We start from the raw sequence: 112811 nt of genomic DNA, 5'->3' as shown, positions 1-112811 counted from the left end.
CGCTCTATTCAACCGCCTTTTCGTCCGGTTTCGGAACGCTTTACACCGCCGCCTACCGCCCCAAGGCACGCGCGCTTGAGATTCACTGGCCGGGCCGCACCTGGTCCAAGAGTTTCGACGCCTTCGAAGAAGATCAGGTTCGGGTCACCTTTCCGTCGCCCGCCAGACAGGTCTACTAAAGCATTTCGCAAATCCCGGTGTGATCCTCCCAAAGGGCAAACGCGCGGTGTCGTATGCCCGCGCAACCTCGTCATCATCGGCAAAGGGGAGCGAATATCGCTCCCCTTTGTGACGTGTTTGCCGGATAGCTCAATCTGACCCGGATGTCTTTGCCGCCATCCCGACAGTGATCAGCGCGACCCCCGCGAAGATGAAATTGACCCCCAGCAACACGCCGATCAGCGTGAGCGAGGCGCCGTTGGCCAGCCCGGCGAAGACCATTCCGCCAAGCAGGATGGACAACGCGCCCGATGCGATCAGCAGAAATAGCTTCCGGGAGCGTTCCATCCGAAGCGCCATGAAGATCCGCAGCACGCCCTCGGCAACGAAGGTCGCGCCCAGCATGACCGTCAGCGCAAGAATACCGCCCAGCGGATTGGCCAGGAAAATCACACCGGCCGCGATATGCAACAGGCCGATGAGCAACTCCCACCACGTGCCCTCGGACCCGCGGTCGATGATGGCATGCGTGGTCGTGAACACGCCGACCGTCAGGAACAGGCTGCCGACCAGAACCTCGACCGCGAGTGTCGAGGCCAGCGGAAAGGCGATGGCCGCAATGCCGGTCAGCACGATCAGCGCGCCCAGCACGATGATCCACACCGGCCGCAATTCGGTCGTCTCCGGCAAGGCGGTGGTGGCCCCCTTCGACCCGGTTGGTTCGGAAAGTGTCATGTCGTTATCACCCTGTTCTGACGCTATTGCGCGTAGGTGAAGGGTGGCATCGCGCCCAGCGCGGCCTCGGTGGCCCCGGCGAGAACGACCGCGTTGTTGCCGTCGGCCTCGAACAGATGCGCCGGAACCGCGACCCATTTGGACCCGAGCCCAAGAAAGCCGCCGACCTCGATGATGGCGAGGCTGACCTCGCCCTCGACGCCGACGATCAGATCGTGAACCGACCCGACCGTTTCGGCCCGCTCGTTGCGCACATCCGCGCCGATCAGCGCGTTTGCGCTGTAGCCCTTGCTGACGATCCGGGTCACGTTGACCTCGACACCCAGCACGGTTTCACCGGCGACGGGCGCAGTGCTTTCGGCAAGCCCCGGCGACGCAACCGCCCCGATGACCCACACAGTTGCCGCTATGCGAAGCATGTTGGCTCTCCCCTTTTTTCGAATGTCAGACATCCGCCGACTTGGTTACGTGATCGCGATACGTGGCCACGGCGGCGTGCAGTGCATCCCAGTGACGCTTCGCCTGGTCATGCGCCTCGGTGACGGCTTCCTCGCCCTCACGGTCGATGCGCTCGGCCAGATCCGTGACCTTCTTCTGGGCCTCGCTCAGATCCGCCCTCAGCTTTGCCGCCTGATCCCGTGTCCAGGTGTCTGCGGCCTCGCCGGCATCCTTGACCTTCTTTTCATAGGATTTCAGCTCGGTCTCGATGCGGGTGTAGTCGTCTTTCGCCTTTTGGATGAAGTCAGTGAAAGATGTCATGTTGCGTTCCTTTGGTTGATGTTGGTTTCGGTTTCGGCCCGTCCAGATGAGCCGCACCACAAACCTGACAGAGGCACGCCACCGGGGTGAGTGAGTCACGGTGACCTTGCGTTATCCAAACACCGGAACGTACAAATGAGGGCGGAGGACAGCCTTGTGCCTACTGCTCTGACATCGAAGATCGACCCGAGGATCATTGCCGAGCAACTCAAGCGCGTCCTTGCCAGCCCACAGTTTTCCGAAACCACACGCATGAAACGGTTTCTGTCGCATCTGGTCACCGAAACGCTGGCCGGGCGCGGGGACGAGCTCAAGGGCTATGCCCTCGGACTGGACGTCTTCGACAAGCCCGAGGATTTCGACCCCGGCATCGACACGATCGTGCGGGTTCAGGCCAACAAGCTGCGCTCGCGGCTGGATCTCTACTACGGCAAGGAAGGGCGCGGCGATCCAGTCCGCATCCACGTGCCAAAGGGATCCTATGCGCCGGTCTTTGAAATCGCCTTCGATCCGGAACTGAGCAACGAACCCGCGTCATCCGAGCCCGAGCCGGACGGGCGCAAATCGCTGGCCGTCATGCCGTTCGACAATCTCAGCGGTGATCCGGATCAGGAATACCTGGCCGACGGGTTCACCGAAGAGGTCATCGCCGCCCTCGCGCGGTTCCGCGAGGTCAGCGTCCTCTCGCGCCATGTGACCTTCCGGTTCCGCGACAGGTCGCGCGACCCCCGCGATATCGGCGAAGAGCTGGGCGTGCATTACCTGGTCGAGGGCAGCGTGCGCCACTGGGCCGGAAACCTGCGCGTCACTGCGCAACTGGTGGACGCGCTTTCGGGCGAGCAGATATTGTCCGACGCCTATGACCGGGACCTCAATGTCGACAGCCTGTTCGACGTTCAGGAGGACATCGCGGCCCGCATCGCCACCGAGATCGCGGAACCGCATGGCATCATCCACCGGACCGGGGCACTGCACCGCAGGGCCGGAACACAGACCTTCGACGCCTACCAGTGCCGCCTGCTGGCCACAGAATACTGGCGCCAGCCCACGGTCGAACAGCACGCCCGGGTCCGCGACCTGCTGGAACGGGCCGTGCAACTCGATCCGGATTATGCCGGTGCCTGGGGAATGCTGGCCATCGTCTACGGCGACGAGGTGCGCGGCGGGTACAACTTCCAAAAAGAGCCACCCCCGCTCGACCGTGCGCTCAAGGCCGCCGAACGCTCCGTCAGCCTCGATCCGATGAACGCGACCGGCCAGCACGCGTTGTTTCTGACCCATTACCACCGGGGATCTTTCGACACCTATCGTATTGCTGCCCAAAAGGCGCTCAGGGCCAATCCGAACTATCCCGACATGTTGGCCGATATGGCGATTTGCGAGGCGCTGCTGGGCGATCGGGACAAGGGGTTCCAGCTTATCGAACGCGCGACCGAACTCAGCCCCCACCCTCCGGGATGGTATCACGCCGTCACATGTATCCTGCACTTTCAGGCCGGCGCCTACGAGGCCGCGCTTGCATCCGCCCGCCAGATCGGGGACGCCATGTGGAACGGGCCCGAGCTTCTGGTCCTGATGTGCCTGGGGCAGCTCGACCGCGAAGAGGATGCCGCCGAGCTGATCCGGCGCCTGCATGCAAACGTGCCCGATCCATCCCAATTGCTCGAAACGCTCCTTGCAATCTGGCACGCCCCCGACGAGCTGTCCGAACGCATCCGAAACGGGTTGAACAAGGTCGGCGCCTTCTGAATCACGCCGGCCTTCACTGTGACTCACTCTCCCCACTCCACGGCCCGGAGTATCTCTGTAACAACCGAGATATGAACCTACGAGGGCCCGGATGCTGAACGTTGCACAACGCATTGACCTGATGAAACTCGCCATAGAGGTGGCAAAGTCCGGCGCCTTGGGCACCGACCAGCCCGCGCCCCGGCTTCTGGATCGCACCCTTCAGGCCTTCGCGGCAATCAAGGCGGTCGTCGAATCTGGAGACCCGCTGGACGACACCAAAATCACGGATGTGAAAGCGGCCGTCGACATGGCATCCGAGATCGAAGAACTCATCGAATAGCCGGTCCACAGCCGTGCCCCTTGTCATGGTCAGGTCTCGTGCAATGCCATCACCATTCGCACAAGACTGAAACGTTGGGGCCCTGGAAACGTCTTACAAAAAAGGGCGGCGCCTGGCTTTGGCGCCGCCCCCTCTTCAGATGAAAATATCAACGATCTGAACTAGCAGAGCTATGACTGCGACTTTCTCCGAAGCCGACAACCTCGTCCAATAATCCAAAACTTGCATGAAATCCTCCATAACGGAGGTCAAGCCAGCTTAACCGTTAAGGTTTCGGGCCCGCGGAGCCCACTGATTTTTTTGGATTAACGTCCCAAGACGAAGACCTTTGACGCAGGTCGGCGAAAGGGTTGTCGCTCGTCCGGTTGTTGCGAGTTCCGTGTCGGATTGTTCGCAGTCCCAAGCGGTCCCTGAAGACGATATAGTTGCGCGGCCCGGACAAAGCAAGAACAAATGGCCGTAAATTGCAATTTGCGCAATACCTTATTCTTTGGCTCCTCCTGTGGAGCATCTGACTAGCTAACAGGCAAAACCAACTCTGAGCTATTCTGGATCGGGAATGGAAGGACACCGATTCATTGCTTCACCGAGCCCAATTTGCGCACGGACCAGTCCTATGCTGCGCCGAACGATTGAGCCTGGGGCGCAACTGCGAAGTTTTCCATCGAGCCACCGCAAGCTCGCTACGCCCTCACCAGCCACAGGCTGATGCAAATAAAGCGCAATTTCCATGCCGACTTTCCAAAGAGAGCGATCTGGCAGACCACCCGATGCAACTATGAGCACTACCGTTTATTTTCAGTATGTTATTCGTAGGATTTGGTGCGCCAGACCGGAGTCAGTTCGAACTCTGAAAAGGTGCAAGCTGTTCTTAGTGAGTTAGAGGAATGGGATGCCATTCTCAAGGCTGAGCCGGAACTTATCCACAAGCTTCGGGAGTTTGAGCAAGCCGCGAAAGCTGAGGTAAACGCTGCCCCTAGACGGTCCGGTCCGAAGATGCGGGGGCCGTCGCTATGAAGACGCTCCAGCATGAATTTGATCTGGTCAGCAATGCCTCCTCAGCCACATCGAAGAAGAACACTCAGAAACAGCCTAAGCATAAAACAACGCGCTCTTGTCCCCGTGTGACGCTCAGGCTGTCCGTCGAAGATCACGCCCGACTGAAAGAGCTTGCCGGTAGTATGGCACTAGCAACCTACATTCGCGCGCAGGTTCTTGGGAAAACCCTACCGAGGCGCAAACCCCGCTCAACTGCATCTGTTGCTGACAAGCAGGCACTGGCCCAAATCTTGGGGCTGCTTGGTCAGTCCAGAATCGCAAACAACCTAAATCAACTGGCCTACCATGCTAATGTCGGCTCATTGGCCATTGATGACGAGACCAAGGCGCAAATCCATGAAGCCTATGATCATGTTCTACTGATCCGCACGGTGCTGATCAAGGCCCTCGGGTTGCGCGAATGATCCTGAAAGGCAATCAACGAGGGTTTGGTCAGGAACTCGCCAGGCACTTGCTAAATGTCGATGACAACGAACATGCGGAGATTCACGAATTGCGCGGGTTCATGTCCTCCAGTCTGGCTGGTGCGTTCAAAGAGATTGAGGCGGTTTCACTTGGCACCAAGTGCCAGCAATATCTGTATTCACTCAGCCTGAACCCACCGCAAAACGCGCGTGTATCTGTCGAGGCATTTGAGAAGGCAATTGAAGATATCGAGCGTAGGCTGGGTCTGACTGGCCAACCACGCGCCATCGTGTTTCACGAAAAGCATGGCCGCCGTCACGCGCATTGCGTTTGGTCCCGGATCAATGTGGAGAAAATGCGGGCGATTGACCTGCCGCATACGAAATACCGGCTTCGCGACATTTCACGCGAACTCTATCTTGAACATGGCTGGGATATGCCAAACGGCCTGCGTGATTCCAAAGACCGCGCGAAAGAAAGCTATTCAGGCGCGGAAGCAAAACAGGCCCGCCGTGCCAAAGAGAATCCAGCCGAATTGAAGAAGCTCTTTCAGCGATGCTGGGAGCAATCAGATTCCCGTGCCGCATTTGCTGCCGCTCTATGGCAGCACGGGTTTTGTTTGGCGCGTGGGAACCGTCGTGGGTTTGTAGCTGTGGACGCCGATGGCGAGGTTTACTCGCTCTCCCGCTGGCTCGGTGTAAAGCCCAAAGCCATCCGCGCGCGCCTCGGCCATGAGGCAGCGCTTCCATCGCTTGACGATGCGTTAGCCATACTGAACCAATCCAAGTCTGATCCTGAAACTGCACCGGGTCATTCCGAACGGGATTTCAAGCGGACCATCGCGGTGCTGGAAGAGCAACAATCTGAACTTGTTGCACGCCAACGTGACGAACGGGCAGCTCTCAAAGCTGGACATGAGGCCAGATCAATCAGAGAAATTCAGGCGCGGTCTAACCGACTTCCCACAGGCATCAAAGCGGCCTGGGCGCGCCTGACAGGACAATATGACAGGGTATGCTCGGAACTGGCAGAAGACGCGGCTGACTGCGCCAAACGCGACAGCCACGAAAAACAAGCTCTCATTGATCGCCACCTGACAGAACGACGTGTCCTCGAACGCAAGTTCAAACTGGCGAAAGCAGAGTATGACTTCTTCACGGATGGGAACCGTCCAAATCGCCAAGCCTTTGGGCTTGATCCGAACCAACCGCTCATTTTACCGCGTGAGATGGCACCGTTTTCCGCATCGCAATTGGAAGCGCAACCTGATTTGATCCTTGGCCATATCTCTGAGAAACAAGCCAGCTTTACCCGAGCTGATGTGGCACGCGGTCTCGCTGAGTTTTTCGATGATGTAGCTCTTCTGTCGGCATTGACGGACCAAGCGATGACATCGCGCGAACTGGTACTGGTGTCCGGTTCTGATGACGACACTTATACCACCAAGGAATTTGTTGAGACGACACGACAACTCATGTCGCAAGCACGCGATCTGTCGAGAAGCGGCGGCTTTCGCGTTTCAGATGGTGAAATTTCTCGCGCTATCCAGCAGGAAAACAACCGCTTGCAAAAGCGTTTCGGCGCAACGCTGAGCGACGAGCAAGTTGCGGCCTGCGAACATTTACTTGCACCAAACCAACTGAGTTGCGTCGTTGGCTTGGCAGGCGCAGGTAAAAGCACATTGCTATCCGTTGCCCGGAAAGCATGGGAGCGCCAAGGATTTGATGTCCATGGTGCGGCTTTGGCAGGAAAAGCCGCAGACAGCCTACAATCCGCCTCAGGAATAACCTCTCGAACCTTGGCCTCTTTGGAAGCAAGCTGGAAAAACGGCTATGAACCCGTTGGATCAGGGTCTGTCGTCGTTATCGACGAAGCAGGTATGGTTGGCACCCGGCAACTTGCGCGCGTCACCGATGAGCTTCAAAAGCGGGGATGCAAACTGGTGTTGATTGGTGATCCTGATCAGCTTCAACCGATTGAAGCCGGAACACCTTTTGCGGAAATCACAGAAAAGGTTGGCGCGGCCCGTCTAACCGAAATCCGGAGACAGAAATCGCCTTGGCAACGTCGGGCGTCAATAGATTTGGCCAAGGGTCAAACAGAAGCAGCGCTTCAGGCCTATGCGGATCACGATGCCGTTCATGTCGAACAAAACAGAGATCAGGCGATTGCTGGCTTGGTCGAAGACTATATGGCCAGCTATCGCAATTTCGGCGACACCAAATCCCGATTGGCACTGGCTCATCGTCGCAAAGATGTCCACGCCATCAATCAGGCCATTCGATCTGCACGGAAAATCCAGGGTAACATAGGCGAAGAGATCATGGTTGAAACCGAAACCGGCCCTCGGGCTTTTGTCGCAGGGGATCGCCTGCTGTTCACGCGCAACGACAAATCCCTCGACGTGCGCAATGGAATGCTCGGCACCGTGACAGGGATTTCAGATGGCAAGCTCATGGTGCGTCTGGATACAGATGACGAAGACAACGCTCGTCACCTGACGATTTCACCAGAAGATTTTCCTTACATTGACCACGGCTTCGCTGTCAGCATCCACCGCGCGCAAGGTTGCACAGTGGATCAGAGCTTTGTCCTGTCCAGCCGGTCTTTGGATGAAAATCTGGCGTATGTAGCTATGACGCGCCATCGGGAAGAAGCGCAGTTTTATACGGCCAGTGAGATTTCTCGGAAGGGCCAAAATCGACAGTTTGATATGGCGATTATTGGTTCTGATCGCTCCAGCACCAGAGGGCAACAACGCACGATGTAGATTACTGAATTGGGGACAAAGCTGGTGTTGCCGCGCCGATACTTGGCACTTGTGGGATTGCCGCTGATCTGGAAAAGGATGCTGCCAGTTCGGGCGCAGCTTCCGGCATTTCCATGCCCGGTACGTGCGGACGAACAGAAGGTGGCATCATATCAGCAAGTTCGGCATCTAGGTCTTCAAGCTCAGCCTTGGAAATCTCGCCATCCGCGATTTCCTCACGCGCTTCATCTAGGCGCTCCTGAAACGCTAGCAGTTCGTCACGTTCATTCATCAGCGCCTGTTGTTCTGCAAAGGCAGGTTGGTAGTCCTCCCAGAATGGATGTTCATCGCTGATCATGGCCGGGTCGATTTCGTCGTGGGAGACCTCCTGCCCAAACTCATCAAATACCTGCAAGCCATCCATCGTTCGGAAAACCCGGCGACCATCATCCATGACATAAGCTTGATCCAGCATCGCCAACAAACGCACGTTCACTGCGTCCAACCGTTCTTGATTTTCAAGGAGCGCCACAACCGTGGCCTCCTCATAGCTGCTCAGACGAATTTCGAATTGCTCGATTTCCATCTGTGTTGCCATGGTCATACCTGCCGCGAACGCTGCGGCGTTGTCTTCCATTCGGTCGTCCAGCTTTTCACGGCGCTCATTCTCGTGGCGCTTACGGGCGAATTGCCGTTGAAGGCGCTCCCAATCGGAACGCTGCCTTCCGTCTACTGATCTAAAATGGTCACCTAATTGCAGCACTTACTCCCCGCATTCCCTGTTAATCAAAACCTGCATCAAAATCCCCACTTGTTGATCCGGATGCCTTTCCAGCCACTGCACCACCGAGTTCCACACAGGCTCAATCGGGGTCTGGTAGTACCATTCATAGATGCATTGCATCCCTGACGGCTCGGGCCTGTCGGCCAACCACCTTGCAGTTGCCAATCCCTCGACCACGCCGTTGACATAGCTGATGCCCTGATCGTTGGACATGTTGTTCAGCACATCATCGGCAGTGAGGGCAGCAGCGTCTTTGCCAGCGGCAAGAAACGTTGCTGTAGCCAGTATCATTGCAGAAAATTGTGAATATTTCCTTAATGTTAACAGTTTCTTGTCGCGCATAACCGACCGGTTATGTGATATTTGTATTTCCTCTATCAGATTTGATAGAATGAAAACAGAAGTTAGGAATATCAAAGGCTTGGCGCATTTCACGGTGAAACGCACCACACCTTTTAGCCGAAACACAGAAAGGGTCGGATTCGTGCATACAAGTGCATGACCTACCAAATCTGGTAAGGCTCTGAAATAGCATGAAAATAGGATATCTACGCGTCAGCACAAAAGACCAGTGTGAGGATCGTCAAGTCGATGCGCTCAAACCCATCTGCGACGAGTTACATATCGAAAAGCTCTCAGCCCTTGCGCCTGTCAGGCCTGTCTATGAAACCGTGATTTCTAGGCTGAAACCCGGAGACACCTTCGTCATTCTTGATCTGGACCGTGCCTACCGTTCCGCCAATGACGCCCTGAATGAGCTGGAACGCTTGCATGCGCGCGGGATAGATATCCAGATCGCCAATCTGAATGTGGATACATCCACGCCTTTTGGCAAAGTCATCTACACGATCATCAGCGCCTTGGCCGAGTTTGAACGTGCAATGCTTTCAGATCGCACGAAACAGGGGCTGGAAGCTGCGCGCAAACGGGGTAAGCGGATCGGCAGGCCACCAAAGGTGAGCGACCGGCAAATCCGGAGTGCGCAACAGAGGCTTGAGAATGGTGAAGCCAGTATTGATGAACTCGCCGCGCTGCATGGCGTCCACCCATGGACGCTACGGCGGCGGATTGGAGAGTTAGAAGATCACTCTGGCCTCGAACATTGAAGTTCGGCCATTTTGCAAACTTTGAGTTTTCAAAAATCTGGTTTTTCAAAGTGATTTCTTGCCCACCCTTTGCGTTCGTGCTATTTTGTAAACTATGGAGTTACAAAAAGAGAAAAACCTAAGGAATCTGCTTGAATCCGTCCCGCACGGCTTCTTTGTCGATTCCAAGTGGCTTGGCTCACAAGGGATTTCACGGCAGCTCGCAACAAAATACCTCAAAAGCGGCTGGCTGACACGTGAAGCGCATGGGCTATACCGGCGGCCTGTCCAGTCATCGACCGAGGGCGCTGCTGAAATCCCCGACTGGGAGCTGCTGATTCTCTCAATGCAGGTTTTGATGCAGTACAAGGTTCATGTCGGTGGCACCACAGCACTCCGGCGTCGCGGCCATGGCCACTATGTAACAATGGGTGCAGATGAACGGGTCTTTCTTTACGGAGATAAGATACCGGGATGGCTCAAGTCTGTTCAAACCAATGCCAAGTTTGAACTGCGCAACCGCAAGCTCTTCTCCAAACCTGACACCAGCCTGGATACAGGGATGAAACCCAACGACGGCCCACATGCCCAGCCACCGTGGCGCTGGTCACTTACACTGTCCTCACCTGAAAGGGCGATACTGGAAGCACTGAACGAGCTACCGATCCATGAGAGTTTTCACAACATCGACATGATGTTCCAGGGGCTTGTGAATTTGCGTCCGCGTCGCATGATGGCGACCTTGAAAGCCTGCAACAGCATTCAGGTCAAGCGGTTGTTCTTCGTCTTTGCTGATCGACATGACCATGCGTGGCGCAAACACATCGACGAAACCTCGGTCAATCTCGGATCGGGGGATCGGTCATTTGTAAAGGGTGGCAAGCTGCACCCAAAATTCCGGATCACTGTTCCATCAGAGTTCCTACCGCATCCAAGAGAGGAACAAGATGGACAGTAATATCTATGCTGCGCAGGTGGAGTTGTTGGTTGGCGTCTTGCCCTATGTCGCCAAGGAAGACATGTTCGCGCTCAAGGGTGGGACTGCCATCAACCTGTTTTATCGCGATTTGCCACGTCTATCGGTTGATATCGATCTCACCTATCTACCGGTTAAGGACCGGGCCGAAAGTCTGGCAGAAATCGACGCAGGTCTCGACCGGATCGCAGAAGATATTGCCGCCAACGTTTCGGGCACGACGGCCACGCGGATTAGCGGTGGCGGCGGTGGCGATACGCGCGTTCTGGTGCGGCGCGGCGGCGTTGAGGTAAAAGTCGAAACATCACCTGTCACGCGTGGCGTTGTGAACGATCCTGAAATTCTCCCCGTCAGCGAAGCGGTGGAAGATCGGTTCGGTTTTGCAGAAATTCAGGTCGTGGCCTTTGAAGACCTTTTTGCAGGCAAGCTTCACGCCGCGCTCGACCGGCAGCATCCGCGCGATCTTTATGATGTAAAGCTGCTCTATGAAAACGAAGGATTCGCAGATGCGCTGTTTCGCACGTTTCTGATCTATGTCGCTAGTTCGGGTCGACCGCCGCACGAGTTGCTTTCCCCAAATCTGATCGACCTTGATCAACCCTATGCGCGCGAATTCGAAGGAATGACCTCTGCACCTGTTCCGCTTGATGACCTGATCGAAACGCGCGCGCAGTTGATTGACGATGTGCGTGCCAAGCTCGACGAACGCGCGAAATCGTTCCTCCTTGGCCTTCATGATTGCGAACCGGATTTTGATGCCATCGGTCATCCAGACGCGGCAAACCTGCCTGCGGTGCGATGGAAGCTCATCAATCTTGAAAAGCTGAAATCGCAGAACGCTCCCAAGCACGCCGAGCAACGCGAAGAGCTTCTTGAGCTATTTGATGAATAGCCCAAGATGCAGCTAGAGAAGTTCGAACAGGTCTCTCTGCTTGGGTAGTTGGTCCAGCCGGTGCAGGTTCGCAAAACCGTTCAAGATGTGATTGAATTTGAGGCTGATCGCGGTGTGAACGCCGCCGCACTCCGGCTTGATTACCTGCTGGTTTTTGTCACGCCACCGGCGCAACTCACGGACGCATTCGCGATAGCGGGAGATGTCGCTCCTCAGGTCCTCAATTGCGCGGTTACGCAAGCATCGCAGCACTTCCGTGCGTTTCGGCTCTGCCTTGGCGTCCGCCTCACAGATTAAACTTGCGGAACAGCCCAGATATTTGCCCAAAATCGCGCAGGTACGAATTGCCTTGATAGACGGAATATCCCCGCCCAGCAGGTAATACCATGGATGTCCGGCGCTATAGCCTTGGTGGGAAAGAATGCTCATTTGCTCCCCCTCTCAGCTTGCGCGATAAATCAGGCGTTCGCCTGCAATCTCAACTTCGGAATACTCAACGGCCAAATCGCGGGCGATGGCGTCATAGTCGATGTAGAATTGGAACTGTTCAGGCACCTCACCGAATAGTCCCTCGTCCACGAATTGCACTGCCAACTCGCGCATAGTGCTAACGCCGTAGACATCAATCCCGTAGTGGTCAGGATCGTCCTGAGGATCAAAGCTATATCCCAGCTCGCCCGTGGCTATGATCACATTGGTCTTTTGCCAGTCTTCCCACGCCTTGGCACATTCAAGGAAGTCGGCGAAATTCGCTTGGTTGATGCCAATCGCCTTCGCCAATTCGCAATCCATCCGCTGGCCGTCGATGAACTGGATTTCAAACTCTTCGACGGGATCGCCAAAAGCATTGGTCAGGTTCTTAATCTTCTCGTCATAGTCCTCCGAGCTGGTGAAATAGAAGCCCTTGGCACTGATGTCATAGGGCTGTGCATGCAGTGTAATCGTCATATTGTCCTCGCTTTCGTTCAAAGGCGAAGCCGTCTCTTCGACTCCGCGCTTGAACCTCTGCCCAGCGGCGAGCGTCCAACTCTGGCATCCGTGACGAGCCCTGCGAGTAAGGGATTGGACGTTCGATCAAACTTTCCGGGGATGGGTCAACATCTTCTCGGGAGACCGCAACGCGGCGGAAGATGATTGACCCACAGCCAAAGCGTCACCGGATTTGATGCAAGCTGGAATGATAGGTTCCCAAGCGTGTGACCACACGCCGACACGGTCAATTCGGCAGCCAACCTGTCACCTCAACGAACACATCTTGGCAAACTCAAACAACTCACAATCCCTACAAACACCGCCATTTTCGGGACTTTCAGGTCTCGCCTCACCAGGTAACAATGTGTATCGTCACCAAAACTGGCCCAATCGCATTCAAACTCTTAGCTGCTTCAAGGCTCTGCGGTGGGGCGGAAATTAATAACACGGGGCGGAAATGCGAGTAGTGGATTTGTTCAGCGGAAGCGGAGGACTTTCTGCAGGGGCTGAAGCGGCCGGATTGGAGGTCTTGGCCGGCATTGATTTCGACACCAACGCCGTCGCAACTTTTCAGCGAAACTTCCCTCAAGCGCGTGTCGCACAAAAAGACCTAAGCAAGGTTGACACAACCTTTTCTGAATCACTGCCCGACTGCGATCTCTTGGTCGCAGGCCCTCCCTGCCAATCTTTCTCCACGTCCAATCAACGCACACGAACAGACGACAACCCCCTCAACAACTTGCTGTTTGTTCCAGTAGAGGTTGCAAAAGTGAAACGCCCTTTTGCAGTCGTTGTTGAAAACGTCCATGGCCTCGGAATAGGGAGCCGACGCAAGTATCTTGAAGAGCTGGTAAATCGCTTCGAACAAGTCGGCTATACAACGACGGTCGTGGTCGTCTCGGGTGCTATGGTTGGCTTGCCCCAACACAGAACGAGATTGTTTGTCGTTGCGACCCAGAAGCCCATAGCAGAATTTTCCTTCGTCGAAGCACCCCAACCAACTGTGAACGACGCAATCTCTGATCTCCCTCATTTAGAGATAGGTGCTTCAACTGACGTCTGCACATACGGCTCTCCAGCTGTGTCGCGCTACGCCGCAGAGCTCCGCGGGGCACTCAAAGAGTGCAGTGGTCATCTTGTTACCAACAACGCCGGACATATCATCGAGCGATACAAACATGTTCCGCAAGGCGGAAACTGGCGCTCGATTCCAATGGAACTGATGGGAAACTATAGCGATGTCACGAGATGTCACACGGGAATCTACCATCGGTTATCTAGCAACTTGCCCGCAAAAGTTGTAGGAAACTTTAGAAAAAATATGCTGATACACCCGACTCAACATCGAGGCTTGTCGATACGAGAAGCTGCCAGGCTTCAATCTTTCCCAGACTCGTATGTGTTTTGTGGCTCAATTGGCAAACGGCAACAACAAGTGGGGAACGCTGTTCCCCCATTAATGGCAAAAGAAGTTATTTCAAAGATACGCGACGGGGCAAATTAGTGAGCGCAAACAATAACCAAATTGAAAGAGAACTCGAACAGACCGCACCCGACCTGTTCAAAAAGTATGACTTTGTAAAGGAAAATCTTAAACCGATCCACGAGTCGGTTGTCCAAGGCGCTTCGGTTGCTGATGGTGGACTACTGACCGGTCATGGACCGGCGCATATCGCCAGAGTTGGCGAGGTCGCGTCCATCCTCGTAGATCAATGCCCTGTCGAATTGAGTAGCTACGAAATGTTCATTCTTCTTGTAGCAATTCAAATTCACGACATCGCAAACATAAAAGGACGGGAAAAGCACGAGAAACGAATTCCAGCAATTTGGAAGAAAGCTATCGCTGAACTTGCTTTCGATTCCTTCGACAAGTCTCTAGCAGAGCAAATCGCTTCCGCACATGGCGGAAAAATTGGTAACGATAAGAACACTATTGGGCGTCTTGAACCCGATGGGCCCTGGAACAACCAGCACGTAAGGCCCCGTTTTCTGGCAGCCTTGCTACGCGTTTCAGATGAACTGGCTGAGGATCCAGATAGAGCAGCACGAACGCTGTTGGCCTTGGACCAAGTGCCTAAAGAAAACGAAATATTTCATATTTATGCGGGAGGACTTCACTCCATTGCACCCGAAATTTCATCCAGTTCAGTTAGGCTGAGCTTTGCATTCAACGAAGACTTATTTCTGAAACCATTGGGAAAAGGTGACCAAGAAGAGTATTTGCTCGATGAGATTTACAGCCGTGCGGTAAAGACATGGCTCGAATGCATCTATTGTTCACGGTTTTTCCCAGGATTTGAGCTTAAAAAAGTACACGTCGAAATTCTGATCTTCGCGAAGCCAGATGGCGATGAAGACCAAATCGACCAACGAAAAGAGCATATACGCTTTTATTTGGAGGATGATGGCTACCCTAGAATAGGAGATGCTCAAATCTTCAACCTAAGTAAGGACATAGGTGATTTTCGTGGAGGCGGTCCCCTAACCGCACAGCGGTTGATAGATATACTAAAGCCAAACGAGGGCGAAAAGGAAAAGAAAGAGGCAAGCGACGTAAAAAATACAGGTAAGAAGCCAAGTATACTTGATGTGGTGACGGGATTTTTCAAGCCGAAGAACACGGGAGATGCACAATGATTTCAATTTCTGAAAACCCCTTCAGAGTGCATACACCAGAAGCACTCAGCGCCCAAGAAGTTGTTCAACTCTATGTGAGTGAAATGCCAGGGGCTGACACCGTTCACTCACCTGGTCACACAATGATCGTTGGGGCACGCGGGTCGGGAAAGAGCATGATGCTCAGATACTTGGAGCCGGATTGTCAGTCGCTGAGGAAACAGTCTACAAACAGTAGTGCGGCTAGTTACAGCGATATTGGTTTTTTTTCGATATATCTTACGATCAAACAAACAGACCTTATCTACCCTGAACTTCAAAGTCTTGAAGGAACCTTTGCTGATAGGGCTATCAACGAACACTTTCTAATACTGGTAATTTTGCTTAAGACAATTTCTCGCTGTCAGAAGAAGGGCACGCTTGAATTTCTTCGTGGTAAGACTGGCAACATCGAAGAGTCCGAGCTCTATCAAGCTATCTCATCCCAGTTCGACTTCGGGGAGCACAAGACAGGTGACTACTACCAGCTCTTTTCATTCTTGAAAACAAAGCTAGCGGCCCTTTACTCGACTAGCCTGACCTATTTGGATCGGATTCTTGAAGACCCGACCACAACCCCGAAATTTGAACAGAACCTACTACGATTTTCGACTTTCCTTTTGCCAATATTAGAGGGATGGCGCAGTTTACCAGGTATGCCCGACGATGGGCAGTTTTTTGTCATCATCGACGACGCCGACTACTTGAATGAGATGCAGACACGCATATTGAATACTTACATTTCTAATCGGCTCGATGGAGTGTATTTCAAAGTGTCAGCTGAAGTATATAAATACAAAACTTTCAATACCTTAGATCGACGCAGAATTGAAGTTTCCCATGATTTTTCTGAAATTCACACCATAGATATCTATACGTCCGACAACGCCCGCTTCTATAAAGACCGGGTAACTAGGATGGTCAACAAGCGGCTTGAATTACACAATTATCAGAAATCGAAATCCGGAAAAGTTGCCAATGCAGACGAATTCTTCCCCGAGGACTCAAAGCAAAAAGCCGAAATTTCGAAAATCCGGAATGAAATAAGAGTCAAGGAATCCAAGATACCAAGTCGCGCCAAACGCGTGCGTGACGACATGTATCGGTATTCGGTTCCAGAATACATTCGCGGCCTTGGTGGAACCAGGAAGTCACGGAGCTCCTACAGCTACAGTGGATACGATCAGCTAATTAACATCTCCTCCGGAGTCCCCAGATACTTTCTTGATGCAGCTTACATCATGTTCGACAGGATGAAGGCCAGCGGCGAGACCGATATAAGATTCATTTCTCCAACTATCCAAAATGTGGTCGTGAGAGAGCTTGCTGGCAGGGTTATGATGGATGAATTAGAGCGCCTCAAACTTAGTGAAGCTGAAGAACACGGGGCGTCTGATCTTGCAAAACGTCTCCACAATCTAATCGCTTCCCTGGGAGCGCTTTTTGAGAAGCTGTTGATCGACCCAAACTCCTCAGAACGTAGGTACTTCTCATTTGCAATCTCTGATTTCCCTGACGAAGATGTTTCGGCGGTCCTCAAGTTCGGCGTGCAAAACTCTATGTTCACGCGCACTTCGATCGGCAGGAAAGAAGGCTTTGGTAGAACCGACAGGTATATACTGACACGCAGAGTTGCGCCCTACTTCAACTTAGACCCAAACGGTTTTTCAGCTTATAAATTTCTTAAAAACAGTGTTCTTCGAACAATGATGCTTGATCCAGATGCCTATCGGAAAAATCTAAGAGCTCAGGGCCATCAGGCGTCTGATAGCGATGGGCCACTTTTTGACTGGGATACAAAATGACAAGAACTGATTTTGCGAACTGGGAGAGGGCTGATGGTCCTCCAGAGCTGGATCAAGCGATGGTTATTTTTTGGAATGGTTTTGAACCCAGATCGACAAAGCTTCTCCGTTCATCGCGTTTAGAAAACGTGCACCGAATCCTGGGATTTCGATTTGCCGACAACCAGTTTGACCTGTCAGAAAATGATCGCCAAATCTCAGCAGTCGCACCACCGGATCGTTATGAAACCCGATCTTGCGACCGCAGAAACCAATTTTCAACTTACAAAACGTTCTTCGAAATTTTTTCGTCTCTCGATAGAGAAGTTCGCATTGTTTTTGATATCACATGTTTCCCAAGAGATGTATTACTCATCGCGCTGTACGCTTTGAAGAAGACAAATCGCTTTGCTGATGCGTTGTGCACCTACAATTTGGCACAGGACTACAGTATTGGCACGCCAGACGGTCAAGAGAAGTGGCTTAGCAAGGGAGTTTCCAGTGTCTCCCCCTTAATTGGCTACCGAGGCGTTGTAAGCCCCGACAAACCGATGCAATTGATTGCTTTAGTTGGCTTTGATGACCAAAGACTGCTGCAAATCGCAGAAATATTGTGTCCAGACTCTGTTGTCTTTGCCTATGGTGACACAAAACTAACAGACCGTGATTGGCTTATTCAACAAAGCCACCAAGCTGTTGACGAACTTATATCGCGCTTTGACGATACTCGAAAGGAGAGTTTCGTTTGCGAAGAGGGGCAAAGCGTTTTCAACCTCATTGACAAAGCAACGGCTGAGCGCCCAGACCACAACCAAATTGTTGTGCCGATGAACAACAAGATTTCAACTTTGTTTACCGGCGCTTATTGCTTGGCAAATCGAAACGTCCAGATTTGTTACGGAGGCGGATTGATCTACAATCACTCACACTATTCTCTCGAATCTGAAACCTTTTTTTCTTGGAAACTTTCATCCTGAAAAGTTCTGAGGGATGCAACGGGAGAGCGTCAGCGTCTCCCTTGCCAAGTGGCGGGGTCCGCCCCCGCACATCTTGCCTTTTCTTTACGGCTGGGAGACGGAGACGCTACAGTCCTTCGTAAACACAACCAACCCGCCCAGCAGCTCTAAGTTTGTAACTGAATGACTAAATCGAAACCAAATGCAGACTTTAGAGACTTGCTTGAAACTGTTGTACAACAACAACGAGAGATTCATGCTGACCTTGCCAAAGATCAATCAACGGTACAAATAGCAAAAACACCGTCCCCGAAGACCGATGCCTACCCAAGGACGTTAGTTTCAACGCCTCGTTCTCAAGTGCGACAGCCACCGCGAGGGAACGGATGGTGGTTCGCTGGCGGCGCTGCGGTTGCGTTCATAATTCTGGCAAACGTTGGAAATAATGAATCGGACACAGATAGTTCAGCGCAACAGCAATATTTAGCGATTGCTTTGGCCTATTCTGAAGTCAACTTTCTGCCTAGATTTGCCCGATCTCCAACCCAATCGGGGGCCGAAGAAAGAGCGCTACAGGGTTGTCGAAGAAGCTATCCCAGTCATACATGTCGAGTTGCAGAAAGCACACCTGCGGGCGAAGCGTGGTGTCTTGACAGCGCAACCATTCTTTACTCACCGGGAAAATTTCTAGAGCGAGCGCATGGTTGGTACCAAAGCGTGCCTGGGGAAGATAAACTATCACCAAACACAGCGCAAATATTGTGCGAACAAGAGGCCGAGGACTACGGGTTTAATCCAAGCTCGTGCGGCAACGCTGCGCATCGCTTCTGCAATTTCTAGATTGCGCTTACTGCAACGTGCATTTTTTGAGGCAACGCCATGAACAGCCAAGCGAAGTTGAGAAATGATTACTTCAGTGCAAAAGGATTAGGCTCGCCGCCGAGCAGCCAGACTGAAAGGAGAGCGCGAGCTGAGAGTCTGGTAAGAAATCGAACTCCCCCCTTATTCGAAGCTGCCCTGATGCTTTTTGATCCATCGGAAGACCACAACGATCCGGATTGGCTGCAATTAATGGGCTGGGTCTATAGTCAGAAAATCGGCAATCCACTTTTTGATACCGACAAAGCAAACCTCTTCTTTTCAAGAGCTTCTGATATTTTGGCGTCGTCGGAAAATTATGGCGATCAAGTAGATGAATTCGATAAAAAGAATGAAGAATTCCGGGGTATCAAAATTATTGAGGTCGGCGAGGACTGCTGCAACAAATTCTTCACGGCATTACTTCATCACTTGCAAGGAGAAAGCGATCCCCAAGAGATTAAGTGGCTGTACGCATCTATCCCCGAAGGCACTCACAAGAACAGCAACATTTATCAATCTTGGATTGAAAACGGGTTGACGGTTAAATCACCAATTCCATTTTCTGAACTAGTTAACAGCAAATCAGTCGAACGCGTGGTTCAATCCATCACTTTGCTACCTGACCTGATGCCTGATGAGGAACAAAGAGGTGTGGAGTTATTGTTCGAGGCGTCTTTTTTTCTAGGCCCGCCTTTCAACAGCCTTTGGCATCAAGCGAAAATGGCGAACGACTTAAAACGAGAATGCTCCAAAATTGCCGATCTGGAAGATTCAATTTCGCAAGTTGGACTTATTCACAATGTTCTGGATGAGCACGGAGTCCCTGTGGCGGGCCTTTTGCGGGAACGCCATCCCGATGAAATCGAAGGTTGGCTAGACATCGATTTGATGGAATTTTCTTCCGGCGACTTCTTTGTGTCGGGGTCCGAAAGTGGAGCGCTCGTACCCATGATCACGCAAGATGATCTGGATGTTGTCGCATTCATTGCATTTCTGGATGGTGCGAATCCGACACCACCGGTTTTTAGCCTTGATCGAGTACCCTCCGGGAGAACCGACACCCGGTTTGACAGAAAAACGTTTTACCCGGAGTGGCTGGCTGCCACGCCGGTAGGGCAATCAATGTATCTTGCTGATTGGCTAATGAAGGGAATTATGCATCGTGACGGCGTGCCATCTCTCACTAACCCTTTCGCGAGCGGCGCTACCAAGCGGTTTTGGCATCCTCCCGCCATTGTCGAATCTATCGGGAACGCGACAGGCTCATGGTCACTGCCCGATGGGAATAGAGCCGCGAACAGCAGGTTTGCCATCGTAGTTCGATCTGTGGACTTGTCGTGCGCGAGGTTTGGGACCGCAGCACCAAACTTTGAGGGGCAATATAGGATCGACAACATAAATATCCAGGTCGAGAGCAGCCTGTACAATGGCAGGCAAGATGCGCGGAATGAAGAGCAATATCGTGAGAACGATCCGGCTACGGAGGTTGGTGCCAAGGCACAAAGACTAAACGAGAATTATCAAGAGATTGCGGATTTATTCCCTGTCTTTGAACGAGTTGCGGTGATTTTGCCCGCATTTTCAGTCATGTGTAGAGCAAGGAGTGATGGTGCTGTACTTTCTGAAGATACAAAGCGCCGTATCACTCGTAAGATAAATGCGTATAAGCGTGACTTTGAGACCAATTTCCCAAATTTTGAATTGTCTCCCAAACCATTCCACAAGGGTGGCTGCAACTGTAACGGCGGAATCGCCGCGCGAACGGAATCGACCGTTTCCAGGACGCAATTTCAGTCATTTGTCCCTCGTCCAAAACAGTCGCTATTTTCAAAAAACATAGAAGCCAGGCACAAGTTAAGTTCTGATGAAAAATTCAGATCGCAGGGTGGGAAACCAAATGCCGAAGCGTCGCTTAGTGCTGCTAGAAATAAGTATCAAACGCGCGCCTTGGAAATACAAATGGCTATGAGAACTCGGGACTCCTTCAATATTTCTGGGGATAACCCCGCTGGATTAGACTCAAAGCGCGCGCAAGAGCTTGAAAAACTGCATATTGGCCTCATGCAGCAAGCAAGAAACCATAGTCGCGCTTATAAGCCGATTGAGAAGGAAATTGTGGGAATCGCCCAACGAGGAAACGACGAATACACTTACCTAACTGTTGATCGGCTGGCACATATTTTAGAGGGGCATGAAGGGCTTAGAGAAGAAAAGTTCAAAAAGTACACGGGCCTCGGTTCAGCCACGGCGATAGTCGACTCGATACTAGAAGCTTCGGTCTCCTCCTCTCAAAATGGCGAGCCTCAAATGATTGAGTTTGACGTTCCAGATGGCGGCCAAACTGCACAACTTCTCACAGTGCTTTCTGATGTTGGAAACGGCTGGATCGTGACTGCATACCCTCGGAGGGTAGAGTGATATGACGACAAGAAAATTAAGAATATTTCCCTACCATGGTGTTGAAGTGCTTCAGTTCGTCGAAGATGGATTTTTCCTCGCATTCAAAAGCGAGAGCAGAGGAACACGATCTGATTCTGCGGGAAATGTTTTGCTTCGCCAAAATTCTACGATCAACACTGAGACTCAATTGGTGGGCAAGCAGATACTCAAGTGTCAACGAAAACTCTGTGCCAAGTACTTTGATGCGCAATTTTCAATGCAAAACGGCGTCGCTACCCCTGACGAGAAAGCTGAGTTCTATAAATTGTTGCGAGAATTCCACGGGGCTTTGGTGGAGAGCCTCGATCCGGAAGAATACCTAGTCGTCGAAGTGCGAACACCAGAACCGAACCCATTCGTTATGAAATCACTTCATACTTGAAGGTCTCAGATTTCACTCTTTGGCATGAACCTCAAGACTGCCGACTCCGTTGGTGAGTCTTCAAATGCCTCGTTCTCGAGAGCCATCATTTCATCTGGATATGCCGCTTCCATCACCGCCTCAAAGATTTCCTGATTGACCGTGTAGTCAAGCATATCGACCGCCCGACGATTGAAGTTGTCAGCCAGTTGGGCATCTATCTCGCGCTGTCCGAGCAACAGCCGAACCATCTTTGGGTTTTGCCTGAAAATGGCAATGTGGAGCGCTGTCAGGCCACCGTAGGGGTCTTGTAGATTTAGCTGATCTGGATCGGTTTTAAGGATGGCCTGCGCCTGTTCAAACCTGTCGTAGTAAACTGCCAATAGCAGTTGGTACCTCTTCAAATCCGACCCGCGATCTTCGAAGTACGCGAGCTTTCTTGTCATTTTTATTTTTGGCTTAATGCTCATACATAGTACCGATAACTAGCGGATTTTCCAATATTTTTCTAATTGTGAACTCGTCTGAAAGCTCTGGAAGAACGAAGTGCAAGTCGGGGTTCGCAAGGAAGTCCGGCGGTTTCCTGAAATACGCATAATCGTTCGCGATGGTCATCATGATGTGGTCACGCCGATTTGGTAGCGGTGTAGTTGCTTCACTTACCGGCCCTTGCAGGAAAAACTCAGAAGCGATGCTCAGATGCTGTTCTCGCTTGAGCGCCTCAACATCAGCCTTAGGCAACTTCTGCCACCGGTCAATCACGTCCTTCTGATTATGATACACATGAAAGCTCAGCCCATGCGGCATCTGCTTAGATCGCTGATATTTTCTGCCGATGACGATGGAATGTGTCTTGGCAACCCGCGTCAGGCAATCGCGCAGCTTAACCTGAATGGTGTTGGAAGAAATCACACCGATCCCTTCATAGAAAACCCTCTGGCAAGATGACTGAAAACTTGATGACGAGAGCGCCGACAAGGGAAGTTCCGCCACGTAGAAATACCCGTATGGCGTCTTTTGCAGGATCAGGATCATCCGCCGTTGGATGAAAGTATTCAGCTTTCCCATGTCCAATTGCCCCGACTTGTTCTGCCGGGTTTCCTCATGCAGCCATCGGCGAATATATGATGTTGGCATGAAGCAGTTTTCATCGCTTGCAGGCACGCAGAAATAGACGCCAGCAAACTCGTCTAAAATCTGTTCGTTCCATTCATCGATGTCATTGGGTTCGGGGATGTGGAAGTAGTAGTCCCGCGCAGGTTTAGCGAGTTCGTCAAAAATCGCATCGGGATGCAGACGATCACGAATGCCACTGTCGTGCTGGGCCTCAAGATAGCCGATGATGATTTCGATGTTGGCGTCATCAAGTGTGCCATCGCGCAACCTGTAGAACGACTGACGCTGAAACTTGACATTGCGCCATTCAGTGATGCGGTCTGCGAGGCCAGTCCAACTTAGTTTCGACGTTGTATGAACAAGGTCGATCAACACACGAAACAACCGCTGTTTCGCATAGGGCCCAAAGCGCTGATCCTGAACCTGATCGGTCACGTAGTTACACTCGTGTTACAGTTTTTCGTCTTTGGCGAGCCTATCAACCATAGGGAAATCCGCAATTTTTTTTGAGGACCCCAATGGCAATCTTACTCATCAAACGCGCACTCTTCGGGCGCAAGAAAAAGAAGAAGCACCCGCCTGAGCTAAAGCTTAAACGTGGTCGCGCCGAACAGGTGAATGAAACGCTTCCGGTTTCAACGCAACGCCGTATTCCTGAATGGGAAGATGTGCTCACGTCATCGCTCAGGGAGAACTGCCTTGCGCCCGCCGATGAAGTCATCCTGCACGCATTCGACCTTTATTGCGACGAGTTGAACAAGCCCGTCCACGAGCGGAGACGCCGAATGGCAGGGCTGTTTTCCGAAGTCACAACCGAATTCGCCCAGTTGCAATCGCTCGCCCCTGACATGGTGGAACGCGCTGCCGCGAAGCACCGACTTGAACTCAACCACTTCACCGACAGTAAGGGAGCATTCTGATGGCTGCGTTTCGTCCGCCTGATGGGCTTGAAAAACTTGGGATGATCATTGCAGCGCTTTTGCATGAAGTCCGAACCGCGATCTTTCGCAGACGTGTCGCGACACTGACGCTTGGTTTCTTCGCGGCGATCTTCGTCACACTTGTTCTTGCCGAAACGCTGTTCGCAACTCTGATGTTTTCCATCATCAGCGTCGAAATCCTCGGTCACGTCGTTTCCGGCGCCGCCTTTGCATTATTGGTTCCGACCGTGATTGGTGCCGCCCACGTCAAACTGCATTATGAGAGCGACCATTTCACCAGATGGTGGCTCAAAAAACTGAGCGGGATCGGATTGCTGATCTTCGTGCTGGGCATGTCATCCATGGTAGGATTTTCAGCCTGGCGCGCAGCAAGTGACGCTGTTTCCGCAATCTCGACAGGCCCCACGGGTACGTTGGGGAACCAACAGGTTAGCGCCGCGCCCGAACCTTCAACCGGCTTCGCCGATTGGATCGGCATTATTCCGAATGGTCTTTTGTTTCTCGGCCTTTCCTTCGGAATGATCATCACAATCTATCTCGCGTCCTTCTGCCTGGGGCGGGCATTGCAAAGCTTCAATCTGCTGACCCAAACGCCTCCGATCAGCAAAGAGGTGAAAGCTTCGTGTGACTCGCTGAAAGAAGCGATGATCAAGCTGCGCACGGCGCGCGATGAGGACGAAGCAGCGCGCTGGAAGATACCGCTTGATCTCAAGCATCGGTTTGCCCGCGAAGCCTCAAATGCGTGTTGGAAAATCACGCAGAACAAGCTTGGGGCAGCACGGCGCAAATTTGACCCGATGCGGTTGAATGATCCGCTGGCGATGGCGTTCAACGATGCTGATATCGCCACCATTCCGAACCAGTTCGAAAACGAAGAGAGCTTCTGCCGCCACATGGCGGATGAGATGGACGGGCTGCGACTGCACAGCTTGATCCGCGTCCTGACCGGCCTTCCTGAACATGGAGAACAAAAATGACCTTGCAAAACACACTTCTCGCAGCGCCTTTGTTGGTCGCCGCCAGCATCGCAAATGCTCAAGAGAATATCCCGCGCACGATCTTTGGCATCGACATCTCAGGATCATCGACATTTCTCTATGACTCGCATTCGGGAGGCGTTGCCGGAAGCTATGTTCAGGCCCATATCACTAGGCTGGACACGCCTCACCAATTGATCATGGTTTCGGTCGGAGATGTCGGGCTTGGTCGCCGACAGATCGATGTTCGCGCGACGGTTACTGAAAGCAGAGCTTCTAACACGGCCACGCTCAGCCAACAGTTCGGCGGCTACTTTCGGTCGATGCCTAGCTTGGTCGCTGATGGTGCAGTTACCCCGCAAAACACCACGTCGATCATCGCCTTCTTCCGCTCTCTGACGCGGGTATGTGATGAAGGAGAAACAACCGTCATCCTGTTTTCCGATGGTGTTGAATGGAGCGCCTCTGTCGATGGGCAGGCGTTCGTGAACGGTAGCGTTGATCTACCCATGCCGGATCAACCTTTCCTGTCCGGTTGCCGCATTGAAATGCTTGGTGTTGGCCAACTGAAAGCGACGCTGAACTCTGATGGGCTAGAAGAACGTTTGATCCCGCAATGGGAAGCCTTCCTGGATGCCGCTGGTGCGGATTCCGTGCTGGTGAGCGGTAGTTTCTTCAACTTTTAGGAGGCGGATGTGTTTTCAAAAAAGCCTAAAATCCAGAAACACCCTCAATCGGTCTGGTCCGAATTCACCTCGGTCGCAGCGATCAATGGCCGGTTTCTGATGGCGGCCTTGATGATGATCCTTGCCTACAAGCTCTGGCCTGACCGGCCGGAGTGGTGGGGATTTGGGCTGATCAGCATCTGTATCTGGGCTGGTGCGATTTCTCATGCCGTCGGCGGTTTTCGCGACATGTTCCGACTGATCGAGCGCGGTCGAACAATTGCAGACCAAACCCAAGATGCCGCTGAAGCTAAGCAAGCCCGCAAAGTCACCACTGATGTTCTGCGCAATGCGGGGATGAAACGATGACACGGCACGATGAAATCCGCCGTATCCTGAGCGTCGATGATGATGGCAGCGCAACTATAGAACCTGACAACACCTCTTCGGGCCTCGTGCTGGGCGGTATTGGCTCCTGGAAGACAACATCCACGGCGTTACCCATGATTCAATCCATGATCGCAGATCGCGAACGCGGCCAAATGATCAATGATGCTAAAAATGGTGAGATCGCCAGCCAGATAGGTGCCATGGCCGAGCAGTTGGGCCGTAAATTTGGAGCCATCGACCCATATAATGAATTGGGTGATGATTTTCCCAACAAAATCACAGTGAACGAATTGTCCGGGCTCGTTACAGCACATAGACGGAATGATCCCGGTCTATCGATGCTGGTAAAGGGAGTTGCGCAAACACTTGTGCCCGAGCCTGACAACGATCAGCGTAATTTCTATTGGCGAGAAGAGCCACGTATACGCATTCGTTTCGCAATACGCTTTCTGCTTGAACGAAATCCGGCTCTTTGCACCCTTGGCGGTCTATCAAACTTCATCTCTGATACCCGCCGCTTTGATCGGTTTACCGACATCGCAGCGGAGGAAGCGGAAGCCCGTGCTGTGCGTGTCTTGGCCGGACAAATCCGAGAAATGCGCGAACGTAACCCGGAGCACCATTATCAACATATGGGAGCGGCAATCTCGGCTCTCGATCTGTTCGATGAAGGGCCACTTCATGACGCAGGTTTTGATGCCGATATCACCCATGAGGAACTGCTGCGGGACAAGTGGATTGTCTGTTTCGTCACACCCGCGCGCTTTATCGAACAAATCGGCACATGGTCTGCCGTCCACTTCAATACGCTGCTTGGACTTCAATTGACGGCTAAATTTGGCCGAACCGATTTCATTGTCGACGAAGCACCATCTGGTCCATTCCATCCGTTTTTCCGCGATCTCAATACCATTCGCGGCTCTGGCGGGCGCATTCTTTTGGCTGGTGTATCGCGCGCTGCTTTCATCAAGCGATACGGAGAAAGGGTCTTCGCTGCGGCTGAAGAAAACTGTCGGGTCAAACAGTATCTCCAGGTGGCTACGGTCGAGGAAGCTGAGCGTATCGTGAAAGCCGCCGGAGACGAAAAAACCATCTCGAACTCCGTCGGGATCAATTCGGATCGCAACTCGTACTCCAACACCATCAACACAGGCAAACAACCACGCCTGACCATCGATGAAATTCTGAACATGCCGCGCACGCATCAAGTGCTTCAAGTCACGGGTGTGGGGACATGGATTTGTCCCAAGGTACGGCAAAATGAGATTGCCCCAACATGCTTCATGCTCGGCGAAAATCACGTTGAGGGTGGACGGCTGGAACCTGATCCGAAGGTTACGCTTCCGACTGGCTTGGAGGGCGACCAATGAAGATCATTCGCTTTTTCATCTGGGTCGGTCTGCTCGCCATCATTCTGATGGTCTGGAATGGCGCGGGCTCACCTTATGTGATCTGGAGCTATTCCTATCATGACAACGGCACCAGCGACCCGTTTGCAGATCGCTACTACACGAGCTGCACTTTCATCAATTTCCGCAGCTCCGTCACGCTGCCTGCCCGTTCAGGGCGCTGTGGCTGGGTCAAATGGATCAGCGCTGGAGCAGTTCAATGACGACTCTAGTGCACCGATTGGATGTACTGCGCATCAACTGGTTCGGGAATGCGATCAACGAGGCCAAGCCGCTTGGTCAGCTCAATCCTCGCCAGCCCCTTGAGGCACTCAAGGATCAAGTCCTGTTTGACGGTGCCTTTGACAATCAACCCGTCGCAATGATCGCGGTCACCCGCCGCCAAAATCCGGTATGGCTCAATCGCGTCCCAGAAAGCTACGTATTCCAATGGTTCCAGCCATTCCTCAACATCCTGAATATCTTCAAAAACAATCATCCGAAGATTGTATCAGACCACTGTTTTGAAACGCAAATTTCCAACGCAAAGGAGCTGTCACATGAGCTATGACGCCGATCATGCGATGCAGCAGATGCATCTGGAAGCCGTGAAAGAGCAAACCATCCGGCTGCTACAAACAGACGCGGACTGGAAACGATTTCGGTCAAACCTGACCAGTGCGCAGAAACAGATCGATGATGAAAAACAAAGTTACAAGGATGAATACGCTCAGCGTGTCAGCAAAGCGTATCAAGAACTTCAGCGCAAAGCTGGCGCAAAAACCTATGACTACCCGACGCCCTTCGGCACGGATCGCTTCAACAAAGACCGTAATCAACAGCAGGCCCACAAGATGGCGCGCCATGAACACGCGCAACGCCTCTACAGGATCCGAGAAGCGGAAATCGCCGGATATGAATCGCTTGGCGAAGACATCCGAACGCGCGGTCGGCTGAAGGATCATGCCCATGACGACTTTGCCCGCGCTGTTGATCGGCGAGATGGCCAAGACAGACGCGTGTCAGGCCCCGAGAGATGACCTGCCATCCAATGACCATCTGGAAGCGCCAAAATGACCAATTAAGGCAGATATTGTGACCTAAAACCAAAACAGGAAAGAAATCCCTCATGAGCACAGGATATGTAGACCCGAAACGTCAGGAAGCTCGTCAAAGCTATACCGGCAACCGCTTAACCGATAGCCAGTTTGACGAGGCCTGGAATATCACCGCAATTATCCATCGCGAAATCCGAAAATCAGGATCGTTTCGGGAAAAGCTGACCGCCTATGCGCATGCCTTCGCTTGCAATGAATCGCTTGATCCAATGCGCGGAGAGACAATCCTGCGGGATATCTACAGCGCGCGTCACGGTGAAAGCATGAACCAGACGCGTAAAGGGTTGATGGAACGTGAAGCGATCTTGCGTGACACTGGTGATGATCAAGCCCTGCATCACGCGCGCATGGTTGAGACGCTGATTCAGGACGGGCCAACCATGCCCTTCTATCGCGCGTATGACATCTCGGCTGTGGAAATGGCACGCCAACATGGTGTGACTGAGTCCGGTGCGAAATCCATGATGAAGGAAGCCTTTGAAAAGGCCGAGGGCCGTGATTTCTACATTTCGGGCAAGAAGCTCGAAGAACAGTACCACAGGCCTGTTCGCGAGGCTGAACGTGCCTCACAGCGGTCTGACCGGCAGCGCCAGCGCACAGGGCCACAGATGTAAACCCAATAAGTTGTTGCCACAATTGGGAAAATATGCCTAATATGTTCCCCTTTTGTTCGTGCGCGAGGTCCGCGCATGATCGGAACATAGGAGTAAGAAAGAGAGCAGAGATGAACGAACCCGCACCGCACCATCCACCAAAGACACCAAGCCTGCGCTTCAACTGGCAGGATTGGTTGCCGTATTTTGATGATCCGGGTGTCTCGCTGGAAGAAAAGCGCGAATTGATCGAAACGCTGTGGTCGCTCGTCTTGTCATTCGTGGATTTGGGGTTCGAACTCAATCCAACCCAAATCTCTTGTGGAGAAGAGCTGGACCTCAAAGCCTTGCTTGAGGCGGCTGTGTTATACTCAGACCAATCACACATCAATAATACCGCTGACCAAGGCGGAGAAAGGGAGGCATCATGAGTCAGAAACCAATCACCAAAGCCGTCATTTACTGTCGAGTTTCAGGAGCGAAACAGGTCCGCGAAGGCGATGGCCTCTCCTCCCAGGAAAATCGCTGTCGAGAATACGCCACTTATAAAGACTACGATGTGGTTGAGGTGTTCAAGGATGACATGTCGGGCAAATTCGAGCGCCGTCCGGCAATGGATCGGATGCTCGCCTTCTTGCGGTTACATCCCAAAGACTCTGTTGCCGTCATAATCGACGACATCAGCCGATTTGCCCGCAATGTGCAGGCACACATCGCGCTGCGTGAAACTTTAAGTGATGCAGGTGGTATCCTCGAAAGCCCATCTATCGAATTTGGTGAGGACAGTGACTCGCGACTCGTTGAGCACATGCTGGCTTCGGTGGCGCAACATCAGCGAGAGAAGAACGCGGAACAAACGTCAAATCGTATGAAGGGGCGGATGATGAACGGATATGCCGTCTTCGCCGCACCAATTGGATACACATACAAAAAGACCGGTTCTCACGGGAAACTGCTCACACGCGATGAACCTGTCGCTTCCATCATTGCCGAAGGGCTTGAGGGATATGCCAATGGCCGCTTTTCCTCACAGGCAGAACTTCGGCGTTTCTTTGAAAGCCAGGCCGATTTTCCGAAGGACCTGCCAGGAGGCAAAATTCGCCAGCAAAAGGTCAGCGATATCCTGAACCGTGTGATCTATGCCGGGTACGTCGAGCACGAGCCATGGGGCATAACGCGCCGCAAGGGATACCATGAAGCGCTGGTATCGCTGGAAGTCTTTGAGAAGGTACAGGCACGAAAGAACGAAACCGCTGTTGCTCCCAAACGCAAGGACATCAACGAAGACTTCCCCCTGCGCGGGGCTGTTGTGTGCGGTTGCTGTGACCGTCCGATGACGGCGTGCTGGTCAAAGAGTGCCACTGGCAAACGCTATCCATATTTCTGGTGCCAGACGCGGGACTGTACCGAATACCGCAAAAGCATCCGTGGCGAAAAGATCGACGCTGGCTTTGAAGAGATCATGCGCGGCATGGCCCCCAGCCGGAATCTACTCGATCTGGCAATGGCCATGCTCAAGAACGCTTGGCAGCAGCGTATTGATCAGGCGGTGAACGCCAAGTCGTCGCTAAAGCGGCAGATTACTGAGCTTGAGAAACAGCAAGATACGTTGATCGAGCGTTTGGTTGAAACCTCAAATCCAAAGGTTTTGGCTGCGTTTGAGGGTAAGATCGCAAAACTTGAAGAAGACAAGCTGAGACTGAACGACAAACTGGCCCAGAACCAAGAACCCAAAGCCACCAAGGGTGAGATTTTCGAACTTTTGAAAGGCTTTTTGTCAAACCCTTGGAATCTCTACGAGAAAAGCCCTCTCAATACCCGGAAAACTATCCTCAAAGCGGCTTTCAAAGCGCCATTGGCATATGACCGAAAAACAGGATTTCGAACTCCGCAAGCATCTGTAATATTTGAGTTTTTCGCGGATTTCTCATCAAAATGTGAAATGGTGCGGGCGGTGGGACTCGAACCCACACGGCCTAGGGCCTTCGGATTTTAAGTCGGTCCAGATGGTTTATCCCTTCCGTATCCGGCGACCTGTCTTTGCCCGACAACGGTCTGGAACCTATAGGCTTTTCGAAGCTTCTGATCCACCGTTTCTTTCCCACCGCACGACGGGGCTGGATGGCTGGGAGCACCTGTTTGGCTCCCGGAAAACCAGATGAAGGAAACGACCATGGCCACAGCAAAACTCACTAAGACGCTCGTCGATCAATCTGAGCCAGGAGCCAAGGAATACGAGATCCGCGATACCATCACGCCGGGTTTCCTCCTCAAGGTTCTCCCCTCCGGCCGCAAGGTCTTCATGCTCGCTTACCGCACTAATGCCGGCGTTCGCCGGAAGCCATCGCTCGGTCGGTTCGGTGAACTCACCGTCGAACAAGCCCGCGACATCGCGAAAGACTGGCTCGCAGACATTCGACGAGGCGATGACCCGAGTGCCGCCAAGAAGGAACTGCGCGGTGCGATGACGATCGCGGAACTTTGCGACCGCTTCATCGCGGACCACTGCGCCGACCACAACAAACCGAGCTCTATCAAGCGCAATCAGAGCATTATCAATTGCCACCTCAAACCAAAGATCGGTTCGATCAAGGTGCCAGAGCTCGAACGTGCCGACGTTCTGAAACTCATGGCCGGGATGAAGGCCACGCCCGTTTCCGCCAACCGCATGCTGGCGGCCTTGCGCAAGATGCTGAACCTCGCCGAACTTTGGGGCGAACGTCCGGATGGCTCCAATCCCTGCCGACACGTTCGAAAATATCCCGAAAAAGGTAAGACACGTTACATCACCGACGACGAGATGATTCGGCTCTATTCCTATCTCGACGCGGCCGAAAGCGGGGGGCTGGAGCATCCCTTCCTATTGCTGGGCATCCGGCTCCAATTCGAGTTCGCCGCGCGGATGTCGGAAATTACGTCTCTCAAATGGGCATGGATCGATCTTCCCAATCGCCGCGTGACCTGGCCCGACAGCAAGACCGGTGATATCTCGAAGCCCTTGAGCGATGAGGCGCTCCGCTTGTTGACGACCGCCCCCCGCCTCGAAAACTCGCCGTTCGTATGTCCCGCCATTTTCGATCCTATGATGCCGATGAGCGAGCACACTTACTCCTCGGGCTGGAAACGCATCCTCAAACGCGCCGGAGTGCCCCACGTGGGAACGCATGGCATACGGCACCGTGCAGCGACCGATATCGCCAATTCGGGCGTTCCCGTGAAGGTCGGCATGGTGCTGACCGCGCACAAGACCGTCACGATGTTCATGCGCTACGTTCACACCGAAGACGATCCCGTCCGGACGGCGGCGGATACCGTCTCACATCAGCGGGCATCGCTTCTGTCTCGCCCCGATATGCCATCCGCAGATGTCACCGAACCGCGGTCAGTGGATCCGAGCTCGAGCGACTCCGTCGGCACTGAAATCACGGGGCTCGATGATGATCGGTATCACGCTCGCACGAAGCTTGGGAACTACCGGCCCTATCGGCATCGGAAGGGTCCGAACCGAGCCGTCCCGCCGGGCGCGAAGGGCGCCGGTCCCATGCGCGAACCTGATGCGGCGACGCCCAGGACATGAAGACGAGCCTCCCTAAGCGCACCCGACATACTAGACAAACTAGCTTATATGATGTTCAGCAACTCTATGGGTGACAACATGGCGGAAACAGCATCGCGACGGAAAGCGTCGGCCTTCCAGGTCAAGGGGCTCAGCGGTCTCTCTCGGGCGGCCGCGCGATTCCTCGAACATCATCCGAACCGCGCCGCGCTCGCCGTCAAGATCGCATTGGAAACGGCCGCCAGCCAGCATGATGCTCCAGGGAGCGCCGAAGACGTCCCCGATGCTTTGAAGCCGTTCCTCGTCGCCAGACCGCCGCGAGAGTAAGTGATCAGTGTGTCAGAAGCAGCGGCGCGGTTGAAGCTATCACGAACGACCGTCTACGATTGGGTCGACAAGGGCATCCTCCTCGCCTGGCGCGGGACGAAGCGGGGCCTGACGATTCCGGCGGAGCAGATTCTCGGCGAAGGTCGCGTGCTCGACGGTCTGAACGATGTCGTCGAGGCGATCGGAGACGCCGAGATCGCTTGGGAGTATCTATCGACCGAGACGACATTCGGCGGGCGGATCGCCCGCCCGATAGACTTGCTGAAAGACGGCCAGATCGATGACGTGATCGGTGCGGCTGCCTCGTACGGCACCGCTATCACGTGAAGACGAGAGCTTTTCTCGATGATCGGGTTGAGGCCCTCGTGCGCAAGATCGCGCTCCCGTCCAGCTATCGGATCTTCCCAACACGACATGCGAGCACACCGCTCGGAACCGGGCCGGGCGATTCCCGTTTTTGCGACCGGACATCGGGTTTCACCGTGCTGTATGCGACGCCCGATTTCGCGACGGCCTTCATCGAAGTCGTCGTCCGGGACCGGTTCACCCGCGCCAAAACGCGCGAGATTCTCCTGAAGGAGGTGACGACACGGTCCTATTCCCGCATCTCTTCCGGATCGAGGAAGATGCTCTCTTTGCTCGATCTCCGCCGGTACGGGTGCAGCCGCCTCGGTGCTCCGACGGACGCCGTGAACGCCCGCAACAATGCCGCAGGCCGGGCGCTCTGTCGGGATATCCACACTCATCATGGCGCCGTCGATGGCATCCTCTTCGCCTCGCGCCTCACCGGCGAGGACGTCTAAGAGATCTTCGATCGCGCGACAGTGAACCTCACCGCCGGTCCCGCCGAACGGCTTGCGGACCACGCCGAGATCCCCGATGTCCTGCGACGCCACGCCATCGGATTGATCGTGCGTCCCTAACCGCCCGCCAGGAGGTCAGCTGAGCACTTCCCGCAAATTGCCGGTCAGAATGCCGTCCATCTCTTCCCGACCCGTCCCGAGCAGCTTCGCCAGTCCATCCCGCGCAGGACGCACATCGGCTGGTCCATCATTGCCTGACACCCCATCCGTGAACGGACCATCGGTCTCGGTCAGAATTCGGTCTCGTGGGAGCGTTGCGACGAGTGCCGCCGAGCGTTCGTTGCGAAGCATTGCGGCGTTGATCGAGAAATAGCATCCCATCTCGGCGGCGCGCCGGGCCTCAGACGCCGATCCGGTGAACCAGTGCAAGACCACGCGACCCGTCCCGACCGGCAACCGAGCATCGATCATATCGAGGACGACTTTCGCGCAGCGGACGCTATGGACGGAGAGTATCTTGTCGCGCGCCTCGGCGCACGCGGCGAGGATGTCGCCAAACACTCTCTTCTGCTCGTCGAACGAGCGATAATACTGCCGCCCAGCGTCGAGACCGACCTCGCCGATGTAACGGGTCGAGGGCAGATAGTCCTTCCAGAGCGTGAGTTCGCGCGCGCGATCGGCCACGAGTTGCGGATGTAGACCCAACGCGGCCCGCACATAGGTTGTGCGATCCGTCAACTCCTTGTTGCGCGGAAAAGCCTTCGGCGTCGTCGTCATCGTCAGCGTGAACACGCGGTCTCGCTCACGTCGTGCGATGGCCCCAGCATGATCCGGATAGAGGTCGAGATGACAGTGGAAATCGACCAATCGTCCTGTCCTGGCTGTGGTCATGACGGGGCTGTCTTCACGCCCGCCAAGATTGCACCCACCTCTTCCAGCCCGCGGCGATAGACGTCCGCATAAGCATTGATCCGGTCGGGGTTATCAGATAGCGATCCGGGTTTGTGGATTAGCACTCGCGCCAGTTCGGGACGCCGCGCCAATCGACTGATGGCCAATTGGAACGAGCGGACCTGTTGTCCCTCCGCCTGACGCGTGTCCAGCGTATGAGCCGTTAGATCCGGGACACGGTAGGTGGTCGGATCGTTCCCGGCCAGCGATGCGCGCCGGATCAGGCAGGGAAGGCAGTACCCGCAATGTCCTTGCGCCTCCTTTTTCCACCGCCCTTTGGCAGGTGACGAACAAGAGAGCGAGTGCTCCACGGCGTCGTTCAGGACACCGGGATTTGCACATGCGGTCACCATCTCGCCCTTTGTCTTGTCCCAATAGGGATTGACCAGCTGGCCATCGATCCCCAGTGCTTCCAGGAGTTCATTCCACCGCGCCATGTAGAAGGGATGGGTCGTACGCGTGCTCAACGCACCGAGCCGGAGCCGGTCGAGTGGGACGTTCAAGGCAATGAGGCCGTTCTCGGGTACGCGCAAGACGAATTCCTTGCCAAGACCGGTGCCTGCCGCCACGCCCAGAGAGAAGAATAAGAACGATCGCCCGCGCGTGGTGCTTTCGGACTCGACACCGTCAATTAGCCCGTCCCCGAACGTCATCCAAATACGCAGTCGATCGAATGCTGCGTCCGGATATGCCGTCTTCAAGACCTCAAAACACTCTTCCTGAGACTTGCTGACCGCACCTTCACCGGCATGGCTCACCAGCAAAGGCGCGCCACCCGCTTCCAGGGCGTCGATTGCACCAATCAAACTGTCGAGGCCGCCGGAGAATAGATTGATCGCGTCGAACGCCACCGGGAGCAACGGTTTCGGTCGTGGCTTCGCGAGCGTTGCCTGGGCCTCAGGTCGTGCCCTGAAACCGATTTGCCAGCGATCGCCCGTCAGGAAGTCGAGCGCGCGCTTCACGATACTCGCCGACCGGGTCCAGAGCTTCGGATCGCTGACTGGCACGACCAACCTGATCTCACGCGACCAACCATCTTGCGACTCCGTGCTCCGCGCGAGGCGCGTGTCGGCGGCATGAATATGAGCGGCCAGCACCATTAGATCGACCGCGACCTCGCTCGGTCCGAGGTTCAATTTCTCTATGTCTGAAAGGGCGTAGCCGATCCCGTGTCCGAGACGGTCGCCGACCAAGAGGTCGAGTTCCGATACGATCTCATCGCTGGCCGCCGGGATGCCGACGTCGTCCTCCGACCCGAAGTGTCCGATCAATAGGTGCCGTCTCATACCTCGGCCTCGCTTTCTCCGAGCGCCTCGAGCATCGCGAAGGCCGCCTCATATACGTCGTCGACGAAGCCAGAAACCTGATCCTGCGAGAGAGCGCCGATATCGATCCCCGACGCGTTCACCGCGTCGCTCACCCCGCGTTGGATGAACTCGGACAATTGCGCTTCAATCCGTTCGACCGTCCGGGCATCCGACGGCATCGTCACGACTCGCGTGCCGATGTCGTTGCAAATCCGCGCCTCAATGGTGTGTGAGGCGTAGAGTTCGAATACCGTCTGAATCTGGTCCGATGTTAGGCCATCGATATCCGTAATCCCGGCTTCCGCGAGATCGGCGATGGTCTCGATGAACGCGTCGCGCGCAATTCCTTCGTCGATCGATCCCCCATCGGGACAGATATAGTCCGCGAGCCCGGCGAACACATCTTCTACCGGCCTTCCGGCAAGACCTTCGAGGTTGAGAGAGCGCAGCGCCTCGCGGGCGCCGTTCGCACGAGCATCGCCTAAGAAACTGACGAGGCCTGACGCTGTGCTGCGGGACGATCCCATCCGCCGCGCGGCGGACCCAGCGCCGCCTGATGATCGCGATACATATTGTGACACCGCCCGGCCGAGGCTGCGTCGGTCACTCCCACCCGAACCTGCAAACCGTGTGAAATTGCTACGCGCCGACCGAAATCGATCACCGGTCGGGGCCGGAACCACCGGCTGCCGATCCGCGGGCGCGGCGGGCGGCGCTTCGGGAGCGGCTCCGGGCGCGCCGCCGTCATCGCCATCAACTGGCGCGCCATCATCACCGGCCCCACCATCGCCGTTGCCGTCAAGCCAACTCGGGACTAGCGGCGTGCCGCCCGACGCCCCTCCGAATGCATTCGACGTCCCCATCAGCGCGCCCTCTTGCTTGTGCGCGTCGCCGTGCTGGCGGCTGCCTTAAGCGTCGGCGACCCGCTTTCAGCCCAGCCCTTCAAGAGACTGTCGAGCCGGGCGACGAACTCGCCGCCCTTGATCACACCGGTCCAGCCCGAAGCAACCCAGGGGCCACAGCGATCCGCCGGCAGGCTCTCCAGCATGTCGAGGAGGTTCGTCTGCAGGAGGTCATGCGCACGCACCAAGACCGTCATTCCGGCGACACCCGCGGGCTCCGTATCGAAGGAATCCCCGCCCATGATCCGACCGCGTAATTCCTCGAAGACCTGGCCGGCTTCGGCAGGCGCCAATTGCCGGAGTTCGGCTTCGTAGGTTTGCACCGCCAATTTCGAGCCCATCAGTTTCTCGACCACAGCGCTCAACCGACCGAGCACCGATGCTGCTCCGAAATAGTCTTTCCGATCCTTCGCCACGAACAGATAGGGACGCAGATCCTCCTCGCCGATCTTGGGCGACAGCTTCGCCCACGACCGGATGACATCCGATCCCTTCCATTCTGAGAGCATCGCGCTGTCGGGGTCCGGTTCAGGCTTCTTCCGCGGCCCCTCGAGGGTCGAGACTTTCGGGCCTTTCCTGACGGGCTTCTTCGGTTTCTCGGCGGGGGCGTCATCCGCCTCCAACAATGCGAGCTCCTCGCACCGACCGTGCTCGTGCTTCGCCGCAGCGCCGGCGATCTGATCGAACAGGCGCGACATGAATCGCTCCGCTAACATGAGCTTCGCCAGCACCGGCAGCCTCACATCGGGGCCGAACCCGCGCGCCTGGGCGGTCTGGTTGCGGAGCAGCAATGTGTTAAGGAACCGCTTGATCTGTCGCGGATTGCCTTGCGTCCCGCTGGCGAGGATCGGTCCAATCTGATCGCTCAGCGTCAGCGCGGCGGATACTCTTTCATCGAGCGCTCCCAGCATTTCCTTGACCGTCGCGGCATCGAGGCTTCCGGCCTGCCACGGCCGTTTCAGCTTCTCGCGCGCGGCCGCGATAAGCTTCACATATCCCTCATGATCTTCGCCGAGCTCGGCGCCGATCAACAATAGCGTCACATAGATGCGCGTCTCGGTCTCGCCCAAAGTCGGTATCCGGAACGGCACCTGTATCAGCTTCTCGAGATAATTGCGCGCATAGTCTCGCGGTCCGGTCGTATCGGGCAATTCGGGGAAATGCTTTCGCACGGAATACTCGATCATCGCCTCGTCGGCCGCGACAATGAACGCCGTGCGGTCGGTGAAAACGAACAACCGGACTGCCTCTAACGTCTCGATCGCGATATCCGGCAAACACCGATCGAGGTCGTCGATCAGGACAACGAGCTGTTTTACACCTGCTTTATCGAGCAGATCATCGAAGGCTTTCCGGAACGCGCCGATCTCCTCCGGCAAGCGCTTCGACTCGTCGGGCTTCAGCAAACCCTGAACACCGTCGAGCGCGGCGTCATAGTTCTCCTTGGTGGCAAGCTCAGCGGGATCATCGAGCAAGCCTTTCACACCCCCGACGGCGGCGCGTATCTGGTCGGGCGTCGGGATTCCGGACAAGGCCGTGAAGGCGAGGCCGCCACCATGCCGCGCGACCTTGAGCCAGTCGATCCGTTTGAAGATATTCTTGACTGCCTCGCCGGCTTCGGTGGCCAATGAACGCTGCTCGATTAACTCCGTGACGATTCCCTCGATGAGCGCGATCTTTGCGTCCTCGAAGCCTTGGAAGCGCCATCCATTGAATTTGATGCAAAGAACATCATCGCTATCTCGCAATGCGTCATCGATCATCTCCAAGACGCTCGATTTGCCCGCGCCCCAGTCGCCGTGCACACCGATCGTGACGGCCTCTTCGGGCCGTTTCGCGAGCAGGTCGATAATCGTCTTGGCGATGGCCTCGTTGTTGAGGAGATCGACCTTCGTTTCGTTGTCGGTTAATATCAAACGGAGGCACCTTTCTTTGAAATGAAGACAATCTTCCGTTGTGTGGGCCAGGCAAACGATATCAAGGTATTCCAGAGCATCTGTCGTCTGTTCTCAGCCTACTTCGTGTAATCGAGCAGTACTTTCCTCCGGGATGTCTGCTGCCTTGATCAATTCCTTCGCATAACGTTTAGCCTGAGAGATGCTCTGCTTGTAGTCATCTGCGGCCAGCGACAAGGATTCCGGCGATGTCGCACGATCCAGATCATCGCTCGACCAATCGTCCGAGAGACGCTTGCTGATCGCATAGCAAGTTGCCTTGCCCACTCGAAACGCCATGAATTTCCGGGAGGCTTTCATAATAGCCGACCGCACGACCTCCGGCTCACCCAACGTGCGCAGTTCAGCATCGAGTTCGACGGCCATGCGTTCGGCGGCTGAATAGAGACCGTTCACAAACAGCGTCTGCGCATCCTTGTAAAAACGTCCCGCACGGCCCTTCAGGTTCTTCTCGGCAATCTCGTCGGGATCTGTGAGAATCTTGATTTCTGGAACGCGCTCCAATGACTGGGCCGACCGCGAGAGCTTAGAACCCTCTGGCGCTTTCCGTACCTTCTTGTGCTTCGCGCGCTGACTCTTGCTCGGATCACCTTCGGCACCGTCCTTGTCGCCAGCCTCACTCAATTCGGGGAAATGCGTATCGATCTTCGTTGGGTCCGATGTATCGGTACCTTCATCCGCGCCCTCGGTTTGCATGGCCGATATGCGACGTGACGGACTCAGCGTCACCGTAGGAATCCGGAACTCGTCGAGTAGCTTTTGAAGGTCGCTTTGCAGATCGTCCAGATTGTCGTCCGACGCCGGAGACTCGGAGCGAATGACTTCCCTTACCCAGTCGGGCATCAGTTCGCGTACGAAATCATCGAAGTCTTCGGCAACCATCGGAGAACGGTCATCCGGCCAGGTCAGGCCATCCCGATACTGGTTTGGCAACGCCAGCTCGTCGACAAGTTCGATCTCGACAGTGATGACTTTCGACCCAAAAGGAATGCCGAAGTTTGGAGCAGCCGCCGACCATGCCTTTCGGGATTTGATGTCATATCGCTCACCTTTGTGGACCAGGGCGCAGAAGGTGGTCGAGCTGGTTGCCGGATTGGCTAGCGCACTGAGGGAGTGGCTGTAGCTCTCATGTTTCGGGTCATGGATGTAGTGAATCCTCAACTCCCCACCCGGCGCATCGACCCATTCGTGGTTGGGAAGCTCTTCCACCACCTCTTCGAGGGTTTTCAGCCGTCGCGTACGGCCCGTTTCGTCCTTACCTCCGCCCTTGGTCATGGCAACATCGACCCGCACTTCGACACCATCGGCGAAACGCGCAAACCGCCGGAAGATCGCCGAAGGAATGAAGCTGCGATCTTGGGTCTTTCCCTTCCCCAGGGGCTCGGCAACGGTGTCGTGGTCTTCGCTCTCGCCCATCAGTACGACTTCGGTCCAATCGAATGCGGTCTCCCGCCCCTCATCGAGGACGACCTGTGTCACATCGTACACGGTGTCGAAACTGCCATCAGGCAGTTCGACCGGGAAACGGACATAGGTCTGTTCCTCGGGATCGAAGCCGATGACCACTTCGTTGACGACGCCATCCTTGCACGAGCGATAGCGAATGCCTTCCCGTGACATGGTCAGGCCAGAGACTTTGGCGCCGATCCCGAAATTTCCGTCGAGCGACATCTCCTTGTTGATCGACGAGGACAACTCAGTCGCCTGTTTCAGCTCTCTGTCATCCATGCCCGTCCCGGTGTTCCAGAACGTGAGCTTCCGGACCCCTTCTATGACTGTCGGGTAGATTTCGATCCGGCGATTTCCAGGGGCGGCGCTGGCCGCACTTTCATCGGCGTTCTTGAAAAACTCGCGGACCAGGGTGCTGACCGGAGCTTGCTCGATCAGCCGATTGATGAGGAAGCGCTTGTCATGAATGTTAAGTGGTTCTGCCTTCACGCGATGCGCCCCTAGAGTTTGAACTTATCGGCGCCATCGCCGGAGGTTGACCCGAATTTCCGCTCGATGTCGCTCGTGGCGTCGCGAAGCGCTTTGAGGATTTTTTTCACGTCACTGTCCGAATATTCATAAGCTCGACGGTTCGAAAGATTCCCGAGCTTGCGAATCGCATCCAACGCAGACTGCGTCCGCCCTTCGGCGAGTCGCACGAATTTCTCACGTTTTTCAGATAGTTCGGCCACCGAGTGCTTGTCCTCCACTAATTCCGTTCAGTTCAGGGACGATATTGTAATTGACGCTGATGAGTCAATATTTTTGAGAAATTCATCACAATATGCGGTAATTTGCCCCTATAGTTGTCCGCATTTCATGCCAAATACGGTGCGAACGGATGTTCGGCCTTCTCAAGTTTGTGCGCATCAGCAGTTCTGAGGGGAAGGCCTTCCCCCGCGGTCGAGCCTATAGTCTCGCCCGACCCCTTCTGCGGGGAGACCCTGCAACGCCCCCAGAGAGTGAGAGGCCTGCGGCTGACGCTGTGACGGGTTTGGAGGTCGAGAGAGAGGCTCTCAGACCGCCCGTCCTGGAGATCAGCCATGACAACGATTGAGATCATGAACGGCCGCCCCGAAAGCGGCGGCTACAAGGTGGACGTGTCCCGCGGCGGGCATGACGGGCGCGTGTCGTCCGAATGGTTTTCGCGCCCCGATGATGAGAAGTATCTCTCCCTCTCGGACCTCTACGCCTCGGTAAAGGGCCGAGCCGAGCAGAGCCGGACGCGGACGGTCGAAAGCGCCGCCATCCGTGTCGAAGCCCATCGCGACGATCCCGAAAAGCTGGCGCTCGTCCTGCCGGATGCCGAAGCGCCGGTCGTGCCGACCCATTGGAGCTTCGGCCAGCTCGCGAGCCTGATCAGCGCGCCCGCGGCCTATCTGCGCCAGCTTCCGGCGCCGCTTGCCGGAATCAACCTGCAATACGGCCTCACCAACCACCGCGCCGAGCAGGTGAAGACGATGGAGGTCGCCAACGGACGCACGGAACTGCGCGCCGCGACAGGCCCGGACTATGGCCGCATCTACGATCACGAACTCGTCTCCGCCGTGCAGCGCATCGCGGGCGACGGCGTTGGCGACACACGCTGGAAGGTACCGGGCATGCTCGACTGGTCGACCGGCATCTACAACCCGATGATCGATGTCACCAAGGATACGACCACGCTCTACGCGTCCGACCGTGACGTCTTCCTCTTCCTGGTCGACGACCTGAATCCGATCGAGGCCGGTACGCTACCCGACGGCTCACCCGATCTCTTCTTCCGCGGTTTCTATTGTTGGAACTCGGAGGTCGGTGCGAAGACCCTCGGCATCGCCAGTTTCTATCTCCGCGCCGTCTGCCAGAACCGCAATCTCTGGGGCGTTGAGGACTTTCAGGAGATTTCGATCCGGCATTCCAAATACGCCGCCAACCGGTTTGCCCACGAGGCGGCGCCGGCGCTGGCTAACTTCGCCGATTCTTCCCCGCAGCCCTTCATCCAGGGCATCCGCTCCGCACGCGAACGTATTGTTGCGCGCAGTGATGAGGATCGTACCGACTTCCTGCGCAAGCGCAGCTTCTCAAAAGCGGAGACTGGCAAGATCATCGAGACGGTTCTTGCCGAGGAAGGGCGCCCGCCCGAAAGCGTGTTCGATTTTGTGCAGGGCATCACAGCGGTCGCCCGGTCCAAGCCGCAGCAGGACGCGCGCCTCGCCATGGAAACTCGCGCCAAGAAGCTGCTGGAAGCCGCTGCCTAGGCGTCGCCGTTCCGCTCCCGTCTAACCCTCTGTTCCCGGTCCATCTCCCTCAAGAGGAAGAGGTGGGCCGGGATTTTCGTGACGGGTTTGGAGGTCAGAGAGAGTCTCGTGACCGCCCGTCGCGGAGAAATCCCATGACGAAGTCTCAGAAGATCACCCTCAGCGCCTCGCGCGACATCCCCTTCAACAAGCTGGTGCTGAGCCAATCCAATGTACGGAAGGTCAAGGCCGGCGTCTCGATCGAAGAGCTGGCCGAGGACATCGCCCGGCGCACGCTTCTGTCGTCGATCACGATCCGCCCCGTCCTCGACGATAAGGGCGCGGAAACCGGCATGTTCGAAATCCCGGCCGGTGGCCGCCGCTACCGCGCGCTCGAACTGCTCGTGAAGCAGCGTCGCCTCAACAAGACCGCGCTGGTGCCCTGCATCGTGCGCACTGACGGTCTCGCGGAAGAGGACAGCCTCGCGGAGAACATCCAGCGCGCGCCGCTCCACCCGCTCGACCAGTTTCGCGCCTTCCAGGCGATGCGCGAAAAGGGCAAGCCCGAGGAAGAGATCGCCGCGGCCTTCTTCGTCTCGGTCAATGTCGTCAAACAGCGCCTCAAGCTGGCCGCCGTCTCGGAGACACTGCTGGAGGCCTATGCCGAAGAAGAGATGACGCTCGACCAGCTCATGGCCTTCACGGTCAATCCCGACCACGAGCGCCAGGAACAGGTTTGGGAGGCGCTCAAGCAGCACTACTCGAAGCAACCCTATGAAATCCGCCGCATGCTGACCGAAGGCGCCGTGCGCGCCTCCGACCGGCGGGCGCAGTTCGTCGGTCTCGACAACTATGTCGAAGCGGGCGGCGAGGTGCTGCGCGACCTGTTCCAGACCGACGATGGCGGCTGGCTGCAGGATGCGGCGCTGCTGGAAACCATGGTCACCGAGAAGCTGAAGGAGGAAGCGGAAGCCATCCGCGCCGAAGGCTGGCACTGGATCGAGGTGGCGACCGACTTCCCCTACGGCCACACCTACGATCTACGGCGCATTCGCGGCGAGGCCGAGCCGATGTCGGACGAGGAAGACGCGACCTACACCGCACTCAAGGCTGAATATGACAAACTCGAAGAGGAGTATGCCGAGACTGACGAACTCCCCGAGGAGGTCGACGAACGGCTCGGCGAGATCGAGACGGCGATGGAAGCTCTCCAGAACCGTCCGATCCGGTTCGAGCCGGAGGACTACGCCATCGCGGGCGCTTTCGTCAGTATCGACGGCTCGGGGCAACTGCGGGTCGAACGCGGCTATGTCCGCCCTGAGGACGAACCCGCTGTTGAGGGCGATGATGGCTCCGAAGGCGATGAAGTCGATCCGAACACGGATGATGAAGCCGTAGATGGCATTGGCAAGGCCACCGATCTGGATGAGGAAGAGGACGATGACGGCACCAAGCCGCTGTCGGATCGTCTCGTCTGCGATCTGACCGTCCACCGCACGATGGCGCTGCGCGATGCGCTCGCGAACGATCCGCAACTGGCGATGCTCGCCTGCTTGCATGCGATGGTCTTGCAGCTCTTCTACCATTACGGCCAGGATAGCTGCATCGAGATCACACCGAAGAGCATGCAGTTCGGGGCGCAAGCCGAAGGTCTCGCGGAGATGCCCTACGTGCAGTCGATCGATCTCGGGATCGAGACTTGGGCGGGCAATCTTCCGAAGGAACCCGAAGAGCTTTGGGACGCGCTGATCGAATGGGACAGCGACAGCCGCGATGCGCTCTTCGCCCATTGCGTGGCGATGACGGTCAATGCGGTGCAAGAGCCGCACTACCGCAAGCCGCGCCAGATCGCCCATGCGGACGTGCTGGCCGCGACGCTGGGCCTCGACATGGCGAAGGCAGGCTGGTCGCCGACCGCTCAGAGCTATCTCGGGCGCGTGACCAAGGCGCAGATCCTCGACGCCGTGCGCGAAGCGAAGGGCGACAAGGACGCCGACCGCATCGCCGGGTTCAAGAAGCCCGACATGGTCGAAGCCGCCGAGGAACTGCTCGCCGGTACGGGCTGGCTTCCCGAACCGTTGCGCACGCCGCCGCTGATCGAACGGCCCGATGAACCAGAGCTCGAGATCGTCGACGAGAACTTGTCGGCGCACGGCGATGAGCCCGACGCTGACGAACATCAGACGGCCCTCGAAGCCGCCGAGTGATCGTACAAAGACTGGCGCACGGCGGCTGTCGGTCGATGGCCGAAACGCCGTCGCCAGCTCAATATGGACGGGCCGCGGAAGCCTTCCCCACTGCGGCCGTGTCGCGAGAGAGCGCATCCCCCTGGCTTCCTCGCAACCGGAGGGCTCGTCGGAAACGGCGGGCCCTTTTTCGTGGCGATAAGACTAAGAGGCTTGCATGGCAAACAAAGCATCAGACCTGGCGCATCGTCTCGCACGCAATGCCGAAGCAGTCTGCCGGCATTACCTTCCGAACGGTCGCCGTGAAGGGCGTTACTGGATGGTCGGCGATGTGCGGAACACGCCCGGCCGGTCGATGTATGTTAGACTCAGGGGTCCGGACTCGGGCAAAGGTGCGGCGGGTAAGTGGACCGACGCCGCCACCGGCGAGCATGGCGACCTGCTTGACGTCATCCAGGAAAGTTGCGGGTTGATCGACTTTATCGACGTGGCAACCGAGGCACGACGGTTCCTCGGCCTTCCGCAACCGGAGCCAGACAACGGCGCGAAGCATCGACCCGCGCCGGCACCGACCGGTTCGCCCGAAGCGGCCCGGCGGCTGTTCGCTATGGCAAAGCCCATCCAGGGCACGCTCGCCGAAGCGTATCTGCGCGAACGCGGAATTTCGGCATTACACGAGACCAGCAGCCTGAGATTCCATCCAAGCTGCTACTATCGCCCCGACACGCACAGACCCACCGAGACCTGGCCTGCATTGATCGCCGCAGTGACCGACCTCGACGGGACGATCACCGGCGCGCATCGAACCTGGCTGGATCCGAGCGGCTTCAGCAAGGAGACGCTCGGCAGGGCGCCGATCGACACGCCGCGCCGCGCCATGGGCAATCTGCTCGGCCATGCGGTCCGCTTCGGCGTTGCACAGGACATCATGGCAGCGGGCGAAGGCATCGAGACCGTACAGTCGCTGAAGCTCGTCCTGCCGAACATGCCGATGGCGGCCGCGCTCTCGGCCGCGCATCTTGCCGCGATCCTGTTCCCCGACACCCTGCGCCGACTTTATGTCGCCTGCGACGGCGATCCGGCCGGCAAGGGCGCGATGGAGAACCTGATCAACCGGGCGAGCGCTGTCGGGATCGAAGCAATCCCGCTGTCCCCTCTTCTCGGTGACTTCAACGACGATTTGCGACGGTGCGGCCTCGACGTGCTGCGGCAGAACGTGCGCGTGCAGATCGCGCCGGAAGATGTTGACCGCTTCTTGCAGGCAGTGAGATCGACCGGGAGAGAGGCGCTGCCGGGCTGAGCATCGTCGACGAGATCGGATTGGGCATGCCGTCCTGCGGGAGAGAGCCTCGACCTCGGCCTTCTTCGAGAGGGCGACAGAACGGCAAGCGGGCCGGTCCGGCAATGGCTGCGCCCGGTTCTTTTCCGTCGGCCCTGCGGGCCGTTCCATCGCGAAACAAAAGAACCGGGCTCCGCCATCCTCCGCTGACGCTTCGGCCCTGCGCTCCTTCTCGGCATGATCTTATCCCAAAACCGGTGGCCACTTTTGGGGATCATGCCCGTCGCTCCAGGTGCAGGCCCGTCTCGCCCACCGTCTTTCGTCGCCACGAAGGCCGCGGTGGTCGCGGCCCCCGACGAAGGAGCACACCATGTTCACCGATCCCGACGATATCGACGCTGAGCCACACCGCACCGCATCGCCGACCGATACGATCTGTGCCGAGCTGGAACTATTCGGTCACCGTCCGCCCGAGGGCGAACCCGACCCGCGCGACGTCCCCGAAGACGCCCGCATCGAAGGCGCCGTCGCCGACATCTTCGATGCTCTCGTCGCCACCATGGCCGACACGATGCTCGATCACGACCTCGACGAATTGCTCTGGTCGACGGTCAACATGTTCCATCGCGCCACCGACCGGATCGAGCGCAAACTCGACGTCAACGAACAGGCGCAAAAGCGCGGACAGCGCGAACAGGACGGGTCCGAAGTCAAAGCCGTCGAACTCGAACGCCTGATCACCATCGGCCGGTCGCTGATCGAACGGCGCGACTGCATGGAGGTCTATCGCGACAGTGCCGCCGAACACTACCTTCGCCTGACGGGCTCGCCCTGGTCGGCCCGTTCGGGATCGCGGGTCAACCATCGCAACCTCACTTCGGCGATGATCGACAGCCGCGACTTCCTCGCCGCGAAAAAGCGCGCCGAAACGCAAGTGCATCTGCCGCAGGGACCCAAGATCGCCTTCACCGGCGGGCTCGACTTCAACGATCACCGTCTCATCTGGGACACACTCGACAAGGTCCGCGCCAAGTACACCGACATGGTGCTCCTGCATGGCGGTTCGCCGAAGGGCGCCGAACTGATCGCCGCCAAATGGGCCGAGACCCGCAAGGTTCCGCAGGTCGCCTTCAAGCCGGACTGGACGCGTCACGGCAAGGCCGCCCCGTTCAAGCGCAACGATGCGATCCTTGGTGTCCTGCCGATCGGTGTCATCCTCTTCCCCGGCACCGGCATCCAGGACAATTTCGCAGACAAGGCGAGGAAGCTCGGCATCACGGCGTTCGATTTCCGCAAGCAGAAGCGGACTTCATGATGAAGCGTGTTCCGCGAATAGCATCACCTGATCCTGTGCCGGAGCATTCCGGCGCAGGCCTTTCTTCGCTAGACTGCGCAAGCGCCGTGGCGGTGGTGGAGGTGCGTATCATCCAAGGAGACCGCCCATGTTCCTCTCAACCGCCCTGAGCATCCTCGGCCTCGGCGTCATCGTCTACGTGCTCTTCACGCTGGCCGTCTACGCGCTGCCCTTCTTCGTCGCGATGACGGTCGGTTTCTATTTCTATGAGAGCGATGCTGGCATCCTCGCGGCCTTCATCGCCGCGTTCCTGTCGGGCGCGGTCACGCTGATCCTGGGACAGATCGCTTTCGCCACGGTCCGATCTACTCCGATCAGACTGGCGATCGGCGCGTTCTACGCGATTCCGGCTGGCGTCACCGGGTTCCACGCCATCAAGGGATTATCCGAGATTGGTAGCGCGGGTGAGAACTGGTCGCTGGCCTTCGGCAGTATCGGCGCCCTCATCATCGGCATCACCGCTTGGGTGCGCATCACATCTCTCTCGGTTCCTGATGAAACGCCGCCTACGATAACGACAAAACGCGGTGAAAACCGCACGGCCAACGACGGACAAGATATTGTGCGAGATCGGTGACATGCCGCGTGGATGGGAAACCATGCACAAAGCCATCGACACATCATGGGATAACTGACCCAGGTCAGTCACTCGGATCGTACGTCACCAGTTTCGCCTCTGTCCCGCGTCCGCTCTCACGACATGCAGCATCTGGCGCCGACTCGGCGCAACGTATGCGACGACACCTTTGAGCGAGTACTCGATGACTAGCCCCCCGAAACGCTGCGAACGATCCTGATCGTACGACATTGCCTGTCTTCGCACGATCATCTGTTTCGGGGCCTTGCCGGTCACGACAGGCAGCCTTCATTTCTTCTCCAACGCTTCGACACCCACGCCCGTCACTGCCTCTCATGGCTTGATCTGCCCGGGATCGGCTGACGCCTCGACCGCCTTGTCCGCAACGGCGCGTCCAGAACTTTCTTCCCCTCGGCTCACGCCCATTCCTCGCGGGCACAAGAAACTTCCGTCCGCGCCGTCCTCCACTGGCGTTGCGGGCCTGACGGCTGCGTCGGCGGATCGCCCCGGCCTTGCGATCACCATCGAGGCCGCGACGGGCGCGGGCTCGAAAACCTAAAGGAGAACTGAAAATGGCTACCATCGGCACCTTCAAAAAGTCCGGCAACGAATACGCCGGCGAAATCGTCACCCTCAACGTCCAGGCCAAGAACGTCCGCATCGTCCCGGAGACGAGCCAGACCAGCGAGAACGCTCCCAGCCATCGCGTCCTGGTCGGCCGCGCCGAGATCGGCGCCGCATGGTCCAAACAGTCGAACGAGGGCCGCGATTATCTGGGCCTCAAGCTGGACGATCCGAGCTTCACCGCTCCGATCTACGCCAACCTCTTCGACGATGAAGACGGCGAAGGCTACAGCCTCATCTGGTCCCGCCCCAACCGCCGCAACGGCGACTGAGCGATCGTCAGCAAGCCCTGCCCGGACTTGTCCGGGCAGGGCCATCTGCTGCGTTCCTACGTTTCTTCTTCGTCATTCAAAAGCTCAGCCGGCTTCACGTCGAGCGCCAGTGCGACGTGCCAGAGCGTGACGATGGTCACGTTTTGCTGGCCCCGCTCCATCGCCGACACATGCGCACGGTCGACGCCCATCTTCGCAGCCAGTGCACCCTGGCTGAGATCGCGTTTCATGCGATAAGTTCTGAGATTTCTTCCAAAAATTTCCTTGATATCCATCCGCACGATAAATGCGGATCGCGTATTTTGATGCGACGTATTATAATACGCGGAGATCAGTTCCGGCGTCAGCGCCCTTCCGGGTGTTGGCGATTGCAACCCGCCGGCAGTTGCGGGCGATATGGTTTCTGGTTCATTAATATGAACGCTTGTGCGACAGGACCAACCATGACGACAACTCAGATGCCGATAGCCGACGCTCCGCCGGACGAGGCGGTTTTGACGGTATACGACCGCGATCATCTGAAGCTTTATATGCGCCTGTTGGACGCCGAGACTGCCGGCGCGACGCTCGAAGAAGTGTCGTCCGTGCTGTTCGGAATAGACGCCACGGCGGAACCCGAACGTGCCCGGCGTGTGCGCGATAGTCATCTCAGCCGTGCGCGCTGGATGACCGAACAGGGCTATCGCGAGATTCTCAAGCACGGCCTACCGTAGCTTATCGAACCTGCGATGCGCATACCGGATCACCCTATGCGCGCCCTCTCACTAGCCAAACTCAACTTGCGGCGGAATCATCCAACGTGACAAACGTCATCTGTCTGCGGGGGCTAGCCTTTGAGGAGGACGGCCATGTCCAAGGATTGGCTCGACAATCGTATCTACGATCATTTTGACGATCTCGACCTTTCCGGGCTGGCCTGGGAATGTCTGAGGCGAAACGAAAACTACCGATCCGACTACGCCGCAAGGGAGAGCGACGGCGCCTGCGCCGCTTGGGGTCTTCGATTTCGCGGTTGATCCGGAGCGTGATCCGCCCGCCGCGCCTGTCTTCTGGAACCCCGCCGATGCGCCGGCGATCGTCAATCTGATCGCTTCCGCACATCCATTCGGTGACAAAGTCTCAAGCATTGGAACCCTTCCGGTCGTCGCACGCGCTACCGATTCCGAGTTCATCTGGCTCAAGCTCGATAACGGCGCCCAACTTGTCGCCAAAGGCTCCGCGACCAGCTCCGATTTCGGGGTCGTCGTACCGTTCGACGACGATTGGGCCATCCATCTCGCGGCGGCCGACAGGCTCTACCGACATCTTCGCGGACTTTCGGTTGAACACCCGCTGACCCGCCAACGCCGTCAGCGCTTGAAACACGCGCTCAGAACCGTCGATGGGCTGCACCAGGGCGCGACCTATCGCAGGATCGCCATCGCCTTTTTTGGCGAGCAGCGTGTGTCGGAGGAACCGTGGAAAACGCACGCTCTGAAATCGCAGATCGCGCGTCTCGCTATTTATGGACGCCGAATGATTGACAGTGGGTATCGACGGCTTTTGCAGGGTAGACATCGATAGAGAACTGTAAATATCGCGAAGTTTTCGTTATGTTCTCATCATGACGCAGCCTTCTCAAAACCTCGATTCAAGCGCCGTAAAGATACTCGGCCGCACGCGTCGTTTGCTAACCCATCAGCGCGCAGTCTTCGATCAGATATTCCACAGCGGCGGCGGCTATGTTCTTAATTTTTGCGACAGGACGATGGCCGAATGGTTCGAAGAGAGCTTCGGCCTCGACATCTTTCAGGCTCGGTTTCAACTCGAGGGCACGAGCAAGGGTAAGACGCTGCGGGGTTTCGTCGAGGTCGCAGAACCGCGGCTCGTCGCGCAGGTTCTCCGCACGCTCTGGGCCTATAGGTGCGGCCTCTCCGACTATGTCGAAGCCAAAGAAGCCGAGGAATCCCGCCTGAAATCCTGGCTTGAACAGTTCACGACCGAGCTGGAGAACGCATCTACGTTAAAGCTCGATGACGCGTTCAAGGACTTTTCCGGCGACACGACACTTCCCAAGCTCCGCGCTTCGATTGCTGCCGACCTCGTCGCCGAAAAGCCCGACGTCGCGCTCGACCGCGTGCATACCTACTGTGTCAAACGGTTCCGCGACCTGCTGTCATCGCGCAAACAGCCCGTCGATGCGAAGACGCCGCTGCACGCCATCTTCGGCGCTTATGGCAAGGCGCTGCGTGATGAAGGCGCTGTGAGCGCGTTCGCGCTCCCAACTCTCCGTGTCCAGCATAGGCTCTTCGAGGGGCTGAACGAGGCGCGCAACAAACGGTCCTTCGCGCACGATAACGAGCTTCTCGCCGTCTCCGAGGCGCAATTCATTATCGACTGTGTGCTCGCCTCACTCGCCTTCATCGAGCGGCTGGAAGCGAAACGCCAGGCTTCGGCGGATGATCCAGCCGACGAAATCCCGTTCTGATCAGCAGGCTATCCTCGGCTTCCTATACGCCCTTTGAGGGGTAGCGTTTTCCCTCTTCCGTCTTCGCCATCCCCCCTGACGGTATTTCTGCGCTTTCCTCGCCTCCGACAGCCCGCCGCAGGTCGCGGCCCGGCACAGCAACCGGAGGCGCTACCCTATGCCCGATCCCAATGCAGGCCTGCCGCCGCGCTATCTCAGGACCCCCGAAGCCGCCCGTTTTCTCGGCCTTTCCGGCCGCACGCTGGAGAAACATCGCACTTACGGCACCGGCCCCAAATATTCCAAGATCGGCGGGCGCGTCGTCTATTCGGTCGAGGATCTGCAGACCTGGGTGAGCCGGGGCGAGAAGAACTCGACGTCCGACGATACCGGCGACACGGTCCTGCCGGCCAAACGCCATGCGGCAATCTCGCCGGCCTATAGCGACAAGCGGCGGTGAGCAGGATGCGCACCACTGTCGAACTTTTGTGGGTCGAAGGACGGATCGAGCGCTGGATTCGCTTCGGTCACATCGTCCAGGAAACGATCAAGAGCCGCAGCCGCCGCACCGTCGGCTTCGATCCCGGCGCGGTCTTTGCCTTCGTTCGCTGGACGGCCAGTGACTACGGCACGGTCGAGAGCAGGATTGATATCTTGCGCGCAGTCGAGCGGGGCGAGGCCTATGCGACCGTTCCTTGCGTTGCCCCCGGCGGCGAGAGCCTTCTGCATATCTCCGGCTGGCCGAAGGTCGAGGCGGTGCTCGCCGTCATCGACCGCATCGAAGCGCTGGACATCGCGCCTGAGGAGGTCTGCCCGGATCATTGGCGACATGTCCATCATCGGCTGACCGCCGGTCTGACACCGCGCCCTTACACGAAGGCACGACATGCCGCCTGGCTCAAGCGCCGGGAGATCGAGACATGACCCGTTCACGCCGAACACTTTTCCTGGCCGCTGCGGCGATCGGTCTGATCGGCGCCTCAGCCGCCGTGCGCAGTGATCCGATCCTCATCTGGAACGCGTCGGCAAGCGTTCCTGTCGGCGTCTATTTCGTGACGCCATTGCGTGATCCGCAGGTCGGTGACCTCGCCGTCGTACGCCCGCCCGAAGAACTGTCGAACTGGCTCGTCGCGCGCAGATATCTCGGCCAGGACACACCCCTCCTGAAGCACGTCGCAGGCCTTCCGGGCGCTGAAGTTTGTCGTTTCGGCATCACTATCACCATCGACGGCGCGAGTATTGCGACGGCACGGCTGACCGATCGGCACGGCCGCCCATTGCCGGTCTGGAGCGGCTGCCGGGTGCTGCGCGAAGGCGAAGTCTTCTTCCTCAGTAGGCGCGAACCGGCCAGCCTCGACGGGCGGTATTTCGGGCCGCTCGACACCGATACGATCATCGGTCGGGCGGTTCCGGTCTGGACCCGGGAGGATTGAGCCTTGTCACTCCTTTCCCTTTCCGGCCGTCAGTCATCTGTCGCTCGCATGACGATGGTGCTGCTCACGATCGCCATCGCCGCCACACCGATTCCCGCATCTGCGGAACCGTCGCAACGTATGACGGATGACCGACCCGCAGCAGTCCGACCGTCTTCGATCGACGTGTTCGTCGCGCAAGCGGCGGCGCGGTTTCACATCCCGGAACGCTGGCTTCGCGTCGTCATGCAGGCCGAGAGTGCGGGCAATCGCCGTGCGGTCAGCCGCGCTGGTGCGATGGGTCTGATGCAGATCATGCCCGCGACCTGGGCCGAACTTCGTGCACTACATGGGCTCGGCGACGACCCGTTCGACCCGCGCGACAACATCATGGCTGGCGCGGCCTATATCCGCGCCATGTATGATCGCTTCGGCGCGCCCGGCTTCCTCGCGGCATATAATGCCGGTCCGGAACGCTATGCTCAGCACCTCGCCACCGGACGCCCTCTGCCGCGCGAAACACGCGCCTATCTCGCATCGCTGGCGCCGCTGATCGACGCTTCCTTTGTATCGCCGTCGAAAGGTGACGGACGGCCGAATGTATCCGACTGGCGAGAAGCGCCGCTATTCGTCGGTCTCCAAAACCGGGCGGACGAGTGATGATTGCGTGTTTCGCAGCGTGGCGCGTGCTGACGTGCTCTTTCGCAGCTTTGACGGAAGAGCGGGTAACGGAAGTGGCAACAACGAAGGGACGGCGAGATAAAAGGCGCGGCACCGATGCGCGCTATGTGGTTGTTGTTTTTGGAGTTTTTGCACGCCGCACCGGGTCGCGCAGTGCCGCACAAGGCGCTTACACTTTGATATCCAAAGCCTTTTACCGTGCTATTCTTCTTTTCAGCGGGCAAAAAGTATGAGCGCCCGCGATGACGATCTGCGTATCCAACCTGGGCGTATCCGCGACCGTGGACCGCGCGGGCGCAAGGCGCAGAGTTTCGTCGGCCAGGTCATGCGCGCGGCCAGAAAAGCCGGCAACACCGGCTATCGTTTAAACGGCGCAAGGCGTACTGGTTCGGCCTCAACCTTCGGACGGGGCCGGTTCGCGGCGACGGCGCGCAACCTCTCACGAACCAAACGTCGTGTCATCGTCAAGGCGCGTGTCGTCCGACATCGCGGGGCACGCTACCGTTCGGCGCCGCTCGCCAAGCACATCTCCTATCTGAAACGCGACGGCGTCACCCGGGACGGGCGCGATGCCGCCATGTTCGATCGCGACGGTGACGCTGACGAACGCGTCTTCGCGGAACGCTGCGAGGACGACCGACATCACTTCCGCTTCATCGTCTCGCCGGAAGACGCGGGCTCAATGGAAGACCTGCGGGCTTTCACCCGTGACCTCATGGACAAGGCCGAACACGATCTCGGAACCGATCTCGATTGGGTCGCCGTCGATCATTGGAACACCGACAATCCCCATGTCCATGTTCTGCTTCGCGGCAAGACGGACCACGGTAAAGACCTCGTCATCTCGCGCGACTATATCAAACGCGGCTTTCGTGCCCGCGCCGAGGAACTGGTCGGGCTCGAACTCGGACCCCGCACCCAACGTGAGATAGCCGCGAGCCTCGACACAGACATCGACGCTGAGCGCTGGACCGGGCTTGACCGCGCCCTGCGTGCGTTCGCGGACGAGAACGGGGGTATCGTCGATCTAAGACCCGGCGCACCGGAACCGTTCGATCCAGAAGTACGCCAGCGATTGATAGGACGTGCACAGACGTTGGAACGTCTCGGTCTCGCCGACAGGTTGGTGCCTGCCGTCTGGGAACTGCAACCCGGCGTGGAACGCACGCTGCGTGAGCTCGGCAATCGGGGCGACATCATCAAGACCATGCACCGCGCCCTGGCGGCCGGTCCCGCGCGATCGCTTTCGGACTTCGCGGTAGAGAGCACTCCGGCCGAACCGATCCTCGGACGGCTTGCCGATCGCGGACTCCATGATGAACTGACGGGCGAAGCCTATGCCGTCATCGACGGCGTCGACGGACGGCTCCATCACCTGCGCTTCGCCGACCTGGACCGAACCGGCGACACTCCCTTCGGAGGGATCGTTGAGACGCGCAACTGGACGCCACCCAATGGCGGAGCGGCACGACCGTCTCTGGTTGGCCGGTCCGATCTCTCGCTCGCCGCACAGGTCGATGCCGATGGCGCAACATGGCTCGATCGTCTGCAATTGGCGAAGGGCAGCGCGCCCTTGAGCGGGAACGGGTTCGGCGCGGAGGTGCATGATGCGCTCGGACGGCGGGCCGATCATCTGGTCGCCGAGGGCCTGGCGACGCGGCAAGGTCGGCGCGTCACGTTTGTCCGCGACCTGTTGGCGACACTGCGCAAACGTGAACTCGATGCCGCTGCGGCGAAGCTCGCGGCAGAGACCGGCCTTCCCTGTAGGACCACGACCGAGGGCGATGCCATCGCTGGCACCTATCGCCAGCGCCTCGATCTCGCCTCGGGCCGCTTCGCGATGATTGACGACGGCATGGGCTTCGAACTCGTGCCCTGGAAACCCCAACTCGAAAAGCATCTCGGCCAGACCGTCGCCGGGACCATGGCGCCGGGCGGCGGTGTGGACTGGGCGCTCGGCCGCAGGCGTGGCCTCGGTATCTGAGTCAAAAGGATGGACACGACACGATGACGCAAGACCCTCGCCAGTCACCCGCCACTGCGATCCTCTGGGGCCAGATCATCATCGTGTCCGCCATCGCACTTCTCTTCGTCTGGGCGGCCACGCAGTGGACCGCCTGGCGGCTCGGATTCCAGCCGCATCTTGGCGCACCCATGACCGAACTCTTTGGCTGGCCGGTCTATCCGCCCTGGGATTTCTTCGTCTGGTGGTATTTCTACGACGCCTACGCGCCCCGCGTCTTCGTCGAGAGCGCCATCATCGCCGGTTCCGGCGGGATCGCCGCGATCGGTGTCGCGATCTTCCTCTCGGTCCTGCGCGCCCGCGAAGCGCGCGACGTTACCACCTACGGCTCGGCCCGTTGGGCAAACCGCAAGGACGTCACCGCCAGCGGGTTATTGTCACCTGACGGTGTCGTGCTAGGCCGGTTCGAGAACCAGTATCTCCGTCACGACGGTCCAGAGCACGTGCTCTGCTTCGCGCCGACGCGATCCGGCAAAGGCGTCGGTTTGGTCGTGCCCTCGCTCCTGACCTGGCCAGGGTCTGCCATCGTGCACGACATCAAGGGTGAGAACTGGCAGCTCACCGCCGGATGGCGGTCCCGTTACTCGCGCGTGTTGCTGTTCGACCCGACCGATCCCTACTCGTCCCGCTACAATCCGCTGCTGGAAGTTCGGCGCGGCGACGGCGAGGTGCGTGACGTCCAGAACGTCGCCGACATCCTGGTCGATCCTGAAGGTCTGCTGGAACGGCGGAACCACTGGGAGAAGACCAGTCATTCGCTGCTCGTCGGCGCGATCCTGCACGTGCTCTATGCGGAAACCGACAAGACGCTCGCCGGCGTCGCCGCTTTTCTGTCCGATCCACGCCGACCGATCGCCGCGACCCTGACCGCCATGATGCGCACGCCACATCTGGGCGACCAGCCCCATCCCGTCGTCGCGCAGGCCGCGCGCGAACTCCTGAACAAATCCGAGAATGAACGCTCCGGCGTGCTCTCGACCGCGATGAGCTTCCTCGGGCTCTATCGCGATCCCGTGGTCGCGAAGGTCACCAGCCGGTGCGATTGGCGCATCCATGACCTGGTCGAAGGCCCTCTTCCCGCAACCCTCTATCTCGTGGTGCCACCCTCGGATATCTCGCGAACCAAGCCTCTCGTCAGGCTGGTGCTCAATCAGATCGGCCGTCGGCTAACCGAAGAGCTGAATGCGCAGAACCGCAGGCACAGACTCTTGTTGATGCTCGACGAGTTCCCGGCCCTGGGACGGCTCGACTTCTTCGAGAGCCAGCTCGCCTTCATGGCCGGCTACGGCCTCAAGGCGTTCCTTATCGCCCAGTCGCTAAACCAGATCGAGAAAGCCTACGGTCAGAACAACGCCATCCTCGACAACTGCCATGTCCGGGTCGCTTTCGCGACCAATGACGAGCGCACCGCGAAACGCGTCTCGGACGCACTCGGCACCGCCACCGAGATGCGGGCGATGAAGAACTATGCCGGTCACCGGCTCTCGCCCTGGCTCGGTCATCTCATGGTTTCCCGGCAGGAAACAGCACGACCGCTGCTCACCCCCGGTGAGATCATGCAGCTCCCGGCAGACGATGAGGTCGTGCTCGTCTCAGGCGTACCGCCGATCCGGGCGAAGAAGGCGCGGTACTATATGGACCCACAGTTCAAGGCACGGATCGTGGCACCCCCTGAGCCGGAACCCTCGAAGAGAGAAATCACTGACGTCCACTACACGGATGATTGGACCAATCGCCCCCCAATTGAAGCCCCCGCACCCGCAGCCAAGAATTCACAGAGCGATGAGGACAGTGACGGTGGTGTGCGCCGCGAACCTGATTTGCCCGAGCACGAAGCGATCGCGCCGGAGACAACGCCGGCGCGTGAAGAATTTGCTGCACTCGACGAGGAACCCGACGACGAGGCGCAGCGGGCCAAGGAACTACAGGGCCGGTTTCGCGGTGTCGCCCGTCAGGCGGCGCTCGATCCCGATGACGGGATCGAGCTTTAGGAGGGGCCGGGATGAGGAAGGACAGACTGAACGTTTATTTCGATCCGGCGCTTTCGCCGGAGCTGGATGCGCTCGCTGCGCGTCGCAGGGTCTCCAAATCGGCCATCGTCGAGGCGGCGCTCGCCTCCTACCTCTCGCCCGACGCCGCTGAGCAGCATGAGGCTGCGATCGTGCGCCGCCTCGACCGGCTTACCCGCGCCATAGAACGGCTCGAGCGGGATGTTTCCATCGGCAATGAGGCCCTGGCCCTCTTCGTCAAGTTCTGGCTAACCACCACCCCACCGCTGCCGGACACCATGCGCGATGCCGCCAACGCCAAGGGGCGCGAACGCTACGAAGGTTTTGTCGAGACACTCGGACGGCGCCTGGCGAAGGGGAAAACGCTGTCGAGAGAAGTGCCCAAAGACATCGCAGGCGGTAACTCGGAGCAATGACGGCTTCGAGCCAATCCTGTAAGCTCAGATTTCTCTCTGCGCGTGCACGCAGCGAGGAACATAGTGCGCTGGCCAAAAATCTGGTCCTGTCGAACTGAAGGAAGAGCTGCCATTCCTGCCGAGTGCAACGCATTGAACAAGGTCAATTCACGGGTCGCGGGACGGAGTTGCCTCTACGGCCGCAGCTATTGCTTGCGCCGCAAATCCCCGCTCAACGAGAGCGGCAACTGCAATGGCGCAGCGGAATTCACCGAACCCATAGTTCGAAATCACACCCAATTCGTACGGAAGGCCAAGGTGGTGAGCTGCGCGCTCGCCACAAGTATGAACCTTACTGAACTTGGATTGAGCAGCCTGACGCCGCATGATCTGCAAGACCTGCCCAACCTCGTATTTCGCGAAGGCTAACCCATCCAAAATCTGCTATTTGACGTAAACGATAAGGACCTGAGACGTGCGCTGGCTACGCTTCAATAGTCGGGGCACGGACAATGCCGGGATGATTGTCGCCACAAACGGTTCCTAGAGTCCGCTCAACAGGCCCGGCAAGTGGGCAATATCCGGCAGCACATGATCGGCGAATGGCGCCAGTCCCGCTTCGCCGGCCATGCCGGTCAGAACCGCAACGGTGATCATGCCCGCCGCGCGCCCGGAGGTGAGGTCGTGCAGACTGTCGCCGACCATGGCGACCTCGGCCTCCGGCACGCCCGTGTGCCGGGCGAAAGCGGTGAGCATCCCAGGGTCGGGTTTGCCGCCATAGCCGCTGTCGGCACCCGCGATAAAGTCGAAGTGATGCCGGATCCCGCAGTGATCGAGGTTGCGCTGCGCCGTCACCTCGCTGTCGTTGGTCGCCACCCCAAGCGGGTACCCGAGGTCGACCAGCGATGTGAGCAGTGGGGCAAGCGGCACCGCTTCGACCGGAACCGTCAATTGCCCTATGCGGTCGATTTCGCGGTGGATCTCCGCGACGCTCCAATCCTTGAGAACACGCGCCATCGCCAGGGACATTTCCTCATTTGTCCCTGCAATCATCAGGCTTTCGGGGCGGAACGTCCGAGTCACCGGATCGAAGTCGAGAACTTCCGCCAACTCGGCCAGACGCCGCGCGTCACCGGCCGAAAATCGCGCAAGCGCCGCCGCGGTACATTCGCCCCAGGTGCGCTGAAAGTCGAATAGAGTCCCGTCTTTGTCAAAGACAATCGCGGTAACCGGCAAGCGAGTGGTCCTTTCGAGGCGCAGGCGTCAGTCGGTGGATGAGCGCTGCTGATCGGGTTGGCCTTCATCTATTGTCAGAAAAAGGCCGTGGCTGGGCGCTTGGCGCCAATCGCAGAATTGCTGCGTGACAACTACATCCCGTTCTCTTTCGACACCTGGCCAACAGCGCAGTGGTTCGCAGTCCAACTCATACCCATGCGCTCATTCCAGTCCGAGTCTTTGCTTAATCCTATTTGCCTTTGCTGTGAGCAGGCGGTCGGTGATGATGGCGATCGCCGCTACGCCCAGGCCAGCCGCTATCCCTTTTCCAGGCTCAGCTCGGCTAAGTGCTATGAACACCTCTTGGCCGAGATCGCGGGTACCTACGAGAGCGGTGACAACGAGCATCGACAGGGCCATCATCACCGTCTGGTTGAGACCCAATAGGATTTCAGGTGTCGCCATCGGCAGGCGCACCTTCCGGAGCAATTGCACATCGGTGCAACCCGAAACCTGGCCGGCCTCAATGAGCTGCTGTTTCACGCCGCTCAGCCCGTGCGCTGTGTAGCGGATCGCTGGAACAACAGCATAGGAAACCACCGCAAAAATTGCCGAAATATCACCAATCCTGAGCAGCATGACCACGGGGATAAGAAACACGAACGTCGGCAGTGTCTGCAGCGTATCGATTACCGCGTGAACAACCAGATATGCCCGTTTGCTGCGGGTCGCAAAGATGCCGATCGGAACGCCGATGAGCATCGCGATCACGACAGAGATGCCGCAGAGGTAGACCGTTATTACGGCCTTTTCCCAAATACCTCCCAAAAGGATGAACAATACCAGCGCGGCGACCAGAGCGCCCAGCCGCAGCCCGCCAAGTAAGAAGCCACTGAGCGTGAGCAGAAAAAGCACCCAAGGCCAGGGTTGGGCAAGCAGGAACGCTTTGAACGGAACCAGCACATTCAGAAGCAGTATCGTCTTTGCGGCTTCGATGTAGTCGAACAAATTGATGTTGATCCACGACACCATTGCCGCCCAGAACGGCGCGGTCGTGATGGTCCAGGATTCCGGGAAAGTCTGAATTGCGGGAATGAAGAAGCCCAGCGTGTAGGTGACCAACAGGAGCCCGGCGATCGTCGCTGCCGCAAGCACGTTTTGGGACGAATAAACCCCAGTTGTTTCCGCTCTGTGGACCGGATCGGGGCGGTTTGCGAGCGCCTGGCTGAACCGATCCAAGGCGATTGCCAGAAAGACAATCGCTATTCCAGCTTCCAGACCGCTTCCGATGTCAAGACGTCGGAGCGAGATCAAAACATCGTAGCCCAACCCGCCGGCACCGATCATCGACGCGATGATCACCATATTCAGAGACAGCATGATCACCTGATTGACGCCGACCATGAGCCCCTTCTGCGCACTCGGAATGAGGATCTTTTGATACATCTGGCGCTCTGTGCATCCGACCATAGACCCTAGCTCGCGGGTTTCGGCGGGCACGCTATTCAGCGAAAGCAACGTCAGGCGCACCATTGGTGGCGTCGCATAGATGGTGGTGGCCACAATGGCTGCAGCGGGGCCGAAACCGAACAGGAATAGGATCGGCACCAGATAGGCAAAAGTGGGCACTGTCTGCATGAGGTCCAGCACCGGATTGAGGATCTTTTCGAAGATCGGGGTCCGGTAGGCCGCGACACCCAGTAATCCGCCGGCGACCACACCGATCGGGACCGCAATAATGATCGACGAAAGCGTGATCATCGAGCTTTCCCATTGGCCAAATAGAACGAGGTAAAGGAGGCAGAGAGTGATCAGGATTGCCAGTCTGCGCCCACCCACTTTGTAGCTGAGCCAGGCCGCAATCGCGATGACGGCAGTCCACGGCATCGGAGGAAAAACCTGACGGCTCGCAGAGCCGTCACCGGCTTCGAATCCTTCTGCAAACAACCTCTCCAGCAGTTCCATCGGTTGCTCTAGCAACCAGGCCAGGCCTCGGGTTACCTCCCCGAAACTCAGGGGTCCGATCGCGGCGTCATCGACCAGCCAAAGCATCGCCGCATCGATCGACTTCTGAAAGTTGGGAGTCCACGCGCGTGGATACTCAAGCATCCATTTGGGCAAGACTTCCGCGCCGAAATACGAGAAACCAATTGAAATGAACAGCGCCGCCCAAATCAGCCATGGCGACCGCCGGTTGGTCGTGCCTGCCATTCGCTAGCCGCCCTGACCCACAAGCACGTCGACGGCATCGTCCCAGCAAACCTGCCCGACAACAATGTTGTTTTGATCTCGAACCGGGCGCGGGTTGTTTGAATTTCGGAGATGCGAAGCTGCATCCTCGATGCTGAGATCGCCATCTATCGCATCGCCGCCCAGTTTTCCGCCCGGATTGACAGAGGCCATGATATCCCGGACCTTGAGCACCTTGGCTCGTGCCACATGCTTGGTGAATTCAGCTACGTAATCATCCGCAGGATTCAAGACCAGATCACTTGGCGTGCTGACCTGGATAATCCGCCCGTCCTTCATGATGGCGATCCGGTCGGCCAGACGAATTGCCTCATCAAAATCGTGAGTAATGAACACAATGGTCTTGTTCAGCATACTCTGGAGGCGCAGGAATTCGTCCTGCATTTCGCGTCGGATCAAGGGATCGAGGGCGGAAAACGGTTCATCCAGAAACCAGATCTCGGGTTCCACGGCCAGAGACCTCGCAATCCCCACCCGCTGCTGCTGCCCGCCTGACAATTCCCGTGGATAATAGGCCTCCCGTCCTTTCAGGCCGACGAGTTCGATCACCTCGCGTGCGCGGGCTTCGCGTATTTCCTTGTCAACGCCCTGAACCTCCAACGGGAAGGCCACGTTTCCCAGTACAGTCCGAAAGGGCAACAAAGCAAAATGCTGAAAAACCATCCCGAATTTATGTCGGCGGACCTCCACGAGATCCTGCTTCGAGATGGTCAGCAGGTCTTTGCCATCAAGCTGAATTTTCCCCGAGGTCGCATCAATCAAGCGAGATAAACACCGCACCAAAGTAGACTTTCCTGATCCGGAAAGCCCCATGATCACAAAGACCTCGCCCGTGCGGATCTCGATATCCGCGTCTTGAACTGCAAAAACCGCCGAGTACTTGGCCTCGAAGGCCTTGATCTCTTCTTGTGAGGGATCACTTCCGAGCTTCTGGAATTCTGCCCCAGCACTATCCGGAAACACTTTCCACACTTTGCTGCATAGCAGTTTGGTTTCTTTTCTGGACATCTCGGGGTGCACCTGGAGTGGACTGCTGGATTCCGCCCCCCGAATACCACAAGGGCAGACGGAGGGCGGCAGGGAGGTTTCGTCGCTAAATGGTGGGGCTATTGGCCGATCCAAGCCCTCCACCGGTCTTCATTTTCAGCCATCCATTTTTCAACAACCTCCTCGATCGGAACACCGTCGATCTCGACCATGGTAATCAGCTGAGCCTGTTCGTTATTGTCAGTCTGGAATTTTCCAATCGCGTCGAACGCGCCAGGCCACTTGTCCTTCACGCCGGTCCAGGAAACCTTCCAGATCGGACCCCGGGGCTTGCCACAGTCGTAGCGCATGTCTGGGTTAACGCCCCACGCCGGATCGTCATAGCAGGCCGCTTCGTAGGCAGGAAACTCAATCCATTCGCCGTCGAATTTCGCCGGAACCCAATGGGGCGCATAAACCCAGACCAAAACGGGAGCCTTGCGCTCGTAGGCGGATTGCAGTTCAGCAAACATCGCCGCGTCGCTGCCGGCATGGATGACCTCATAGTCGAGGTCGAGGGCTTCCACCCTTTCATCGTCAAATCCGCCCCAGTTTACGGGGGCGCCGATATAACGCCCCCGGGGCGCGGTTTCAGGTGTCGAAAACAGCTGGGCGCAATCGTTCAACGCCTGCCAGTCGGGCAATTCCGGGCACAGCTCCTTCATGTAGGTGGGGTACCACCATTCTTCGATGGCTGCCATTCCCGTCTCACCCAGGTCATCTATCTCTCCCGAGGATAGCCCCTCTTCGCGCAGATGGGCCTGAGCGGTCGACCAGACTTCCATTTGAACGTGCAGATCACCGCGTTTCAGCCCAGCAAACTGAGCTGCACCATCGGCTTGAATGTATTCGACGTTGTATCCCGCCTGCTCCAGCACACTGCCCATGATCCTCGAATTGATCAGTTGGCTGCTCCAGTCGTTCATTGCGAATCGGATGGGATCCGAAGATTCCGCCTCCGCCAGAGCGCCGCTCGTTGACAGTGCAATCAGGCTGACTACGGCCAGACTGCATTTCAAGGTTTTCAGATTTCCCATTTACTATCCTCCATGTCTTCAGTTTCGTTTGACGAAGATGACGCAGAGGCACCCAACGCCTCGTATATAACCCGCCTTCAAGCACCGGATTCTGCGAGGATCTGCCATGCACGAAACGCCTGTCACTGACATGCTGGCGCATGGAAAATCGGCTCGCGCCGGACCGGTATAGGTACCCCTCCATAGGCCAAGCTGTAGGATTTTGTTTTGTGTCTTGTATATATCATGATTGAGATACTCAATTTGTTATATGCGCCCAGCCCCAGAGGCATCGGTCGAGCGGCGCGCGCGCCCTCAAGCGCGTCGGTCGGCCGCGCAAGACCAAGGAGACACTTGCGACGGGGGCCACATTGCGCCTGCCGCGGGGAAGCTGGCACCTGACCCAATAGCAGGTCTCAAACGCCTCGCCGTCCGGCTGATTTCAACATCGTTTCGATGAACCCCGAGAACAGTTCGCCTTGTGAGCGTATCCGCAGCTTGGAATAGATGTTTCTTCGGTGAATACGCACCGTTCCCGGGGAAATATCGAGTATCTCACCCACCGCCACAGCCGAATGGCCTTTCAGCGTGAACTCCACCACCTCGCGTTCACGAGGTGTCAGCAGCCCTTTTCCAAATTCCCTCAACGCGAGTTCGAGACTGCGGTCGCTGCCCTTTTCGGAGACCGGTTCAAGAGGGGCCGAGAAGTTGAGCGCCAGGTCGTTCCAGTGCTTTCGGCACGCGGCCAGAACCACCGGAAGATACTTTCTCATTTCGCGCATTTCCCGCGCCGAAAAGGCCTTTGCGGTGCGCATCAGGGAGACAGTCACCACCGCTCCTTCCGGCAAGTTGATCAAAAAGGCGATTTCTTCTGCAAGACCCGTCTGGATGTAGTAGCTGCGGAAGTACTCCCCCTGATAGAACCTGTCCGGCGCCAAATCTCTAAGTCGATAGAGGCCTGACTCGGTCGGTTTGGTGGTGGCGGTGTAATATGGATCGAGCAGGTATGGCCCTTCCTGGTAATCCTCGACGAAGATCTTGCGCTTGCCGCGCGGAAAATCATCGTAAAGGTCAAGCGGGCGCCGTGACCCAAGATACCCAAAGACAACCATGTACTCGAATGCGGCAATCTCCTTCAGGGCCGCTGACAGGTCGGCGGCAAAAACACCCTGCCCAATGGTAGAGATGAGTTTGCCGGTCGCCGCCATGTCAAGGGTCAGAGCGTTCTTCATTGAGAGATCACAATCCTACCCAAATTTAACTACCATGATTGTGATATATACAACCAAATCGCCATCTTGTACGAATTTTTCGCAAGGGGAACATACTATACAGCCTGTCAAAATTGGCAGAATTCTTCCATCTAGGTTCAGAAGCTCCACCCTTCATGATGAACCGGTATGACTCCGACGCTGACATGACAGGCCAGTTGACCACGGGCACCGGATATCTAATGAACCAAAACATTCGACTGAAAAACCCGACGGAAATGACCTCGCTCGAAGGCCGGGTGGCATTTGTCACCGGCGCCGGGTCAGGCATCGGGCGGGCCGGTGCATGCGCCATGGCCAGATGTGGCGCGCATGTGGTTGTAACCGATCGCGATGGCGGCCTTGCGTCGGCAGTCGCGGACGAGATCATTGCCGAAGGCTTGCAGTGCTCAGCGCGGCAGTTGGATGTCGGCAATGACGATGCTCTGGTAGAGGCAATTGATGACACCGTGGTGCAGTATGGCCGCCTCGACATCCTGCATTCGCATGCGGGCTTGCAGATCGAGGGGCCCCTGGAACAGGTTTCAACGGAAGATATGGATGCTAGCTGGGCACTGAACGTGCGCGCTCACTTTGTTGCGGCCCAGGCGGCCGTTGCACCGATGAAACGCCAGGGCGGCGGGAGCATAATCATCACGGCATCGAATTCCGGGATTCAATATGATCGCGAGATGATTGCCTATTCGACCACGAAGCACTCTGCAGTCTCGATGACCCGGCAGATGGCGGCGGACTACGCAAAAGACAACATACGATTCAATGCGCTATGTCCGGGGTTTGTTGATACGCCCTTCAATGCCGGTTTTGAGGTTCAAATGGGCGGCCGCTCTGGGCTCGAGAAATACATCTCCGAAAACATACCAATGGCCAGGTTCGGCACGCCAGGCGAGATCGCGGATGCCATCGTTTTTCTGGCTTCGGACATGTCGACCTTCGTGACCGGCCATGCTTTGGTCATCGACGGTGGCGAGTGTATCTAGGCCTATCACCTACAGGAACGGATTGGCTCGGGCCTCGTTCGGCATGACGGGAGGAACGTAGTGAACAACGGATCTAACACCAACCGGTGGCGGCGTTTTTCCGAATGGGACGAAAGGATGCTGCGCCACGATCTCTTTGCGGCCGAGGATCCTGAGTCAGGGTTCTCGGTTTTCAAGAGCCCTCATGATCCCGAGCCGGGCGCCAAGGTTTCGGACGGCCGGATCGTGAGCCTGGATGGTACCCCCGAAGAAGAATTCGACATCATAGACGAATTCATCGCCAGGCATCATCTGGATCCCGAAGTCGTTGAAGAAGCGATGGCACTAGATGATGGAGCTGTCGCCCGAATGCTGGTCGACATTAACGTGCCGCGCCCGGAACTGGAGAGACTTGCCCGAGGAATGACACCGGCAAAGCTGGCCGGCGTTGTGGGTCATCTGTCATCCATCGAAATCGCCTTTGCCTTCTACAAAATGCGTCAGCGCAAGACCCCGGGCAATCAAGCGCATGTGACGAACGCCAAGGACGATCCGCTGCAACTCGCGGCCGACGCGGCGACAGCCTCGGAACTGGGGTTCGACGAAATCGAAACCACAACGCGAGTGGCATCGAATTCCTGGGCCAATGCCATTGGCTGTACGGTGGGCGCAGCGGTCGGCCGTGGCGAAGTACTGGTTCAATGCTCCATTGAAGAGGCTGAAGAACTCCAGGTCGGCATGGCGGGGTTTGCGACCTATGCGGAAACGATATCAGTCTACGGCACCGAGAAGGCCTTTGTTGACGGTGACGATACCCCCTGGTCCAAGGCGTTTCTGACGGCCTGCTACGCATCGCGGGGCATAAAAGCCCGTTGCACGTCGGGGGCCGGAGCCGAACTCCTGATGGGTTTCCACGACAAAAAGTCGGTTCTCTACCTTGAGGCCCGTTGCCTCTGCCTGCAGCGCGCCATGGGCATTCAGGGTACTCAAAACGGTGGTGTGGACGGCGCAGCGCTGACGGCCTCGATGGCTGGTGGCGTACGCGAATTGATGGCTGAAAACCTGATCGCTGTCTGGCTGGGACTCGAATGCGCAACCGGAAATGACCAGCGTTCCAGCGAAAGCGAGATACGCGTTGGTGCCAAGATCACGCCGTTTCTGCTGACCGGTTCCGACCTGATTACCAGTGGCTTCGGATCGATAAAGAAGTACGACAACTCCTTCAACGCGGCCCTGTTCAACGGTGAAGAAATCGAAGATTGGTTGGCGCTGCAACGCGACTACGAAGTTGACGGCGGTTTGACGCCATTGGACGAAGATAAGGTTTTGGGACGCCGTATACGTGCTGTCGAGGCGATGGCCGCGGTATTGGAAGAGCTTGACCTTGCCAAACCCACCACTGCGCAGGTGCAATCGGTAATTTTCGCATCTGGATCCGATGAAACCGAAAGTTTCTCGGCTGGGGAGGTGACACCGATAAGCCGGGCAATCAAGGATCGAAAGTTAACGGCGGCGGACGTCGTGCGTGCGTTGGCGAAACGCGGGTTCCGAGAGGAGGCCGAGAATCTGCTGTTCATGCTCAAGCAGCGGGTCACAGGTGACTATCTGCAAACGTCGGCCATCTTCCGCGACCGAAAGATCATTTCGGCCCTGAACGATCCGAATGATTATAGCGGTCCCGCCAGTGCCTATAAGATGAGCAGCGAACGGTGGTCCAAGGTGCAGGACGTCCGCGGGGTTCTTACCAAGAGTCGCGTGCTGGCAACGGAGGCGGCGGATCGTCAGAATTACCCGCAGTTTCTTGCCGAAATCGGGTCGGCGGTCACAGGAACAGACCCAAACGAAGTGGTTATTGGGGTCAGCCCGGCTTTTGGTGTCGAAATCTTTCGGACAACAGCCGGGCATTTGTTGTCAGATGTAGTAGACGCTCTTGTCGATGGCGTGGAACAGGGTGGCGGAACAGCAAGGCTGATAAGGGTCAGACATTCGGCAGATACCTCGTTCATTGGTTTGTCTGCGGCCCGAATGGCTGGTTCAGGGATCGGCATAGGGATCCAGGCAAAAGGTACCGCGGTCATGCATGGCTCCGATCGAATGCCGCACTACAACATCGAACTGTTTTCCAACGCGCCGTTGGCGACAATCGACCACTACCGCACCCTGGGCTACAACGCTGCACGTCGCACCTTCGGCGAAGAGAAAGAGCCCGTTGTCATTCCTTTCACTGGTGAAGCCATGGCCGCGCGATTTCATGCCCGCGTCGCAATTCTGTTCGCCATCGAAACGGAGCTAACCGATGAATCCGCAGAACCGGTTCAGCTCTCGCGAATTCAGAAAGGTAACTGAACAATGAACGCCAAAGAATTATTTCCGCTCGCCGAGAATGCACCGGACCGCGTGAAGACCCCCACCGGAAAATCGCTTTCTGATTTAACGGTTGACGGCATCCTGGCAGGTGACATCACTCAGGAAGATCTCGCTATCACGCCCGAGGCGTTGCACCTTCAGGCTGAAATTGCAAACTCTGTGGGGCGCCATGCGTTGGCTGAAAATTTCCATCGGGCAGCCGAGCTTGTCAGGGTTCCCCAGGAGGTTTTGATGGAAACTTACGATATGCTCCGTCCCGGTCGCTCCGACTTGAGATCATTGTTGGAAAGGGCTGAATTGTTTCGTCGTGAATATAATGCGGATCGGATAGCGGCGTTCGTTGAAGAAGCTGCCGTTCTCTATGAACGCCGGAAGATCTTTACGAAAAGATACTGACCTGGTTGTTCCAATACTAATGTTGGGTTGCCTGTCGCGCGGGGCGGTATGACCCCAACGCTGCCTCCGGACAAAGTCAAAATCATCGTAGATACTATCGGTATTTCTATCCGCCGATTTCCAATTGCGGTCCTTTGTGCTGGCGTTGCGAAATGGCCCCCGTGTCCCACGACTGGCTGGTCCGACATGATCACGACAAGGGTGCGGTCTCGGTTTGGGCCATATCGACGCCGTCGAACGACCGGTTCGACGACACGCGCTGCATCGCAGCAGTAGATGTGCCGCAACCGCTAAGGGATGCTGCGTCAGCGAAGCCCGAAACGTGAACGTCGGGAAAGTCCGCAAAGCCGTCCTTGCACTGGCATGCCAGGTCCGCCACTCCCTGCCTTTGCCCGCCACAGCCCTACTACGCCCTCAACCCTGTTGCCGCTGACCCGATAACGGTCTTCTTGATGTGCCTCGCAACCAATTGCGGGGCCGCGAATGACCATTCAACCTTTCCAGAAAGAAGCGATCCAGCGCGGCTCCCGCATGCTTCGCACGGCGCTTGGGCCGTATGTTGGCTCATGGCTCGAGGACCCATCCGTCGTCGAGGTTATGCTCAACCCGGACGGACGGCTCTGGGTCGATCAGCTCAGCGAAGGATTGTCGGACACGGGCGAGCGACTATCGGCCGCCGATGGTGAACGCATCGTCCGGCTGGTCGCGCATCATGTGGGTGCCGAGGTCCATACGGGAGCCCCGCGCGTCTCGGCCGAACTACCCGGGACGGGGGAACGGTTCGAGGGGCTGCTGCCACCCGTCGTAGCCGCGCCAGCCTTTGCCATCCGCAAGCCCGCCGTCGCCGTCTTCACCCTCGACGACTATGTCAGCACGAACGTCATGGATGCGGACGCCGCCGAAGCGTTGCGCGACGCAATCGCCGCGCGCGCCAACATCCTCGTCGCCGGCGGCACATCGACCGGCAAGACCACGCTGACCAATGCGCTTCTCGCCGAAGTCGCCAAGAGTTCAGACCGCGTGGTGCTGATCGAGGACACGCGCGAACTCCAATGCCTGACGCCGAACCTCGTAGCGTTGCGAACCAAGGATGGGATCGCGACACTCTCCGACCTCGTCCGGTCATCGCTGCGCTTGCGCCCCGATCGGATCCCCATCGGCGAGGTGCGCGGCCCCGAAGCGCTCGATCTCCTGAAGGCCTGGGGGACCGGTCATCCGGGCGGCATTGGTACTATCCACGCCGGCACGGCGATCGGCGCACTGCGCCGCCTCGAACAGCTCATCCAGGAAGCCGTTGTGACGGTGCCACGTGCGCTCGTCGCCGAGACGATCGACATCATCGCCGTACTCGCAGGCCGCGGGCCCGACCGCCGGCTCGCGGAACTCGCACGCGTCACCGGTCTCGACGCCACGGGCGATTACGCCCTCGAGCCTATTCTCAGCCAACCCGAAGGAGACCCATCGTGATCCGTCCATCATCCATCCACCCGCGCTGGCCACAGATCGCCGGCGCTCTCGCTCTCGGCCTCGTCATCGCCGCCGACCCCGCCCATGCAGCGGGGTCCGGCATGCCCTGGGAAGCGCCGCTGCAATCGATCCTGGAATCGATCGAGGGCCCGGTCGCAAAGATCGTCGCCGTCATCATCATTATCATCACCGGCCTGACGCTCGCCTTCGGCGATACGTCGGGCGGGTTCCGGCGGCTCGTGCAGATCGTCTTCGGTCTCTCCATCGCATTCGCCGCGTCGAGCTTCTTCCTCTCCTTCTTCTCCTTCGGCGGCGGGGCGCTGGTGTGATGCGCGACGGCGACGACATTCCCGGTTTCTACGCGCCCGTCCATCGTGCGCTGAGCGAACCGATCCTGCTCGGCGGCGCACCGCGCGCGGTCGCCATAGCCAACGGCACGCTTGCCGCGGCAATCGGGCTCGGTCTGCGCTTGTGGCTCGTCGGCATCCTCTTCTGGCTGATCGGCCATCTCCTCGCCGTCTGGGCCGCGAAACGCGACGCCCAGATCGTCGACGTCGCGCGGCGCCACCTGCGCTACCCGACCTGGCTGGGAGTGTGAGACGATGATGCGGCTCGCCGAATATCGCTCCAGGACGACCTTGCTCGCAGACTATCTGCCCTGGGCAGCGCTGATCGACGAGGCCGTCGTGCTCAACAAGGACGGCAGCCTGCAGCGCACGGCTCGGTTCCGCGGTCCCGATCTCGATTCCGCAACACCCGCGGAACTGGTTGTGACCGCTGGCCGGCTCAACAATGCGCTGAGACGCCTCGGTTCCGGCTGGGCGGTCTTCGTCGAGGCGCAGCGCGTCCCGGCACGCGCCTATCCGTTGTCCCACTTCCCCGACCCCGTCTCGGCCCTGGTCGACGCGGAGCGGCGGGCGCAATTCGAGGAAGCTGGTTCGCACTTCGAGAGCCAGTACTTTCTGACGCTGGTCTGGATGCCGCCCGCCGACGAGGCGAGCCGCGCCGGACGGTGGCTTTATGAGGGTGCGGTCGAGACCGGCATCGATCCGCGTGAACATGTCGCAAGCTTCGTCTCACGCACCGACCGGCTGCTCGACCTCTTCGACGGTTTCATGCCCGAAGCCGCCTGGCTCTCCGATGCCGAAACGCTCACCTACCTCCATTCGACTATCTCGGGGCGTCGCCAGCATGTGCGTGTGCCCGAGACGCCCATGCATCTCGACGCGCTTCTCGCGGATACTGCCCTCATCGGCGGCCTCGCGCCCCGGCTTGGCGACGCCTACATCAAGACGCTCTCCATCGTCGGTTTCCCGACCGCGACCTGGCCCGGCCTGCTCGACGAGTTGAACGGGCAGGCCTTCGAATATCGCTGGGCGACACGCGCCATCTGCCTCGACAAGACCGACGCCACGAAGCTCTTCACGCGTATTCGCCGCCAATGGTTCGCCAAGAGGAAGTCCGTCGCGGCGATCCTCAAGGAGGTGATGACCAACGAGGCCTCGACACTTCTGGATTCCGACGCCGCCAACAAGGCAGCCGATGCCGACGAAGCGCTGCAGGAACTCGGGACGGACATGGTGGGCGCCGCCTATGTCACCGCCACGATCACGGTCTGGGACGAGGACGAGCGCGCCGCTGACGCGAAACTCAAGGCTGCGGAGAAGATCGTCCAGGGCCGCGATTTCACGGCTATCTCTGAGACCCTCAACGCGATCGAGGCCTGGCTTGGCTCATTGCCCGGTCACCTCTACGCCAATGTCCGCCAGCCGCCGGTCTCGACACTCAACCTCGCCCACATGGTTCCGATCTCCGCCATCTGGGCCGGGCCAGCGCGCAACGATCATCTGGACGGCCCGCCGCTCTTCTATGCAGAGACGGAGGGCGCGACCCCGTTCCGCTTCTCCACCCATGTCGGTGACGTCGGCCACACGCTGATCGTCGGACCGACCGGATCGGGCAAGTCGGTCCTGCTTGCGCTGATGGCCCTCCAGTTCCGCCGCTATGAAGGCTCACAGATCTTCGCCTTCGACTTCGGCGGTTCGATCCGCTGCGCCACTATTGCAATGGGCGGAGACTGGGAGGATCTCGGTCTCGCCCTCTCCGAGGACGAAGCCGCCGTCCAGCTCCAGCCTCTCGCGCGCATCGATGACGTGGTCGAACGCGCCTGGGCGCAGGACTGGCTCTCCGGGCTGCTTGCCCGCGAGGGCGTTTCCATCGACCCGACCGCCCGCGACCATCTCTGGTCGGCGCTGACCTCGCTCGCTTCCGCACCGGTCGAAGAGCGGACCCTGACCGGACTGTCCGTGCTGCTGCAATCGAATGAACTCAAACGCGCGCTCGCGCCGTTCTGCCTCGGCGGTCCGTTCGGCCGTCTCCTCGACGCCGAACGAGAAGAACTCGGCACGGCCGATGTCCAGGCCTTCGAAACCGAGGGGCTGATCGGGTCTGCCGCAACGCCAGCCGTGCTCGCCTATTTGTTTCACCGTATCGAAGGCAGACTCGACGGGCGGCCCAGCCTCATCATCGTCGACGAGGGTTGGCTGGCGCTCGATGACCAGACCTTCGGCGGCCAGCTCCGCGAATGGCTGAAGACGCTCCGCAAGAAGAATGCGAGCGTGATCTTCGCCACCCAGTCTCTCGCCGACATCGACGGATCGAACATCGCACCCGCGATCGTCGAGAGCTGCCCGACGCGCATCTTCCTGCCCAACGAACGCGCCTTCGAGCCGCAGATCGCCGCCATCTATCACCGATTCGGGCTCAACGACCGCCAGATCGAGATCGTCGCCAGGGCGACGCCCAAGCGCGACTATTACTGCCAGTCCCGGCGCGGTAACCGGCTCTTCGATCTGGGGCTCGGTGAGGTCGCACTCGCCTTCACCGCCACCTCATCGAAACCCGACCAGTCCGCCATAGCCGAGACGCTGGCCGAACACGGCCGTGAGGGTTTCGCTACCGCCTGGCTGAAACGCCGCGGTCTCGACTGGGCGGTCGAACTGCTCGGCGACACCACCACCCCGGCAATCCCAACCGAAACAAAGGAGAACACCTAATGACACGGTTTCGCAAACGCTCGCTTCCCGCCCATCTCCTTGCGGCAACGCTGCTGGCAGCGCCGATAGCGCTCGGACCTATGATGTCCGAACCAGCGCACGCGTGGCGTATCGTCTACGATCCCACGAACCACGCCCAGAACATCCTGCAGGCCGCCCGCGCCCTGGAGCAGATCAATAACCAGATCACCCAGCTCCAGAACCAAACGCAGATGCTGATGAATCAGGCGCGCAATCTCGCCAGCCTGCCATACTCATCTCTCGCCGAGTTGCAGGCCTCCGTACAGCGTACACAACAACTCCTGACTGAGGCTCAGCGCATCGCCCACGATGTCGCCGACATCGAACGCGCCTTTACTGACCAGTACGGGACGGCCGCCGCGTCCGGCGATTTCGACGCGATGGTCGGCAATGCGCGCGAGCGTTGGGAGAATTCGGTGGCGGGCTTCGAGGACGCGCTCCGTGTCCAGGCCGGGGTCGTCGGCAACATCGAGGGCGCCCGCTCGCAGATGCAGGCGCTCGTCGCTCGCAGCCAAGGCGCGACCGGCGCACTTCAGGCGGCCCAGGCAGGCAACCAGTTGCTGGCGCTGCAGTCGAGCCAGATCGCGGATCTCACCGCCGCCATCGCCGCTTCGAACCGCGCCCAGGCTCTGGAAGCCGCGCGCGTGGCCTCGGCCGAAGCGCAGGCACGGGAGAACCTCAACCGCTTCCTCGACTACGGCAGCGGCTACCGTCCGACGACCGTGCGCATGTTCAGCAACTGACCATGGTGGCCGGTCCCGACCATATCCTGCGGCTCATCGCCTTCGGTCTCGGCGGCCTCGCGGCGCTTGCCGCGGCCTTCGAGTTCCGTGACGCCGTCGCCCAGGAGCAGATGCCGGCGTCGGTGTCTGAATCGGTCGACGATCCGCTGCGCGCCGCGCTCCGGCGCTGCCGTGCGCTGGCCGTCGAGGAGGTCGAGACCGAGACCGTCTGTCGCGAGGCTTGGGCCGAGAACCGCCGGCGCTTCTTCGCGCCGGGCGGTTCTGGTTCTGGCCGGGAGGAGGAATAGGCCATGGGTGGCGTCGGTGTCATCGACCGGTTCCTGGACGTCTTCACCCGCTATATCGATAGCGGGTTCGGACTGCTCGGCGGCGACGTTGCCTTCCTCGCCACCACGCTGATTGTCATCGACGTGACGCTGGCCGCGCTCTTCTGGGCCTGGGGCGCGGACGACGACATCATCGCGCGGCTCGTCAAGAAAACGCTCTTCGTCGGCATCTTCGCCTATATCATCGGCAACTGGAACCACCTCGCCCGTATCGTCTTCGAGAGTTTTGCCGGGCTGGGGCTGATCGCCTCCGGCGGTTCGCTGAGTGCCGGTGAGCTTTTGCAGCCCGGGCGCATCGCCGAGGTCGGGCTCGAGGCCGGACGGCCGCTGCTTGAGTCCGTGGGCGACCTCATGGGCTTCGTCTCCTTCTTCGACAATTTCATCCAGATCGCGATCTTGCTGTTCGCCTGGGTGATCGTGCTGCTCTCCTTCTTCATCCTCGCCATCCAGCTCTTCGTCACGCTGATCGAGTTCAAGCTGGCGACGCTTGCGGGCTTCATCCTCGTGCCCTTCGGGCTCTTCAACAAGACCGCCTTCATGGCCGAACGCGTGCTCGGTCTCGTCATCTCGTCCGGCGTCAAGGTGTTGGTGCTCGCCGTCATCATCGGCATCGGTTCGACCATCTTCGGCACCTTTACCGCGGGCTTTACCGGCGAGCCGACGATCGAGGACGCCATGGCCATCGTGCTCGCGGCACTCTCGCTGCTCGCGCTCGGCATCTTCGGTCCGGGTATCGCCAACGGCATCGTCTCCGGCGGGCCTCAGCTCGGTGCGGGCGCAGCAGTTGGCACGGGCCTCGCCGCCGGCGGTATGGTTGTCGGTGGTCTGGCGGGCGGCAAGATGGCCGCGTCCGCTGTCGGCGCAGGCGCACGCGGCGCCGCTTCGATCGCCGGCGGCGCGTCTACCGCCTACAAAGTCGGACATACGGCTGCAGGTGGCGGTGCGGCAGGCGTCGCCGGTGGAATGGCGAGTGTCGGCAAGGCCGGCATGAGCGCCGCCGCGAGTCCGCTCCGGCGCATGAGCCAGTCCATGAAGGATAGCTATCACGCCGGATCACGCGCGGCCTTCGACGCGACCGGCGGCTCGGTCACCGGCGGCGCAGCGACTCCCACGCCTGCCAATGACGGCCCGCCTGCCTGGGCGCAAAAGCTCAAGCGGCAGCAATCCCTCCACCACGGCGTCGCCACGACAGCCCATGTGATCCGATCCGGAGACCATGGCGGTGGCGGGACGTCGATCAGCCTCTCGGAGAAACCATGAGACTCTTCAAACGCCCCAGCGTGCACTATGGCAAAACGCCTGAGCCGGTGACCCCCTACCAGAAGGCGGCCCAGGTTTGGGACGAGCGCATCGGCTCTGCCCGCGTTCAGGCGAGGAACTGGCGCCTGATGGCCTTCGGTTGCCTGCTGATGACCGGCGGGCTTGGCGCAGCGCTCGTCTGGCAATCCACGCAGGGCACGATCGTCCCCTATGTCGTGGAAGTCGACCGTCTCGGCGCCGCGCAGGCCGTCGCGCCCGCCACCGCGGATTACCGGCCGACCGATCCACAGATCGCCTTCCACCTCGCGCGTTTCGTAGAGAATGTCCGGCAGGTGCCCGCGGACCCGATCGTGCTGCGCGAGAACTGGCTCAGGGCTTACGACTTCGCCACCGACCGCGGCGCGCTCGCGCTTAATGACTATGCCCGCGTCAACGATCCGTTCGCCAGAGTCGGTGAAACCCAGGTCGCCGTCGAAATCTCCAGCGTGATCCGGGCATCGGAATCGAGTTTCCGCGTCGCCTGGATCGAACGTCGCTATGCCAACGGTCAACTTGCGGCAACCGAGCGCTGGACGGCGATCCTGACCGTGGCCCTCCAGCCGCCCCGCACGGCGGAACGGCTCAGGAAGAACCCCCTCGGCGTCTTCGTTCATGCCATCAACTGGTCGCGGGAGATGCAGGAATGAGCCACAGAACTCTGACCCTCCCGCTCGCCCTCTTCATGGGCTTGTCTCTCGCGGGCTGTGCCACCTTCCGGCCGCCCGAGATCACCTACGATGAGGACGTACCATCGCTGCCTGCGCCGCCCCCACCGGTCGTGGAACAACCGCCAAGACCGGTCCATACGCCACCGGCCTGGACGCCCTCGCGTGGCGGCGAGAATGCCCGAACGCCCGAAGCGCGTGTCGTCAACGCCAACGCGGCAGCACGCGTCGAACCCCGCCGTGAGGGCTACTACAACGCCATCCAGGTCTTTCCCTGGAGCGAGGGCGCGCTCTATCAGGTCTACGCCGCCCCGGGACAGATCACCGACATCGCAATGGAGCCAGGTGAACGGCTGATCGGCGAGGGTCCGATCGCCGCCGGCGACACCGCCCGCTGGATCATCGGCGATACCCGCAGCGGCAGCGGGCGTACCGAACGTGTCCATATCCTGGTCAAGCCGACCCGGCCCGAGATCGCAACCAACCTCGTCATCAACACCGACCGGCGCACCTATCTCGTCGAACTGCGTTCGGACGAGGAAACCTACATGCCATCGGTCGCCTGGGCCTATCCACGCGTCGCAGGTGTGACCCGGCTACCGGCGGTGACCCGCCCCGAGATTCCTCCGACCGCCCAGCGGCGTTATCGGTACGCCATCGAAGGTGACAGGCCGCCTTGGCGGCCGAGATCCGTGTTCGATGACGGCCGCCGGGTCTACATCGTCTTCCCGCGCGGGATTGCGCAGGGCGACATGCCGCCGCTTTTCGTCATCGGTGCCGATGGCGGTACTGAGATCGCCAACACCCGCGTCCTCCGCAACGTGCTCATCATCGACCGGCTGTTCGCCGCCGCCGAGCTGCGCCTCGGCGGCAGAAACCAGCAAACGGTCCGCATCGTTCGCACAGATGGCGTGCGACGCAGGCCAGCTGCGCCTCGGCACCAGAACGGAGAGTCCAGATGACAGATGAATCCGAACTAGGCCGGGCCGGGCATGGTCAGACGGAGAAGCCTCGTTCCGAACGCGATATCGCCGAAGAGCTCCGGCTACGCGCCGATCCACCCCGCGTCATGCGTCTGTCCCGAAAGGCCATCTCGGTTCTCGCAACCGGCGGCGGGCTCGGCCTCGCCGCGATCCTCATCTTCGCGCTCCAGGACCGTGGAGCAATCGACGGCCCGGACGAATTGTTCTCGACCGAACGTATCCAGGAGGCCGAAGGACTGAGCCGTCTCCCACGCGACTATGGCAGTATCCCGCAACTCGGTCCGCCGCTGCCCGGCGAACTCGGCCGCCCGATTTTGAGTGCCCGGGAACGCGGCCAGCCCGTGCCTGCCGTCCCCGCCACTGGCCCAGCGGTCGATCCCGAGGAGCAGCGGCGGCTTCAGGAGCAGGAGGCCGCCCGCCTCAGTCAGCTCTTCGCCGAGGCGAACACGGTCGCGCGTGGGAATACCCGTCCGCCCAGTGCAACGGTGCCCGCGAGCAACGGAAATCTCTTTCCCATCTCGGCCGAAGCACCACCGCGCGATGCGGCCGACAGGCATGAAGCGTTCCTGGGGCGCGAGATCGATCGACGCACGATGAGCGCTGACCGTCTGACCAGCCCGCCGAGTCCCTATGTCATCCAGGCCGGCACTGTGATCCCGGCCGCACTCATCACCGGCTTGCGCTCAGACCTGCCCGGGCAGGTCACCGCCCAGGTCACCTCCCATGTCTATGACAGTCCGAGCGGGCGCTATCTCCTGATCCCGCAGGGCTCGCGTCTCCTCGGCGAATATGATAGCCGCGTCGCCTTCGGTCAGCAGCGGGCGCTGCTGGTCTGGACACGATTGATCCTGCCAGACGGACGCTCCATTGTCCTCGAACGCCAGCGGGGTGCCGACCCGGCTGGCTATGCGGGGCTCGAGGATCGTGTCGATCACCACTGGGGCCGACTGTTCCTCACGGCAGGCCTCGCGACAGTTCTTAACATCGGTGCGGAATTGGGCGCTGACGATGACAGCGATATCGCCCGCGCCATCCGCGAAGGTACACAGGACACTGTCGGTCGCGCCGGTGACGAGATCGTGCGCCGTCAACTCGCCGTGCCGCCGACGCTGACCATCCGGCCAGGCTTCCCTGTCCGCGTCGTCGTCACCCGCGACCTCATCCTCGAACCGCAAAGAGGCTATCAATGACCAAGCTGAAACTCGGCCCGCTCGCCGACGACAAGCCGGTAAAAGTAACCGTTGAACTGCCCGCATCCGTCCACCGCGATCTCATTGCCTATGCCGAAATCCTGGGGCGTGAGACCGGGCAACCGGTGAAAGAACCTGTGAAACTCATCGTACCGATGATCGAGCGATTCATGGCGACCGATCGCGGTTTTGCCAAGGCTAAGAAGGCGCAGCGTGCGCCTTCGCGTGCACCCGGGCAAGGCTCAGGAAACGCCTGAGAGCGGGATTATCGTTTTCCGGACGCCAGGTCAGTGAGAAGGGAATCCGTTCGTCGTCACCACCAATCCGACGAAAAACGACATTTGGATAGGCAACACCAGTCCAGTGCTCAGCGACAAGACTGATTCCCAGCCCTAGGCCGACCAGGTTCATGATTCCCTCACGATCAAGTCGATGTTGTTGGATCTTGGCTTGGCGACCGAGATTGCTAACCTGGCGTAGAATATAGTCACGAATCTCCGGTCCCGGTTCCAAAGTGCTAACGACAAAGGTTGCATCGTCAACATCAGACCAAAGAACACGGCACTTACTTGCCAGCACGTGTGTATCTGACAATGCTAGATATATCGGCTCCTGCGTCAACATCAGTGTATCTCCAAGGTTTTCGGAAAGACAGCCGGCGGCATGAAGCACGTCGAGTTCTCTATGGCTTAGACGCGTTAGAAGGTCGCTTCGATCAGCCTCGGTAAAGCTAATTTCAACGTCTGGATACTTATGAACAAATGTTAAAATGAGTTCTCGTAGAGCACCAAGGGACAGAGATGCAATCAAGCCAATTCGGAGTTGACCGTTTGAACTGACACCAGCACTCTGCGCCGTTCTGACTGCTACACAAAGATCTCCGCTTATTGCGCGGATATTGTCCACAAAACGCGAACCCACAAATGTAAGCCGAGCACCTATAGGGCTTCGTTCGAACAACGAAACTCCCAATAAATCCTCAATCTTTTGAATTCGACGCGTTACGCTTGATTGACCCAAATTCGCAATGGTGCTCGCTCGACGAAAGCTTCCTGCTTCTGCCACCGCCATGAGCACTGCTAGGTCGCCAAAACAAATTTGACCACATTGCCTTAGATGCAGAGGAAACAAGCCTGAACCAGGCTTCAATGTGGCGCCGCCAGTAAGGCGGCTTTCTGCAGAACGGTTGTGTTCACGACTCGCATTCATAACCACAACTTCCTCCGATCGTTGCGATGGAGAACTTCGCACTCTGCAAATCTGTGCCTTCAAGGGTTCATCATCTTCAATTGATACCAATTAACCGTATTGATCTCATCCAATGGTGTACTAGAATTTGATGCGTACTTGGCGATCGACTACCTTGAATACACTGGCTACGCTGTTTAGAGAATAAGTTACTCTTCGTGATATAATCTTCCAATATTTCATCACCTTTAAAAAGGGATTTCTTCTAACCAAAATTGGTGATAAATGATCACCAATGAAACGGTCTACCATACCTTCACTTGATGATTTGCGGGCGTTCGAAGCGACCGCTCGCCTGGGATCCGTACGTTCAGCAGCTGACGATCTGGCACTGACGCATGGTGCCGTCAGCCGTCGTATTACGAAACTTAGCGGTGATATCGGCACCTCGCTATTCGTACGGGACGGGCGCGGCCTCAAGTTGACCGCAGAGGGCGAAGCACTCTTCCGAACCACCAGTCGATTTTTTGCCGAATTGGAAGAAACAATCCGCGAGATTGCGGAGCCAAAGCAAAAAGATGCAACTGCGGTTGTCTTATCCTGTGAGAGATCGGTCGCGATGCGATGGTTGATACCACGTTTGAGCCGGTTTCAGGACACTTATCCCGAGATTGCTGTGCATTTATCTGTTGGAGGAGGTCCACTTGACTTTGGGCGCAATCCGGTAAGTCTCGCCCTTCGGCGTCTTGACTTTCCGATTCCCGATACTTGTCAGGTAGAACACCTATTTCCGGAACGCGTCGGGCCTGTAGTGGCTCCGCAACTGCAGTCTAGCTTCGAAGAAGGTAACTATCTTGGCCTCGGATCGAAAACACGACCCGATGCATGGAAGGATTGGCTCGCCAAGAATCCCGATTGCGAACGACCGAAGGAAATTCGCTATCATGACCACCACTTTCTGATGGTTGAAGCTGCCTCATCCAATCTCGGAGTTGCCCTTAGTCCCGAAGTTCTGGCAATTGATGATATTGAAAGAAAGCGCCTTGTCGCGCCGTTGGGTTTCATCGAAGACGGAACGCACTACGGACTCATCTTTCCAAAAGACATGGTATTAAATGAAAGCGCAGAACACCTGATAGACTGGCTTAGAGAGCTTTATGGTGTGCGCCAGTCCAGTTCGGACACTTGACACATTCCTCGTGCTTTCCGTTACCGATCGAACCTTTGATTCTAGCCTATATGATCAACTGCAGCACGCCTTGGCAACGATGCGCAGAAAATAGCGGCGGCCTCACTTTTGAGGAAGCGTTGAAGATTCATGTTGGTTGGTTGCCCTTGGTCACCAGAGCCGTATAGTTCGAAGTTGGCGTTGCCAAACTCCACTCGCACAATACGCCTCGATGGCCTCCCGGATATACACCCTGCATTCGAACGCCAACCAGTCCGATTCCCCATTCGCACGACCGATCATTGCTGGATATCATGTTTCAAGGCCAAAACGCCGGATTTCGTCGCGCGACATAATGTGTATCCCATCTGCCGGAGCGGCATATATCGTAAACCAGTAGAAGGCATCGGAGCCGAGCATGTCCTCGATGTATTTTCTGTTTTCCTCGTGCTCGGGGGCACCACGGGGATAGTCTTTCGCATCTTTCTTGCCGTCGGACCATGAATGGACGCCGATTTCAGCCCCTTCCTCAATGGTCCTGTTCACGCCAGCCAAAAACAAATCAACGCCGCCAGAATGAGCCTTGCTATCGGCCCGCAGATGGGTATTCAGGCCAAGTTTTCTGACCCGATAAGCAAGCGCGATCATCGTATCGTCGTCAAGAGAGCCCGGAACATCTAACTCGACGAGCGTCTTGATGTGCGGGTTGCGCGCGTAAATCTCATTGAACTGATTCAATGTCTTGCTGTTGATTTCACCGCTCATCAACAACTGTTGTCCTTTGACCGTGAATTCGGTGGTCTCAACCGCGTTCAAAGCGACCACCGCTGCTGTTTCACAGCCGGAAAGCATAAATGCTATCAGCAACAGAACCGCCCTCATCAAAATTCTCCAATCGAATAAATGATAGCCGTGTGAACACAGCGCGCATCGACCCAGACATCCAATTTGAGCATCAGCCGCCACCCTTGTGTTCCACGACACAAATCGGATGGCTACCGGGCCGCATCCCGCCTCCCATATCGAGGCAGATGTCCTCATACTGCCACGCCTCATAGGCGCGACCCGCGAAGAAGCCGCCAGTCAACAAGACAATCGCAGCGAGGGTTTGAACAGTACGTGACAATATTGGCTCCTGTTTATCCTTTAAGTCGATCAATATATGATTTCGCCTCGACTGTGGTTACTGTGGGTCCCATATGTTTCAATGGCCGCCGGGCCTGTTCTATGCGGCTGAACCACGGCGGAATATTGCTTGAAGCCCGAAGAAAACCGCGATTGGGATTCCAAAAATAACCAGGAAGCCCAAGGTCCGTGCGACCAACTCAGGAAGGTCCGAGCCGAATGCCAGTGAAAACCCGATCGCATCCGCAGACTCCAGAGGTGCGATGCGGCCGATCAAGCTGGCATCCGCTTGCCCCATCGTCGCAATCGTTGAAAGGCCGATAAATATTAGCACCGCGATGACTGCGGAAATGATGGCTGGACGTTTCATGATCGATCTACCTTTCGAGATGATGGAAGGAATGTCATGCAATGTTCTTCAATACTGGCCCACAAGCCTGGTCGCCTCGGTTATGGCGCGGTCAAGCTGCGGATCGGCACCACCGGACCAGGGAAGCGGCCGCTCTACCTTGATATCTGGAGACACACCCACGCCTTCAAGGTTTTGTCCGGAAACCATGAGCTCGGATGCCGCGACATAGAGACCGCCGCCGTCGGGCAACAGGATCAGCGTTCCTCCGGTGACCGCGCCTGCAGTTTGACTGCCGACAAGAACGCCGAGACGTTTCTTTTGCACAGTCAAAGCCGTTATTTCCCCCGCGCTGCGAGTATGTTCGTCGGTCACCATGACCAAAGGCAGATCGGGCCGAAGACTGCCTCGATCTTGCCAATCGGTGTCCATACGTCCGCGCGTTGACTTTGGCAGATGGTGCCCAAACAGCATGTTCAAAAAATCGACACCGCCGCCGCCGATCCGTCCACGGGCATCAAGTATCAGCGCGTCGATATCGGCGAATTCTCCCGACATGATGGCGTTCCAAAGAACCTGAGTCGGGCCGCCATAGGTGTCCAATGTCAACATCGTCCACCCGCGTATGTATCCTATCCTTTGGTGACCCGCTTCGATCACCTTTCTGCTTTCCCAAGTGGCCGATGCGAGGACGGCAAATGCCGGTGCAGTATGAACCACCATGTCGAGCGAAATGACCGGGCCGCCTGCCGTTCGGCGGATCTTGACATCTGTTTCGAATGTCTTGTTGGCATCCGGTGGGACAGAGCGAAACTCGGCTCCTCCGGTCGATAGAACCTCATCGCCTGTTTTCAGGCCGGCCATCTCCGCCGGACTGCCGTCGAGGACCTGATCGACAAACCGTCGTCCGTCGATTTCTTTCAGGAAAAACCCGCCGCCCTGCAACAAGGGTTGTTCCGGTCTGCCTTCAGCAACGTAGCTGCCTGTTTCGAATACCGAGCGCAAAATAGCCAGACGCGGATCGTGTGGAGGGAAATAGGCCGTATGCGAGGTATCAAGTTTCTCGGGAAGGCTTCGGGCGATTGCGTGGAACTCTTCTCTGGTTTTTACCGTCGCCAGGGCTTTGCGCGCTTCAGCGCAGTCCTCCTGCCAGTTGCGACCTTTCATTGCCGGATCGAAGAATTTTTGCTCCAGGTGGATGCAAATGGCATCGATGGTGATCTCGCGAAAGGCCGCAACGTCAACAATTGGATCGACTTTTCTGCAATCCAACGGCTCTGAAGCATCGTCGAATTGCAGGCGCATAGCCGAGCCGGTTATTTCATAGCTTGTTCCGTCGCCGGAATAGACATCTTTGGCCGCTGTTGCTGTGAGAACATGGCGTTTACCCTGAATGACGAGCGTTACCGCGGGCCCGGCACTCGTCTCTGCGGGCAATACGTAAACTGGCATCTCGCCGCAAATCCTGCCCTCCGGTAACCTGTCGAGCAGATATCCAAGGCCAAACTCCGTCTCAATGCGCGCTGTGGCGGTTTGGTAAGCTCGGGTACGGCAGTCTGCGGGATCTGTCGCGTTGTCGCATGAAGGTACGGCTCTTGAAGGATTGCTGGCCAGCTCTTCAAGTTCCGGAACTCTGTCCGGATACGCCTTCCGGGCAATCACAAGCGCTCTGGTTGCGGTGTCGGCCAGCATCCTTGCGGCAGTGTCAGAAGCCTGTGCCGGCACCGCCAAAAGGGTGATCAAAATCGCCGCCGAAAGAATGTGTCCAGGAAGGGAGTTCAACATGCTAGAGGTTCCTATCAGGCAGGAAAACGCACGGCGGACACATAAAAATGGCGCGGCGAGCTTTGGATCGCGGAGTACATCTGCAACGGGTTGCAGAACCGGACATGGAGACGGTCAGGCAGATATTCGATGATCTTGCCGGTTACGCTTGCCGGGTAAGCGGGCATCATGATCCCTTTGATGCCGCACAGGAGTTTCTCGCGGCAACGCCGCCCGGCCGCAGCCTGTCGGACAAACATGCCTTTGCGATCATGGCTGGCGACAACGCGGTCGGGCTGGTCGATCTTGTCGATGGCTTTCCCGCGCCCGGCATCGCCTATCTGGGGCTTTTGGCTGTGATCGAGAGGCGCCGTGGCGAAGGTCTTGCCAAGGCCGCCCTTACCGAAGTCGAAGCCTTTGCCCGCGACACGTTGAAGGCGCGGAAATTGCGCCTCGGTGTGCTCGACATCAATCCGGTTTCGGGTTTTTGGAAACACATGGGATTCCTTGAAACCGGCGAACGCCCGGAAGGTGCAAAAATTCTGGAAAAGAAGCTGTAACATCGGCACGACGCTTATTCCCCATTCCGGCGCACGTGCATTCGGTACAGTTCCGGACCGCCCTCTGCTGTTAGAATGCCACTGCGGATAAGCAGGTGCAGCCGGTAGGCAAGATAGGTGTCGCCGACCTGTAGCGGGTATTGTCCGAGGACGTCGCCAACGATCCTTCCCGCGTTTTGGAAAGTATCTGCACAGGCCGATATCAGCGCCGCATCGAAAAAGTCCTCATCATGGCCTGCGATCGTGCCCGTTTGGAAGGTGCGAACGAGGCCGCTTTCTTCGATCAGCGACTGCCATTCGCCCGCCAGTTCGGCTCGTCGCAATGGATCGATGGGCTGGATTGCCACCTCCAGGAGGTCGTTGGTGGAGCAGGCGCCGACTGCACATCGCTCATCTCCCTTTACGCGGCCAGCAGCGACATCGGCCAAATACAGTTTCCGATCAGGATAGGCCGCGCAGACCGCTCTCAGCAGAAGTTGCTCATCGGTCTGGTGACCACACCAGATCACGCAGGAGGTGTAGTTGTCGAGTTGGCGTTTCAGTTGTGGCAGGCCGATGTAAGGCTCGATGAACGACCAGAGTTCACGCTCCCCCAATGTCTCGCAGACCTGCTCGATCCAGCCACGGCGGCGTTCCATGCCTTCTGGCGTTCCGAAACCATCCAACGGACCGCAGGACAAAGGATCGTGCAGTTCCGTCAACGTGCCGGCGCCATTGCGCTCAATCCAGCCGGCAACTGCATGGGCCGCCGACCCTCCGGTTACGAAGTGAACAGAGTCTGACAGTTCCATGTTTGGGTTCTCACAATTTGATGTTGACAGCATTTCGGGCGAGATCGGAGGAGAGCTAGTCAATGCCGTCGCAATAGATCGTCAGCCTGTCTGCTTCCGATACGAGATAGAATGTTGAAGCTTTGGCCTCGATCCGCAGATCAGCCTCGCGTGGTGGCAGACCGGGTGAGCGATGTTCGCATAAACCTCTGACGGCCTGCTGGTGTGAGTCTGTGAAGCCTGCAAGGCGGCCCAATTCATACCACTTTACGCGAAGTTCCCAATCAACCAACGTATCAGCGAGGAGTGCGACAACCACTGCACCGAGCATCATGGCGAACGCTGTGGAAAGGCGGACGGATCTGGTTTTAATCATTTCCTGGATTTCTCCGGAATTTTGCAGCAGTCGGCATGGACAGGAAGCACGACAAGGTATTTCTGGACAGAAGTTGAGTCCTGATAACGGCCAGGCCCCAAGTAGAGGACGTCGGTCACGCCGAAGCGCGCCATGTCAGCAACGCTATAGGTCCACCCGTCTTTGCCGCTTGCTTCGATAACCGGAAGATTTTTGGGGTGGTGGCCGTAAACGGTCAGTTCGATATCGATGCCAATGTCACGGAAGAACTCGGCTTCCTCTGCGCGGGAAGCAAGTAGTCTTGCGACCTGCTCGGCAACATCGGCCTCATCGGGCATCTCTCCATCGGCAATGGCGGCGGCCATCGCTTCGCGAACTTCTTCCTCTAGCAACTCGGCCGCGGTTTTTTGGGGGGTGGATACGGCCACAGCATCATATTGGAACTCGGAACCATGCCAGCCGACAAACGCATTTTTGTTGATGACCTTGTTACGACCGGCAACGAAGATGTAGTTGGCACAAGACGAAAAGCAGCCGCCAACCACTTCAACGTCCAGTTGATGCTCGGCAACCCAGCGGCCGATGATCCTGGCCGCGATTGTATCTCCACCGCCTGAGTTGATAACCAGCCGGCGCAATCCGGCGGCACTCTCAACCGAAGCAAGAAAGGCTCCACCGCTGTCAGGTCCAATTAGGCCTGTATAGAAAACTGTATCGCCCTCCGCGCGTATCAATGGAGGCTCGGCGGTTGAAATGTTGGGAGATGCCGCCCGGGACGGACCAGCAAGCGTGAGCGTAACAAATGAGACAATCAACCCCGCAAATGCGATCGGTTTCAATCTGAATGGTATGAGCATCATTTCTTCTTTTATGTGGCGTCTGGCCACGTTTCTGGAAATTGTCGCGGGAGCCATCAACTCGGCAATGGAACCGCCTCCGCAACACCTTTATTGACAGGCTTCAAGGCGGTAAAACGCACACTCAGGGGGTCAGTTACTGGTTTTCGAGGCCATTACTCTGACTATAGTGTTGTCTTGTTCGAGCTGTGCCATCTCGCCAGAAACCAATCGAAATAGGTGCCGGTGTGTCATACCGTCTGGCAACACAGCTTCGACTTCCAAGTCCAGGCTTTCGTCGGTGTTTTCGGTTAGATCAACCGCGAACGTTGCCGATTCTTCACCTTCAATTTGAAGAACGGCGCGCTCGCCTGGCACAACGATGAAGGATGGCTCAAAATGCGAAGTACATACATTCGGTGCGCAACCAGCATCCATGCTGATCTCAACAAGATAGGCGTCGCCCGCATAGGCCGGAGCACTAACCGCAAGGACTGTCAACAGAGTAGACAAGGACCGTTTGATCATGACGAAATGCCGCCCTTCCTGCCACCGGTCAACCATTGTGCTGTGAACAGTGCTATTCCGATGAACAACAGGAAATAACCAGTACCAATCAGAAAAAACGCCTCGTGCAATATCCCATCTGGTCCGATCTGCGGGGGCAGATAGGCGCTCAACAAAAGACAACCCACTCCCAGTATCGATGTTATCGTTCCGGCGATGCGAAACATTTCGTTTCCTTTCCAAATACACGTCCCACAACCATCAGACACAAGGTTCGGCCTAGCCTTTGGGTGCAAATGCCAAACAGCCTTACGCGGCCATTGGCTCCCCGACGCTCGACGTCGCTCGCTCAACCACAAAGGGTTGAGCGCTACCTAATGGCGTCGTCACAGGTCCCGCCCGTCAACGGGAAAGCGGTTCCAGCGACCTTGTCTTCACCGATTTAGGTAAGTATGCGATTTATGTAAGTCAACATATGTTTTATGTTTTATTTAAACTTTTGTTCGACACTGACAACTGGCATGAGGAACCTTCAACATGCATGATCACGTCGAACTAGCCGCAACTTAAAAATGGAGGGTATCAAATTGGTTCGTTTCCTGGTCCTTGGCGCGATGATAGCCAGCTGGTGCTATTACGCGCTAGGAGTCTTACGGGCGTGGGGCTCCGAGGTTTTCGGAGTTCCCGGAAGCATTCATGAACTGTTTGATTTCGAAGCAGGACCAGTCCCGCTTCCGGGCTTGTTGATCGCTTTCGGATTGTTGGTCTCATTGGCAATGCTCGCATCCTTGGCGCTCGCCTACTGGAGTATCTGGAAGATTCTGCAAGCAGGGCCACAACAAGCGTTCAATCATCTCGGGCGCAGGCTAAATCACCTTGGCATTGGATTGGTCGGATTCTGGCTTTTCTGGAATGTCCTCACCGGGGTGTTCCAGGCTGTTCTGGCCCAATACGCTACTGCTGCCACAGCTGCCGAATACGGCTGGGACCCATTGGATCTCGACATAGTCTTTCCGATCATCGGTAGTTCGGTATTCCTGATCGGTCGCATGATGGATCGTGCCTGGAAAGCCGAAGAAGAAAACAGTCAATTTCTTTGAGGCAAATACGATATGACCATCAACGTGACTCTGGATATGATGCTGGTTCGGCGAAAGACGAGTTCCAGAGAATTGGCGGCTGCGATTGGATTATCAGAAACCAACTTATCACTTATCAAATCCGGAAAAATCAAAGGCGTCAGATTCAGCACGCTAAATGCGATCTGCGCCTATCTTGACTGTACGCCAGGAGACATTCTCGAATACATACCCGACGGGGAAACAGAACGTCCGTCATGAATGTTTGAGAAAACGTGATTCCAAACCGAAAGGAAGCAAAACCTTGGAAGATTCACCCCCCGTTTTTATGACAGCTTCTTACCTTACTGAAGGCCGCAGCTGCGTCGCATGGTCGGCAACCGCGGAGAAATCGCTTTGTCAGTCGTGAAATGGGGAATACTGGGCGCGGCAAATTTTGCGAAGATCCGCATGGGACCAGCGATACATGTAGCCAAGAATGCAGAGCTTGTGGCGATCGCATCCGGCTCGCTTGGCGCGGCTTCGGACTTCTTGCCGAGTTGCCCTGGCCTTAGGCTTCATTCATCTTATGAAGCGCTTTTGAACGACCCCGGCATCGACGCCGTATATATCCCTCTGCCGAACGATCTTCACGTCCCCTGGACACTGAAAGCGCTCGATGCGGGAAAGCATGTATTGTGTGAGAAACCGATAGCGCTGAAGGAAGCAGACTACGAGACTTTGATAGCTAGACGTGATGCGGCTGGCAAGCTGGCGGCGGAAGCGTTCATGATTTTGCACCATCCGCAATGGCACCGCGTCAAAACACTGATCCTGGACGGAGCCATCGGTGAACTGCGGCATATCGGCGGATGTTTCACCTACAACAACGAAGGTGGCAAACCCGGGTTCAGAGACAAAGAAGCGCATGGCGGTGGCGGTGTCCGGGACATCGGCGTCTATCTGTTCGGTGCGGCTCGATTCGTGACGGATGCCGAGCCACAGGGGCTGCGGGCAGAGCTGAGATTTGAGGGCGAAGTCGATACTTTTGCCAATGTCACCGCCAGTTTCGGCGATGTCACATTCAATGCGATGACCGCTACGAGATTGGCGTCAAAACAAGACATGGTGTTTCACGGTAGCCGCGGCCACATATATCTTCCCGCGCCGTTCAACCCCGGCACCCATGCAGAGGGTCAGATCCATGTCGTCGGGAACAACGGAAATTGGATCGTAGAACGCTTCCCGGATATCAACCAGTACAGCCTTCAAGTGGAAAATTTTGGCGTAGCGATGAAAGACCCTTCATCCTTTGTCTGCCCCCTGGAATTCAGCAGAGGTACAACTGTCATGGTGAATGCGGTGCTCCGGCGCTGAACTGGAGGACATGTCACCTGGTTCCCTCATTACGCATCGTTTGCCTCTGCAACGATCTCTGACAGTCTCGGGCAGAAGGCTTCACCTTTTCCCTGGTTGAGGGCATGGGTGTAGATATTCTTGACGGCACATCCGATATGCGTAGCGACCCCTGCTGCATCCGCCATGGCGTTCAGATAGGTGAGATCCTTGTGCGCATTGGCTAGCGAAAATTTGTGTGCTTCTTCTCCGTTGAGGACATATTGCATGTAGGTCTGATAGAATCCGCAATCCATCCTGCTGCCGCGAATAACCGAATCGAAAGTTTGTGCGTTGAGGCCGGTTTTCTTTGCGATTGCCAGCGCTTCGGCGTAGAGCGCGCCATAGGTCAGCGACAGGAAATTGTTGAGCAGCTTCATTTTGTGTCCGGTCGTGACCGGACCGAGATGGATCACGCTTGAAGCCCAGGCCGCACAAACGGGCTCAATCCTGTCAAATGTTCCCTGATCCGCGCCAACGAGAGCGGTAAGTGTCCCTTCATCCGCTTGCGTCGGTGTTCCCCCGAGCGGGGCATCCGCAAACTCGACACCTTGTGCCTTACTCAGGTCATAGAGATCCTGCGTCGATGTTGGATCGGCGGTTGAGCAGTCCACGATAATCGTGCCGGGTTTTGCTCCTGCCAGCAGGCCACTATCGCCCTTGACCACTGTCTCCACCTGTTTGCTTGAGGGCAGGCAAAGAAAGACAACGTCCGCATTCGCCGCGAGTTCTTTTGGAGATCGTGCTTCTTTCGCGCCTTTTTCGATCAATTCATCCAGCACCGATCGGCTGTTGTTTGCGGCAACCAGCAGAGAGTAGCCCGCAGCCAGAATATTCCTGGCCATGCCGCAACCCATCAGGCCAAGCCCGATAAAGCCGACCAAGGGTTTGATTGCATCTGACATTGGGGTTTCCCTTTTATAGTTCTATTGGTTCAGACTAGGGCCATTACGCGGCCAGGGCCGCCGGTCGCGCCCTCGATTTTGGGAGCGCCTGCAATGAGAGTCGCTCCGACTGGTGGCAATGCCACAAGATTGGCGAGGTTTTCGATGCCGTAGCGGCCTGACGGCAGCCATCTGTAGTGCACCTTGCTGTCGGTCGAGCAACCACGGTCAAGCGACATGGTGTCAACGGCGATCCCGTTGACCTGACGTTCCCGGATCAGGAAATCGGCGACCTCTTCGTGAAACCCCGGAAAGTGAAGAACGCCGTTGCTATCCTCTCCGCGATATCGCTCCGTGCCAAGATGAGCCTCCCAGCCCGACCACATGGCAACACAAGCATTTTCCGGGATTTCGCCATGCTCGCGCTCGAAGGCGGAAATGTCGGCAAGAGACAGACGGTAGTCGCGATCCTTGTGAGCGCCGATCCGCACATCGATCACCACAAGCGGGCATACGAGCCGCTCCACCGGGATTTCGTCGATACTCAGTCCATCCGCGCTGAAATGGATGGGGGCATCGAAATGCGTGCCGACATGCTCGGCATATTTGATCACCTTCAGATTCAAGCCGTCTTTTTCGAAGGCGAACTTGTTCTCCTCCTCGAATGCCTTGCCGAAGAAGGAAGGAAAATCTGGCGTAAGCGTATGAGTGAGATCGACAACACGGGAAATGGAGACACCTTCGCGAAGCCTGCCCTGCGATGAGGCGTCTATGAAGCCCGCATCCGTGTGCATGGATCCGGATGCGGCAACCGCGCAATGTCCCACGCTGCTTTTTATACCGTCAATGATGCAAGCGTGACACATGGTGCACTTTTCCTGTCCTCTAGTCAGATCTGAACCAACTCGTTCACGGTGCGCTCGTCAGTCGCGTTGCCGGTGTTCAGTGTTGTGCCAGGTTCCAAAAGCATCACCTCGCAGATATCGCTCAGAGCGACGGGACAGTGTTCCACGCCGTGCGGAACGATAATGAATTCACCCTCGTTCACCACCTCGTCGCGATCACGGAACTTCATCAGCATCTTGCCGCGATGGACGAAGAAAAGTTCATCCTCGACAGTGTGATAATGCCAGACAAACTCACCCTTGAGTTTCACCAGCTTGAGCAGCATGTCGTTGATCCGGCCCGCGATGCGCGGGCTCCAGGTTTCCTCGAACTTGGCGAAAGACGCGACGAGGTTTTTTGCCGGAACATCTGAGACGTGATTGTTGACTTCGGCCAAGTCCCGCATGATGGCTCTCAACTGAGAGCGAAGGTCCGTCTCCGTCTCCGGATATGCCCCGTCAAGAGCGGCGGTTCCGATTGTAAAGCCAGCCGCGCCAGCGGTGCGAACCGTCGCAATCCGGTTTTTGTCGCAAATGGAGCCGGCCATGATGACCGGTTTGTCAATGGCTTGGCAGACCGCCGACATAAGGGCTTCGATATCGCCGCTCGAACGATAAGCCAGCAGATCAAGCCCATGCACCCCCTCATGAGAAGCGAGTTGTCTGGCACTGGCAACGATCTCTTCGGTAGAACCTTCCAAAACGCTCGGATGGCCGGCAACTTTGCCTGGGAACGGGTAGTACCGAATGCCTGTCCCTTCGAGCAACGGCAGAACCGCTTCGACATGTGTGCCGCCCATAAGGATATCGACGCCGATCTCAATGGCGGCTTTTGCCGACCTGATTTCGCTGTCCCGGTCCAAAGAAACCACTTCAAGATAACTGGTGGCCCCGCCCGTTTTTATTGAATGGTTGAGCTTTTTCAGATGGTTCAGAGGCAACCCGACATCCTTGAACCCGATGTGATGAACCCCTTCGGCCAGCGCGGTTTCCAGATGCTGTTCCGCATCCGCCACGGTTCTGTCATTCCGGGTGAGCATGAAGATGAATCGAAGTCCCATTACGCGGCCTCCTCGAGTTTGGACGCGACCAGCTGGTTCGCGTAGGTGATGGCCGTCTCAAGGCTCGCCGAGTCTGCGATGCCTTTTCCGGCAATGTCGAATGCTGTGCCGTGGTCGGGGCTAGTTCGTACGAACGGCAGACCCAGCGTGATGTTCACGCCCTTTTCTAGCCCCAGGTATTTGACCGGTATAAGACCCTGATCGTGATACTGAGCCACCACGATATCGAATTGTCCCTGGCGCGCCTGCATGAACACCGTGTCCCCGGGCCACGGACCTGATGCATCGATGCCCTCGTTCCGCGCTGCTGCGATTGCCGGGGCAATGATCTCTATTTCTTCGCGACCGAAGAGCCCGCCTTCGCCCGCATGGGGATTTAATCCAGCAACTGCGACACGGGGGTTGGCAAAGCCAAGAGCAACCGCGCCTTGATGTGCCAGGCGAATGGCCGACATCTGAGCGTCAAATGTCGCGCCTTTAATCGCATCCAACAACGAACAGTGAATGGTGACGAGAACCGTGCGGATATCGTCATTGCCAAGCATCATCGCGACACGCTCTGCCCCGCCAAGTTTAGCGAGGATTTCCGTGTGGCCGGGATATCTGATCCCTGCCAAGGATAGGGCTGCCTTATGGATGGGCGCTGTCACGATCCCGCTGACATGACCTTTGATCGCGTGACCGATTCCTCGCACAATTGCATCATAGGCGGCTTTCCCGCATTCCGCGCTGATCTCGCCAAATGCCGGCAACTCGGACATCGCGCTGCATTCGAGAACTTCGATCGTACCCGGCTTGAACTGCGCCTCATCGATCTTTCGAAGCGCCCTGATCGACATGTCGACGCCGACGATCCCTACCGCGCGCCTCATCACCTCCGAATTGCCGAAGACAATGCATTTCATGGGTCGAAGCTGTTTTTCGAGACTTGCCGCCACAATCTCCGGGCCAATCCCAGAGGGATCGCCCATCGTAATCGCCAATGGTTTTGCAACATGTGTCATCAGGAAGCCTTTGAAGCCAGAATTCGGGGTGAGTTCAACAGATCGACTGCCGACAACAAAGTATTTGCGGAACCAAATCCGCCAGCTTTCAGACCGAGAACCAGAGGTTTGCCAGTGCGCAACTCGCCCAGCCCGAACGGAAACCCGGGCTCGAATTCGCCCATCAGCGCGAATTCATCCACATTCAGTTTGTCCAGCAACGCCGCCATGGTTTCGCCGCCCGTCGCGATGAGCGCGTCATAGGCGCCCGTCACGATCAAATGGGCCGCCTCTGTCACCAGATCCGCCAGCACGGTTTCGGGAGACGCGGCCCGTTCCGATGGCGTGCACAGCCGCGTGACACTGTTAGCATCGCGCAACCGTTCCAATTGTTGACGGCTGATTTCATTCGCGCTACCGACCGCAACGAGCGTCTTCGATACAGTTGGTAGTTGCTTTACGTAGCCGTTCACGCTTGTCTGCATTTCTGCAAGCGCAATCGCCAAGCCGGGCGATCCGATCCAGAGCGTCTCTTCAGGGTCGGGAATCGCAGCTACTCGCGCGTTGAGCTCTTCCTGTGTTTCAGCATCGAGAATGACCGCACACTCGATTTCTGACGGAACCAAATCCAGGATCCTAGACGTTCTGGCCGGGTGCACGGGATCTTGCGCGTAATTCGTTTCTGACACCGGAACGCCATCGACAAGCTGAATGCCGCCGCAGGTAATTCGGCCGGCACTCGCAAAAGCAGGCGCGATAACGACATGTTTGCGGCCTGAGGCGTGGAACGCGGCCCGGAGTTCTGCCTTTACATGACCACGGAGAGTGGAATCTATGGTTTTGTAAAGCAGGGGCGCGGCTGAGACGGTTTCCGTCGCCTGCGCGACTGCTTTGGCTGCCTCTTCTTCATTTTGAGACCGGCTGTCACAGTCAATTGATACAACATCCGCTTCACACCTCGTGCCCGGCCTGAAACCAGCGCACCGAACAACGATTTGCCTTCCCTTTGCCATGAAAGGTGCTGCACCGTCAGCGGCGCTCGTCAGGTCGTCAGCGATAATACCAACAGCGGGAGTATCTTGATCGTGGTGCGTCATTTGGTGACCATATCCCACCAAAATAATGCGGAAAATCGATAACATCTGACCATTATTGGTGACAAAAAATCACCAAAAAGGACAAGAGATTTCTCTGTCAAGAAAAACCCACTGTCTGCTGCTACTATCGACGGCTACGCAACGCGCAGCGGGCGTTCGTTAGCACAATCGCAGTTAGCACAGCAGCACGACTCCACGACCATGGAGTCGAGAAATTTCGTGGTGAACATCGTCAGGGCTTTCTGGCCTCAAGCAGTCGGGGCGACAACACTTAACAAAATCACCGCGGACTGTTGCCGCGACTACATTTCAGGCAGATAGGCACGCGTTTCCTTCAAATTTCGAAGGACGAAATTGGACCGTGTTTCGCGAATTTCCGGGAGGGGGTGGAGTTTCCTTTGAATGAACTCGTCAAGCCCCGCAGTCCCGTTCACCGCCACCTTCAGGAAGAATTCAAACTCGCCGGTTTTTGCAAAAATCTCCAGGACTTCCGGAAGCTTTGAGAGCTTTGCGCCGAATTCTTCGAAAGACGTGCTGTCATGTTGTTGAAGCCGGATTTCAACAAGGGCCGTGTCCGGCATGCCTAACAAAGCCTGGTCAAGCACTGCGGTGTATTTCTTGATATACCCTCGCTCTTCCAGCTTGCGCACCCTTTGCCAGCAAGGGCTCGGAGACAGGTTGACTCGTTCGGCAAGCTCACTGTTCGAGATCCGGGCATTTTCAAGCAGCACTGACAGTATGCGGCGGTCCGTCTGATCGAGTTGATAGGGCATGACTGAGCCTAAAAAGAAATCGCTTCAAATAACCCAAGTGACAGAACATTATTCTGGATCATCGTGAGATTCAAGAAACAATAAAAGGAAATTCTGAAACAACAACCCTATCATGTCTTGTGCGCAAACCTGCATTTGCGAACGTTCGAGATGCGGTCACGCGCGCCACCGGCGCTCTGTGGCGCATTGGATGCTCTACAACAGATCTCGGGGGGATTGATGCACGTCGGAATAATTGGAGGGATCGGTCCGGCGGCGACCGAGCTTTATTATCGGGGTCTCGTCCAGGCCCATAAGCTAGCCGGCAAACCCCTCGCACTGACAATCGTTCATGCGGACGTATCGGTCCTCATGACCAACCTACTGGCTGGTAATGCCCAGACTCAAGCAGAAATCTTTCTCGAACATATTATGCAGTTGCGGGCGGGTGGCGCTGAAGAAGTCGCTATTTCTGCACTGGCCGGACATTTTTGTCTTCCACATGTCCTCGAACATTCGCCCATACCGATTATCAATGCGCTGAATGCGATTGACCGGCACCTTGAACAGGAGCGGATCGGGCGTGTCGGCGTATTGGGAACAGGACCTATCATGGAGTCGAAACTGTTTGGCGGACTGCGAAGCACCGAAGTCGTGGTGCCTGACGAAACCGACATCAAACAGGTTCAGGAGACCTACGCGGCGATGGCCCGAAGCGGAACCGCAAGCGAATCCCAACGCCGTTATCTTTTTGATGTTGGCAAACGGCTTTGCGACCACGATGGCGCGGAAGCTGTCCTGCTGGCAGGCACCGATCTTTTCCTGGCGTTCGAAGGCCAAGCCCCCGGTTTCACGACGATCGACTGTGCTGAGGTTCACATCAAGGCAATCGCGAACCGTTCCCTGGAAACACGAAATCAACGGACATGACTATGGATCTCAAGATATTGAACTCAACCTGCGTTCGCGACCTGCTTCCGATGGGAGAATGCATTGACGTGGTCGAGAAAGCGATGATCTCCGCGTCGCAGAAACGCGCGATCATGCCACTACGCTCAAAAATGGAACTGGCACCGAACGATGGCCTGCTTGCGTTCATGCCGGGCGCTATGCTCGACGACAATATCTTCGGCGCGAAACTGATCGGCGTGTTCGACAAGAACTTCGCCCACGGCCTGGAAAGCCACAATGGGGTGGTTGTTCTGTTCGAGGGCGAGCATGGGCGTCCGTTCCTTGTGGCCGATGCCGGCCAGATCACCGCGATCCGCACGGCGGCCGCCAGTGCTGTGGCAACCCGGCATCTTGCACGTGCCGACGCAAAGGTACTGGCCATTTTCGGGTATGGCACACAGGCCCGCAAACATGCCGAAGCGATGTGTTGTGTCCGGACAATTGAGAAAGTCAAAATCTGGGGCCGGTCGCTTCAGAAAGCCGAAGCCTTTGCAGACGATCTCCGACAGTCAGGTATTGCTGCCGAGGCGTGCGAAACAGCACAAACCGCCGCAAGCGGGGCGGATATCATCTGCACCACAACGGCCTCGCCCATACCCATACTGCTGGGCGACTGGCTGGAACCTGGCCAGCATGTCAATGCGGTGGGCACCAGTTTTCCAGGTGCGCGCGAACTCGATACCTGGGCCGTTGCACGTTCGCGCTTCTTCGTTGATCTGCGTGAAGGCGCAATCAAACAGGCTGGCGAATTTCAGCTGGCGCGCGATGACGGCGTGATCGATGAGAGCCATATTCTTGGCGAGATCGGTGAAGTTGCCGATCAAACCATCGCCGGTCGCAACGACGATCATGAGATCACTGTCTACAAATCCCTCGGCCTGATCGTGCAGGATCTGGCCTGTGCGCACCACATCCACCGCAAATCCCAAACGAAGAATCTGGGCACGGTCATTTCGGCATGGTCTCCTTAATGGCTGATCCAGCCTGTATTGGCTTGCCGCGGGAGAGGTCACATGTCGTCCATTGAAGCGATCCTTTCCCGCGCCGACAAGGAATTCGATCAAAGCATTGCCCGTCTCTTCGAATTGATGCGCATCGAAAGTGTTTCTGCTGATCCTGCGTGTAAGAATGCATGCTTTGAGGCTTCAGAGTGGGTTCGACAGATACTTTGCAACATTGGCTTCAATGTATCGGTCTATGCGACAGCCGGGCACCCGATCGTTCTGGGACACTACCGACCTGCAGAAAGCTGTGCCGGCCCGCATCTGCTGTTCTACGGTCACTATGATGTTCAACCACCTGATCCCCTGGACCTTTGGGAGCGGCCGCCTTTCGATCCCTATATCGGTTCGCTGAATGGGCAAGACTGCATTGTCGGGCGCGGGGCCTGCGACGACAAAGGCCAGATGATGACTTTCATTGAGGCTATGCGGGTGATTAAGCAAGAGACGGGAGACCTGCCACTCAAAATTACCGTTATCGTGGAGGGCGAAGAGGAAATCCTGAGCCCGTCGCTCGGCGGCTTTCTGGCGGCACATCGAGAGCTGGCTGACGTTGATTATGCGCTGATATGCGACACAAACATGTGGGACGCGAAAACACCCGCAATCACCACCCGCCTGCGTGGAACTCTGAGTGAGGAAATTGTTGTCACCGGCCCTGATTGTGACCTTCACTCGGGTTCTTTCGGTGGCACGGTGATAAACCCGATACAAGCTCTCACCCATGTTCTGGGTCGGCTGCACACCGATTGCAGCCGCGTGAATGTACCCGGGTTCTATGATGGTATCTCAGACCTGCCGGCTGCGATCAAAACCGAATGGAACAATCTCATCTTTGATGAGACCGAATTCTTAAGTGATACTGGTTTGAACAGAGCATTCGGTGAGCCTGAGTATACCGTATTGGAACGCTTATGGGCACGCCCGACGCTGGAGTTCAACGGTATTTTCGGGGGGTATTCCGGCGAAGGCTTGAAAGCAATCATTCCGTCAAAAGCCGGCGCAAAGATCACCTGCAGGCTCGTTCCCGGGCAGAATCCCGAAGCTGTACGGACTAAAATCAGGGCGTTTGTCGTGGATAAGTTGCCGGATGGCGTTACGGCAGAGTTCCTCGGCGGAGAAGCCTGCTCAGCTGTTGAAATAGACGTCGGCGCGGAGGTGTTTTCCCGAATCAAGACTGAGCTGACATCCGAGTGGGGAAAGCCTGCTGCAATGATTGGGTGCGGCGGCTCGATACCTGTTGTCCAGAGCTTTCAGAACCTGCTTGGTATCGACTCGATTTTGATTGGCTTCGGGTTGGCCGATGATGCAACGCACAGCCCAAACGAAAAATACAACCTCAAATGCTTCCGCGGAGGCATCAGGAGTTGGGTTCGGATCTTGACAAGTGTTGCGACTATGGCGAACACCACTTTTGAGAAATAAGTTCTCAATTAGCGGAAAAATCTGGCGCACCCGACAGGATTCGAACCTGTGGCCTTCGCCTTCGGAGGATAAAGAGCGAACTTAGCTGGCCTTCGCAGAACTTGGTGCGGACGGCGGGACTCGAACCCGCACGATCATACGATCGAGAGATTTTCTTACCAACTACGTCTTTCGCCGCCGACGCAATCGCGCCGTTTGTGGTCTGGACTATCCCTTCACCATAGCCAGTAACCTGACCTTAGGCGCTGCCCGTCTAGTCTCTACACCTTCCGTCAACGAACCACATCGCATTCGGCTTGGCTCGGGATTGGCTTGGACCATTACTTAAGTCGTTAGCTTTCCCCGAATTTGAGCAGTTCTACTCCCGACGTTTCCGCCGAGGCACTCAAAACATGGCTTAAGTCTCTTGTGTCTACCGATTCCACCACGTCCGCATCTTGAGCTGGTATCTCACAGCAGCCAGCCTTTGGCCAGCACCTACATCGCCATTGGCTCCCCTATGACACCCAGATCGCTACTTCAAAATTGCCCCTCTTCCTTCCCCTCATGATCTTATTGAAACCATGACGCATTTTTCTCGCCCGAAACCCCAACTTTTGTAGACAAAGGGGTTTTTAAGTCCGATATGTCTACCATTCCATCACGCCCGCAGATCATCCCGGAAAGGATGCCTTAGCTCTAACCAGTGACGAGGTGAAGCTCAACTTGATATGTCGTGATACCATTAAAAATTTTTCCAGACGGTCAAAGGACTATCAGAGGTCCTGCCCCGGTGGCGCTAATGGACCGCCGGGGGCCGCCAGTCCGCGTTCCGGCAGCCAGGGGTTCAGCGCCAGCGCCTCGGCCATCGCGTCGCGCGCCTCGTCCAACCTCCGCAGACCCATCAGTGTCAGGGCGCGCCCGCTGATCGCCGCGATATGGCGCGGGGAAAGCGCGATGGCGCGGTCCAGATCGACAAGTGCGGCCGGAAAATCCTGGCGCAGGAAATTGACGAACGCGCGCTGGTTATAGCCCTCGGCATAGTTGGGGCAGTATTCGACCAGCCTGTCGAAATCCTGCAGCGCGCCCAGCAGATCCCACGCTTCGCGCCGGGACATGCCCCGGTCCAGAATCGCCTGCGACTGCTCATCCGGCGCATCCGCCCAGAACGCCCACATCTGGTTCGAGATAACCCGCGCCTCCTGCTCGCTCTCCGCCTGCTGGATTTGCGCGATCAGATCGTCCAGCCCCGCACTGTGATCCGGCGCGTCCGGACAGGTATCGGCAAACACGGCGCCGGCAAGGCACACCGGCAGACACAAAAGCAGAGGCCACAATCTCATGCCCCGATGCTGACGTAAAATGACCCCCGGTCAACTCACGTTTTCGAGCGGCCCCAGCAGGCCGGTCTCCTTCACCGCCTCCATCGCCACAAAGGTCGAGGTGTTGGCCACATGCGGCAGGGACGAGATTTTCTCGGCCAGAACAGTGCGATACTCCGACATCGACCGGGTGCGCACCTTGAGCAGATAGTCGAAATTGCTGGCAATCATATGCGCCTGCTCGATCTCGCCGACCCGGCGCACCGCCGCATTGAACTCGGCCAGCGCCTTTTCCCGCGTGTCGGTCAGGCGTACCTCGACAAAGGCCACATGGTCCAGCCCCAGCTGGATCGGATCGATCAGCGCGCGGTAGCCGGTCACGATCCCCTCGGCCTCCAACCGCCGCAGCCGCGCCTGCGTGGGGGATTTCGACAGACCGATCCGGCGCGCCAGATCGGCGATCGACATCCGGCCATCCCCGGCCAGCGCCGTCAGAATCGCCTGATCAAAGCGATCCAGCCCCGGAAAGTCCATTTGCACCGTTCTATCCCCTCATTTCAGGCATCACGCTCTCAGATACACAAATTTCAGGCGATTATCCCGCAAAATTCACGATATCCTACGCAAAACGACCGGAGGCCCCATGACCCACGCCCTGCGCACCAAGATCGACAGCCAGACCTACGCCGATCAGTCGGCCACCCTGACCGCGCTGACCGAACAGGCCGCCCTGTCCCCGCAGGACCGCGCCGCCATCTGCACCTCTGCCGCCCAGCTTGTCCGCGACATCCGCTCCAGCACCGCGCCGGGGCTGATGGAGGTGTTTCTCGCCGAATACGGCCTCTCCACGGATGAGGGCGTGGCGCTGATGTGCCTAGCCGAGGCGCTCTTGCGGGTGCCCGACGCCGACACCATCGACGCGCTGATCGAGGACAAGATCGCGCCTTCGGACTGGGGCAAGCATCTGGGCCGCTCCTCCTCGTCGCTGGTCAACGCCTCGACCTGGGCGCTGATGCTGACCGGCAAGGTGCTGGACGATGACCAATCCTCGCCCGTCGGCGCCCTGCGCAGCGCCATCAAGCGGCTGGGTGAACCGGTGATCCGCACCGCCGTCGGCCATGCGATGAAAGAGATGGGGCGCCAGTTCGTGCTGGGCGAAACCATCCGCTCGGCCATGGACCGCGCCAAGGGCATGGAGGACAAGGGCTACACCTATTCCTACGACATGCTGGGCGAGGCCGCCCGGACCGAGGCCGACGCCGCCCGCTATCACCTGTCCTATTCCCGCGCCATCGCCGCGATTGCCGAGGCCTGCACCCGTGACGACATCCGCGCCAATCCGGGCATCTCGGTCAAGCTCTCGGCCCTGCACCCCCGCTACGAGGTGGCGCAGGAGGCGCGCGTGATGGAGGAACTGATGCCCCGCCTGCGCGCGCTGGCGCTGCTGGCCAAGGCCGCAGGCATGGGCCTGAACGTGGACGCCGAAGAGGCCGACCGCCTGTCGCTGTCCCTGCAGGTGATCGAGGCGGTGATGGCCGAACCGGCGCTCGCGGGCTGGGACGGGTTCGGCATCGTGGTACAGGCCTACGGCCCCCGCGCCGGGCTGGTGCTGGATACGCTCTACGAGATGGCCGAACGCCACGACCGCAAGCTGATGGCCCGGCTGGTCAAGGGCGCCTATTGGGATACCGAGATCAAGCGCGCGCAGGTCGCAGGCGTCGATGGTTTCCCCGTCTTCACGCAAAAGGCGGCCACCGACATCTCCTACATCGCCAATGCCCGCAAGCTCTTGGCCATGACCGACCGCATCTACCCGCAATTCGCCACCCACAACGCCCATACGGTCAGCGCCATCCTGCATATGGCGCAGGACGGGCAACCTTACGAATTCCAGCGCCTGCACGGCATGGGCGAGACGCTGCACGGGCTGGTCAAGGACCAGCAGAACACCCGCTGCCGCATCTATGCCCCGGTCGGCGCCCATCGCGACCTGCTGGCCTATCTGGTCCGCCGCCTGCTGGAAAACGGCGCCAACAGCTCGTTCGTCAACCAGATCGTGGACGAGAACGTGCCGCCCGAAGAGGTCGCCGCCGATCCGTTCGAAACCGTGCTGCACCCGGCCAATCCGCTGCCGAAAGGGCCTGAGCTCTTCGCCCCCGAGCGCCCCAACTCGCGCGGCTTCGACCTGACCCATGCCCCGACGCTGACGGAAATCGACGCGGCGCGCGACGCCTTCCGCGCGCACCACTGGTACGCGCGTCCTCTGCTGGCCGCGAGCGAGGCCCCGGACAGCGACGAGCCCGTGATCAACCCGGCCAACCCGCAGGACACCCCCGGCGCCGTCGCCCCGGCCAGCGCCGCGGATGTCGAAACCGCACTCGCATCCGCCGCCCCCTGGACCGCACCCGCCGCAGACCGCGCCGCCGACCTCAACAAGGCCGCCGACCTCTACGAGGCGCATTTCGGTGAGCTTTTTGCCCTGCTCGCCCGAGAGGCCGGAAAAACCCTGCTCGATGCCGTGGCCGAACTGCGCGAGGCGGTGGATTTCCTGCGCTACTACGCCGCCAACATCCCCGATGCCGCGCCCGCTGGCATCTTCACCTGCATCTCGCCCTGGAACTTCCCGCTGGCCATCTTCACCGGCCAGATCTCGGCGGCCCTGGCCACCGGCAACGCGGTGCTGGCAAAACCGGCGCCGCAAACGCCGCTGATCGCGCATCGCGCCGTGCAGCTGCTGCACGAGGCCGGTGTGCCCCGCACCGCCCTGCAACTGCTGCCCGGCGGCCCAGTGGTGGGTGCCGCCCTGACCTCGGATGCGCGCGTCTCGGGTGTGGCCTTCACCGGCTCCACCGCCACCGCGCAGAAAATCCGCGCCGCCATGGCCGAGAACCTGGCCCCCGGCACCCCGCTGATCGCCGAAACCGGCGGCCTGAACGTAATGATCGTCGATTCCACCGCCCTCCCCGAACAGGCCGTGCAATCCATCATCGAAAGCGCCTTCCAGTCGGCGGGCCAGCGCTGCTCGGCGCTCCGCTGCCTCTACGTGCAAGAGGATATCGCCGAGGATGTGCTGACCATGCTGCAAGGCGCGATGGACGCGCTGCGCGTGGGCGATCCGTGGCCGATCTCGACCGATTGCGGCCCGGTGATCGACGCGCAAGCCCATCAAGGCATCGCCGAGCATGTCTCCAAGGCCCGCGCCGAAGGCCGGGTTCTCAAGGAGATGCCCACCCCGCCCGACGGCACCTTCATCGCCCCCACCCTGATCGAAATCCCCGGCATCGCAGCGATGAAACGTGAAATCTTCGGCCCCGTCCTCCACGTCGCCCGCTTCAAGGCGCAAGAGATCGACACAGTGATCGCCGATATCAACGCCACCGGCTACGGCCTGACCTTCGGCCTGCACACACGGATCGACGACCGGGTGCAGCACATCACCGAGGCGGTGCATGCGGGCAATATCTACGTCAACCGCAACCAGATCGGCGCCATCGTCGGCAGCCAGCCTTTCGGGAGCGAGGGCCTCTCGGGCACCGGCCCCAAAGCGGGCGGCCCGAACTACATGGCCCGCTTCTGCGCCCCCGACCGGCAGTCCTCGTCTGACGCGTGGACCGGCACAATGGCCGATCTACCCGCCCCCACCGGCACCCCCGCCGCAACCCGCACCGAAACCCTGCCCGGCCCCACCGGCGAGTCGAACCGGCTGAGCGAAACACCCCGCCCGCCCCTCCTCTGCCTCGGCCCGGGCGCCGAGACCGTGCGGAAACAGGCGGAGGTCATCCAGAACATGGGCGGCACCGCGATCCGCGCCACCGGCCAGCTCGACCTGCACCGGCTCGAAAACTTCGACGGCATCTCGGGCGTCCTCTGGTGGGGCGACGAGAACACCGCGCGCGAGATCGAACGGCGCCTCGCCCGCCGCCCCGGCCCGATCCTGCCGCTGATCCCCGGCCACCCCGACCGCGCCCGGGTGATGGGCGAACGGCATGTCTGCGTCGACACCACCGCAGCGGGCGGCAACGCGGCGCTGCTGGGCGGAGCCGCATAACCCACCTTGACGCTGGGCCGTGAAAAGCCCAGCGTCGCCCCATGCTACCGATCCGCGATCACAACCCCTCGGGGCGAACCCCTTATGTCGTCTACCTGCTGATGGCGGCCAACATCCTGATCTTCCTCAGCTATGTGGGGATGATGGACAACGACCGCCTGATCAACCGCTTCTTCTTCGACTACGCCATCATCCCCGCGCGCATCGCAGACGGGTTCAGTTTCGAGACGCTCGTCACCTCGATGTTCCTGCATGGCGGCTGGATGCATCTGGCGGGCAACATGCTGTTTCTGTGGATCTTCGGCGACAATCTCGAGGACGAGATGGGGCATATCCCCTTCCTGCTCTTCTACCTCGCCAGCGGCATCGGCGCCGGGCTGATCCACGTCCTGGCCTCCCCCTCATCGGTCATCCCGACGGTCGGAGCCTCGGGCGCCATCGCCGGGGTCATGGGCGGCTACCTGCTGCTCTTCCCCAGGGCGCGCGTCGATATCCTGCTGATTCTCCTCATCTATTTCCGTATATTCTCGATCCCCGCCTTCGTCATGCTGGGGGTCTGGCTCGGCATGCAATTCCTCGGCGGCGTCAGTTCAGACCCCGATCAGGGCGGTGTCGCCTACTGGGCGCATGCGGGCGGCTTCTTCGTCGGCCTCGCCCTCTGCATCCCGCTCTGGCTGAAACGCGGCGGCACGACCTACTGGAACCGCACCCACGGCCACCCGCCACACCCCGAGCACAAATACAAACTCTCCCCCTCGCGCATCCCAAGGATCCCCCGAAAATGACCCGGATGAAAGCCACCTGCCACTGCGGCGCGGTCGAGATCGAAGCCGAGTTTCCGCACGGCCTCGCCTCCGCCGCCCGCTGCGACTGCTCCTTCTGCATCCGCCGGGGCGCAGCCGCCGTCACCGCCATCGCCGCCTCGCTCAAGGTGCTGAAAGGCAAGGGCAATCTCAGTCTCTACAGCTGGGGCACCCACACGGCAAAACACTATTTCTGCAAGACTTGCGGCATCTACACCCACCACCAGCGCCGCGCCAATCCGCTGGAATGCGGCGTCAATCTTGGCTGCATCGCAGGCGCCAACCCGCGCACGCACGGAGACATCCCCTGGACCGACGGCGTCAACCACCCCTTGGACCGCCAGGCATAGACGCACCGCGCCCTTCATCTTTTTCCAAATACTCCCGCCGGAGGCTCCGCCGCCCCGCGGCGGAATACCGGTCAGCCCCGGATCACCTTGGCGAAATTGTCAAAGATCGGCTCATTGGCACAGATCACCTCGCCGCTCGACAGAATATCGCTCTCCGGATCGAGCGGCTGCACCAGCCCGCCCGCCTCCTTCACGATGATGATCCCCGCAGCCAGATCCCAGGCGTTCAGACGCCGCTCCCAGAACCCCTCATAGCGGCCAGCAGCCACATAAGCCATGTCCAGCGCCGCCGCGCCCCAGCGCCGCACCCCGGCACAAACCGGCATCAGCCGCGCCAGATCCTGCAGCGTCGCGGGAAGATCCGAACGACCGCCAAAGGGCAAACCGGTCGAGAACACCGACTCGATCATCCGATGACGCCCCGACACCCGAATGCGGGTCTCGTTCATCCAGGCGCCCTCGCCCTTCTCGGCAAAATACATCTCGTCCTTGGCCGCGTCATAGATCACGCCCGCCACGATCTTGCCCTTGTGCTCCAGCGCAATCGAAATCGCCCAGTGCGGCAGCCCGTGCAGAAAGTTGGTGGTCCCGTCCAGCGGATCGACGATCCAGCGCCGCGTCGGATCCTCACCCGCGGCCTCACCACCCTCCTCGGCCAGCCAGCCATAGGTTGGACGCGCGCCCAGCAACTCTTCCTTCAGGATGTTCTCGGCGGCGATATCGGCCTTGGACACGAAATCGCCCGCCCCCTTCATAGACACCTGCAGGTTCTCGACCTCGCGAAAGTCCTTCACCAAAGACCGGCCCGCCTTGCGCGCGGCCTTGATCATGATGTTGAGGTTTGCACTGCCAATCATCGGGGAGCTCCTGTTCGGTCAAGCCGCGCGTATACTGGCGCGCGCCCGGCTTGCCAAGGGGCATGATGTGCATAGCTGCCCCAACGGTTTTGCCCAAGCAGACGGCCCTATTGCGCCTGAAGCTTCGTCGCCTCGCTACGCGCCAGTTTCACCAACTCCTGCACGAACGGTTTTTCCAGATCCTCGCTGCGCACCGCCGCATAAAGCCGCCTTGTGATGCCAGTCTCCGTCAAGGGCCGCGTCACGTAATCCGAGTTATATTTTACCTCACGCACCACCCAGTCGGGCAGCACCGAAATCCCCCGGTTCGAGGCGACCAACAGCAGGATCACCGCCGTCAATTCCACCTGCCGGATCGAGGCCGGCTCCACCCGCGCCGGGATCAGCAACTGGCTGAACACGTCCAGCCGGGTCCGCTCGACCGGATAGGTGATCAGGGTCTGGCCGCGAAAATCCTCGGCCTCGATATACGGCTTTTCCGCCAAGGGATGCGACGAGGCGGCGACGAAAACGGCATTATAGTCAAACAGTTCCACGAACTCGACACCCGGCAGATCCTCGGGGTCCGAGGACACGACCAGATCCACCTCTTCCTTCTGCAACGCGGGCAGCGCGTCAAAGGCCAGACCCGGACGGATGTCCACATCCACGTCCGGCCAGGACTTGCGGAACGCCTCCAGCACCGGAAACAGCCACTCAAAACAGGCGTGGCACTCGATGGCGATATGCATCCGGCCCGTGCGCCCGTCGCGCAGCGAGGAAAACTCGGCCTGCATCGCCTCGACCTGCGGCAGGATCTGCTCGGCCAGCCGCAGCAGGCGCAGACCCGCCGCCGACAGCTTCATCGGCTTGGACCGGCGCAGGAACAGCTCGACCCCGGCCTGATCCTCCAACCCCTTGATCTGATGGCTCAATGCTGACTGGGTGATGTTCAGCTGATCGGCAGCGCGGGCCAGCCCGCCGCATTCATGGATCGCCTTGATCGTGCGCAGGTGGCGGAACTCGATATGCATCTATCGCGAGACTCATGTTGTTCTTGAGGAATATGAGTTTGTCTCACAATGCCGCACATGCGACAAGGGTGGAAATGTGAGAGTGAGAGAAACCATGACTGCGCCCGAAATTTCCTTCGAATTCTTCCCGCCCCAGTCACTCGAGGCCTCGTTCCGCCTGTGGGACACGGTGCAGACGCTGGCACCGCTCGGGCCGCGTTTCGTCTCGGTCACCTATGGCGCAGGCGGCACCACCCGCGAACTGACGCGCGAGGCGGTGGCGACGCTGCACAAATCCTCGGGCCTGAACGTGGCCGCGCATCTGACCTGTGTCCGCGCCTCGAAGGACGAGACACTGGCCATCGCCGACAGTTTCGCCGAGGCGGGCGTCACCGACCTCGTGGCCCTGCGCGGCGACCCGCCCAAGGGCGAGGGCCGGTTCCAGCCGCATCCCGGCGGCTTCGCCAATTCGGTGGAACTCATCGAGGCATTATCCGAGACCGGCAAGTTCACCATCCGCGTCGGCGCCTATCCCGACATCCACCCCGAGGCCCCCAGCGCGGCGGCCGATGTGGACTGGCTCAAGGCCAAGCTGGACGCGGGCGCGGATGAGGCGCTGACCCAGTTCTTTTTCGAGGCCGAGACCTTTTTCCGCTTCCGCGATGCCTGCGAAAAGGCCGGGATCGACAAGCCGATCACCCCGGGCATCCTGCCGATCGAGAACTGGAACGGCGCCCGCAACTTCGCCCGCCGCTGCGGTGCCCATATCCCCGACTGGGTCGAGCGCGCCTTCGAGAAAGCCGTGCGCGACGACCGCGAGGATCTGCTAGCCACCGCGATCTGCACCGAGCTGTGCTCGGACCTGATCGAGGGTGGCGTGGACAAGCTGCATTTCTACACCCTGAACCGCCCGGAACTGACCCGCGATGTCTGCCATGCCCTGGGCGTCGTGCCGAAGGTCGAATTGCAGAACGTCGCGTAAGACTTGCCCGCACGTCCCCCGCTGCTAGCGTTCCCCAGAACCAAGGGGAGCGCGCGCGATGCATTACGCCAAAGGGGTCGAGGAATTGCTGGGGCCTGCGGATATGGGCACCATGTCCGGGCTGGAATTCATTCAGGGCATCCTCGAAGGCCGCCTGCCCGCCCCGCCCATCGGCAAGACCTTGGGCTATCAGCTGCACGCGGTCGAAGAGGGCCGCGTGGCCTTTCGCGGCACCCCCACATTCGACGTGTGCAACCCGCTGGGCTCGGTGCATGGCGGCTGGTACGGCACGCTGCTGGACAGTGCCATGGCCTGCGCCGTCCAGACCCGCGTGCCGCGCGGCGCAGCCTACACGACGCTGGAGTACAAGATCAACATCATCCGCGGCATTCCGCTGGGTCTCGAGGTCGAATGCGTGGGCGAGGCCGATCATGTGGGCCGCTCGACCGGCATCGCCCATGGCGAGATCCGCGGCGTCGAGGATGGCCGCCTCTATGCCACCGGATCGACCACCTGCATCGTTCTGAATCTGCCGCGCGGGTGATCAGGTAGTTCGATCCTCTCCGACGCCGGCGCGGACGGACAGGTCGGATTTGCGTATTTTTGGCAAGAAGAAGCGGGCGGGGTGTCTATTGGGCCCGTGAACTGCGCATGAAGTCCTCGGCTAGCGGGGCGGGCATGGTTTCGGGCCGCACGCTTTCATGCAGCCGTTCCGAACGGTCGCGCCCGATGGTGCGGTGGCGGCGCAGCAGGAAAATCTTGCCCCAGCCGCGCCAGGTGCCGACCGAGGGCGCCTCGGTATCGGTTGGGAAGCTCTCGCGCCAGTCCTCGGGCAGCGGCATGCCATGCGCCTCGGCCTTTTCCAGCATCCAGACCAGCGACAGGTTGGAGAGCGGCCGCGCGTCCTCGTGCCCCGCCAGTTGCCCGCCGACATCGCCATGGGTGCCCCGGAACCAGACCTGTTCCACATGGCCGTTGAACCCCGGCGAGCATTGCCACAGGACAGGCTGGAACACCTCGCGCGTCTCATCCAGCGCCAGCGCGTGATAGCCGTGCTGGATGCTGGGGCCGAGCTGGTGGTTGTGGAAGGCATGCCGCGCCTCGGCAAAGCGCCACAGGACCGGCAGGCGCATGCCCAGCGCCTTGACCGTGTCCCACACCCCGATCATCTCGATCTGCAGATCCTCGTGGCAGAACCTGCGCGAGAACTCGGCCGAGTGGGCACTGCGCGGATTGCATTCGTAATGGCGATAGGCCTGCCGGATGTTGCGCACCGTGGCATGCTCGGCCTTGAGCAGACCCACCATGTCGATCACCCCGGCCAGGCTGCGCACGCCATAGGCGCCCCGGGAATAGCCCATGAAAAAGATCTTGTCGCCCGGCTTGTAGCGCGACGCGAGATAACCGTAGGCGCGCCGAATCTGGCGGTTGATGCCCTTGCCCATCACCACATCCGTGGTGCGGCGCCAGCTTTGCCACTGCACCCCGGCCTCGTAAAAGATTGACACGCGCGGGCCCATGGCACAAAGCAGGCGGTAGAGCTGCCCGGCATGGGTCTCGTACCCCGGTTCCAGCGTCGACATGGTGCCGTCGAGGATGATCACGTGAACCAGCGGTTCGCGATGCTGCGTCTCGGCGGAATGCTCGGACCGCAAGGGCCGTCCGAGCCACCCGAGAATTCGTCTACTCAGCCGCGACAGGTTCATCCTTCAACAGTTCCCATACCTTGAGGGGTGTGAACGGCATATCCGCCTGCCGCACCCCGCGTTCCCAGAGCGCATCCTGAACCGCATTTGCCACGGCGGCCAGCGCGCCCACCGTTCCGGCCTCGCCACAGCCCTTCATTCCCATCGGGTTGGCTGTGGATGGAACCGGCACCGAGGTAAATCCAATCATGGGCACGTCGCCCGCGCGCGGCAAGGCGTAGTCCATGAACGTTGCCGTGAGCAGTTGTCCATCCGCATCATGCACCACATGCTCGCACAGCGCCTGACCGATGCCCTGCGCCACCCCGCCATGCACCTGCCCCTCGGCCAGCATCGGGTTGATCAGATTACCAAAATCGTCGACGACCGTGTAGCGGTCGACGCTGACTTCGCCGGTGTAAGAATCGATCACGACCTCGGCAACATGGGCGCCGTTGGGATAGCTGCGCCCGGGCAGCCTGGCCCGGGCCTCGTGCCGTAAAAGCTCCGACCGCCCGTCCGCCCGCGCCATCTCGGCCGCCTCAAGCAGCGTAGGCGTCAGGTTCGACCCCGGCGCGCGGAAGGTTTCGTGGTCAAAGCTCACAGCGCTCTCCTCGACCCCCATCTTATCGGCAAGATAGGGCGTGAATGCGGCAACAATAGTGTCCACCGTGGCCAGCGTCGCATGGCTCTGAGTGGTGACCGAGCGGGACCCACCGGTGCCGCCGCCCTGTGCCATCCCGTCACTGTCGCCCTGAACCACGGTGATCCGCTCCGCCGGGATACCGGTCTGGTCGGCCAGAAACTGGGCATAGACCGTCTCATGACCCTGCCCGTTCGATTGGGTGCCCACATAGAGACTCACACTGCCATCCTCATGGAACTCCACCTTCGCGCCTTCCGAAGGATCGCCCAGAATACTTTCGATATAGTAACAGATCCCCTGCCCCCGCAGCAGGCCGCGTTCGGCATCCGCCGCCTTGCGGGATGCAAAGCCCGTGGTCTGCTCCTGCGCCCGGCTCAGCAGCTTGTCGAAATCGCCGACATCATAGGTCTCGCCAGTGGCGGTCTTGTAAGGAAAGGCCTCGGGCCGGACGAAGTTCCGGCGCCGCAGGTCCCACGGATCGACCCCCAACTCGCGCGCGGCGCGGTCCATCATCCGCTCCAGCACATAGATCGCCTCGGGCCGCCCGGCACCACGATAAGCATCAACCTGCGTGGTGTTGGTATAGATCCCCTCGACCTGCAGCCAAGTGGTCTGCACGTCGTAGACCCCCATCAGCACCCGGCTGAACAGCTGCGTCTGGATCGCCTGCGCAAAATGGCTGTTATAGGCGCCCATGTTGCAGAGGGTTTTCACCCGGTAGGCGGTGATCCGGTGATCGGCATCAAAGGCCAGTTCGGCGACCGAGGTCAGGTCGCGGCCATGATTGTCGGTCAGCATCGCCTCGGTGCGTTCGGACATCCAGTGCACGGGGCGGTCCAGCACCCGTGCCGCATGAGCCACCGGGAAATACTCAGGATACGGCATCGCCTTCATGCCGAACCCGCCGCCCACATCCGGCGTGACCACGCGCAGATCATCGGCACCGATCTTCAGCTTCTCGACCAGCTGCGCCTTCATCCCCCAGACGCCCTGCCCGCCGTAATAGAAATGCAGCCGCCCGTCGCGCCATTCCGCATGGCAACCGCGCGGCTCGATCGAGTTCACGATGACCCGGTTGTCATGAATGCTCAGCGACACCGCGTGCGCCGCCGCCTGAAACGCTGCATCGGTCGCCGCCTCGTCGCCCATGCCCCAGTCAAAGGCGCGATTGTCCGGCGCTTGCGCGTGGATCACCTCCCCGCCCGGCGCCAGATCCATCTTGGCAGGCAGATCGTCGGTCTCCATCCAGATCAGCTCGATGGCATCGCGCGCCTGTTCGAGGGTCTCGGCGACGACCATGGCCACCGGCTCACCCACGAACCGCACACGATCTTTGGCCAGCATGTGGCGCGCTGGCGCGGCCCCTTTCGAGCCGTCGCGGTTGGGCACCACGGTCGCGCTCATCACCGTGTCGATGCCCGCTGCCGCCAGATCATCGACCGTCATCACCAGATGCACGCCCTCGGCCTCACGCGCGGCGTCCAGATCCAGCGCGGCAATTTGCCCATGCGCCACCGGGCTGCGAAAGAACATGGCATACAGCGCACCCTCGGGCATGGTGTTGTCCAGATACCGCCCGTGGCCGGTCAGAAAGCGCACATCCTCGACCCGTTTGACCGGCTGGCTTTTCCCGAATTTCTCCATCCCGCGCCCCTTTCCGACTGCCTCAGAGCGCGAGACTAGCCTGCCGCAACCCGATGTCCAGAGGACGCGCCAGATCGGGGCAGATAATCCAGCAGCCAGTCCCGGAACATGCGCGCGGGCGGGCGCAACAGGTCGCGGTCGTCATAGACCAGATGGTAGGATTCGCGCCCCGGCACCGCGATATCGGACAGGCACGGCACCAGGCCAAACCGCGCCATCAGACTGTCGCTGGCGGGCGCCCGGGCCAGCGCCACGCCCTGCCCCTCGGCGGCCAGTGACGCGGCCATGATGGTGTTGTCCGAGACCATGAACCGGGCGCCGCCGGGCGACAGACGCAGCACCTCGAACATGTGCGGCCACCCGGCGCGATGCGCCGCCACGTCGATCAGGGCAAACCGCAGCAGATCCTCGGGCCGGTGGATCTGATCCGCCAGTTCGGGCAGGGCCACGGGATAGATCACCTCGGACAAGAGCAGATCGCTCTCGACGCCAAATTGCGCCGGATTGCCAAAGACGATCTGCAGGTCCGCGAACCGGTTGGCGAAATCCACCGCGTCGCTGCCGGTGCTCAGCACCAGATTGACATCCGGATGATCGCGCCGAAACCCGCCCAAACCCGGTGCCAGCACGCCTTGGGCAAACAGCAGGATGGACTGGACATAAAGCCTCTGCTCGCGGCTTTCGCCAAACAGGCCCGAGGTGGCGGTCTCCAGCATCAGCAGCGATTGCTGCACGCTGGGCAGATAAGCCCGCCCGGCCTCGGTCAGCGTGACCGCATGGGCGTGGCGGTGAAACAGCGGCGTGCCCAGCCGCGTCTCCAGCGCCTTGACCTGCTGGCTGACCGCCGCCGCCGACATGTTGAGCTGCGCCGCCGCCCGGGCAAAGCTCTCGGTACGCGCCGCCGCTTCGAACACGCGCAGCCAGTTCAGGGAGGGAACGCGGGATGCCATGGGCTTCAGGCTAAGCAAAACTTACCCTGACCGGCAAGACAAACCGTTCTGAGCCCGCGCAAACCCCGCCTAAACTGTCCCCAACGCACGAAACGGAGCCTCCCATGCCCACGCACTTGCCCCTTGAAAACGGCCACCTCTCCGACGCCCAGATCGCGCAATATTGGGAGGACGGGTTTCTCTACCCGTTCCAGATCCTGCCCCCGTCCGAGGCCGCGGACCTGCGCGCCGAACTGGAACGGATCGAGGCCAATTGGCGCGAGACCGACCTGCCCCTGCCGCTCAGCATGTACAAACGCCTCAACAGCCACGTGGTCATGCCGATGGTGGCCCGGCTGGCGCGCGATCCCCGCATCCTCGATGTGGTTCAGGGCATCCTCGGCCCCGACCTGCTGATCTGGTCGGCCGAGTTCTTCATCAAGGAGCCCCGCACCACCCAGATCGTTAGCATGCATCAGGACCTGACCTATTGGGGCATGGGCGAAACCTCGGATCAGGTGACCGCCTGGCTGGCACTGTCCCCGGCCACAACCGCCA

Annotated in this window: 119 protein-coding genes, 1 tRNA gene and 1 pseudogene (2 of these 121 only partly in view); 76 read left to right on the top strand and 45 right to left on the bottom strand. The window is 58.4% G+C overall.

Annotated features, from left to right (window positions below; genetic code table 11):
- On the top strand, positions 1 to 179 hold the 3' portion of the coding sequence (locus GOX53_RS04015) for a C45 family autoproteolytic acyltransferase/hydolase (RefSeq protein ID WP_171173713.1). 811 nt of this gene lie to the left of the window's left edge; 179 of the gene's 990 nt are visible here — the last part of the coding sequence; its start codon lies beyond the left edge, outside the window; the stop codon is at positions 177 to 179.
- Between the two features lie 130 nt (positions 180 to 309).
- Here GOX53_RS04015 and GOX53_RS04010 read toward each other — a convergent pair whose 3' ends face one another.
- From GOX53_RS04010 to GOX53_RS04000, 3 genes are read right to left on the bottom strand one after another with little or no spacing between them, the layout of a single operon-like run.
- Positions 310 to 894, bottom strand: a complete 585-nt coding sequence (locus tag GOX53_RS04010; protein ID WP_171173712.1) for an HdeD family acid-resistance protein — start codon at positions 892 to 894, stop codon at positions 310 to 312.
- Positions 895 to 917: 23 nt separating this feature from the next.
- Positions 918 to 1313, bottom strand: coding sequence for a PRC-barrel domain-containing protein (locus tag GOX53_RS04005; RefSeq protein WP_171173711.1), 396 nt, complete (start codon positions 1311 to 1313; stop codon positions 918 to 920).
- 25 nt (positions 1314 to 1338) lie between these two features.
- Entirely contained in the window at positions 1339 to 1653 is a 315-nt protein-coding gene (locus GOX53_RS04000; protein WP_171173710.1) for a hypothetical protein, read from the bottom strand.
- A gap of 156 nt (positions 1654 to 1809) precedes the next feature.
- On the opposite strand from GOX53_RS04000, the gene GOX53_RS03995 reads away from it, so the two are divergent.
- From GOX53_RS03995 to GOX53_RS03980, 4 genes are all read left to right on the top strand, one after another.
- Positions 1810 to 3402, top strand: a complete 1593-nt coding sequence (locus tag GOX53_RS03995; RefSeq protein ID WP_171173709.1) for a hypothetical protein — start codon at positions 1810 to 1812, stop codon at positions 3400 to 3402.
- Positions 3403 to 3493: 91 nt separating this feature from the next.
- Positions 3494 to 3724, top strand: coding sequence for a hypothetical protein (locus GOX53_RS03990; RefSeq protein WP_171173708.1), 231 nt, complete (start codon positions 3494 to 3496; stop codon positions 3722 to 3724).
- A gap of 1013 nt (positions 3725 to 4737) precedes the next feature.
- Positions 4738 to 5187 (top strand): plasmid mobilization relaxosome protein MobC, encoded by a 450-nt coding sequence (mobC, locus tag GOX53_RS03985; RefSeq protein WP_217351651.1) that lies wholly within the window; start codon positions 4738 to 4740, stop codon positions 5185 to 5187.
- A complete protein-coding gene (locus GOX53_RS03980) occupies positions 5184 to 7958 on the top strand; it encodes an AAA family ATPase (RefSeq protein WP_171173707.1) in 2775 nt (924 codons plus the stop codon). The genes mobC and GOX53_RS03980 overlap by 4 nt, the downstream gene beginning before the upstream one ends.
- A 1-nt stretch (position 7959) precedes the next feature.
- Here GOX53_RS03980 and GOX53_RS03975 read toward each other — a convergent pair whose 3' ends face one another.
- Positions 7960 to 8574 (bottom strand): hypothetical protein, encoded by a 615-nt coding sequence (locus tag GOX53_RS03975; protein WP_171173706.1) that lies wholly within the window; start codon positions 8572 to 8574, stop codon positions 7960 to 7962.
- 126 nt (positions 8575 to 8700) lie between these two features.
- Positions 8701 to 9063, bottom strand: coding sequence for a hypothetical protein (locus tag GOX53_RS03970; RefSeq protein ID WP_171173705.1), 363 nt, complete (start codon positions 9061 to 9063; stop codon positions 8701 to 8703).
- A gap of 191 nt (positions 9064 to 9254) precedes the next feature.
- Between GOX53_RS03970 and GOX53_RS03965 the strand changes: the two genes are divergently transcribed.
- The 3 genes from GOX53_RS03965 to GOX53_RS03955 all read left to right on the top strand — a co-directional run bounded on the left by GOX53_RS03965 (position 9255) and on the right by GOX53_RS03955 (position 11674).
- On the top strand, positions 9255 to 9827 hold the full coding sequence (locus tag GOX53_RS03965) for a recombinase family protein (protein WP_171173704.1): 573 nt from the start codon (positions 9255 to 9257) through the stop codon (positions 9825 to 9827).
- 94 nt (positions 9828 to 9921) lie between these two features.
- Positions 9922 to 10764, top strand: coding sequence for a type IV toxin-antitoxin system AbiEi family antitoxin domain-containing protein (locus GOX53_RS03960; RefSeq protein WP_171173703.1), 843 nt, complete (start codon positions 9922 to 9924; stop codon positions 10762 to 10764).
- Positions 10754 to 11674 (top strand): nucleotidyl transferase AbiEii/AbiGii toxin family protein, encoded by a 921-nt coding sequence (locus tag GOX53_RS03955; protein WP_171173702.1) that lies wholly within the window; start codon positions 10754 to 10756, stop codon positions 11672 to 11674. Before GOX53_RS03960 ends, GOX53_RS03955 begins: the two co-directional genes overlap by 11 nt.
- A 12-nt stretch (positions 11675 to 11686) precedes the next feature.
- On the opposite strand, the gene GOX53_RS03950 is transcribed toward GOX53_RS03955, so the two are convergent.
- Both GOX53_RS03950 and GOX53_RS03945 read right to left on the bottom strand, forming a co-directional pair.
- Positions 11687 to 12103, bottom strand: a complete 417-nt coding sequence (locus tag GOX53_RS03950) for a hypothetical protein (RefSeq protein ID WP_171173701.1) — start codon at positions 12101 to 12103, stop codon at positions 11687 to 11689.
- A gap of 12 nt (positions 12104 to 12115) precedes the next feature.
- Positions 12116 to 12622: an antirestriction protein ArdA gene (locus GOX53_RS03945; protein WP_171173700.1), complete on the bottom strand. Its 507-nt coding sequence runs from the start codon at positions 12620 to 12622 to the stop codon at positions 12116 to 12118.
- Positions 12623 to 13112: 490 nt separating this feature from the next.
- On the opposite strand from GOX53_RS03945, the gene GOX53_RS03940 reads away from it, so the two are divergent.
- The 6 genes from GOX53_RS03940 to GOX53_RS03915 all read left to right on the top strand — a co-directional run bounded on the left by GOX53_RS03940 (position 13113) and on the right by GOX53_RS03915 (position 21723).
- Positions 13113 to 14150 (top strand): DNA cytosine methyltransferase, encoded by a 1038-nt coding sequence (locus GOX53_RS03940; RefSeq protein WP_171173699.1) that lies wholly within the window; start codon positions 13113 to 13115, stop codon positions 14148 to 14150.
- Positions 14150 to 15283, top strand: coding sequence for a hypothetical protein (locus GOX53_RS03935; RefSeq protein ID WP_171173698.1), 1134 nt, complete (start codon positions 14150 to 14152; stop codon positions 15281 to 15283). Before GOX53_RS03940 ends, GOX53_RS03935 begins: the two co-directional genes overlap by 1 nt.
- Positions 15280 to 17106 (top strand): hypothetical protein, encoded by a 1827-nt coding sequence (locus tag GOX53_RS03930; protein ID WP_171173697.1) that lies wholly within the window; start codon positions 15280 to 15282, stop codon positions 17104 to 17106. The genes GOX53_RS03935 and GOX53_RS03930 overlap by 4 nt, the downstream gene beginning before the upstream one ends.
- Positions 17103 to 18062, top strand: coding sequence for a hypothetical protein (locus GOX53_RS03925; RefSeq protein WP_171173696.1), 960 nt, complete (start codon positions 17103 to 17105; stop codon positions 18060 to 18062). Before GOX53_RS03930 ends, GOX53_RS03925 begins: the two co-directional genes overlap by 4 nt.
- An 858-nt stretch (positions 18063 to 18920) precedes the next feature.
- Positions 18921 to 21320: a hypothetical protein gene (locus GOX53_RS03920; protein WP_171173695.1), complete on the top strand. Its 2400-nt coding sequence runs from the start codon at positions 18921 to 18923 to the stop codon at positions 21318 to 21320.
- Between the two features lies 1 nt (position 21321).
- Positions 21322 to 21723 carry a hypothetical protein gene (locus GOX53_RS03915; RefSeq protein WP_171173694.1) on the top strand — a complete coding sequence of 134 codons (402 nt, stop codon included), beginning with the start codon at positions 21322 to 21324 and terminating at the stop codon, positions 21721 to 21723.
- A gap of 5 nt (positions 21724 to 21728) precedes the next feature.
- Here GOX53_RS03915 and GOX53_RS03910 read toward each other — a convergent pair whose 3' ends face one another.
- Entirely contained in the window at positions 21729 to 22172 is a 444-nt protein-coding gene (locus GOX53_RS03910; RefSeq protein WP_171173693.1) for an ankyrin repeat domain-containing protein, read from the bottom strand.
- The gene (locus GOX53_RS03905; RefSeq protein ID WP_171173692.1) at positions 22162 to 23253 is read right to left on the bottom strand and encodes a hypothetical protein; all 1092 of its coding nucleotides are present in this window, start codon (positions 23251 to 23253) and stop codon (positions 22162 to 22164) included. Before GOX53_RS03905 ends, GOX53_RS03910 begins: the two co-directional genes overlap by 11 nt.
- Before the next feature lie 83 nt (positions 23254 to 23336).
- Between GOX53_RS03905 and GOX53_RS03900 the strand changes: the two genes are divergently transcribed.
- From GOX53_RS03900 to GOX53_RS03830, 15 genes and pseudogenes are all read left to right on the top strand, one after another.
- A complete protein-coding gene (locus tag GOX53_RS03900) occupies positions 23337 to 23738 on the top strand; it encodes a hypothetical protein (RefSeq protein ID WP_171173691.1) in 402 nt (133 codons plus the stop codon).
- On the top strand, positions 23738 to 24736 hold the full coding sequence (locus GOX53_RS03895; protein WP_171173690.1) for a hypothetical protein: 999 nt from the start codon (positions 23738 to 23740) through the stop codon (positions 24734 to 24736). Before GOX53_RS03900 ends, GOX53_RS03895 begins: the two co-directional genes overlap by 1 nt.
- Complete coding sequence (locus tag GOX53_RS03890) at positions 24733 to 25422, top strand: hypothetical protein (protein ID WP_171173689.1); 690 nt, start codon at positions 24733 to 24735, stop codon at positions 25420 to 25422. The genes GOX53_RS03895 and GOX53_RS03890 overlap by 4 nt, the downstream gene beginning before the upstream one ends.
- A 111-nt stretch (positions 25423 to 25533) precedes the next feature.
- Positions 25534 to 25770: a hypothetical protein gene (locus GOX53_RS03885; RefSeq protein ID WP_171173688.1), complete on the top strand. Its 237-nt coding sequence runs from the start codon at positions 25534 to 25536 to the stop codon at positions 25768 to 25770.
- The gene (locus tag GOX53_RS03880; RefSeq protein ID WP_171173687.1) at positions 25767 to 27161 is read left to right on the top strand and encodes a type IV secretory system conjugative DNA transfer family protein; all 1395 of its coding nucleotides are present in this window, start codon (positions 25767 to 25769) and stop codon (positions 27159 to 27161) included. The genes GOX53_RS03885 and GOX53_RS03880 overlap by 4 nt, the downstream gene beginning before the upstream one ends.
- Complete coding sequence (locus GOX53_RS03875; protein WP_171173686.1) at positions 27158 to 27403, top strand: hypothetical protein; 246 nt, start codon at positions 27158 to 27160, stop codon at positions 27401 to 27403. The genes GOX53_RS03880 and GOX53_RS03875 overlap by 4 nt, the downstream gene beginning before the upstream one ends.
- The gene (locus tag GOX53_RS03870) at positions 27400 to 27750 is read left to right on the top strand and encodes a hypothetical protein (protein WP_171173685.1); all 351 of its coding nucleotides are present in this window, start codon (positions 27400 to 27402) and stop codon (positions 27748 to 27750) included. Before GOX53_RS03875 ends, GOX53_RS03870 begins: the two co-directional genes overlap by 4 nt.
- The gene (locus GOX53_RS03865; RefSeq protein ID WP_171173684.1) at positions 27740 to 28219 is read left to right on the top strand and encodes a hypothetical protein; all 480 of its coding nucleotides are present in this window, start codon (positions 27740 to 27742) and stop codon (positions 28217 to 28219) included. The genes GOX53_RS03870 and GOX53_RS03865 overlap by 11 nt, the downstream gene beginning before the upstream one ends.
- A gap of 89 nt (positions 28220 to 28308) precedes the next feature.
- Positions 28309 to 28911: a hypothetical protein gene (locus GOX53_RS03860; protein WP_171173683.1), complete on the top strand. Its 603-nt coding sequence runs from the start codon at positions 28309 to 28311 to the stop codon at positions 28909 to 28911.
- A 110-nt stretch (positions 28912 to 29021) separates the two neighbouring features.
- On the top strand, positions 29022 to 29321 hold the full coding sequence (locus tag GOX53_RS03855) for a hypothetical protein (RefSeq protein ID WP_171173682.1): 300 nt from the start codon (positions 29022 to 29024) through the stop codon (positions 29319 to 29321).
- The gene (locus GOX53_RS03850) at positions 29318 to 30886 is read left to right on the top strand and encodes a recombinase family protein (RefSeq protein WP_171173681.1); all 1569 of its coding nucleotides are present in this window, start codon (positions 29318 to 29320) and stop codon (positions 30884 to 30886) included. Before GOX53_RS03855 ends, GOX53_RS03850 begins: the two co-directional genes overlap by 4 nt.
- Positions 30887 to 31063: 177 nt before the next feature.
- Positions 31064 to 32227 (top strand): annotated as a pseudogene (locus GOX53_RS03845) (tyrosine-type recombinase/integrase); the annotation flags it as partial.
- A gap of 318 nt (positions 32228 to 32545) precedes the next feature.
- Complete coding sequence (locus GOX53_RS03840; protein WP_171173680.1) at positions 32546 to 32773, top strand: hypothetical protein; 228 nt, start codon at positions 32546 to 32548, stop codon at positions 32771 to 32773.
- Complete coding sequence (locus tag GOX53_RS03835; protein WP_371810247.1) at positions 32774 to 33100, top strand: helix-turn-helix domain-containing protein; 327 nt, start codon at positions 32774 to 32776, stop codon at positions 33098 to 33100. It abuts the gene before it with no gap.
- Between the two features lie 38 nt (positions 33101 to 33138).
- Positions 33139 to 33576, top strand: coding sequence for an RES family NAD+ phosphorylase (locus GOX53_RS03830; RefSeq protein WP_171173678.1), 438 nt, complete (start codon positions 33139 to 33141; stop codon positions 33574 to 33576).
- A gap of 135 nt (positions 33577 to 33711) precedes the next feature.
- Here GOX53_RS03830 and qatD read toward each other — a convergent pair whose 3' ends face one another.
- The 6 genes from qatD to GOX53_RS03800 all read right to left on the bottom strand — a co-directional run bounded on the left by qatD (position 33712) and on the right by GOX53_RS03800 (position 40871).
- Positions 33712 to 34467, bottom strand: a complete 756-nt coding sequence (qatD, locus tag GOX53_RS03825) for a Qat anti-phage system TatD family nuclease QatD (RefSeq protein ID WP_171173677.1) — start codon at positions 34465 to 34467, stop codon at positions 33712 to 33714.
- Positions 34464 to 35798, bottom strand: a complete 1335-nt coding sequence (gene qatC / locus GOX53_RS03820) for a Qat anti-phage system QueC-like protein QatC (RefSeq protein WP_254446451.1) — start codon at positions 35796 to 35798, stop codon at positions 34464 to 34466. Before qatC ends, qatD begins: the two co-directional genes overlap by 4 nt.
- A gap of 11 nt (positions 35799 to 35809) precedes the next feature.
- Positions 35810 to 36697 carry a Qat anti-phage system associated protein QatB gene (gene qatB, locus GOX53_RS03815; protein ID WP_171173675.1) on the bottom strand — a complete coding sequence of 296 codons (888 nt, stop codon included), beginning with the start codon at positions 36695 to 36697 and terminating at the stop codon, positions 35810 to 35812.
- A complete protein-coding gene (gene qatA / locus GOX53_RS03810) occupies positions 36697 to 38652 on the bottom strand; it encodes a Qat anti-phage system ATPase QatA (RefSeq protein ID WP_171173674.1) in 1956 nt (651 codons plus the stop codon). Before qatA ends, qatB begins: the two co-directional genes overlap by 1 nt.
- 93 nt (positions 38653 to 38745) lie before the next feature.
- The gene (locus GOX53_RS03805; protein WP_174867708.1) at positions 38746 to 40629 is read right to left on the bottom strand and encodes a hypothetical protein; all 1884 of its coding nucleotides are present in this window, start codon (positions 40627 to 40629) and stop codon (positions 38746 to 38748) included.
- 11 nt (positions 40630 to 40640) lie between these two features.
- Entirely contained in the window at positions 40641 to 40871 is a 231-nt protein-coding gene (locus GOX53_RS03800; RefSeq protein WP_171173673.1) for a hypothetical protein, read from the bottom strand.
- A gap of 351 nt (positions 40872 to 41222) precedes the next feature.
- On the opposite strand from GOX53_RS03800, the gene GOX53_RS03795 reads away from it, so the two are divergent.
- From GOX53_RS03795 to GOX53_RS03770, 6 genes are all read left to right on the top strand, one after another.
- The gene (locus GOX53_RS03795; protein WP_171173672.1) at positions 41223 to 42416 is read left to right on the top strand and encodes a DUF932 domain-containing protein; all 1194 of its coding nucleotides are present in this window, start codon (positions 41223 to 41225) and stop codon (positions 42414 to 42416) included.
- A gap of 134 nt (positions 42417 to 42550) precedes the next feature.
- The gene (locus tag GOX53_RS03790) at positions 42551 to 44602 is read left to right on the top strand and encodes a ParB/RepB/Spo0J family partition protein (protein ID WP_171173671.1); all 2052 of its coding nucleotides are present in this window, start codon (positions 42551 to 42553) and stop codon (positions 44600 to 44602) included.
- A 196-nt stretch (positions 44603 to 44798) separates the two neighbouring features.
- Positions 44799 to 45881, top strand: a complete 1083-nt coding sequence (locus GOX53_RS03785) for a toprim domain-containing protein (protein WP_171173670.1) — start codon at positions 44799 to 44801, stop codon at positions 45879 to 45881.
- Between the two features lie 349 nt (positions 45882 to 46230).
- Positions 46231 to 47175: a DUF2493 domain-containing protein gene (locus GOX53_RS03780; RefSeq protein ID WP_171173669.1), complete on the top strand. Its 945-nt coding sequence runs from the start codon at positions 46231 to 46233 to the stop codon at positions 47173 to 47175.
- Positions 47176 to 47302: 127 nt separating this feature from the next.
- On the top strand, positions 47303 to 47791 hold the full coding sequence (locus GOX53_RS03775; protein ID WP_171173668.1) for a hypothetical protein: 489 nt from the start codon (positions 47303 to 47305) through the stop codon (positions 47789 to 47791).
- A 572-nt stretch (positions 47792 to 48363) separates the two neighbouring features.
- Positions 48364 to 48687, top strand: a complete 324-nt coding sequence (locus GOX53_RS03770; protein ID WP_171173667.1) for a DUF736 domain-containing protein — start codon at positions 48364 to 48366, stop codon at positions 48685 to 48687.
- Between the two features lie 56 nt (positions 48688 to 48743).
- Here GOX53_RS03770 and GOX53_RS03765 read toward each other — a convergent pair whose 3' ends face one another.
- Positions 48744 to 48962, bottom strand: coding sequence for a helix-turn-helix domain-containing protein (locus GOX53_RS03765; RefSeq protein WP_171173666.1), 219 nt, complete (start codon positions 48960 to 48962; stop codon positions 48744 to 48746).
- Between the two features lie 168 nt (positions 48963 to 49130).
- On the opposite strand from GOX53_RS03765, the gene GOX53_RS03760 reads away from it, so the two are divergent.
- The 12 genes from GOX53_RS03760 to GOX53_RS03705 all read left to right on the top strand — a co-directional run bounded on the left by GOX53_RS03760 (position 49131) and on the right by GOX53_RS03705 (position 57674).
- Positions 49131 to 49400: a DNA -binding domain-containing protein gene (locus tag GOX53_RS03760; RefSeq protein WP_171173665.1), complete on the top strand. Its 270-nt coding sequence runs from the start codon at positions 49131 to 49133 to the stop codon at positions 49398 to 49400.
- Between the two features lie 135 nt (positions 49401 to 49535).
- On the top strand, positions 49536 to 49703 hold the full coding sequence (locus GOX53_RS03755) for a transcriptional regulator domain-containing protein (protein WP_171173664.1): 168 nt from the start codon (positions 49536 to 49538) through the stop codon (positions 49701 to 49703).
- A 58-nt stretch (positions 49704 to 49761) separates the two neighbouring features.
- Positions 49762 to 50250, top strand: coding sequence for a DUF2285 domain-containing protein (locus tag GOX53_RS03750; protein WP_171174005.1), 489 nt, complete (start codon positions 49762 to 49764; stop codon positions 50248 to 50250).
- Positions 50251 to 50290: 40 nt separating this feature from the next.
- On the top strand, positions 50291 to 51154 hold the full coding sequence (locus tag GOX53_RS03745; protein WP_171173663.1) for a hypothetical protein: 864 nt from the start codon (positions 50291 to 50293) through the stop codon (positions 51152 to 51154).
- Positions 51155 to 51311: 157 nt separating this feature from the next.
- Complete coding sequence (locus tag GOX53_RS03740) at positions 51312 to 51593, top strand: AlpA family transcriptional regulator (RefSeq protein WP_171173662.1); 282 nt, start codon at positions 51312 to 51314, stop codon at positions 51591 to 51593.
- 5 nt (positions 51594 to 51598) lie between these two features.
- Positions 51599 to 52057, top strand: coding sequence for a DUF2840 domain-containing protein (locus GOX53_RS03735; protein WP_171173661.1), 459 nt, complete (start codon positions 51599 to 51601; stop codon positions 52055 to 52057).
- A complete protein-coding gene (locus GOX53_RS03730; protein WP_171173660.1) occupies positions 52054 to 52566 on the top strand; it encodes a S26 family signal peptidase in 513 nt (170 codons plus the stop codon). The genes GOX53_RS03735 and GOX53_RS03730 overlap by 4 nt, the downstream gene beginning before the upstream one ends.
- A 3-nt stretch (positions 52567 to 52569) precedes the next feature.
- Positions 52570 to 53205, top strand: a complete 636-nt coding sequence (locus GOX53_RS03725) for a lytic transglycosylase domain-containing protein (protein ID WP_254446449.1) — start codon at positions 52570 to 52572, stop codon at positions 53203 to 53205.
- Positions 53205 to 53459, top strand: a complete 255-nt coding sequence (locus GOX53_RS03720) for a hypothetical protein (protein ID WP_171173659.1) — start codon at positions 53205 to 53207, stop codon at positions 53457 to 53459. Before GOX53_RS03725 ends, GOX53_RS03720 begins: the two co-directional genes overlap by 1 nt.
- Entirely contained in the window at positions 53456 to 55210 is a 1755-nt protein-coding gene (locus GOX53_RS03715; RefSeq protein ID WP_171173658.1) for a DUF3363 domain-containing protein, read from the top strand. The genes GOX53_RS03720 and GOX53_RS03715 overlap by 4 nt, the downstream gene beginning before the upstream one ends.
- Positions 55211 to 55233: 23 nt before the next feature.
- Positions 55234 to 57240 (top strand): conjugal transfer protein TraG, encoded by a 2007-nt coding sequence (locus tag GOX53_RS03710; RefSeq protein WP_171173657.1) that lies wholly within the window; start codon positions 55234 to 55236, stop codon positions 57238 to 57240.
- 11 nt (positions 57241 to 57251) lie between these two features.
- The gene (locus GOX53_RS03705) at positions 57252 to 57674 is read left to right on the top strand and encodes a CopG family transcriptional regulator (protein ID WP_171173656.1); all 423 of its coding nucleotides are present in this window, start codon (positions 57252 to 57254) and stop codon (positions 57672 to 57674) included.
- A gap of 522 nt (positions 57675 to 58196) precedes the next feature.
- Here the strand turns inward: GOX53_RS03705 and GOX53_RS03700 are convergent.
- From GOX53_RS03700 to GOX53_RS03680, 5 genes are all read right to left on the bottom strand, one after another.
- Positions 58197 to 58889: an HAD family hydrolase gene (locus GOX53_RS03700; RefSeq protein ID WP_171173655.1), complete on the bottom strand. Its 693-nt coding sequence runs from the start codon at positions 58887 to 58889 to the stop codon at positions 58197 to 58199.
- A gap of 201 nt (positions 58890 to 59090) precedes the next feature.
- A complete protein-coding gene (locus tag GOX53_RS03695) occupies positions 59091 to 61079 on the bottom strand; it encodes a proline/glycine betaine ABC transporter permease (RefSeq protein ID WP_171173654.1) in 1989 nt (662 codons plus the stop codon).
- A 3-nt stretch (positions 61080 to 61082) separates the two neighbouring features.
- Complete coding sequence (locus tag GOX53_RS03690; protein WP_171173653.1) at positions 61083 to 62126, bottom strand: glycine betaine/L-proline ABC transporter ATP-binding protein; 1044 nt, start codon at positions 62124 to 62126, stop codon at positions 61083 to 61085.
- A gap of 98 nt (positions 62127 to 62224) precedes the next feature.
- Positions 62225 to 63181 carry an ABC transporter substrate-binding protein gene (locus tag GOX53_RS03685; RefSeq protein WP_171173652.1) on the bottom strand — a complete coding sequence of 319 codons (957 nt, stop codon included), beginning with the start codon at positions 63179 to 63181 and terminating at the stop codon, positions 62225 to 62227.
- Between the two features lie 395 nt (positions 63182 to 63576).
- Complete coding sequence (locus GOX53_RS03680; RefSeq protein ID WP_254446448.1) at positions 63577 to 64392, bottom strand: LuxR C-terminal-related transcriptional regulator; 816 nt, start codon at positions 64390 to 64392, stop codon at positions 63577 to 63579.
- Positions 64393 to 64649: 257 nt separating this feature from the next.
- Between GOX53_RS03680 and GOX53_RS03675 the strand changes: the two genes are divergently transcribed.
- The 15 genes from GOX53_RS03675 to GOX53_RS03605 all read left to right on the top strand — a co-directional run bounded on the left by GOX53_RS03675 (position 64650) and on the right by GOX53_RS03605 (position 78160).
- Entirely contained in the window at positions 64650 to 65411 is a 762-nt protein-coding gene (locus GOX53_RS03675) for an SDR family NAD(P)-dependent oxidoreductase (RefSeq protein WP_171173999.1), read from the top strand.
- Positions 65412 to 65471: 60 nt separating this feature from the next.
- Positions 65472 to 67736, top strand: a complete 2265-nt coding sequence (locus tag GOX53_RS03670; protein ID WP_217351650.1) for a propanediol/glycerol family dehydratase large subunit — start codon at positions 65472 to 65474, stop codon at positions 67734 to 67736.
- A gap of 3 nt (positions 67737 to 67739) precedes the next feature.
- Positions 67740 to 68153, top strand: coding sequence for a diol dehydratase small subunit (locus GOX53_RS03665; protein WP_171173651.1), 414 nt, complete (start codon positions 67740 to 67742; stop codon positions 68151 to 68153).
- Positions 68154 to 68305: 152 nt separating this feature from the next.
- Positions 68306 to 68479, top strand: a complete 174-nt coding sequence (locus GOX53_RS03660) for a hypothetical protein (protein WP_171173650.1) — start codon at positions 68306 to 68308, stop codon at positions 68477 to 68479.
- Between the two features lie 157 nt (positions 68480 to 68636).
- Positions 68637 to 69620, top strand: a complete 984-nt coding sequence (trbB, locus tag GOX53_RS03655; RefSeq protein ID WP_171173649.1) for a P-type conjugative transfer ATPase TrbB — start codon at positions 68637 to 68639, stop codon at positions 69618 to 69620.
- A gap of 35 nt (positions 69621 to 69655) precedes the next feature.
- Positions 69656 to 69949, top strand: coding sequence for a TrbC/VirB2 family protein (locus tag GOX53_RS03650; RefSeq protein ID WP_292900118.1), 294 nt, complete (start codon positions 69656 to 69658; stop codon positions 69947 to 69949).
- Positions 69949 to 70218: a VirB3 family type IV secretion system protein gene (locus tag GOX53_RS03645; protein ID WP_171173647.1), complete on the top strand. Its 270-nt coding sequence runs from the start codon at positions 69949 to 69951 to the stop codon at positions 70216 to 70218. The genes GOX53_RS03650 and GOX53_RS03645 overlap by 1 nt, the downstream gene beginning before the upstream one ends.
- A 4-nt stretch (positions 70219 to 70222) precedes the next feature.
- Complete coding sequence (trbE, locus tag GOX53_RS03640) at positions 70223 to 72676, top strand: conjugal transfer protein TrbE (protein WP_171173646.1); 2454 nt, start codon at positions 70223 to 70225, stop codon at positions 72674 to 72676.
- A complete protein-coding gene (gene trbJ / locus GOX53_RS03635) occupies positions 72676 to 73440 on the top strand; it encodes a P-type conjugative transfer protein TrbJ (protein ID WP_171173645.1) in 765 nt (254 codons plus the stop codon). Before trbE ends, trbJ begins: the two co-directional genes overlap by 1 nt.
- Before the next feature lie 2 nt (positions 73441 to 73442).
- The gene (trbK-alt, locus tag GOX53_RS03630) at positions 73443 to 73727 is read left to right on the top strand and encodes a putative entry exclusion protein TrbK-alt (protein WP_171173644.1); all 285 of its coding nucleotides are present in this window, start codon (positions 73443 to 73445) and stop codon (positions 73725 to 73727) included.
- Positions 73728 to 73730: 3 nt separating this feature from the next.
- Entirely contained in the window at positions 73731 to 75026 is a 1296-nt protein-coding gene (gene trbL, locus GOX53_RS03625; RefSeq protein ID WP_171173643.1) for a P-type conjugative transfer protein TrbL, read from the top strand.
- A complete protein-coding gene (gene trbF / locus GOX53_RS03620; RefSeq protein WP_171173642.1) occupies positions 75023 to 75712 on the top strand; it encodes a conjugal transfer protein TrbF in 690 nt (229 codons plus the stop codon). The genes trbL and trbF overlap by 4 nt, the downstream gene beginning before the upstream one ends.
- Positions 75709 to 76692 (top strand): P-type conjugative transfer protein TrbG, encoded by a 984-nt coding sequence (gene trbG / locus GOX53_RS03615; protein WP_217351649.1) that lies wholly within the window; start codon positions 75709 to 75711, stop codon positions 76690 to 76692. Before trbF ends, trbG begins: the two co-directional genes overlap by 4 nt.
- Positions 76689 to 77903 (top strand): TrbI/VirB10 family protein, encoded by a 1215-nt coding sequence (locus GOX53_RS03610; protein WP_171173641.1) that lies wholly within the window; start codon positions 76689 to 76691, stop codon positions 77901 to 77903. The genes trbG and GOX53_RS03610 overlap by 4 nt, the downstream gene beginning before the upstream one ends.
- Positions 77900 to 78160 (top strand): DUF2274 domain-containing protein, encoded by a 261-nt coding sequence (locus GOX53_RS03605; protein ID WP_171173640.1) that lies wholly within the window; start codon positions 77900 to 77902, stop codon positions 78158 to 78160. The genes GOX53_RS03610 and GOX53_RS03605 overlap by 4 nt, the downstream gene beginning before the upstream one ends.
- Here GOX53_RS03605 and GOX53_RS03600 read toward each other — a convergent pair.
- Positions 78102 to 79112, bottom strand: coding sequence for a LysR family transcriptional regulator (locus GOX53_RS03600; protein WP_171173639.1), 1011 nt, complete (start codon positions 79110 to 79112; stop codon positions 78102 to 78104). The genes GOX53_RS03605 and GOX53_RS03600 overlap by 59 nt on opposite strands.
- Positions 79113 to 79386: 274 nt before the next feature.
- Here GOX53_RS03600 and GOX53_RS03595 point away from each other — a divergent pair, with 274 nt between their 5' ends.
- Positions 79387 to 80280 (top strand): LysR family transcriptional regulator, encoded by an 894-nt coding sequence (locus GOX53_RS03595; protein ID WP_171173638.1) that lies wholly within the window; start codon positions 79387 to 79389, stop codon positions 80278 to 80280.
- 291 nt (positions 80281 to 80571) lie between these two features.
- Here GOX53_RS03595 and GOX53_RS03590 read toward each other — a convergent pair whose 3' ends face one another.
- The 4 genes from GOX53_RS03590 to GOX53_RS03575 all read right to left on the bottom strand — a co-directional run bounded on the left by GOX53_RS03590 (position 80572) and on the right by GOX53_RS03575 (position 83518).
- Positions 80572 to 81141 (bottom strand): alpha/beta hydrolase, encoded by a 570-nt coding sequence (locus GOX53_RS03590; RefSeq protein ID WP_171173637.1) that lies wholly within the window; start codon positions 81139 to 81141, stop codon positions 80572 to 80574.
- 73 nt (positions 81142 to 81214) lie between these two features.
- The gene (locus tag GOX53_RS03585; RefSeq protein WP_171173452.1) at positions 81215 to 81385 is read right to left on the bottom strand and encodes a hypothetical protein; all 171 of its coding nucleotides are present in this window, start codon (positions 81383 to 81385) and stop codon (positions 81215 to 81217) included.
- A 99-nt stretch (positions 81386 to 81484) separates the two neighbouring features.
- Positions 81485 to 81754, bottom strand: a complete 270-nt coding sequence (locus GOX53_RS03580; protein WP_171173636.1) for a hypothetical protein — start codon at positions 81752 to 81754, stop codon at positions 81485 to 81487.
- A 48-nt stretch (positions 81755 to 81802) separates the two neighbouring features.
- The gene (locus GOX53_RS03575) at positions 81803 to 83518 is read right to left on the bottom strand and encodes a S41 family peptidase (protein WP_171173635.1); all 1716 of its coding nucleotides are present in this window, start codon (positions 83516 to 83518) and stop codon (positions 81803 to 81805) included.
- A gap of 104 nt (positions 83519 to 83622) precedes the next feature.
- Here GOX53_RS03575 and GOX53_RS03570 point away from each other — a divergent pair, with 104 nt between their 5' ends.
- Positions 83623 to 84057 carry an N-acetyltransferase gene (locus tag GOX53_RS03570; RefSeq protein WP_171173634.1) on the top strand — a complete coding sequence of 145 codons (435 nt, stop codon included), beginning with the start codon at positions 83623 to 83625 and terminating at the stop codon, positions 84055 to 84057.
- Positions 84058 to 84071: 14 nt separating this feature from the next.
- Here the strand turns inward: GOX53_RS03570 and GOX53_RS03565 are convergent, their stop codons facing one another.
- From GOX53_RS03565 to GOX53_RS03545, 5 genes are all read right to left on the bottom strand, one after another.
- Positions 84072 to 84848 carry a DUF3658 domain-containing protein gene (locus tag GOX53_RS03565; RefSeq protein ID WP_171173633.1) on the bottom strand — a complete coding sequence of 259 codons (777 nt, stop codon included), beginning with the start codon at positions 84846 to 84848 and terminating at the stop codon, positions 84072 to 84074.
- Positions 84849 to 84903: 55 nt separating this feature from the next.
- Positions 84904 to 85203, bottom strand: a complete 300-nt coding sequence (locus GOX53_RS03560) for a hypothetical protein (RefSeq protein WP_171173632.1) — start codon at positions 85201 to 85203, stop codon at positions 84904 to 84906.
- Positions 85200 to 86042 (bottom strand): hypothetical protein, encoded by an 843-nt coding sequence (locus GOX53_RS03555; protein ID WP_171173631.1) that lies wholly within the window; start codon positions 86040 to 86042, stop codon positions 85200 to 85202. Before GOX53_RS03555 ends, GOX53_RS03560 begins: the two co-directional genes overlap by 4 nt.
- Positions 86043 to 86171: 129 nt before the next feature.
- Complete coding sequence (locus GOX53_RS03550) at positions 86172 to 86546, bottom strand: hypothetical protein (protein ID WP_171173630.1); 375 nt, start codon at positions 86544 to 86546, stop codon at positions 86172 to 86174.
- Positions 86543 to 86752, bottom strand: a complete 210-nt coding sequence (locus tag GOX53_RS03545) for a DUF3955 domain-containing protein (RefSeq protein ID WP_171173629.1) — start codon at positions 86750 to 86752, stop codon at positions 86543 to 86545. Before GOX53_RS03545 ends, GOX53_RS03550 begins: the two co-directional genes overlap by 4 nt.
- Before the next feature lie 345 nt (positions 86753 to 87097).
- Here GOX53_RS03545 and GOX53_RS03540 point away from each other — a divergent pair, with 345 nt between their 5' ends.
- The 3 genes from GOX53_RS03540 (at position 87098) to GOX53_RS03530 (ending at position 88960) form a co-directional block, all read left to right on the top strand.
- Positions 87098 to 87625, top strand: a complete 528-nt coding sequence (locus GOX53_RS03540) for a hypothetical protein (RefSeq protein ID WP_171173628.1) — start codon at positions 87098 to 87100, stop codon at positions 87623 to 87625.
- A 12-nt stretch (positions 87626 to 87637) separates the two neighbouring features.
- On the top strand, positions 87638 to 87865 hold the full coding sequence (locus GOX53_RS03535; RefSeq protein ID WP_171173627.1) for a helix-turn-helix transcriptional regulator: 228 nt from the start codon (positions 87638 to 87640) through the stop codon (positions 87863 to 87865).
- A 108-nt stretch (positions 87866 to 87973) separates the two neighbouring features.
- Positions 87974 to 88960: a Gfo/Idh/MocA family protein gene (locus GOX53_RS03530; protein WP_171173626.1), complete on the top strand. Its 987-nt coding sequence runs from the start codon at positions 87974 to 87976 to the stop codon at positions 88958 to 88960.
- 29 nt (positions 88961 to 88989) lie between these two features.
- Here GOX53_RS03530 and GOX53_RS03525 read toward each other — a convergent pair whose 3' ends face one another.
- From GOX53_RS03525 to GOX53_RS03500, 6 genes are all read right to left on the bottom strand, one after another.
- Positions 88990 to 89883 (bottom strand): NAD(P)-dependent oxidoreductase, encoded by an 894-nt coding sequence (locus GOX53_RS03525; RefSeq protein ID WP_171173625.1) that lies wholly within the window; start codon positions 89881 to 89883, stop codon positions 88990 to 88992.
- A gap of 29 nt (positions 89884 to 89912) precedes the next feature.
- The gene (locus GOX53_RS03520; RefSeq protein ID WP_254446447.1) at positions 89913 to 90656 is read right to left on the bottom strand and encodes a cyclase family protein; all 744 of its coding nucleotides are present in this window, start codon (positions 90654 to 90656) and stop codon (positions 89913 to 89915) included.
- A 95-nt stretch (positions 90657 to 90751) separates the two neighbouring features.
- On the bottom strand, positions 90752 to 91762 hold the full coding sequence (locus tag GOX53_RS03515) for a cupin domain-containing protein (RefSeq protein ID WP_371810246.1): 1011 nt from the start codon (positions 91760 to 91762) through the stop codon (positions 90752 to 90754).
- A gap of 44 nt (positions 91763 to 91806) precedes the next feature.
- On the bottom strand, positions 91807 to 92811 hold the full coding sequence (gene pdxA, locus GOX53_RS03510) for a 4-hydroxythreonine-4-phosphate dehydrogenase PdxA (RefSeq protein ID WP_171173622.1): 1005 nt from the start codon (positions 92809 to 92811) through the stop codon (positions 91807 to 91809).
- Positions 92811 to 93887 (bottom strand): four-carbon acid sugar kinase family protein, encoded by a 1077-nt coding sequence (locus tag GOX53_RS03505; protein WP_171173621.1) that lies wholly within the window; start codon positions 93885 to 93887, stop codon positions 92811 to 92813. The genes pdxA and GOX53_RS03505 overlap by 1 nt, the downstream gene beginning before the upstream one ends.
- A gap of 302 nt (positions 93888 to 94189) precedes the next feature.
- On the bottom strand, positions 94190 to 94660 hold the full coding sequence (locus tag GOX53_RS03500) for an Lrp/AsnC family transcriptional regulator (RefSeq protein WP_171173620.1): 471 nt from the start codon (positions 94658 to 94660) through the stop codon (positions 94190 to 94192).
- A 150-nt stretch (positions 94661 to 94810) separates the two neighbouring features.
- On the opposite strand from GOX53_RS03500, the gene GOX53_RS03495 reads away from it, so the two are divergent.
- The 3 genes from GOX53_RS03495 to GOX53_RS03485 are packed head-to-tail and all read left to right on the top strand — an operon-like array spanning position 94811 to position 98016.
- Entirely contained in the window at positions 94811 to 95569 is a 759-nt protein-coding gene (locus GOX53_RS03495) for an aspartate/glutamate racemase family protein (protein WP_371810245.1), read from the top strand.
- 2 nt (positions 95570 to 95571) lie between these two features.
- Positions 95572 to 96561: an ornithine cyclodeaminase family protein gene (locus GOX53_RS03490; protein WP_171173618.1), complete on the top strand. Its 990-nt coding sequence runs from the start codon at positions 95572 to 95574 to the stop codon at positions 96559 to 96561.
- Positions 96562 to 96603: 42 nt separating this feature from the next.
- Entirely contained in the window at positions 96604 to 98016 is a 1413-nt protein-coding gene (locus GOX53_RS03485) for a M20/M25/M40 family metallo-hydrolase (RefSeq protein ID WP_171173617.1), read from the top strand.
- 102 nt (positions 98017 to 98118) lie between these two features.
- Here GOX53_RS03485 and GOX53_RS03480 read toward each other — a convergent pair.
- The 3 genes from GOX53_RS03480 to GOX53_RS03470 form a co-directional block, all read right to left on the bottom strand.
- Positions 98119 to 98191 (bottom strand) — tRNA-OTHER (locus GOX53_RS03480).
- Positions 98192 to 98771: 580 nt separating this feature from the next.
- Positions 98772 to 99338, bottom strand: coding sequence for a tetratricopeptide repeat protein (locus GOX53_RS03475; protein ID WP_171173616.1), 567 nt, complete (start codon positions 99336 to 99338; stop codon positions 98772 to 98774).
- 30 nt (positions 99339 to 99368) lie between these two features.
- Positions 99369 to 99857 (bottom strand): Lrp/AsnC ligand binding domain-containing protein, encoded by a 489-nt coding sequence (locus tag GOX53_RS03470; RefSeq protein WP_171173615.1) that lies wholly within the window; start codon positions 99855 to 99857, stop codon positions 99369 to 99371.
- A 103-nt stretch (positions 99858 to 99960) separates the two neighbouring features.
- Here GOX53_RS03470 and putA point away from each other — a divergent pair, with 103 nt between their 5' ends.
- From putA to GOX53_RS03455, 3 genes are read left to right on the top strand one after another with little or no spacing between them, the layout of a single operon-like run.
- Positions 99961 to 103365 carry a bifunctional proline dehydrogenase/L-glutamate gamma-semialdehyde dehydrogenase PutA gene (gene putA / locus GOX53_RS03465; RefSeq protein ID WP_171173614.1) on the top strand — a complete coding sequence of 1135 codons (3405 nt, stop codon included), beginning with the start codon at positions 99961 to 99963 and terminating at the stop codon, positions 103363 to 103365.
- 41 nt (positions 103366 to 103406) lie between these two features.
- The gene (locus GOX53_RS03460; protein WP_171173613.1) at positions 103407 to 104150 is read left to right on the top strand and encodes a rhomboid family intramembrane serine protease; all 744 of its coding nucleotides are present in this window, start codon (positions 103407 to 103409) and stop codon (positions 104148 to 104150) included.
- 5 nt (positions 104151 to 104155) lie between these two features.
- On the top strand, positions 104156 to 104518 hold the full coding sequence (locus GOX53_RS03455) for a GFA family protein (RefSeq protein ID WP_171173993.1): 363 nt from the start codon (positions 104156 to 104158) through the stop codon (positions 104516 to 104518).
- A 71-nt stretch (positions 104519 to 104589) separates the two neighbouring features.
- Here the strand turns inward: GOX53_RS03455 and GOX53_RS03450 are convergent, their stop codons facing one another.
- Both GOX53_RS03450 and GOX53_RS03445 read right to left on the bottom strand, forming a co-directional pair.
- A complete protein-coding gene (locus GOX53_RS03450) occupies positions 104590 to 105375 on the bottom strand; it encodes an inositol monophosphatase family protein (RefSeq protein WP_171173612.1) in 786 nt (261 codons plus the stop codon).
- A gap of 107 nt (positions 105376 to 105482) precedes the next feature.
- Entirely contained in the window at positions 105483 to 106388 is a 906-nt protein-coding gene (locus tag GOX53_RS03445) for a LysR family transcriptional regulator (RefSeq protein WP_171173611.1), read from the bottom strand.
- A gap of 94 nt (positions 106389 to 106482) precedes the next feature.
- Here GOX53_RS03445 and metF point away from each other — a divergent pair, with 94 nt between their 5' ends.
- Positions 106483 to 107349 (top strand): methylenetetrahydrofolate reductase [NAD(P)H], encoded by an 867-nt coding sequence (gene metF / locus GOX53_RS03440; RefSeq protein ID WP_171173610.1) that lies wholly within the window; start codon positions 106483 to 106485, stop codon positions 107347 to 107349.
- Between the two features lie 58 nt (positions 107350 to 107407).
- Positions 107408 to 107893, top strand: coding sequence for a PaaI family thioesterase (locus GOX53_RS03435; RefSeq protein ID WP_171173609.1), 486 nt, complete (start codon positions 107408 to 107410; stop codon positions 107891 to 107893).
- An 85-nt stretch (positions 107894 to 107978) separates the two neighbouring features.
- Here GOX53_RS03435 and GOX53_RS03430 read toward each other — a convergent pair whose 3' ends face one another.
- The 3 genes from GOX53_RS03430 to GOX53_RS03420 are packed head-to-tail and all read right to left on the bottom strand — an operon-like array spanning position 107979 to position 112274.
- Entirely contained in the window at positions 107979 to 109055 is a 1077-nt protein-coding gene (locus GOX53_RS03430; RefSeq protein WP_171173608.1) for a DUF2235 domain-containing protein, read from the bottom strand.
- Positions 109033 to 111324: a xanthine dehydrogenase family protein molybdopterin-binding subunit gene (locus GOX53_RS03425; protein WP_171173607.1), complete on the bottom strand. Its 2292-nt coding sequence runs from the start codon at positions 111322 to 111324 to the stop codon at positions 109033 to 109035. Before GOX53_RS03425 ends, GOX53_RS03430 begins: the two co-directional genes overlap by 23 nt.
- 35 nt (positions 111325 to 111359) lie before the next feature.
- Complete coding sequence (locus GOX53_RS03420) at positions 111360 to 112274, bottom strand: LysR family transcriptional regulator (RefSeq protein WP_171173606.1); 915 nt, start codon at positions 112272 to 112274, stop codon at positions 111360 to 111362.
- 104 nt (positions 112275 to 112378) lie between these two features.
- Between GOX53_RS03420 and GOX53_RS03415 the strand changes: the two genes are divergently transcribed.
- Positions 112379 to 112811, top strand: partial view of a phytanoyl-CoA dioxygenase family protein gene (locus GOX53_RS03415; protein ID WP_171173605.1) — the 5' end (the start) only. Its footprint extends 464 nt past the window's final position; the window shows 433 of its 897 coding nt (coding positions 1–433); the start codon lies at positions 112379 to 112381; its stop codon lies off the right edge, out of view.

It is taken from the genome of Ruegeria sp. HKCCD8929 (genome assembly GCF_013031405.1).
Lineage (GTDB): Bacteria > Pseudomonadota > Alphaproteobacteria > Rhodobacterales > Rhodobacteraceae > Ruegeria.
This window is presented reverse-complemented; position numbering and strand designations above follow the sequence as displayed.

Excerpts from the sequence above, each read along its gene's own strand:
- GOX53_RS03925 (WP_171173696.1), top strand. The coding sequence starts at position 17,103 with ATGACAAGAACTGATTTTGCGAACTGGGAGAGGGCTGATGGTCCTCCA.
- GOX53_RS03900 (WP_171173691.1), top strand. The coding sequence starts at position 23,337 with ATGGCAATCTTACTCATCAAACGCGCACTCTTCGGGCGCAAGAAAAAG.
- GOX53_RS03965 (WP_171173704.1), top strand. The coding sequence starts at position 9,255 with ATGAAAATAGGATATCTACGCGTCAGCACAAAAGACCAGTGTGAGGAT.
- GOX53_RS03715 (WP_171173658.1), top strand. The coding sequence starts at position 53,456 with ATGAGCGCCCGCGATGACGATCTGCGTATCCAACCTGGGCGTATCCGC.
- GOX53_RS03720 (WP_171173659.1), top strand. The coding sequence starts at position 53,205 with ATGATTGCGTGTTTCGCAGCGTGGCGCGTGCTGACGTGCTCTTTCGCA.
- GOX53_RS03740 (WP_171173662.1), top strand. The coding sequence starts at position 51,312 with ATGCCCGATCCCAATGCAGGCCTGCCGCCGCGCTATCTCAGGACCCCC.
- pdxA (WP_171173622.1), bottom strand. The coding sequence starts at position 92,811 with ATGACACATGTTGCAAAACCATTGGCGATTACGATGGGCGATCCCTCT.
- GOX53_RS03490 (WP_171173618.1), top strand. The coding sequence starts at position 95,572 with ATGGATCTCAAGATATTGAACTCAACCTGCGTTCGCGACCTGCTTCCG.
- GOX53_RS03735 (WP_171173661.1), top strand. The coding sequence starts at position 51,599 with ATGCGCACCACTGTCGAACTTTTGTGGGTCGAAGGACGGATCGAGCGC.
- GOX53_RS03785 (WP_171173670.1), top strand. The coding sequence starts at position 44,799 with ATGGCAAACAAAGCATCAGACCTGGCGCATCGTCTCGCACGCAATGCC.
- GOX53_RS03880 (WP_171173687.1), top strand. The coding sequence starts at position 25,767 with ATGACACGGCACGATGAAATCCGCCGTATCCTGAGCGTCGATGATGAT.
- GOX53_RS04000 (WP_171173710.1), bottom strand. The coding sequence starts at position 1,653 with ATGACATCTTTCACTGACTTCATCCAAAAGGCGAAAGACGACTACACC.
- GOX53_RS03980 (WP_171173707.1), top strand. The coding sequence starts at position 5,184 with ATGATCCTGAAAGGCAATCAACGAGGGTTTGGTCAGGAACTCGCCAGG.
- GOX53_RS03710 (WP_171173657.1), top strand. The coding sequence starts at position 55,234 with ATGACGCAAGACCCTCGCCAGTCACCCGCCACTGCGATCCTCTGGGGC.
- GOX53_RS03665 (WP_171173651.1), top strand. The coding sequence starts at position 67,740 with ATGAACGCCAAAGAATTATTTCCGCTCGCCGAGAATGCACCGGACCGC.
- metF (WP_171173610.1), top strand. The coding sequence starts at position 106,483 with ATGACTGCGCCCGAAATTTCCTTCGAATTCTTCCCGCCCCAGTCACTC.
- trbK-alt (WP_171173644.1), top strand. The coding sequence starts at position 73,443 with ATGGTGGCCGGTCCCGACCATATCCTGCGGCTCATCGCCTTCGGTCTC.
- GOX53_RS03855 (WP_171173682.1), top strand. The coding sequence starts at position 29,022 with ATGAACGAACCCGCACCGCACCATCCACCAAAGACACCAAGCCTGCGC.
- GOX53_RS03760 (WP_171173665.1), top strand. The coding sequence starts at position 49,131 with ATGACGACAACTCAGATGCCGATAGCCGACGCTCCGCCGGACGAGGCG.
- GOX53_RS03500 (WP_171173620.1), bottom strand. The coding sequence starts at position 94,660 with ATGCCCTATCAACTCGATCAGACGGACCGCCGCATACTGTCAGTGCTG.
- GOX53_RS03485 (WP_171173617.1), top strand. The coding sequence starts at position 96,604 with ATGTCGTCCATTGAAGCGATCCTTTCCCGCGCCGACAAGGAATTCGAT.
- trbE (WP_171173646.1), top strand. The coding sequence starts at position 70,223 with ATGATGCGGCTCGCCGAATATCGCTCCAGGACGACCTTGCTCGCAGAC.
- GOX53_RS03860 (WP_171173683.1), top strand. The coding sequence starts at position 28,309 with ATGAGCACAGGATATGTAGACCCGAAACGTCAGGAAGCTCGTCAAAGC.
- GOX53_RS03495 (WP_371810245.1), top strand. The coding sequence starts at position 94,811 with ATGCGGTCACGCGCGCCACCGGCGCTCTGTGGCGCATTGGATGCTCTA.
- GOX53_RS03895 (WP_171173690.1), top strand. The coding sequence starts at position 23,738 with ATGGCTGCGTTTCGTCCGCCTGATGGGCTTGAAAAACTTGGGATGATC.
- mobC (WP_217351651.1), top strand. The coding sequence starts at position 4,738 with ATGAAGACGCTCCAGCATGAATTTGATCTGGTCAGCAATGCCTCCTCA.
- GOX53_RS03605 (WP_171173640.1), top strand. The coding sequence starts at position 77,900 with ATGACCAAGCTGAAACTCGGCCCGCTCGCCGACGACAAGCCGGTAAAA.
- GOX53_RS03445 (WP_171173611.1), bottom strand. The coding sequence starts at position 106,388 with ATGCATATCGAGTTCCGCCACCTGCGCACGATCAAGGCGATCCATGAA.
- GOX53_RS03865 (WP_171173684.1), top strand. The coding sequence starts at position 27,740 with ATGAGCTATGACGCCGATCATGCGATGCAGCAGATGCATCTGGAAGCC.
- GOX53_RS03685 (WP_171173652.1), bottom strand. The coding sequence starts at position 63,181 with ATGGGAAATCTGAAAACCTTGAAATGCAGTCTGGCCGTAGTCAGCCTG.
- GOX53_RS03450 (WP_171173612.1), bottom strand. The coding sequence starts at position 105,375 with ATGATTGGCAGTGCAAACCTCAACATCATGATCAAGGCCGCGCGCAAG.
- putA (WP_171173614.1), top strand. The coding sequence starts at position 99,961 with ATGACCCACGCCCTGCGCACCAAGATCGACAGCCAGACCTACGCCGAT.
- qatD (WP_171173677.1), bottom strand. The coding sequence starts at position 34,467 with ATGACCACAGCCAGGACAGGACGATTGGTCGATTTCCACTGTCATCTC.
- GOX53_RS03525 (WP_171173625.1), bottom strand. The coding sequence starts at position 89,883 with ATGTCAGATGCAATCAAACCCTTGGTCGGCTTTATCGGGCTTGGCCTG.
- trbL (WP_171173643.1), top strand. The coding sequence starts at position 73,731 with ATGGGTGGCGTCGGTGTCATCGACCGGTTCCTGGACGTCTTCACCCGC.
- GOX53_RS03460 (WP_171173613.1), top strand. The coding sequence starts at position 103,407 with ATGCTACCGATCCGCGATCACAACCCCTCGGGGCGAACCCCTTATGTC.
- GOX53_RS03755 (WP_171173664.1), top strand. The coding sequence starts at position 49,536 with ATGTCCAAGGATTGGCTCGACAATCGTATCTACGATCATTTTGACGAT.
- GOX53_RS03430 (WP_171173608.1), bottom strand. The coding sequence starts at position 109,055 with ATGAACCTGTCGCGGCTGAGTAGACGAATTCTCGGGTGGCTCGGACGG.
- GOX53_RS03610 (WP_171173641.1), top strand. The coding sequence starts at position 76,689 with ATGACAGATGAATCCGAACTAGGCCGGGCCGGGCATGGTCAGACGGAG.
- GOX53_RS03435 (WP_171173609.1), top strand. The coding sequence starts at position 107,408 with ATGCATTACGCCAAAGGGGTCGAGGAATTGCTGGGGCCTGCGGATATG.
- GOX53_RS04010 (WP_171173712.1), bottom strand. The coding sequence starts at position 894 with ATGACACTTTCCGAACCAACCGGGTCGAAGGGGGCCACCACCGCCTTG.
- GOX53_RS03730 (WP_171173660.1), top strand. The coding sequence starts at position 52,054 with ATGACCCGTTCACGCCGAACACTTTTCCTGGCCGCTGCGGCGATCGGT.
- GOX53_RS03590 (WP_171173637.1), bottom strand. The coding sequence starts at position 81,141 with ATGAGGGCGGTTCTGTTGCTGATAGCATTTATGCTTTCCGGCTGTGAA.
- GOX53_RS03775 (WP_171173668.1), top strand. The coding sequence starts at position 47,303 with ATGTTCCTCTCAACCGCCCTGAGCATCCTCGGCCTCGGCGTCATCGTC.
- GOX53_RS03535 (WP_171173627.1), top strand. The coding sequence starts at position 87,638 with ATGACCATCAACGTGACTCTGGATATGATGCTGGTTCGGCGAAAGACG.
- GOX53_RS03575 (WP_171173635.1), bottom strand. The coding sequence starts at position 83,518 with ATGTTGAACTCCCTTCCTGGACACATTCTTTCGGCGGCGATTTTGATC.
- trbB (WP_171173649.1), top strand. The coding sequence starts at position 68,637 with ATGACCATTCAACCTTTCCAGAAAGAAGCGATCCAGCGCGGCTCCCGC.
- GOX53_RS03520 (WP_254446447.1), bottom strand. The coding sequence starts at position 90,656 with ATGCACACGGATGCGGGCTTCATAGACGCCTCATCGCAGGGCAGGCTT.
- GOX53_RS03950 (WP_171173701.1), bottom strand. The coding sequence starts at position 12,103 with ATGAGCATTCTTTCCCACCAAGGCTATAGCGCCGGACATCCATGGTAT.
- GOX53_RS03560 (WP_171173632.1), bottom strand. The coding sequence starts at position 85,203 with ATGATTAAAACCAGATCCGTCCGCCTTTCCACAGCGTTCGCCATGATG.
- GOX53_RS03565 (WP_171173633.1), bottom strand. The coding sequence starts at position 84,848 with ATGGAACTGTCAGACTCTGTTCACTTCGTAACCGGAGGGTCGGCGGCC.
- GOX53_RS03675 (WP_171173999.1), top strand. The coding sequence starts at position 64,650 with ATGACCTCGCTCGAAGGCCGGGTGGCATTTGTCACCGGCGCCGGGTCA.
- GOX53_RS04005 (WP_171173711.1), bottom strand. The coding sequence starts at position 1,313 with ATGCTTCGCATAGCGGCAACTGTGTGGGTCATCGGGGCGGTTGCGTCG.
- GOX53_RS03795 (WP_171173672.1), top strand. The coding sequence starts at position 41,223 with ATGACAACGATTGAGATCATGAACGGCCGCCCCGAAAGCGGCGGCTAC.
- GOX53_RS03420 (WP_171173606.1), bottom strand. The coding sequence starts at position 112,274 with ATGGCATCCCGCGTTCCCTCCCTGAACTGGCTGCGCGTGTTCGAAGCG.
- GOX53_RS03555 (WP_171173631.1), bottom strand. The coding sequence starts at position 86,042 with ATGATGCTCATACCATTCAGATTGAAACCGATCGCATTTGCGGGGTTG.
- GOX53_RS03920 (WP_171173695.1), top strand. The coding sequence starts at position 18,921 with ATGAACAGCCAAGCGAAGTTGAGAAATGATTACTTCAGTGCAAAAGGA.
- qatB (WP_171173675.1), bottom strand. The coding sequence starts at position 36,697 with ATGGGGACGTCGAATGCATTCGGAGGGGCGTCGGGCGGCACGCCGCTA.
- GOX53_RS03960 (WP_171173703.1), top strand. The coding sequence starts at position 9,922 with ATGGAGTTACAAAAAGAGAAAAACCTAAGGAATCTGCTTGAATCCGTC.
- GOX53_RS03915 (WP_171173694.1), top strand. The coding sequence starts at position 21,322 with ATGACGACAAGAAAATTAAGAATATTTCCCTACCATGGTGTTGAAGTG.
- GOX53_RS03695 (WP_171173654.1), bottom strand. The coding sequence starts at position 61,079 with ATGGCAGGCACGACCAACCGGCGGTCGCCATGGCTGATTTGGGCGGCG.
- GOX53_RS03705 (WP_171173656.1), top strand. The coding sequence starts at position 57,252 with ATGAGGAAGGACAGACTGAACGTTTATTTCGATCCGGCGCTTTCGCCG.
- GOX53_RS03890 (WP_171173689.1), top strand. The coding sequence starts at position 24,733 with ATGACCTTGCAAAACACACTTCTCGCAGCGCCTTTGTTGGTCGCCGCC.
- GOX53_RS03570 (WP_171173634.1), top strand. The coding sequence starts at position 83,623 with ATGGAGACGGTCAGGCAGATATTCGATGATCTTGCCGGTTACGCTTGC.
- GOX53_RS03780 (WP_171173669.1), top strand. The coding sequence starts at position 46,231 with ATGTTCACCGATCCCGACGATATCGACGCTGAGCCACACCGCACCGCA.
- GOX53_RS03955 (WP_171173702.1), top strand. The coding sequence starts at position 10,754 with ATGGACAGTAATATCTATGCTGCGCAGGTGGAGTTGTTGGTTGGCGTC.
- GOX53_RS03975 (WP_171173706.1), bottom strand. The coding sequence starts at position 8,574 with ATGGAAGACAACGCCGCAGCGTTCGCGGCAGGTATGACCATGGCAACA.
- GOX53_RS03475 (WP_171173616.1), bottom strand. The coding sequence starts at position 99,338 with ATGAGATTGTGGCCTCTGCTTTTGTGTCTGCCGGTGTGCCTTGCCGGC.
- GOX53_RS03540 (WP_171173628.1), top strand. The coding sequence starts at position 87,098 with ATGGAGGGTATCAAATTGGTTCGTTTCCTGGTCCTTGGCGCGATGATA.
- GOX53_RS03545 (WP_171173629.1), bottom strand. The coding sequence starts at position 86,752 with ATGTTTCGCATCGCCGGAACGATAACATCGATACTGGGAGTGGGTTGT.
- GOX53_RS03945 (WP_171173700.1), bottom strand. The coding sequence starts at position 12,622 with ATGACGATTACACTGCATGCACAGCCCTATGACATCAGTGCCAAGGGC.
- GOX53_RS03745 (WP_171173663.1), top strand. The coding sequence starts at position 50,291 with ATGACGCAGCCTTCTCAAAACCTCGATTCAAGCGCCGTAAAGATACTC.
- GOX53_RS03765 (WP_171173666.1), bottom strand. The coding sequence starts at position 48,962 with ATGGATATCAAGGAAATTTTTGGAAGAAATCTCAGAACTTATCGCATG.
- GOX53_RS03660 (WP_171173650.1), top strand. The coding sequence starts at position 68,306 with ATGGCCCCCGTGTCCCACGACTGGCTGGTCCGACATGATCACGACAAG.
- GOX53_RS03870 (WP_171173685.1), top strand. The coding sequence starts at position 27,400 with ATGACGACTCTAGTGCACCGATTGGATGTACTGCGCATCAACTGGTTC.
- GOX53_RS03770 (WP_171173667.1), top strand. The coding sequence starts at position 48,364 with ATGGCTACCATCGGCACCTTCAAAAAGTCCGGCAACGAATACGCCGGC.
- trbG (WP_217351649.1), top strand. The coding sequence starts at position 75,709 with ATGAGCCACAGAACTCTGACCCTCCCGCTCGCCCTCTTCATGGGCTTG.
- GOX53_RS03455 (WP_171173993.1), top strand. The coding sequence starts at position 104,156 with ATGAAAGCCACCTGCCACTGCGGCGCGGTCGAGATCGAAGCCGAGTTT.
- GOX53_RS03790 (WP_171173671.1), top strand. The coding sequence starts at position 42,551 with ATGACGAAGTCTCAGAAGATCACCCTCAGCGCCTCGCGCGACATCCCC.
- GOX53_RS03990 (WP_171173708.1), top strand. The coding sequence starts at position 3,494 with ATGCTGAACGTTGCACAACGCATTGACCTGATGAAACTCGCCATAGAG.
- GOX53_RS03840 (WP_171173680.1), top strand. The coding sequence starts at position 32,546 with ATGGCGGAAACAGCATCGCGACGGAAAGCGTCGGCCTTCCAGGTCAAG.
- trbF (WP_171173642.1), top strand. The coding sequence starts at position 75,023 with ATGAGACTCTTCAAACGCCCCAGCGTGCACTATGGCAAAACGCCTGAG.
- GOX53_RS03875 (WP_171173686.1), top strand. The coding sequence starts at position 27,158 with ATGAAGATCATTCGCTTTTTCATCTGGGTCGGTCTGCTCGCCATCATT.
- GOX53_RS03550 (WP_171173630.1), bottom strand. The coding sequence starts at position 86,546 with ATGATCAAACGGTCCTTGTCTACTCTGTTGACAGTCCTTGCGGTTAGT.
- GOX53_RS03595 (WP_171173638.1), top strand. The coding sequence starts at position 79,387 with ATGAAACGGTCTACCATACCTTCACTTGATGATTTGCGGGCGTTCGAA.
- GOX53_RS03850 (WP_171173681.1), top strand. The coding sequence starts at position 29,318 with ATGAGTCAGAAACCAATCACCAAAGCCGTCATTTACTGTCGAGTTTCA.
- GOX53_RS03530 (WP_171173626.1), top strand. The coding sequence starts at position 87,974 with ATGGTCGGCAACCGCGGAGAAATCGCTTTGTCAGTCGTGAAATGGGGA.
- GOX53_RS03910 (WP_171173693.1), bottom strand. The coding sequence starts at position 22,172 with ATGAGCATTAAGCCAAAAATAAAAATGACAAGAAAGCTCGCGTACTTC.
- GOX53_RS03885 (WP_171173688.1), top strand. The coding sequence starts at position 25,534 with ATGATGATCCTTGCCTACAAGCTCTGGCCTGACCGGCCGGAGTGGTGG.
- GOX53_RS03645 (WP_171173647.1), top strand. The coding sequence starts at position 69,949 with ATGCGCGACGGCGACGACATTCCCGGTTTCTACGCGCCCGTCCATCGT.
- GOX53_RS03970 (WP_171173705.1), bottom strand. The coding sequence starts at position 9,063 with ATGCGCGACAAGAAACTGTTAACATTAAGGAAATATTCACAATTTTCT.
- GOX53_RS03930 (WP_171173697.1), top strand. The coding sequence starts at position 15,280 with ATGATTTCAATTTCTGAAAACCCCTTCAGAGTGCATACACCAGAAGCA.
- GOX53_RS03580 (WP_171173636.1), bottom strand. The coding sequence starts at position 81,754 with ATGAAACGTCCAGCCATCATTTCCGCAGTCATCGCGGTGCTAATATTT.
- GOX53_RS03680 (WP_254446448.1), bottom strand. The coding sequence starts at position 64,392 with ATGAAGAACGCTCTGACCCTTGACATGGCGGCGACCGGCAAACTCATC.
- GOX53_RS03425 (WP_171173607.1), bottom strand. The coding sequence starts at position 111,324 with ATGGAGAAATTCGGGAAAAGCCAGCCGGTCAAACGGGTCGAGGATGTG.
- GOX53_RS03600 (WP_171173639.1), bottom strand. The coding sequence starts at position 79,112 with ATGAATGCGAGTCGTGAACACAACCGTTCTGCAGAAAGCCGCCTTACT.
- GOX53_RS03690 (WP_171173653.1), bottom strand. The coding sequence starts at position 62,126 with ATGTCCAGAAAAGAAACCAAACTGCTATGCAGCAAAGTGTGGAAAGTG.
- GOX53_RS03505 (WP_171173621.1), bottom strand. The coding sequence starts at position 93,887 with ATGACGCACCACGATCAAGATACTCCCGCTGTTGGTATTATCGCTGAC.
- trbJ (WP_171173645.1), top strand. The coding sequence starts at position 72,676 with ATGACACGGTTTCGCAAACGCTCGCTTCCCGCCCATCTCCTTGCGGCA.